110 protein-coding genes and 2 tRNA genes (2 of these 112 running past the window's edge) are annotated in these 110558 nt (G+C 65.6%); 51 read left to right on the top strand and 61 right to left on the bottom strand.

Features of this window, described 5'->3' with window-relative positions; all coding sequences use genetic code 11:
- On the bottom strand, positions 1-779 hold the 5' portion of the coding sequence (locus HOY44_RS01130; protein WP_287432556.1) for a cobyrinic acid a,c-diamide synthase CobB. The gene continues 484 nt to the left of window position 1, outside the view; the window shows 779 of its 1263 coding nt (coding positions 1-779); the start codon lies at positions 777-779; the stop codon falls past the left edge of the window.
- On the bottom strand, positions 776-1627 hold the full coding sequence (cobA, locus tag HOY44_RS01125; RefSeq protein WP_008328119.1) for a uroporphyrinogen-III C-methyltransferase: 852 nt from the start codon (positions 1625-1627) through the stop codon (positions 776-778). Before cobA ends, HOY44_RS01130 begins: the two co-directional genes overlap by 4 nt.
- Before the next feature lie 125 nt (positions 1628-1752).
- Between cobA and HOY44_RS01120 the strand changes: the two genes are divergently transcribed.
- From HOY44_RS01120 to HOY44_RS01105, 4 genes are all read left to right on the top strand, one after another.
- A complete protein-coding gene (locus HOY44_RS01120; RefSeq protein ID WP_287432555.1) occupies positions 1753-2484 on the top strand; it encodes a cobalt-precorrin-6A reductase in 732 nt (243 codons plus the stop codon).
- On the top strand, positions 2481-3113 hold the full coding sequence (locus HOY44_RS01115) for a DNA-3-methyladenine glycosylase family protein (protein ID WP_287432554.1): 633 nt from the start codon (positions 2481-2483) through the stop codon (positions 3111-3113). The genes HOY44_RS01120 and HOY44_RS01115 overlap by 4 nt, the downstream gene beginning before the upstream one ends.
- On the top strand, positions 3113-3790 hold the full coding sequence (locus tag HOY44_RS01110) for an alpha/beta hydrolase (protein WP_287432553.1): 678 nt from the start codon (positions 3113-3115) through the stop codon (positions 3788-3790). The genes HOY44_RS01115 and HOY44_RS01110 overlap by 1 nt, the downstream gene beginning before the upstream one ends.
- Positions 3791-4394: 604 nt before the next feature.
- The gene (locus HOY44_RS01105) at positions 4395-4979 is read left to right on the top strand and encodes an HNH endonuclease (protein ID WP_040884289.1); all 585 of its coding nucleotides are present in this window, start codon (positions 4395-4397) and stop codon (positions 4977-4979) included.
- Positions 4980-5067: 88 nt separating this feature from the next.
- Here HOY44_RS01105 and HOY44_RS01100 read toward each other — a convergent pair whose 3' ends face one another.
- Positions 5068-6174 carry a Hint domain-containing protein gene (locus tag HOY44_RS01100; RefSeq protein WP_287432552.1) on the bottom strand — a complete coding sequence of 369 codons (1107 nt, stop codon included), beginning with the start codon at positions 6172-6174 and terminating at the stop codon, positions 5068-5070.
- A 120-nt stretch (positions 6175-6294) separates the two neighbouring features.
- Complete coding sequence (locus HOY44_RS01095; protein ID WP_287432551.1) at positions 6295-7242, bottom strand: radical SAM protein; 948 nt, start codon at positions 7240-7242, stop codon at positions 6295-6297.
- A 198-nt stretch (positions 7243-7440) separates the two neighbouring features.
- Here HOY44_RS01095 and zwf point away from each other — a divergent pair, with 198 nt between their 5' ends.
- The 3 genes from zwf (at position 7441) to pgi (ending at position 11256) form a co-directional block, all read left to right on the top strand.
- Positions 7441-8886: a glucose-6-phosphate dehydrogenase gene (zwf, locus tag HOY44_RS01090; RefSeq protein WP_138422978.1), complete on the top strand. Its 1446-nt coding sequence runs from the start codon at positions 7441-7443 to the stop codon at positions 8884-8886.
- Positions 8883-9563, top strand: coding sequence for a 6-phosphogluconolactonase (gene pgl, locus HOY44_RS01085; RefSeq protein ID WP_287432550.1), 681 nt, complete (start codon positions 8883-8885; stop codon positions 9561-9563). Before zwf ends, pgl begins: the two co-directional genes overlap by 4 nt.
- A gap of 76 nt (positions 9564-9639) precedes the next feature.
- Entirely contained in the window at positions 9640-11256 is a 1617-nt protein-coding gene (pgi, locus tag HOY44_RS01080; RefSeq protein ID WP_287432549.1) for a glucose-6-phosphate isomerase, read from the top strand.
- A 20-nt stretch (positions 11257-11276) separates the two neighbouring features.
- Here the strand turns inward: pgi and HOY44_RS01075 are convergent, their stop codons facing one another.
- Genes HOY44_RS01075 through HOY44_RS01050 form a run of 6 tightly spaced genes read right to left on the bottom strand, consistent with a single transcriptional unit; the run spans position 11277 to position 18181 of the window.
- The gene (locus HOY44_RS01075; protein ID WP_287432548.1) at positions 11277-12257 is read right to left on the bottom strand and encodes an NAD(P)H-dependent flavin oxidoreductase; all 981 of its coding nucleotides are present in this window, start codon (positions 12255-12257) and stop codon (positions 11277-11279) included.
- A 1-nt stretch (position 12258) separates the two neighbouring features.
- Entirely contained in the window at positions 12259-13029 is a 771-nt protein-coding gene (locus HOY44_RS01070) for an enoyl-CoA hydratase/isomerase family protein (RefSeq protein WP_287432547.1), read from the bottom strand.
- Positions 13030-13038: 9 nt separating this feature from the next.
- A complete protein-coding gene (locus HOY44_RS01065; protein WP_287432546.1) occupies positions 13039-14166 on the bottom strand; it encodes a CaiB/BaiF CoA transferase family protein in 1128 nt (375 codons plus the stop codon).
- Positions 14163-16310: a 3-hydroxyacyl-CoA dehydrogenase NAD-binding domain-containing protein gene (locus HOY44_RS01060; RefSeq protein WP_287432545.1), complete on the bottom strand. Its 2148-nt coding sequence runs from the start codon at positions 16308-16310 to the stop codon at positions 14163-14165. The genes HOY44_RS01065 and HOY44_RS01060 overlap by 4 nt, the downstream gene beginning before the upstream one ends.
- A gap of 12 nt (positions 16311-16322) precedes the next feature.
- Entirely contained in the window at positions 16323-17531 is a 1209-nt protein-coding gene (locus HOY44_RS01055) for an acetyl-CoA C-acetyltransferase (protein WP_008328147.1), read from the bottom strand.
- 29 nt (positions 17532-17560) lie between these two features.
- Entirely contained in the window at positions 17561-18181 is a 621-nt protein-coding gene (locus tag HOY44_RS01050; RefSeq protein ID WP_287432544.1) for a TetR/AcrR family transcriptional regulator, read from the bottom strand.
- A 141-nt stretch (positions 18182-18322) separates the two neighbouring features.
- Here HOY44_RS01050 and HOY44_RS01045 point away from each other — a divergent pair, with 141 nt between their 5' ends.
- From HOY44_RS01045 to HOY44_RS01015, 7 genes are all read left to right on the top strand, one after another.
- Positions 18323-19198 carry a branched-chain amino acid ABC transporter permease gene (locus HOY44_RS01045; protein WP_040884292.1) on the top strand — a complete coding sequence of 292 codons (876 nt, stop codon included), beginning with the start codon at positions 18323-18325 and terminating at the stop codon, positions 19196-19198.
- Positions 19199-19201: 3 nt separating this feature from the next.
- Entirely contained in the window at positions 19202-20299 is a 1098-nt protein-coding gene (locus HOY44_RS01040; RefSeq protein WP_287432543.1) for a branched-chain amino acid ABC transporter permease, read from the top strand.
- Positions 20296-21072 (top strand): ABC transporter ATP-binding protein, encoded by a 777-nt coding sequence (locus tag HOY44_RS01035; protein WP_287432542.1) that lies wholly within the window; start codon positions 20296-20298, stop codon positions 21070-21072. Before HOY44_RS01040 ends, HOY44_RS01035 begins: the two co-directional genes overlap by 4 nt.
- A gap of 211 nt (positions 21073-21283) precedes the next feature.
- Positions 21284-22045 (top strand): ABC transporter ATP-binding protein, encoded by a 762-nt coding sequence (locus HOY44_RS01030; protein ID WP_008328157.1) that lies wholly within the window; start codon positions 21284-21286, stop codon positions 22043-22045.
- Positions 22042-23859, top strand: a complete 1818-nt coding sequence (locus tag HOY44_RS01025) for an AMP-dependent synthetase/ligase (protein WP_287432541.1) — start codon at positions 22042-22044, stop codon at positions 23857-23859. Before HOY44_RS01030 ends, HOY44_RS01025 begins: the two co-directional genes overlap by 4 nt.
- A gap of 29 nt (positions 23860-23888) precedes the next feature.
- Positions 23889-25052 (top strand): ABC transporter substrate-binding protein, encoded by a 1164-nt coding sequence (locus HOY44_RS01020; RefSeq protein ID WP_138422987.1) that lies wholly within the window; start codon positions 23889-23891, stop codon positions 25050-25052.
- 82 nt (positions 25053-25134) lie between these two features.
- Entirely contained in the window at positions 25135-26292 is a 1158-nt protein-coding gene (locus HOY44_RS01015) for an acyl-CoA dehydrogenase family protein (RefSeq protein ID WP_171042959.1), read from the top strand.
- Between the two features lie 95 nt (positions 26293-26387).
- On the opposite strand, the gene HOY44_RS01010 is transcribed toward HOY44_RS01015, so the two are convergent.
- The gene (locus HOY44_RS01010) at positions 26388-27227 is read right to left on the bottom strand and encodes a DMT family transporter (protein ID WP_287432540.1); all 840 of its coding nucleotides are present in this window, start codon (positions 27225-27227) and stop codon (positions 26388-26390) included.
- A gap of 119 nt (positions 27228-27346) precedes the next feature.
- On the opposite strand from HOY44_RS01010, the gene hmgA reads away from it, so the two are divergent.
- From hmgA to HOY44_RS00980, 6 genes are all read left to right on the top strand, one after another.
- A complete protein-coding gene (hmgA, locus tag HOY44_RS01005) occupies positions 27347-28699 on the top strand; it encodes a homogentisate 1,2-dioxygenase (RefSeq protein WP_287432539.1) in 1353 nt (450 codons plus the stop codon).
- 107 nt (positions 28700-28806) lie between these two features.
- Positions 28807-30072, top strand: a complete 1266-nt coding sequence (fahA, locus tag HOY44_RS01000; RefSeq protein ID WP_287432538.1) for a fumarylacetoacetase — start codon at positions 28807-28809, stop codon at positions 30070-30072.
- A gap of 5 nt (positions 30073-30077) precedes the next feature.
- The gene (locus HOY44_RS00995) at positions 30078-31031 is read left to right on the top strand and encodes an MBL fold metallo-hydrolase (RefSeq protein ID WP_287432537.1); all 954 of its coding nucleotides are present in this window, start codon (positions 30078-30080) and stop codon (positions 31029-31031) included.
- Positions 31031-31552, top strand: a complete 522-nt coding sequence (locus HOY44_RS00990; RefSeq protein WP_287432536.1) for a DinB family protein — start codon at positions 31031-31033, stop codon at positions 31550-31552. The genes HOY44_RS00995 and HOY44_RS00990 overlap by 1 nt, the downstream gene beginning before the upstream one ends.
- Before the next feature lie 74 nt (positions 31553-31626).
- Positions 31627-33243 (top strand): FAD-dependent oxidoreductase, encoded by a 1617-nt coding sequence (locus HOY44_RS00985; protein WP_287432534.1) that lies wholly within the window; start codon positions 31627-31629, stop codon positions 33241-33243.
- Between the two features lie 2 nt (positions 33244-33245).
- Positions 33246-33440 (top strand): DUF2783 domain-containing protein, encoded by a 195-nt coding sequence (locus HOY44_RS00980; RefSeq protein ID WP_287432533.1) that lies wholly within the window; start codon positions 33246-33248, stop codon positions 33438-33440.
- On the opposite strand, the gene HOY44_RS00975 is transcribed toward HOY44_RS00980, so the two are convergent.
- Complete coding sequence (locus HOY44_RS00975; protein ID WP_287432532.1) at positions 33441-34211, bottom strand: exopolysaccharide biosynthesis protein; 771 nt, start codon at positions 34209-34211, stop codon at positions 33441-33443. It lies immediately after the preceding gene.
- 133 nt (positions 34212-34344) lie between these two features.
- Between HOY44_RS00975 and dusA the strand changes: the two genes are divergently transcribed.
- Both dusA and HOY44_RS00965 read left to right on the top strand, forming a co-directional pair.
- Positions 34345-35340 carry a tRNA dihydrouridine(20/20a) synthase DusA gene (gene dusA / locus HOY44_RS00970; protein WP_287432530.1) on the top strand — a complete coding sequence of 332 codons (996 nt, stop codon included), beginning with the start codon at positions 34345-34347 and terminating at the stop codon, positions 35338-35340.
- Between the two features lie 129 nt (positions 35341-35469).
- A complete protein-coding gene (locus HOY44_RS00965) occupies positions 35470-37572 on the top strand; it encodes a right-handed parallel beta-helix repeat-containing protein (RefSeq protein ID WP_287432528.1) in 2103 nt (700 codons plus the stop codon).
- Positions 37573-37579: 7 nt separating this feature from the next.
- Here the strand turns inward: HOY44_RS00965 and HOY44_RS00960 are convergent, their stop codons facing one another.
- The 8 genes from HOY44_RS00960 to HOY44_RS00925 form a co-directional block, all read right to left on the bottom strand.
- Complete coding sequence (locus tag HOY44_RS00960) at positions 37580-38071, bottom strand: transglycosylase SLT domain-containing protein (RefSeq protein ID WP_287432526.1); 492 nt, start codon at positions 38069-38071, stop codon at positions 37580-37582.
- A gap of 95 nt (positions 38072-38166) precedes the next feature.
- Positions 38167-39375: a cytochrome P450 gene (locus tag HOY44_RS00955; RefSeq protein WP_287432525.1), complete on the bottom strand. Its 1209-nt coding sequence runs from the start codon at positions 39373-39375 to the stop codon at positions 38167-38169.
- Between the two features lie 60 nt (positions 39376-39435).
- The gene (locus HOY44_RS00950) at positions 39436-39996 is read right to left on the bottom strand and encodes a PqiC family protein (RefSeq protein WP_138422999.1); all 561 of its coding nucleotides are present in this window, start codon (positions 39994-39996) and stop codon (positions 39436-39438) included.
- A 4-nt stretch (positions 39997-40000) separates the two neighbouring features.
- Complete coding sequence (locus HOY44_RS00945) at positions 40001-42109, bottom strand: MlaD family protein (protein WP_287432524.1); 2109 nt, start codon at positions 42107-42109, stop codon at positions 40001-40003.
- 21 nt (positions 42110-42130) lie between these two features.
- A complete protein-coding gene (locus HOY44_RS00940; protein WP_008328190.1) occupies positions 42131-42757 on the bottom strand; it encodes a paraquat-inducible protein A in 627 nt (208 codons plus the stop codon).
- A complete protein-coding gene (locus HOY44_RS00935; RefSeq protein WP_008328192.1) occupies positions 42724-43374 on the bottom strand; it encodes a paraquat-inducible protein A in 651 nt (216 codons plus the stop codon). Before HOY44_RS00935 ends, HOY44_RS00940 begins: the two co-directional genes overlap by 34 nt.
- 173 nt (positions 43375-43547) lie before the next feature.
- Positions 43548-43622: transfer RNA gene (locus tag HOY44_RS00930), tRNA-Asn, on the bottom strand.
- Between the two features lie 66 nt (positions 43623-43688).
- Positions 43689-44600 (bottom strand): MBL fold metallo-hydrolase, encoded by a 912-nt coding sequence (locus HOY44_RS00925; protein ID WP_287434713.1) that lies wholly within the window; start codon positions 44598-44600, stop codon positions 43689-43691.
- Positions 44601-44766: 166 nt separating this feature from the next.
- Here HOY44_RS00925 and HOY44_RS00920 point away from each other — a divergent pair, with 166 nt between their 5' ends.
- Both HOY44_RS00920 and HOY44_RS00915 read left to right on the top strand, forming a co-directional pair.
- Positions 44767-45111 (top strand): ArsR/SmtB family transcription factor, encoded by a 345-nt coding sequence (locus HOY44_RS00920; protein ID WP_287432523.1) that lies wholly within the window; start codon positions 44767-44769, stop codon positions 45109-45111.
- The gene (locus HOY44_RS00915) at positions 45104-45586 is read left to right on the top strand and encodes an SRPBCC family protein (protein WP_287432522.1); all 483 of its coding nucleotides are present in this window, start codon (positions 45104-45106) and stop codon (positions 45584-45586) included. The genes HOY44_RS00920 and HOY44_RS00915 overlap by 8 nt, the downstream gene beginning before the upstream one ends.
- A 14-nt stretch (positions 45587-45600) precedes the next feature.
- Here HOY44_RS00915 and HOY44_RS00910 read toward each other — a convergent pair.
- Positions 45601-45677: transfer RNA gene (locus HOY44_RS00910), tRNA-Ile, on the bottom strand.
- Positions 45678-45777: 100 nt separating this feature from the next.
- On the opposite strand from HOY44_RS00910, the gene purM reads away from it, so the two are divergent.
- From purM to rnd, 3 genes are all read left to right on the top strand, one after another.
- A complete protein-coding gene (gene purM / locus HOY44_RS00905) occupies positions 45778-46824 on the top strand; it encodes a phosphoribosylformylglycinamidine cyclo-ligase (RefSeq protein WP_287432521.1) in 1047 nt (348 codons plus the stop codon).
- Positions 46821-47411, top strand: a complete 591-nt coding sequence (gene purN / locus HOY44_RS00900; RefSeq protein WP_287432520.1) for a phosphoribosylglycinamide formyltransferase — start codon at positions 46821-46823, stop codon at positions 47409-47411. The genes purM and purN overlap by 4 nt, the downstream gene beginning before the upstream one ends.
- A 63-nt stretch (positions 47412-47474) precedes the next feature.
- A complete protein-coding gene (gene rnd, locus HOY44_RS00895; protein ID WP_287432519.1) occupies positions 47475-48638 on the top strand; it encodes a ribonuclease D in 1164 nt (387 codons plus the stop codon).
- 142 nt (positions 48639-48780) lie between these two features.
- On the opposite strand, the gene HOY44_RS00890 is transcribed toward rnd, so the two are convergent.
- Positions 48781-49251, bottom strand: coding sequence for a hypothetical protein (locus tag HOY44_RS00890; protein ID WP_287432518.1), 471 nt, complete (start codon positions 49249-49251; stop codon positions 48781-48783).
- Positions 49252-49380: 129 nt separating this feature from the next.
- Between HOY44_RS00890 and HOY44_RS00885 the strand changes: the two genes are divergently transcribed.
- The gene (locus tag HOY44_RS00885) at positions 49381-49791 is read left to right on the top strand and encodes a SufE family protein (RefSeq protein ID WP_287432517.1); all 411 of its coding nucleotides are present in this window, start codon (positions 49381-49383) and stop codon (positions 49789-49791) included.
- A 147-nt stretch (positions 49792-49938) separates the two neighbouring features.
- Here the strand turns inward: HOY44_RS00885 and HOY44_RS00880 are convergent, their stop codons facing one another.
- The 6 genes from HOY44_RS00880 to HOY44_RS00855 all read right to left on the bottom strand — a co-directional run bounded on the left by HOY44_RS00880 (position 49939) and on the right by HOY44_RS00855 (position 52778).
- On the bottom strand, positions 49939-50565 hold the full coding sequence (locus tag HOY44_RS00880; protein WP_287432515.1) for a DUF1638 domain-containing protein: 627 nt from the start codon (positions 50563-50565) through the stop codon (positions 49939-49941).
- Positions 50562-50873, bottom strand: a complete 312-nt coding sequence (locus HOY44_RS00875) for a YbjQ family protein (protein ID WP_008328212.1) — start codon at positions 50871-50873, stop codon at positions 50562-50564. The genes HOY44_RS00880 and HOY44_RS00875 overlap by 4 nt, the downstream gene beginning before the upstream one ends.
- Entirely contained in the window at positions 50870-51085 is a 216-nt protein-coding gene (locus HOY44_RS00870) for a hypothetical protein (RefSeq protein ID WP_287432514.1), read from the bottom strand. The genes HOY44_RS00875 and HOY44_RS00870 overlap by 4 nt, the downstream gene beginning before the upstream one ends.
- 40 nt (positions 51086-51125) lie before the next feature.
- Positions 51126-51797: a methyltransferase domain-containing protein gene (locus HOY44_RS00865; RefSeq protein WP_287432513.1), complete on the bottom strand. Its 672-nt coding sequence runs from the start codon at positions 51795-51797 to the stop codon at positions 51126-51128.
- A gap of 4 nt (positions 51798-51801) precedes the next feature.
- The gene (locus HOY44_RS00860) at positions 51802-51981 is read right to left on the bottom strand and encodes a hypothetical protein (protein ID WP_040884301.1); all 180 of its coding nucleotides are present in this window, start codon (positions 51979-51981) and stop codon (positions 51802-51804) included.
- A gap of 92 nt (positions 51982-52073) precedes the next feature.
- A complete protein-coding gene (locus HOY44_RS00855) occupies positions 52074-52778 on the bottom strand; it encodes a cobalamin B12-binding domain-containing protein (protein ID WP_008328218.1) in 705 nt (234 codons plus the stop codon).
- A gap of 142 nt (positions 52779-52920) precedes the next feature.
- Here HOY44_RS00855 and HOY44_RS00850 point away from each other — a divergent pair, with 142 nt between their 5' ends.
- Positions 52921-54003, top strand: a complete 1083-nt coding sequence (locus tag HOY44_RS00850) for a PA0069 family radical SAM protein (RefSeq protein WP_287432511.1) — start codon at positions 52921-52923, stop codon at positions 54001-54003.
- 3 nt (positions 54004-54006) lie between these two features.
- Here the strand turns inward: HOY44_RS00850 and bmt are convergent, their stop codons facing one another.
- The 4 genes from bmt to HOY44_RS00830 all read right to left on the bottom strand — a co-directional run bounded on the left by bmt (position 54007) and on the right by HOY44_RS00830 (position 58409).
- Complete coding sequence (bmt, locus tag HOY44_RS00845) at positions 54007-55023, bottom strand: betaine--homocysteine S-methyltransferase (protein ID WP_138423013.1); 1017 nt, start codon at positions 55021-55023, stop codon at positions 54007-54009.
- Between the two features lie 77 nt (positions 55024-55100).
- Positions 55101-57026: a phosphatidylglycerol lysyltransferase domain-containing protein gene (locus HOY44_RS00840; protein WP_287432510.1), complete on the bottom strand. Its 1926-nt coding sequence runs from the start codon at positions 57024-57026 to the stop codon at positions 55101-55103.
- Positions 57027-57138: 112 nt separating this feature from the next.
- Positions 57139-57948 carry an alpha/beta fold hydrolase gene (locus HOY44_RS00835; protein WP_287432509.1) on the bottom strand — a complete coding sequence of 270 codons (810 nt, stop codon included), beginning with the start codon at positions 57946-57948 and terminating at the stop codon, positions 57139-57141.
- 146 nt (positions 57949-58094) lie between these two features.
- Positions 58095-58409 (bottom strand): DUF1476 domain-containing protein, encoded by a 315-nt coding sequence (locus HOY44_RS00830; RefSeq protein WP_287432508.1) that lies wholly within the window; start codon positions 58407-58409, stop codon positions 58095-58097.
- A gap of 200 nt (positions 58410-58609) precedes the next feature.
- Between HOY44_RS00830 and purC the strand changes: the two genes are divergently transcribed.
- Complete coding sequence (gene purC / locus HOY44_RS00825; RefSeq protein WP_008328224.1) at positions 58610-59371, top strand: phosphoribosylaminoimidazolesuccinocarboxamide synthase; 762 nt, start codon at positions 58610-58612, stop codon at positions 59369-59371.
- A gap of 14 nt (positions 59372-59385) precedes the next feature.
- Positions 59386-59616, top strand: coding sequence for a phosphoribosylformylglycinamidine synthase subunit PurS (gene purS / locus HOY44_RS00820; protein ID WP_008328225.1), 231 nt, complete (start codon positions 59386-59388; stop codon positions 59614-59616).
- A 54-nt stretch (positions 59617-59670) separates the two neighbouring features.
- Here the strand turns inward: purS and HOY44_RS00815 are convergent, their stop codons facing one another.
- Entirely contained in the window at positions 59671-60189 is a 519-nt protein-coding gene (locus HOY44_RS00815) for a GNAT family N-acetyltransferase (protein ID WP_287432506.1), read from the bottom strand.
- Between the two features lie 53 nt (positions 60190-60242).
- Positions 60243-61334 (bottom strand): sensor histidine kinase, encoded by a 1092-nt coding sequence (locus tag HOY44_RS00810; RefSeq protein ID WP_287432504.1) that lies wholly within the window; start codon positions 61332-61334, stop codon positions 60243-60245.
- 162 nt (positions 61335-61496) lie between these two features.
- On the opposite strand from HOY44_RS00810, the gene purQ reads away from it, so the two are divergent.
- From purQ to HOY44_RS00795, 3 genes are all read left to right on the top strand, one after another.
- On the top strand, positions 61497-62165 hold the full coding sequence (purQ, locus tag HOY44_RS00805; protein WP_008328269.1) for a phosphoribosylformylglycinamidine synthase subunit PurQ: 669 nt from the start codon (positions 61497-61499) through the stop codon (positions 62163-62165).
- Between the two features lie 36 nt (positions 62166-62201).
- The gene (locus tag HOY44_RS00800; RefSeq protein WP_008328271.1) at positions 62202-63992 is read left to right on the top strand and encodes a sensor histidine kinase; all 1791 of its coding nucleotides are present in this window, start codon (positions 62202-62204) and stop codon (positions 63990-63992) included.
- A gap of 75 nt (positions 63993-64067) precedes the next feature.
- On the top strand, positions 64068-65399 hold the full coding sequence (locus tag HOY44_RS00795; RefSeq protein ID WP_040884304.1) for a sigma-54-dependent transcriptional regulator: 1332 nt from the start codon (positions 64068-64070) through the stop codon (positions 65397-65399).
- Positions 65400-65516: 117 nt separating this feature from the next.
- Here the strand turns inward: HOY44_RS00795 and HOY44_RS00790 are convergent, their stop codons facing one another.
- The 3 genes from HOY44_RS00790 to ccmI are packed head-to-tail and all read right to left on the bottom strand — an operon-like array spanning position 65517 to position 67437.
- Positions 65517-65741, bottom strand: a complete 225-nt coding sequence (locus HOY44_RS00790; RefSeq protein ID WP_287432502.1) for a DUF1289 domain-containing protein — start codon at positions 65739-65741, stop codon at positions 65517-65519.
- Positions 65738-66205: a Holliday junction resolvase RuvX gene (gene ruvX / locus HOY44_RS00785; protein ID WP_138423018.1), complete on the bottom strand. Its 468-nt coding sequence runs from the start codon at positions 66203-66205 to the stop codon at positions 65738-65740. Before ruvX ends, HOY44_RS00790 begins: the two co-directional genes overlap by 4 nt.
- The gene (gene ccmI, locus HOY44_RS00780) at positions 66202-67437 is read right to left on the bottom strand and encodes a c-type cytochrome biogenesis protein CcmI (RefSeq protein ID WP_287432501.1); all 1236 of its coding nucleotides are present in this window, start codon (positions 67435-67437) and stop codon (positions 66202-66204) included. The genes ruvX and ccmI overlap by 4 nt, the downstream gene beginning before the upstream one ends.
- A gap of 186 nt (positions 67438-67623) precedes the next feature.
- On the opposite strand from ccmI, the gene HOY44_RS00775 reads away from it, so the two are divergent.
- The 7 genes from HOY44_RS00775 to HOY44_RS00745 all read left to right on the top strand — a co-directional run bounded on the left by HOY44_RS00775 (position 67624) and on the right by HOY44_RS00745 (position 74821).
- Positions 67624-68871: a sarcosine oxidase subunit beta family protein gene (locus HOY44_RS00775; RefSeq protein ID WP_008328282.1), complete on the top strand. Its 1248-nt coding sequence runs from the start codon at positions 67624-67626 to the stop codon at positions 68869-68871.
- 151 nt (positions 68872-69022) lie between these two features.
- Positions 69023-69292 (top strand): hypothetical protein, encoded by a 270-nt coding sequence (locus tag HOY44_RS00770; RefSeq protein WP_008328285.1) that lies wholly within the window; start codon positions 69023-69025, stop codon positions 69290-69292.
- A gap of 96 nt (positions 69293-69388) precedes the next feature.
- Positions 69389-69712 carry a sarcosine oxidase subunit delta gene (locus HOY44_RS00765; RefSeq protein ID WP_287432500.1) on the top strand — a complete coding sequence of 108 codons (324 nt, stop codon included), beginning with the start codon at positions 69389-69391 and terminating at the stop codon, positions 69710-69712.
- The gene (locus HOY44_RS00760; protein WP_287432498.1) at positions 69709-72723 is read left to right on the top strand and encodes a sarcosine oxidase subunit alpha family protein; all 3015 of its coding nucleotides are present in this window, start codon (positions 69709-69711) and stop codon (positions 72721-72723) included. Before HOY44_RS00765 ends, HOY44_RS00760 begins: the two co-directional genes overlap by 4 nt.
- Positions 72716-73264 carry a sarcosine oxidase subunit gamma gene (locus HOY44_RS00755; RefSeq protein WP_287432497.1) on the top strand — a complete coding sequence of 183 codons (549 nt, stop codon included), beginning with the start codon at positions 72716-72718 and terminating at the stop codon, positions 73262-73264. The genes HOY44_RS00760 and HOY44_RS00755 overlap by 8 nt, the downstream gene beginning before the upstream one ends.
- A gap of 259 nt (positions 73265-73523) precedes the next feature.
- Complete coding sequence (locus HOY44_RS00750) at positions 73524-74123, top strand: superoxide dismutase (RefSeq protein WP_008328293.1); 600 nt, start codon at positions 73524-73526, stop codon at positions 74121-74123.
- A gap of 470 nt (positions 74124-74593) precedes the next feature.
- Positions 74594-74821, top strand: coding sequence for a hypothetical protein (locus HOY44_RS00745; RefSeq protein ID WP_287432496.1), 228 nt, complete (start codon positions 74594-74596; stop codon positions 74819-74821).
- A gap of 38 nt (positions 74822-74859) precedes the next feature.
- On the opposite strand, the gene HOY44_RS00740 is transcribed toward HOY44_RS00745, so the two are convergent.
- Positions 74860-75372: a DUF6647 family protein gene (locus HOY44_RS00740; protein WP_287432495.1), complete on the bottom strand. Its 513-nt coding sequence runs from the start codon at positions 75370-75372 to the stop codon at positions 74860-74862.
- A 114-nt stretch (positions 75373-75486) separates the two neighbouring features.
- Between HOY44_RS00740 and HOY44_RS00735 the strand changes: the two genes are divergently transcribed.
- The 3 genes from HOY44_RS00735 (at position 75487) to rarD (ending at position 77938) form a co-directional block, all read left to right on the top strand.
- A complete protein-coding gene (locus tag HOY44_RS00735; protein WP_287432494.1) occupies positions 75487-76401 on the top strand; it encodes a LysR substrate-binding domain-containing protein in 915 nt (304 codons plus the stop codon).
- A gap of 65 nt (positions 76402-76466) precedes the next feature.
- Positions 76467-76922, top strand: a complete 456-nt coding sequence (locus HOY44_RS00730; RefSeq protein ID WP_008328302.1) for a host attachment family protein — start codon at positions 76467-76469, stop codon at positions 76920-76922.
- Positions 76923-77002: 80 nt separating this feature from the next.
- On the top strand, positions 77003-77938 hold the full coding sequence (rarD, locus tag HOY44_RS00725) for an EamA family transporter RarD (RefSeq protein ID WP_287432493.1): 936 nt from the start codon (positions 77003-77005) through the stop codon (positions 77936-77938).
- On the opposite strand, the gene HOY44_RS00720 is transcribed toward rarD, so the two are convergent.
- The gene (locus tag HOY44_RS00720; RefSeq protein ID WP_287432492.1) at positions 77881-78438 is read right to left on the bottom strand and encodes a TIGR00730 family Rossman fold protein; all 558 of its coding nucleotides are present in this window, start codon (positions 78436-78438) and stop codon (positions 77881-77883) included. The genes rarD and HOY44_RS00720 overlap by 58 nt on opposite strands.
- Before the next feature lie 104 nt (positions 78439-78542).
- Between HOY44_RS00720 and HOY44_RS00715 the strand changes: the two genes are divergently transcribed.
- On the top strand, positions 78543-80606 hold the full coding sequence (locus HOY44_RS00715; RefSeq protein ID WP_287432491.1) for a LysM peptidoglycan-binding domain-containing protein: 2064 nt from the start codon (positions 78543-78545) through the stop codon (positions 80604-80606).
- A gap of 60 nt (positions 80607-80666) precedes the next feature.
- A complete protein-coding gene (locus tag HOY44_RS00710) occupies positions 80667-82511 on the top strand; it encodes an ABCB family ABC transporter ATP-binding protein/permease (RefSeq protein ID WP_287432490.1) in 1845 nt (614 codons plus the stop codon).
- A 148-nt stretch (positions 82512-82659) separates the two neighbouring features.
- On the opposite strand, the gene HOY44_RS00705 is transcribed toward HOY44_RS00710, so the two are convergent.
- Complete coding sequence (locus HOY44_RS00705) at positions 82660-86478, bottom strand: efflux RND transporter permease subunit (protein WP_287432489.1); 3819 nt, start codon at positions 86476-86478, stop codon at positions 82660-82662.
- Complete coding sequence (locus HOY44_RS00700) at positions 86475-87578, bottom strand: efflux RND transporter periplasmic adaptor subunit (RefSeq protein WP_287432488.1); 1104 nt, start codon at positions 87576-87578, stop codon at positions 86475-86477. Before HOY44_RS00700 ends, HOY44_RS00705 begins: the two co-directional genes overlap by 4 nt.
- Before the next feature lie 193 nt (positions 87579-87771).
- On the opposite strand from HOY44_RS00700, the gene HOY44_RS00695 reads away from it, so the two are divergent.
- The 3 genes from HOY44_RS00695 (at position 87772) to der (ending at position 91314) form a co-directional block, all read left to right on the top strand.
- A complete protein-coding gene (locus HOY44_RS00695) occupies positions 87772-88410 on the top strand; it encodes a tetratricopeptide repeat protein (protein WP_287432487.1) in 639 nt (212 codons plus the stop codon).
- A gap of 62 nt (positions 88411-88472) precedes the next feature.
- Positions 88473-89822: a PQQ-like beta-propeller repeat protein gene (locus HOY44_RS00690; protein ID WP_040885390.1), complete on the top strand. Its 1350-nt coding sequence runs from the start codon at positions 88473-88475 to the stop codon at positions 89820-89822.
- A 46-nt stretch (positions 89823-89868) separates the two neighbouring features.
- Positions 89869-91314 (top strand): ribosome biogenesis GTPase Der, encoded by a 1446-nt coding sequence (der, locus tag HOY44_RS00685; RefSeq protein WP_138423031.1) that lies wholly within the window; start codon positions 89869-89871, stop codon positions 91312-91314.
- 83 nt (positions 91315-91397) lie between these two features.
- On the opposite strand, the gene HOY44_RS00680 is transcribed toward der, so the two are convergent.
- The 17 genes from HOY44_RS00680 to HOY44_RS00600 form a co-directional block, all read right to left on the bottom strand.
- Complete coding sequence (locus HOY44_RS00680; RefSeq protein ID WP_287432484.1) at positions 91398-92549, bottom strand: M23 family metallopeptidase; 1152 nt, start codon at positions 92547-92549, stop codon at positions 91398-91400.
- 52 nt (positions 92550-92601) lie between these two features.
- The gene (locus tag HOY44_RS00675; protein WP_008328326.1) at positions 92602-93255 is read right to left on the bottom strand and encodes a protein-L-isoaspartate(D-aspartate) O-methyltransferase; all 654 of its coding nucleotides are present in this window, start codon (positions 93253-93255) and stop codon (positions 92602-92604) included.
- A complete protein-coding gene (surE, locus tag HOY44_RS00670; protein WP_008328327.1) occupies positions 93252-94037 on the bottom strand; it encodes a 5'/3'-nucleotidase SurE in 786 nt (261 codons plus the stop codon). Before surE ends, HOY44_RS00675 begins: the two co-directional genes overlap by 4 nt.
- A gap of 71 nt (positions 94038-94108) precedes the next feature.
- A complete protein-coding gene (locus HOY44_RS00665) occupies positions 94109-94759 on the bottom strand; it encodes an SDR family NAD(P)-dependent oxidoreductase (RefSeq protein WP_287432483.1) in 651 nt (216 codons plus the stop codon).
- A gap of 71 nt (positions 94760-94830) precedes the next feature.
- Positions 94831-95598 carry a hypothetical protein gene (locus HOY44_RS00660; protein WP_287432482.1) on the bottom strand — a complete coding sequence of 256 codons (768 nt, stop codon included), beginning with the start codon at positions 95596-95598 and terminating at the stop codon, positions 94831-94833.
- Positions 95599-95616: 18 nt separating this feature from the next.
- Complete coding sequence (locus HOY44_RS00655; RefSeq protein ID WP_287432481.1) at positions 95617-95982, bottom strand: iron chaperone; 366 nt, start codon at positions 95980-95982, stop codon at positions 95617-95619.
- A gap of 38 nt (positions 95983-96020) precedes the next feature.
- The gene (locus tag HOY44_RS00650) at positions 96021-96308 is read right to left on the bottom strand and encodes a pilus assembly protein PilP (protein WP_138423037.1); all 288 of its coding nucleotides are present in this window, start codon (positions 96306-96308) and stop codon (positions 96021-96023) included.
- Between the two features lie 190 nt (positions 96309-96498).
- Entirely contained in the window at positions 96499-97980 is a 1482-nt protein-coding gene (gene purF, locus HOY44_RS00645; RefSeq protein WP_138423299.1) for an amidophosphoribosyltransferase, read from the bottom strand.
- Between the two features lie 130 nt (positions 97981-98110).
- Positions 98111-98692: a CvpA family protein gene (locus HOY44_RS00640; RefSeq protein WP_008328333.1), complete on the bottom strand. Its 582-nt coding sequence runs from the start codon at positions 98690-98692 to the stop codon at positions 98111-98113.
- A 25-nt stretch (positions 98693-98717) separates the two neighbouring features.
- On the bottom strand, positions 98718-100085 hold the full coding sequence (radA, locus tag HOY44_RS00635) for a DNA repair protein RadA (RefSeq protein WP_138423038.1): 1368 nt from the start codon (positions 100083-100085) through the stop codon (positions 98718-98720).
- Between the two features lie 130 nt (positions 100086-100215).
- Complete coding sequence (locus tag HOY44_RS00630) at positions 100216-100653, bottom strand: paraquat-inducible protein A (protein WP_008328335.1); 438 nt, start codon at positions 100651-100653, stop codon at positions 100216-100218.
- Between the two features lie 17 nt (positions 100654-100670).
- Positions 100671-101477 carry a DNA repair protein gene (locus HOY44_RS00625; RefSeq protein ID WP_287432479.1) on the bottom strand — a complete coding sequence of 269 codons (807 nt, stop codon included), beginning with the start codon at positions 101475-101477 and terminating at the stop codon, positions 100671-100673.
- 161 nt (positions 101478-101638) lie between these two features.
- On the bottom strand, positions 101639-102448 hold the full coding sequence (locus HOY44_RS00620) for a DNA repair protein (protein WP_287432477.1): 810 nt from the start codon (positions 102446-102448) through the stop codon (positions 101639-101641).
- Positions 102449-102564: 116 nt separating this feature from the next.
- Positions 102565-103281 carry an ABC transporter ATP-binding protein gene (locus HOY44_RS00615; RefSeq protein WP_287432476.1) on the bottom strand — a complete coding sequence of 239 codons (717 nt, stop codon included), beginning with the start codon at positions 103279-103281 and terminating at the stop codon, positions 102565-102567.
- Entirely contained in the window at positions 103278-104012 is a 735-nt protein-coding gene (locus HOY44_RS00610; protein WP_008328339.1) for an MlaE family ABC transporter permease, read from the bottom strand. The genes HOY44_RS00615 and HOY44_RS00610 overlap by 4 nt, the downstream gene beginning before the upstream one ends.
- A 47-nt stretch (positions 104013-104059) precedes the next feature.
- On the bottom strand, positions 104060-105109 hold the full coding sequence (gene alr, locus HOY44_RS00605) for an alanine racemase (protein ID WP_287432474.1): 1050 nt from the start codon (positions 105107-105109) through the stop codon (positions 104060-104062).
- Between the two features lie 47 nt (positions 105110-105156).
- Complete coding sequence (locus tag HOY44_RS00600) at positions 105157-106377, bottom strand: bifunctional alpha/beta hydrolase/OsmC family protein (RefSeq protein ID WP_287432472.1); 1221 nt, start codon at positions 106375-106377, stop codon at positions 105157-105159.
- Between the two features lie 126 nt (positions 106378-106503).
- On the opposite strand from HOY44_RS00600, the gene HOY44_RS00595 reads away from it, so the two are divergent.
- Positions 106504-107403: an endonuclease/exonuclease/phosphatase family protein gene (locus HOY44_RS00595; RefSeq protein ID WP_287432471.1), complete on the top strand. Its 900-nt coding sequence runs from the start codon at positions 106504-106506 to the stop codon at positions 107401-107403.
- A gap of 287 nt (positions 107404-107690) precedes the next feature.
- On the opposite strand, the gene HOY44_RS00590 is transcribed toward HOY44_RS00595, so the two are convergent.
- The 3 genes from HOY44_RS00590 to HOY44_RS00580 all read right to left on the bottom strand — a co-directional run bounded on the left by HOY44_RS00590 (position 107691) and on the right by HOY44_RS00580 (position 109863).
- Complete coding sequence (locus tag HOY44_RS00590; protein ID WP_171042962.1) at positions 107691-107858, bottom strand: hypothetical protein; 168 nt, start codon at positions 107856-107858, stop codon at positions 107691-107693.
- A 199-nt stretch (positions 107859-108057) separates the two neighbouring features.
- Positions 108058-109464 carry a type I glutamate--ammonia ligase gene (gene glnA / locus HOY44_RS00585; protein WP_008328344.1) on the bottom strand — a complete coding sequence of 469 codons (1407 nt, stop codon included), beginning with the start codon at positions 109462-109464 and terminating at the stop codon, positions 108058-108060.
- Positions 109465-109524: 60 nt separating this feature from the next.
- On the bottom strand, positions 109525-109863 hold the full coding sequence (locus HOY44_RS00580; protein WP_008328352.1) for a P-II family nitrogen regulator: 339 nt from the start codon (positions 109861-109863) through the stop codon (positions 109525-109527).
- Positions 109864-110036: 173 nt separating this feature from the next.
- Here HOY44_RS00580 and HOY44_RS00575 point away from each other — a divergent pair, with 173 nt between their 5' ends.
- On the top strand, positions 110037-110558 hold the 5' end (the start) of the coding sequence (locus tag HOY44_RS00575; RefSeq protein WP_287432467.1) for an NAD(P)H-hydrate dehydratase. 1119 nt of this gene lie beyond the right edge of the window; 522 of the gene's 1641 nt are visible here — the first part of the coding sequence; the start codon lies at positions 110037-110039; its stop codon lies off the right edge, out of view.

Below are 110558 nucleotides of genomic sequence, written 5' to 3'. Positions count from 1 at the left end.
CGGTTCCATGCCGCCAGTTGGTGCGGATAGGCGAAGCTGAAGGCCGCGTCGCGTGCGATGGCGATGCGTTTCGGCGCGGCGGGCGCTGCGCGCGGCGGAGCGGTGGCCATGTCGCGGGCCAGCGCCACCAGCGCGTCCAAGTCGAGGCGCGCGCGCACCGCGTCGGCGGCGCGGTCGAGAAACCCGGTCAGGTCCGGGTGTTCGGCGGCCTGCACCAACCCAAGGTGTCGGTCGGGCAGGGCGAGGTTCGGATCACGCGGCAAAGCCCCCAGCACCGGAAGACCGAGCGGCGACAGGGCGCGGCGCAGCATCGCCTCGTGCCGGGGGGAGCCGACGTTGTTCAGGATCACGCCGGAGACGCGGACCTCGGGGTCATGGCTCGCGAACCCGCGCACAAGCGCGGCGACCGAATGCGACATGCTGGCCGCGTTCACCACCAGCACGACAGGCAATCCGATGATGCGGGCGAGGTCTGCGGTCGCCCCGTCGCCATCGGGCGGCGCGCCGTCGAACAGACCCATCGCCCCCTCGACGATGAGCAGGCCGTCACCCTTGGCCAGCGACCGGATCTGATGTTTCGGCATCGCCCAGGCGTCGAGGTTGACCGACACCTGCCCGCAGGCGGCCTCGTGAAACCGGGGGTCGATGTAATCCGGGCCGGATTTGGCCCCCCGGACCGCGACGCCGCGCTGGCTGAGGGCACGCAGGATGCCGAGCGTCACGGTCGTCTTGCCGCTGCCCGAGGTCGGTGCGGCGAGGATCAGACCCTTGCCGCTCATCCGTCCTCCACCGGGCGCCCGATGGCGAGCGGGTCGAGGTTGCGCATCGGGCGACCCATCGCAAGCGATTGCCAGTCCAGCGCCTGCCGCAGAAGCGCCGCGCGCCCCACGCAGATCACGGCGGGGGCGCCGATCCCGCTGTCGCGGGCATCCGCCGCGCAGGTGGCGAGGGTGGTTTCGAGAACCTGCTGGTCGGGTAGGGTCGCCTGCGCCACGATCGCCACCGGCTCCTCCGGTCCGCGCCCGGCGGCGATGAGGTCGGCGGCGATGGCGGCAAGGTGCTTCATCCCCATGTAGATCACGATGACGCCCGACCCTTTGGCGACACTCGCCCAGTCCACGCCGCTCGCGTTCCCGGTGCGGTCATGCCCGGTGACGAAGGTGACCGCTTGGTTCACATCGCGATGCGTGACCGGGATGCCGGCGTAGGCCAGCCCGCCGATCCCCGCCGAAATGCCCGGAATGATGCGGATCGGGACGTTGTGCTGCACCAACGTCTGCCCTTCCTCGCCGCCGCGCCCGAAGACAAAGGGATCGCCGCCCTTGAGGCGCAAAACCTTCTTGCCCGCGCGGGCGAGGTCGACCAGTTGCAGCGAGATGTCCTTTTGCTTGGCCGATGGCTTGCCGCCCCGCTTGCCCGCATAGATCAATTCGGCCGCTGGTCCCGCCCAGCCGAGGATGCGGTCGTCCACCAGCGCGTCATGCACGATCACGTCGGCCTGCCTGAGCGCATTCAGGGCATGGAGCGTCAGCAGACCCGGATCGCCCGGACCCGCGCCGCACAACCAGACCCAGCCGGGCTGCATGTCGGGCCAATCGCCGGGGGGAAGGGGTGTCGAGTCGCTCATGCGCGCGTTATGCACCCCGTGACGCATGATGAGAAGCGGCGGGTTTCCTTGTCGGGTCTGGTGCCTATAGTCGCCGCGACCGGGGGCACGCCCGCCTCACCGAACGAAAGACCGAGACCGCCGAGATGAAAATCCTCCTCCTTGCAGGCACCTATGAGGCGCGCCAGATCGCGCTCAGGCTCGGGCGCGACGGGCGGATCGACCTCACCGCCTCGCTCGCCGGGGCCACCCGCGCACCTTTGCCGCTGGATAGCGAGGTTCGGGTCGGAGGGTTCGGCGGGCGGCAGGGCCAGCAGGATTTCATGGCAGAGGGGGGCTTCGACGCGGTGATCGACGCGACGCATCCGTTCGCGCACCGGATTTCCTTTCGCACGCACTCGATCTGCGCCGCGCTCGGCGTTCCGTATCTTCAGGTTCTGCGTCCCGGCTGGGCGGTGACCGGGGCGGATGATTGGACCTTCGTGGCGGACGAAGCTGGGGTCGCCGCCAAGGTCGCCGCGAACATGACCGTGTTCCTCGCCACGGGTCCGGGGTCGCTCGCCGCGATCGGCCCGCTGCCCGCCGCCCGCGTGCTCTGCCGGGTGATCGACGCGCCGGAGGGGCCGTTTCCGTGGGAGAACGGCGCATGGCGCCGGGGGCGGCCACCGTTTTCGGTCGAGGACGAGGTGGAGTTCCTGCGCGACGAGGGCGTCGATCTGCTCGTGACCAAGAACGCGGGCGGGCGCGGCGGCTGGGCCAAGCTGGAGGCCGCGCGCGCGCTTGGCCTTCCGGTCGTGCTGATCGACCGCCCGCCGCAACCGCCCGGAGAAAAGGCGGAGAGCGTCGAAACCGCGCTCGACTGGATCGAACGGCTGTGAGCGTCGGGCGGATCATCCACGGGCCCGAGGACGTGGCCGAAGGCGCGGCATGGCTGGCCGAGTATGACCCACGGTTCGCGCGGGCGCTGGCCGAGACCGGCGAACTGCCGCTTCGGCGCAAACCGCAGGGCTTCGACCAGCTTCTGTCGGCCATTGTAAGCCAGCAGGTTTCGACCGCCTCCGCCGCCGCGATCTGGGCGCGGGTCGAGGCTGCGGGGCTGACGACGCCCGAGGCGGTGGCCCGCGCCAGCGAGGACGACCTGCGCGCCGTCGGCCTGTCGCGCCCCAAGATGCGCTATGCCCGTGCGCTGGCCGAGGCCGGGATCGACTATGACGCGCTCGCGCATCTGCCGGATGACGAGGTGATCGCGACCTTGGTCGCCGTGCCGGGCATCGGGCACTGGACCGCCGAAATCTACGCCATGTTCTCGCTCGGCCGGGCCGATGTGTTCGCCCATGGCGATCTGGCCTTGCAGGAGGCCGCGCGCATCCTATTCGACCTGCCGGAGCGCCCGCGCGAAAAGGCGATGCGCGAGATTGCGCGGGACTGGTCGCCGTGGCGTGGCGTTGCGGCCCGGCTGCTCTGGGCCTATTACCGGGTGGCGAAGAACAGGGAAGGGGTGCGTTGATGGCACGCGAGTTGCAGTACAAGAGCCGACCGGCCAAATCGGGGGAGACGAAATCGGTGGTCGTGTTCCTGCATGGCTACGGCGCGGACGGGGCGGATCTTCTGGGACTGGCCGATCCGTTGTCCGATCACATGCCCGACACCGCGTTCTATGCGCCCGACGCGCCTGAGAAATGCGCGGGCAACCCGTTCGGTTTTCAGTGGTTCCCGATCCCGTGGCTCGACGGTTCGTCGGAAGAGGCCGCGCGGGCCGGGGCGGACCTGGCGCATGAGGATATCGACGCCTTCCTCGACATGGTGATGGCGCAGGAGGGGATCACGCCCGACCGCCTGATCGTCTATGGGTTCAGTCAGGGCACGATGATGTCGCTGAAAGTGATCCCGCAGCGCGACACCGAGATCGCGGGGATCGTGGCCTTTTCCGGTCGCATCCTTCAGCCCGAGACCTACGGCGAGCACGTCAAGGTGCGTCCGCCCGTGTTGCTGGTCCACGGCGATGCGGACGAGATGGTGCCGGTCGCGCATTTTCAGGAGGCCGGCCAGGTGCTGAACGACGCGGGCTTCAACGTCTACGGCCACATCCAGAAGGGCACCGGGCACGGGATCGCCCCCGACGGGCTGTCGGTCGCGCTGTCCTTCATGGCCGATCGGCTGGGAATCGCCCCGTCGGCTGGGTAGGGCCGTTTCGCCCACATCGTCGGCGCGTTCGGCAGGGTCGGATCGGGTGAGCGTGACGGGAATGCCGCGCTTTGCAGGGGGACCGGCGCAAGTCTGCCAGCGGTGCGGTGATGCGCGTTCCGGCTGTAGCCTCCGGTCACAGGCGAGGTGCTCAGACGGGGATGACCCTTGGTGCGGACGTCAATGAAGGAAAAGGCGGGAGTGCAGGATGCAAAGGCGCTCCCGCCACCTAGCGTGTCTGAAAAATCCATTTATTTCAGAGAGTAAGGTCGCGAGATCGGCGGGGTGCGGGCGGTCGAAGCGCGTCTCGGTCTCGCTTGTCACGATGGCATGGAGGCACCTAGCGTAAGGCGGTGGGCGACGAGTGGAGCGGAACCGTTTTCCGCGGTCGCGCGGTCCTCAACGGGCCTCAGCAGGGAGAACGTAGGGCGAACATTCGCGGATGTTCGATTCGTCACAAGTCTGACACGTATGTCCGACAAGCTGCGCCCAGATCGTGGGGCTTGTCAGGGGTTCTGACCCATATATAGTCCTAGATTAGAAACAGACGGGGCGGGTTCCCCGCCCTGCGAGCGAGGCACAGGGCGAGGGCGGAGTCACTCCGATGGACGGCGATTTCAGGACACATTTCGTACGAGAACACAGCAACCCGAGGTCGCATCCGGCGCTCGTGTTGAACGCGGACTTCCGCCCGCTTTCCTACTACCCCCTGTCCTTATGGCCCTGGCAGGAGGCGATCAAGGCGGCCTTCCTCGACCGGGTGAACATCATCGCCGAATACGACGAGGTGGTCCGAAGCCCGAGTATGGAGATCAGGATCCCCTCGGTCGTCGTTCTGAAAGATTACGTCAAACCCCAGAAGCGCGTGGCTTTCACGCGCTTCAATCTTTTTCTGCGGGACGAATTCCGCTGCCAGTACTGCGGATCGAAGGGCGATCTGACCTTCGATCACGTGGTGCCGCGGGCGCGGGGCGGGGTGACGAGTTGGGAAAACGTGGTCGCGGCCTGTTCCAAATGCAACCTGCGCAAGGGGTCCAAGCACCTGCATCAGTCGGGCCTGTCGTTGCGCAAGCCGCCGCGCCAGCCGGGGGCCGAGGAGTTGCGCAACATGGGGCGCAAGTTCCCGCCCGGCTATCTGCATGAAAGCTGGATGGATTTCCTGTACTGGGACGCCGAACTGGAGGCGTGACGGTCAGGGATCGAGGGATCGAACGGTGCGCGCCCACGGGCGCGCGCTTTCGTTTGAGCGGGGGCTTCGGGGCACTCCAAAGCCGGGATCAGGCCCGTTTTGCCAGATGCGCGGGCAGGGCGCGGGGGCGGTGGCGCGCGCCCGACCACGTCAGCGGCACGGGGGCCGTAGCAGGCGGATGAAGCTGACCTGTGCCGAGGGCCGCGCGCGTCTCGGCCGTCGTGAGCATCAGGCGGGCGGGCGGCGTGCCGGTGACGCGGCCGCAAAGGGCGCCGATGCGCATCCAGTCCGCGCGTTCGGTGCCATCGAGGCTCGCAAAGGCTTCCGGCCCCGGAAACAGGCTTTCGACCGCGATCCCGTCCGCGATGATGACCTCGTGCCGTGGCAGGAGCAGGTTGAAATAGGTGATCTCACGTCGCCCGGTCAGGCGCCGGACGCGCGGCAGACGGGTGAGCGCTTTGGCGGGCGCAAGGGCGCCGAGCGGGTCGTGCAGCGCATGGCAGGGCGTGGTCTGCATGAGGACGCGGTGGTTGGGCGACAGGATCAGATCGCGGGTCGGCAGGCCCGGACCGAAGGCGCCTTTGGCGATCTGCACCGGCTGCCCCGGATGGGGGCGCGGATCGAACCGAAAGCGCCGTTTCCCGATCCAGCGGATGGGCTGCGGCCCGCTGTCGAGCGTCAGAACCGCGTCCCCCCGGCGCAGGCGGTCGGTGCGCACCGGGCCATCCGGCGTCGCGACCATCGCGCCCGCGGTCAGGCAGACGAAATCCAGATCGTCTTTCGAGTGTTGAATGACCCCGTCGAAGCTGGTCGAATTGACGGAGGTGAAGGTTACGCTTTCGATCCCCTGACTTGCCAGTTCCGGCTGGGTGTCGCGCACCAGCAAAAAGGCGTTTCCGGCGGTGTCCTGAACCACCAGAAGTTCTGAGGTCCATGTCGCCCCGTCGTTGAAAGTGACGGTGCCGTTCAGGCTGGCGATACTGTCGATCTTGGTGGTGACCAAGCCTGATCCGAGGTCGTAGTGGATCACGTCGCCCGTCCAGGGCGTGTCGGTGCTGACCACGTCGTCGAAAGCGCCCGCGTCGGTCTCGATCGTGACGATGTTCTGGTAAAGCGAATTTCCCGGCCCGCCGCCGAACGTCGTGAGGAGCGGAGAGGTATTCTCCATCCCCACGAACAGTTCGTCGTAGTCCATGTCCGGCAATGTTCCCAGAAACAGACTCGACCAGGTTACATTGTCGGCCAAGGCCACGACCCCCAGTACACCGGTTCGGGTCGGGATAGCAGGGATTGGTTAGGATCGGGTGAAGGCCGCTCAGGCCGAGCAGGAGGCCCCGCCCAGAACGCAGAATTTCGCGCAATGGGGATGGTTCAACGCGACCGGGCGCTCGGCGTCCGCCAGTGTCGGGCCAAGGTCGAAGGCCTGTTCATAGGGCAGGAGCGTGCAGGACACGACCGACGGGTGCTGTCCTTTGCGTTTCACCACCATGCGGGACGAGGCGCACATGACGTCGCGCGGCGACTTGTCGAGGATGCCCCAGCAGGCCGTGGTGATCTCCGGCACTTCGACCGTCACGTCCATTTCCGGGAAAATGACGAGCTGGCCGGGGTTTTCGGCATCCACAGGGTATCCGTGTTCGGCGAACAGGGCGCCGTAGCCTGCGCGCGCCTCGGCTTCGCTTTCCTGCCAGCGTGCGCGGCCCGCAATCGCGATGGTCGCGCCCTCGTCGCGCAGCCAGTCGAGCCCCTTGAGCGTCGCGGCGAAGCTGCCCTTGCCGCGCACCGCGTCATGGCCCTCGGCGGTCCAGTGATCCATCGACACGCGCAAGGTGATCCGGCCTGCGAACCCCTTGAGAAGCTGGGCGAGTTTCGTGCGTACGAGGGGCCGTATCATCGGGGCCATCGCGTTGGTCAGCACCAGCACCTCGTAGCCCGCCGACAGGGCGTCGCGCATCATGGCGGGGAAATCGGGGTTCATGAACGGCTCGCCGCCGGTAAAGCCGATCTCGGTCACCGGCCATCCACGCGCCTTGATCTGGTCGAGGTATCCTGCGACCTCGCCCCGGGTCATATAGGCCAGCGCATCGTTGGTGGGCGAGCTTTCGATGTAGCAGCCCTCGCAGGTGATGTTGCAGAGCGTTCCGGTGTTGAACCAGAGCGTTTCGGGATGGGTCAGCGCCACAGTGGCCCGCGGGCTGCCGTCCGCCGTCACCTTGGGGTCTTCGAACTTGCCCTGATTGGCTAGCGGCACGCGTTGATCCATTCCGATACCTTTCCTTTCATTTTGGCTAAACCATCGCGTCTGAAAGAAAAAGGTCGCAGGCGCAGCGCGTGACGCAGTTGTGATGTGTGCCAACAGTGCTAGACTCGCCGCCATAGGGAGGCTATCAACCGGGCGCAGTTGGGTTAGCGCTAACAATCGGGTCTGCGGCGGGGCCGACGGACCGGAACGGAGACACAGATGGTATCGCGCGTCATTCCGGTCGACCCTTTCGACCTCGTCATTTTCGGCGGCACCGGCGATCTTGCCCGCCGTAAGATATTGCCGGGGCTCTATCGCCGGTTTTTCGATGGTCAGATGCCGGACGAGGCGCGGATCATCGGCGCGGCGCGCTCCGAGATGGACGAAGCCGGGTATCGCGATTTCGTGCGCGACGCGATCAAGGAGTTCTCGGGAAAACGAAACGATCCCAAGATGGTATCGGCGTTTCTTGAGAAGCTGTCCTATGTCGCGGTCGATGCCACCGGGACCGACGGGTGGAAAGATCTGGCCAAGACGATGCGCGCCGACGTGGTCAAGGCCTATTACTTTTCCGTGGGACCGAGCCTTTTCGGTGCCATTGCCGAACGCCTACACAAATACAAGATCGCCGACGATGCCGCGCGCATCGTGGTCGAGAAACCCTTCGGTCACGACCGGGAGTCGGCTCGGGCGCTCAACGCCACGCTGGCCGAACATTTCGACGAGACGCAGATCTACCGCATCGACCACTACCTTGGAAAAGAGACGGTTCAGAACCTGATGGCGGTGCGCTTCGGCAACATGCTGTTCGAACCGCTGTGGAACGCGCAATACGTCGATCATATCCAGATCACCGTGGCCGAGACCGTGGGGGTCGGCGGGCGCGGCGAATATTACGACCGCTCGGGCGCCATGCGGGACATGGTGCAGAACCACCTGATGCAGCTTCTGTGTCTGACCGCGATGGAGCCGCCGTCGAAATACGATCCCGACGCCGTGCGCGACGAGAAGCTCAAGGTGATCCGGGCGCTGGAGCCGGTGGAGCACTCCGAAATCGTGCGCGGGCAATACAAATCGAAAAGCGAAAGCTACCTGAAGGACGTCGAGAACCCCGAGTCGCTGACCGAAAGTTATGTCGCGATGAAGATCAGGATCGCGAACTGGCGTTGGAACGGCACGCCGTTCTACCTGCGCACCGGGAAGAAGATGAAAGCGCGCGTGTCCGAGATTGTCGTGCGCTTCAAGGAGCCGCCGCATTCGATCTTCGAAGAGGACACCGGGCAAAGCGCCAACGAACTGACGATCCGGCTTCAGCCGAACGAGGGCATGGACCTGACCGTGACCATCAAGGAACCGGGGCCGGGGGGGATGCGGCTGATCGACGTGCCGCTCGACATGACCTTCGCCGAGGCGCTGGGCGAAGAGGCGGCGGATGTGCCCGACGCCTATGAACGCCTTATCATGGACGTGATCCGGGGCAACCAGACGCTGTTCATGCGCGGGGACGAGGTGGAAGCGGCCTGGGCCTGGACCGACCCGATCATCGACGGCTGGACGGAACGCGAAGACCGGCCGTTTCCTTACGAGCCGGGGTCGACAGGGCCGGAAGAAGCCCTCATCCTCATGCACCGCGACGGACGACGATGGCGGGAGCTGCGCGCATGACCTACGAACTCAAGGAATACCCGGACCGCGAGTTGATGATGATGGACCTCGCGGACCGAATCGCGTCGGAACTGCGGGGCACCTTGGCGCATGAGGATCGCGCCTCGCTCGCCGTGCCGGGGGGCACCACGCCGGGGCCGATCTTCGACACGCTTTCGGCCCTGCATCTCGACTGGGACCGGGTCGATGTGATGCTGACGGACGAGCGTTGGGTGCCGATGGGAAGCGACCGCTCGAACACGCGGCTTCTGCATGACCGGCTGTTTCGCGATCAGGCCGCCGCGGCCCATCTGATCCCCCTATACGGCGAGACCGCGACCCCGGAGGACTCGCTCGACAGGTTGTCGGCCGGGGTCGAGGCGGCCCTGCCGCTTTCCGTCGTGCTGCTCGGCATGGGGGCCGACATGCATACGGCGAGCCTGTTTCCCGGTGCCGACCGGCTGGCGGAGGGGCTTTCCCTCAAAGCGCCCGCCGTGTTGCCCATGCGTGCCGATGGGGCGCCCGAACCCCGGATGACGCTGACGGCGCGGGTCTTGAATGGTGCAATGTCGAAACACCTCGTCATCACCGGCGCGGCCAAGCGCGAGGCGCTTGAAAAAGCGTCGAAAACCAAGGATGTGATGGCGGCACCCGTCAAATCCGTGCTCAAAGGGATGGTTGTTCACTGGGCGGAATAGGCGTTAGCCTGCCGAGGATGAGGCAACCATAACCAGCCGGACCGAACGGGCGGACGGCGGACACATGAGGTGGGGAATGTCCTGGACATCGCTGAAATCGCATCGCGCGATGCAAGGAAGCGTGACGATCGCAGATCTGTTGCAGGATCCGGCGCGCGCCTCCGGCTTTTCCGTCCGCATGGACGACATGCTGTTCGACTATTCCAAGACCACCATCGACGCCGAAGCCCGCGATCTGCTGCTCACGCTGGCCGATCAGGCGGGTGTCGCGCACCGGCGCGAGGCGATGTTCGCGGGCGAGAAGATCAACGAGACCGAGGGGCGGGCGGTGCTCCACACCGCTCTGCGCGATCCCGGCCCGCACGGCGCGACCGTCGACGGGGTGGAAGTCCTGCCGGGCGTTCACGACACGCTCAACCGGATGGAGGAATTCGCCGAGGGCCTGCGCACCGGCAAGGTGCGGCCCGTGAACGGCGGGCGCTTCACCGATATCGTGAACATCGGGATCGGCGGCTCCGACCTTGGCCCCGCGATGGCCACGCTGGCGCTTGCCCCGTATCACGACGGGCCGCGCGTGCATTACGTGTCGAACGTGGATGGCGCGCATATTCACGACACGCTTGCCGATCTCGACCCGGACACGACGCTGGTGATCGTCGCCTCGAAGACCTTCACCACCATCGAAACCATGACGAACGCCGAAACCGCGCGAAGCTGGCTGAAACGCGCGATCGGCGAGCAGGCGGTGGGCCGTCATCTGGCGGCGCTGTCTTCGGCCGTGGACAAGACGACGAAATGGGGCATCGACCCTTCGCGCGTCTTCGGGTTCGAGGATTGGGTCGGCGGGCGGTATTCGATCTGGGGGCCCGTGGGCCTTGGCCTGATGATCGCCGTGGGGGCCAAACGGTTCCGTGAATTCCTTGCCGGCGGACACGACATGGACTTGCATTTCCGCGAAGCCGAGGGGGCGGATAACCTGCCGCTCATGCTCGCCCTCGTGGGCATCTGGCATCGTCAGGTCTGTGGCTATCCGACACGGGCGGTTCTGCCGTACGACCAGCGGCTTTCCCGCCTTCCGGCCTATCTCCAGCAGCTAGAGATGGAGAGCAACGGGAAGTCGGTCGCGATGGATGGCACAGGGCTTGAGGTGGTCTCGGGCCCTGTGGTCTGGGGCGAGCCGGGGACGAATGGTCAGCATGCGTTCTATCAGCTCATCCATCAAGGGACCGAAGTGGTGCCGTGCGAGTTTCTTGTCGCGGCCAGAGGGCACGAGCCGGAGCTTGCGCATCAACACGCGCTGCTCGTCGCCAACTGCCTTGCGCAGTCCGAAGCGTTGATGCAGGGCCGGTCGCTGGACGTGGCCATGGAACTGATGGCCGAAAAGGGCCTGTCCGGGGCCGAGCAGGAGCGTCAGGCGCGCCATCGGGTGTTCCCCGGCAATCGCCCCTCGACGACGCTGATCTATCCGCTTCTGACGCCGCGTGTGCTGGGCCGTATCATCGCGCTCTACGAACATCGCGTGTTCGTCGAGGGCGTGATCCTCGGCATCAATTCCTACGACCAGTGGGGCGTGGAACTGGGCAAGGAACTGGCGGTCGCGCTGGCCCCGGTTCTGGCCGGGGACGAGGACGCCGGGTCGAAGGACGGCTCGACCCGGGCGCTCGTGGACTATGTTCAGGCGCATCGCGACTGAGCACGCCGCGCCGTCGCGCCCTACGCCGGTTTGACCAACCCGTCGAGCCGCGCCTTGGCTGCCGCGAACTCCCGTTCCAGACGTGCGACGACCTGGGCGGCGGGCGGCACGTCGCGGATCGCGCCGATCCCCTGACCAGCGCCCCAGATATCGCGCCAGGCCTTTGATTTCTCGCCTGCCGCGACTTTTGAGACATCGCCTTTCTCGCCGCCAAGCGCCGCCGGGTCCATCCCCGCCGCCGTGATCGACGGGATCAGGTAGTTGCCGTTCACGCCGGTAAAGTGGTCGGTGTAAAGAATGTCTTCGGCCCCGCTGTCGCAGATCATCTGCTTGTAGCCGTCGGGGGCGTTGGCCTCTTCGGTGGCGATGAACATCGAGCCCGCGTATCCGCCGTCCGCCCCCATCGCGAGGGCTGCGAGCACAGCGTCGCCGGTCGCCTGTGCACCGGACAGAAAAAGCGGCCCGTCGAACCATTCGCGGATTTCCTGCACCAGCGCGAAGGGCGACCATGTGCCCGCATGTCCCCCTGCGCCCGCCGCCACGGCGATCAGGCCGTCGGCCCCTTTCTCGATGGCCTTGTGGGCGAATTTCACGTTGATGACGTCGTGCAGCACGACCGCGCCGACCGAATGCGCGGCTTCGTTGATCTCGGGTCGTGCGCCGAGCGAGGTGATCCAGATCGGCACCTCGTGCTTCATCAGGATCTCCACGTCCCGTTGCAGCCGCTCGTTCGTCCGATGCGCGATCAGGTTCACGCCGAAGGGGGCCGAAGGCGTATCGGGGTGGACCGCGTCATAATCGGCCAGTTCCGTCTTGATCCGCGTGAGCCATTCCTCGAGCTGGATCGGTTCCCCGTCCTTTTCACGGGCATTGAGCGCCGGAAAGGTGCCGACGATCCCCGCCTTGCACTGGGCGATGACCAGTTCCGGGCCGGAACAGATGAACATGGGCGCGCCGATCAAGGGCAGGCGCATGGTGTCGAAGATCGCGGGAAGGGTCATGTCAGGTGCCTGTGAAGTTCGGTTTGCGTTTCTCGAAGAATGCCGCGACGCCCTCGCGCGTGTCGGCGGCGGCGGCGAGGGCCGTCTGCTCGGTCGCCTCGGCCCCGATGGCGTCGGCATAGGACATGCCGTCCATCGACCTGAGCAACCGCTTGGCGGCGGCGGTGGCCAGCGGCGGACCGGCGGCGATCCGGGTGGCGAGCGCCGTGGTCTCAGCCGCCAGATCGTCGTCCGGGTGCACCGCGTTGGCGAGGCCCAGTTCGACCGCTTCGCCTGCGGGGATCTTACGCCCCTCGAGGATCGCCTGAAGCGCGCGCTTGTAGCCCAGACCCCGGTGCAGAAGCCACGTATTGCCGCCATCCGGGATCAGGTTGATCGCGGCGAAGGCCATGTAGATGTTGGCGGTTTCCGCCATCACCATCATGTCGCAGTTCATCGCGACCGCCGCGCCGATGCCCGCTGCCGAGCCATGGACCTGCGAAATCCAGATCTTGGGCGAGGTGGCGATCATGGCGAGGATCGGACGGTATTCCTGTTCGAGGAACATGCCGGTGTGGCGCGACAGCCCTTCTTTCAGGTCGGTGCCGGAGCAAAAGCCACGCCCGTTGCCCGACACGATGATCGCGCGCACCGCGTCGTCCTCGTGCACCTTCAGGATCGCCTCGCGAAAGCCCGCACGCAGGCCGGGGTCCATCGCGTTGAACGCGTCGGGGCGGTTGAAGGTGATGCGGGCGATGGGCCCGTCGGTTTCATACAGGATCGGTTCGGTCATCTGGTCCTCTCAGGTCAGAACGCCAGCGTCGCGCAACCGCGCAATCTCGGCGTCGTCGTAGCCCAGCCCGCGCAGCACCGCGTCGGTGTCCGAGCCGGGGGCCGGGGGCGCGGCCACGTTGTCGGGCGTCGAGCGGCTGAAGCGTGGGGCGGGCGCCGCCTGCGTCACGCCGCCGACTTCGGTGAAGGTGCCGCGCGCGGCCATGTGGGGATGCGTCGGGGCCTCGGACCACGTCATCACGGGTGTCACGCAGGCGTCGGACCCGTCGAAGATCGCGGCCCATTCGTCGCGCGTTTTCTGCCTGAACACCCCGGCATAGGCGTCGCGCCGGTCGGGCCAGTCTTTGGCCGACATCTGCGTGGCGAGGTGATCCTCGGGCAGCCCCGCGAGCCTGACCAGCTCCGCATGGAACTGAGGTTCGAGCGGCCCAACGGCCATGAACTTGCCGTCCGCGCATTCATAGGTCCGGTAGAACGGCGCGCCGCCGTCCAAGAGGTTGGCCTGCCGGTCCTCGCTCCAGTGACCGCGCGCGATGAACGTGTGTATCAGCGCCATCATCGCGCTCGCCCCGTCGACCATCGCGGCGTCGACCACCTGACCCTTGCCCGAGGTCTGGCGTTCGTAAAGCGCGGCCATGATCCCGAACAGAAGGAACATGGTCCCGCCACCGTAATCCGCCCCGATGTTGAGGGGCGGGGGCGGGCTCCGGTCGGCCTCGCCGGTCGCGTGGAGGAAGCCGGTCAGGCCAAGATAGTTGATGTCGTGCCCCGCCGTCATCGCGAGCGGGCCGTCCTGACCCCAGCCGGTCATGCGGGCAAAGACGAGCCGGGGGTTCACCGCGTGACATGCCTCGGGCCCCAGTCCCATGCGCTCCATCACGCCGGGGCGGAAGCCCTCGATCAGCACGTCCGCCGCTTCGATCAGCGCAAGCGCCGCTGCGACGCCTTCGGGCGATTTGAGGTTCAGCGCGACAGAGCGTTTGCCCCGGTTGTTGATGTCGGTCTTGTCGACGGGGCCGGATTTGCGGGTGACGAGCACCACTTCCGCACCAAGGTCGGCAAGGAACTGGCCCGCCAGGGGGGCGGGGCCAAGCCCTTGCATTTCGACGACGCTCAGACCTTTGAGGGGTCCGCTCATGCCGCCTTGGCCTCGGTCTCGCGCAGGCGGTCGTACATGGCATCGGGCACGGCGAAGCGGTCGCCGTATTTGTCGGCGAGTTCTTTGGCCCGCGCCTTGAACCTGTCGATGCCCTCACCCTTGATGAACTGGATCGCGCCGCCCGTGTGATGCGGGAAGCCGATGGCCATGATCCCGCCGAGGTTCGCCTCGACTTCGGTCATTAGCACGCCTTCGTCGAGGCAGCGCAGGGTTTCGATGGCCTGACGGTAAAGGATGCGGTCGATGGCGTCCTCGATCGAAATGTCGGCGTTGCCCTTGGCGAACTGGCCCAGACCGTCCCACAGCGTGCGATTGCCCTCGCCGTCGTAGTCGTAGAACCCGCCGCCGTACTGACGCCCGCCGCGCCCCATCTCGATCATCGGATCGGTGACGGCGGTGGTGGCGGTGTTGTGGTGGCCGAAGTTGCTTTCGACCCCCAGCCGCTTGTCCAGCGCCTCATGCGTCTTGCGGACTTTCTGGCTGAGGATCAGCGACACCTCGTCGAACACCTGAAGCGGGCCGACCGGCATCCCGGCGAGCCACGCGGCGCGTTCGATGGCGGACGGTTTCATCCCGTCCACGAGAAGCTGGCAGCCCTCGTCCATGAAGGTGCCGAACACGCGGGACGTGAAGAACCCGCGGCTGTCGTTCACGACGATGGGCATGTAGCCGATCTGCTGGACGTAGTCATAGGCCTTGCGCAGCGTGTCCTGGCTGGTCTTTTCGCCCATGATGATCTCGACCACCTTCATCTTGTCGACGGGCGAGAAGAAGTGGAGGCCGATGAACCGCTCGGGCTCGGGGCAGCTTTCTGCGAGGATCGAAATCGGCAGGGTCGAGGTGTTCGAGCCGTAGATCCCATCCTCCGACAGCATCGGCCAGGTGTCCGCGATCACCTTGTCCTTGAGGTCGATGTCTTCGAACACCGCTTCGATGATGATGTCCACGCTGCCGGGAGCGGCGTTTTCCGTCGCGGGTTCGATTTGTGAAAGAAGCGCGTTTTTCGCGTCTTCGTCCATACGCCCACGTCCAATGGCCTTGTCCCAGAGCTTTTCGGAATAGCCCTTGCCCTTTTCGGCATTGGCCATTTCGGTGTCTTTCAGCCGGGTTTTCAGCCCGCGTTTGGCATGGGCATAGGCGATGCCGGACCCCATCATGCCCGCGCCCAATACGGCGGCGGATGTCGCTTTCCAACGATCCCCTTCGGGGCGGACCTTGCCCGACTTGATCGCGTTCATGCCGAAGAAGAAGGTGCTGATCGCCGCTTTCGATTCCTTCGACGCCATCAGCCCGATGAACCGCCGCGTCTCCATCCGAAGCGCCGCGTCGAAGTTCATCTTCATCGAGGTCACGGCCACGTCGAGGATCTTTTCGGGCGCCGGCAGCAACCCGCGTGTCTTTTGATACAGCATGGCCGACGCGCCGATCATGGTCTGCCGGATGCGCGGGTGCAGCGCGTCGCCGCCGGGATAGCGAAAGCCCTTTTGGTCCCACGGCTGGGTATGGCTGTCGGGGTTGGCCTTGATCCACGCCTTGGCAGCGGGGATCAAGTCGTCACGGGTCGCGACGATTTCGTCCACCATGCCGATCTTGAGCGCCTCTTGCGGTTTGACCTGACGGCCCTCCAGCAGCAGCGGCAGGGCGGTTTCCAGCCCCAGCTTGGCGGTCATGCGGACGACGCCGCCCGCGCCGGGCAGGAGGCCAAGGGTCACCTCGGGCAGACCGACGATGGCCTTGGGGTCGTCCACCACGACGCGGCGATTGCACGACAGGCACAGCTCATACCCGCCGCCAAGCGCGGCCCCGTTGATCGCGGCCACGACCGGGACCGGCAGCTTTTCAAGCCGCCGATATGTAGCCTTGGAGTTCTCGATCAACTCGAATTCACGCTGCCCCGCTTCCATCGTCGCCAGAATGTCCTTGAGGTCGCCGCCCGCGAAGAAGGTGGATTTGGCGCTGGCGAAAACCACGCCGGTCAGACCCTCTTCGGCCTCCAGCTTGTCGCAGAGGTCGCGCATCCCCGGCTCGAACCGCGCGTTCATCGTGTTCGCGCCCTGACCCTGCATGTCCATGGTCACGGTGACGATACCGTCGGCGTCTTTTTCGTAGATGAAATCTTCCATGTCTTTCCCCCCTCAGAGCCGTTCGATGATGGACGCGATGCCCATGCCGCCGCCCACGCACATCGTGATGAGCGCGCGCTTCAGGTTCCGCCGTTCCAGCTCGTCCAGCATGGTCGAGACCAGACAGCCGCCGGTCGCGCCAAGCGGGTGACCCATGGCGATGGCACCGCCCACGACGTTGAGTTTCTCGTCCGGCACGTCCAGATCGCGTTGCAGGCGCAGCGCGACCGAGGCGAAGGCTTCGTTGATCTCGACAAGGTCGATGTCGTCCATGGTCAGCCCCGCCTTGGCGAGCGCCTTTTTCGACGCGGGGCCGGGGCCGGTCAGCATGATGGTCGGGTCCGTCGCCGTCAGGGCGATGGCGAGCACGCGGCCGCGCGGGTCCAGCCCGATGTCCTTGCCGATCTTCTCGTTCCCGACCATCACCAGCGAAGCACCGTCCACGATGCCCGACGAGTTGCCGGGGGTGTGGACGTGGTTGATGCGCTCGACCTCGGGGTATTTCGACAGCGCCACGGCGTCGAAACCCATCTTGCCCGGCCCCTCGAACGAGGCGCGCAGGCTGCCCAGCTTCTGCATGTCGGTGTCGGGTTTGATGAAGTCGTCCTTTTCAAGCACGATCAGCCCGTTCTCGTCGCGCACCGGCACGACCGAGCGGTCGAACCAGCCGCTGTCGCGGGCGTGCGCCGCGCGCTTCTGGCTTTCCAGCGCGAAGGCGTCGACGTCGTCGCGGCTCCACCCTTCGATGGTGGCGATCAGGTCGGCCCCGATGCCCTGTGGCACGAACCCGGTGTCGAGCGCGGTTTCCGGGTCTTCGGCAAAGGGGCCGCCGTCTGCCCCCATCGGGACGCGGGACATCGATTCGAACCCGCCTGCGCAGACCAGATCTTCCCAGCCCGAAGCGACTTTCGCCGCCGCCGTGTTGAACGTGTCCAAACCACTCGCACAGAAACGGTTGAGCTGCGCGCCCGGAACTTTCTCGTCCCAGCCCGCCTTTTGCAGCGCGATCTTGGGCAGCACCGCGCCCTGTTCCATGACCGGGGCCACGCAGCCCAGCATCACGTCGTCCACCAGCCCGGTGTCGAAATCGTGGCGCGCCGTCATCTCGTTCAGAAGCGTGGTGACGAGGTGAATGGGCTTCACCTCATGCAAAGTGCCGTCCGCCTTGCCCTTGGAGCGCGGCGTGCGAATCGCATCGTAGATATAGGCCGTTTCAGCCATAGGTCTCTCCTCCCAGTATCCCGCCCGGTTCAGGCCGCGTCGAACACGGCCAGTCGGGGCAGGGGGTCCAGTTCCGTTTGAGTGATGTCTCTTGCTTCGGCCCGGTCAATACCGACGCCACGTAGAATGACCTCGGCGGTGTCGGAACCGGCCTGTCGCCAGGTCCGCCGCCCGTCGAGGACAAGGCTCATCGCGCCGAATGTCGCGCCCCCCGCCGTGGCGGTGATCGAGGCGACCTGATCGCGGTGAAAGGTGAATCGGCCCGAAATCAGGCCGCGCCGCAACTCTTCGGCGGGCATTTCGGCCCAGAAGCTGCCAAGGCTCGGCTCCATCATCGCGTAGCGCGCGATGAAGCGGCCCCAATGCGGGTCGTCGTGAACGCGCCGCACGCAGAGGCGAATCGAGGCCGACACTTTCTCGGCCGGGTCGTCCATGTGGTCCGTCGCGACCTTTATCGAGTCGCGGAATTCGGCGGCCACGGTTTCACACACCGATGTGAACAGGCTCTGCGGGTCATCGAGGTTATTGTAGATCGTACCGCGCGACAGACCTGCTTCGCGGGCCAGATCGCTCACGGCCACGGTGGTTCCGCCTTCCACGGCGAAGATCCGCATGGCGGCCTGATGGATGCGCAGCGTGGCGGTGTTCATTTTTCCGGCTGTCCCTCGAAAAACGTTGTTGACTGAAATTGAACACGAGTGTTTAAATCGTGTCAACAGCGTTCATTGCCGATGGGAGGAGACGGCCATGAAGGACTGCATGAGGGGCGCGATTGCGTCCGGGCTTCGCTGATGGAGCTTTTGCAGCTTATTATCGGAGGGTTGGCCAACGGCTGTATCTACGGCCTCGTCGCCCTCGGTTTCGTGCTCATCTACAAGGCCAGCGAAGGCGTGAACTTCGCCCAAGGCGACATGATGATGCTGGGCGCCTTCGTGGCGCTGGGCTTTGGCAATTCGGATCAGATGGGTCTGCCCTTCGGGGTCGCCATGATCCTCGCCATGGTCGTCATGTTCGGCGTCGGCTACGGGGTCGAGCGGGTGGTGGTGCGCCGCATCTTCGGCCAGCCGCAATTCGCGCTCGTCATCCTGACCATCGCCATGGGCTTCGTGTTCCGCTTCGTCGCCGGGTCGATCTGGGGCTACTCGCCATTGGTGCTGGAAACGCCCTTCGCGGGGCGCAACCTGTACCCCGGCGGGATCGTCGTGGGCCTTGCCGACCTCGTGACCATCGGTGTGACCATCGCGCTGACGCTGGCGCTCTGGGCGTTCTTCGCGTTCACCAAGATCGGGTTGGCGGCGCAGGCGGCGAGCCAGAACCAGATGGCGGCCTATATCGTCGGCGTGCCGGTGATGCGGGTGAACAGCCTGATCTGGGGCCTCTCCGGCGTCGTCGCGACCGTGGCGGGCGTGCTCTACGCGACCAAGGGCGCGATCGACCCTAACATCGGGCTGCTCGGGATCAAGGCTTTCGCGGCGGCGGTCATCGGCGGCCTCGGCTCGCTGCCCGGCGCGCTTTTGGGCGGTCTCATCATCGGCGTGGTCGAACCCATCGCGGGCCGCTATGCGCCCGGTGAACTGGCCAAGATGTCGCCTTACATCATCATGCTCGTCGTGCTGGTCACGCGCCCCGGCGGGCTGTTCGCGCAGATCCAGATGAAGAAGGTCTGATCCATGCGCATCGTGTTCAAGAAAAGCTACGACCGCGACATCGACCTGCACGAACATGGCTGGAGCCGCGCCAAGATCGCGGTTCTGGCGGGGATCATGATCGTGCTGCCGTTCCTTGTGGGCGATTACTACCTCGCCGAGGCGACCAACACCCTGATCTGGGCTCTGGCGGGCATGGGCCTGATGGTCGCCGTGGGACATACGGGGCAGGTGAGCCTCGGCCACGCCGCATTCCTTGCCATCGGGGCCTATGCCGACTCGGCGCTGATGAACGCGGGCCTGCCGTTTCTGCTGAGTTTCCCGATTGCGGGCCTCATCACCGGCATCTTCGGCGCGATCATCGCCATTCCGGCGGTGCGCATGTCGGGCATCTATCTTGCGATCGCCACCCTCGCGGTCTTCGTAATCGTCGAAGAGATGGTCATCATGCTGGAGCCGATCACCGGCGGCGTCGGCGGGATCATGGCGCCCTCCATCCAAATTTTCGGGATCAGTTTTGACCGCTACGGCGCGCTTCAGAACTTCTACTGGTTGATCCTCGGTGTCGTCGCGCTGGTCGCTTGGGGGTATGCGAACCTCATGCGCAGCCCGACCGGCCGATCCTTCCTTGCCGTGAGGGACAGCGAAGTCAGCGCGCGGGCGCTGGGGATCAACGTCACGCGAACCAAGTCGCTGGCCTTCGGCCTGTCGACCGGCGTGACGGGTTTGGCGGGTGCGCTGATGGGGCACTACATCGGGTTCTACAACTACGAGCTTTTCTCGATCTTCATCTCGATCAACCTGCTGCTCGTCGTGACCATCGGGGGGCTCGGCTTCATCCAAGGCGCGTTCCTCGGCGCGATCCTGATTACCGCCGTGCCGCAGGCCATCGCCATCGCACGCGACGGGTTGAACGCGAATTTCGGTATCGACCTCGGGTCGGTTCCCGGCCTCGACACGATGATCTTCGCGGTGATCCTGATCCTGTTCATCATCTTCGAGCCGACCGGGCTTTATGGCCGCTGGCTCAAGATCCGGGTCTGGTTCGAGATTTTCCCGCTCGCCCGGCGTGACATGTTCCGCCGCCAGAAGAGCTATCTGAAAACGGAGCGGATGAAATGAGCCTGCTCGACGTCAACAATCTGGCCGTTCACTTCGGCGGTGTGAAGGCGGTGGACGGCGTGTCCTTTTCGGTCGATCCCGGCGAGGTCTTCGCGATCATCGGGCCGAACGGGGCGGGGAAGTCCACGATCTTCAACCTGATCTCGCGCATCTACGAACCCACGCGCGGCACCATCCGCTTCGACGGGCAGGACATCACCGGGCTGAAGGCGCATGACATCGCGCAGCTTGGCATCGCGCGCACGTTCCAGAACATCGAGTTGTTCGATCACTCGACGGTGCTGGCGAACCTGCTCATGGGCCGGCACACGCACAAGTCGACCAACTTCGTGCAGGACATCCTGTTTCTGCCAAAGGTCCGGCGCGAGGAGCGTGAGCATCGCCATCGGGTCGAGGAGGTGATCGAGTTTCTCGAACTCGAAGCCTACCGGAACAAGATGATCGCAGGTCTTCCTTACGGCGTGCGCAAGGTGGTCGAGATCGGGCGGGCGCTGGCCTTGGGGCCGAAGCTGATCTTGCTGGATGAACCTGCGAGCGGTCTGTCGGTCGAGGAAACGCAGGACGTGGCGTATTGGATCGAGGACATGCGCCGCGACATGGGGCTGACGGTTCTGATGGTCGAGCACGACATGAGCCTCGTCAATCAGGTGTCCGACCGGGTGCTGGCCGTGGCCAACGGCAAACCATTGGCGATGGGCACGCCGCAGGAGGTGCAGGCGCACCCGGACGTGCAGGCCGCCTATCTGGGAACCGCTGTGGGGGATGCGGCATGATGGGGATACAACTCAATAAGGGACGCGCCCGGCCCGTGGGTGGGCGCTTTGCCCCGATTGTGGTCGGCGCTTTATCTCAAAAGCCCGAATGTCGCGCGTGCGCGCGGTACACCGCCAACGCGCCCGCCCGTGGGGCGGGTCGGGCGCGGCCCGTGGCTGGTCGCCACGGGCCAACACTTGGCGTCGGATTGCCAAGAACGGAGGCGTCTGCATGACCGTTCTGTCCGTCCGCAACTTAGAGACCTTCTACGGCGCGATCATGGCCCTGCGCGGGGTCTCCATCGACGTCGAGCAGGGCGAGATCGTCACCATCCTCGGCGCCAACGGGGCCGGGAAAACCACGCTGATGAAGACCATCGCGGGCCTCATGGATCCCGAAAAAGGTCAGATCACCTTCATGGGCGACGCCATCGCCGGACTCGACCCCGACCGCGTGGTGTCCAAGGGCATCAGCCTCGTTCCGGAGGGGCGCGAGGTGTTCCCGTATCTCTCCATCGAAGAGAACCTGAAACTGGGCGCTTTCACCCGCCGGGGCGACCTGTCGAACGATCTCGACCTCGTCTACACCTATTTCCCGATCCTCAAGGAGCGCAGGCGTCAGGCCGCCGGGTTCCTGTCCGGCGGGCAGCAACAGATGCTCGCCATCGGGCGGGGCCTCATGGCCGAACCCAAGCTCATGATGCTGGACGAGCCGTCGCTTGGCCTCTCGCCGCTTCTGACGCAGGAGATTTTCGGGATCATCGCGCGGCTCAATGCCGAGGAGGGCGTGACCATGCTCCTCGTCGAACAGAACGCGCATATCGCACTGGAAACCGCGCATCGGGGCTATGTCCTCGAAATGGGCCGGATCGTGATGACCGGGCCGTGCGAACAGCTCAAGGCCTCGGACGACATTCAGGAATTCTACCTCGGGCGCACCGAGGAAACCGAGCGCGGGCAGAAACGCTGGAAGAGGCGCAAGACATGGAGATGAGCCGGATCAAGACGGGCGACCCCATCGCATTCGAGGGCTTCGACACCATCGTCAAGCTCTGGGCGGACCGCTGCGCGAAGTATGGCGACCGGACCTGCCACCGCGAGAAAGAACTGGGCATCTGGAAAAGCTATTCGTGGCGCGACTATTACGAGACCACGAAGAAGATCGGCCTCGCACTCATGGACCTCGGCGTGGCCAAGGGCGAGCCGGTTCTGATCCTCGCCGAAGACCGGCGCGAGTGGATCTATTGCGACATCGCCGCCGCCGCGATCGGTGCGATCCCGTCCGGGGTCTATACGACCGACAGCGCGGGCCAGCTTGCCTATCTCGCTGGGGACTCCGGCGCGCGGGTGCTGTTCGTCGAGAATGACGAGCAGCTCGACAAATGGCTTCAGGCGCGCGGCGACATGCCGGGGATCGAGCATGTGATCGTGTTCGACCGCGAGGGGCTTGCGACGTTCCGAAACGACAAGGTCATGTTCCTCGACGAATTGATCGAGATGGGGGGCAAGGCCGCCGACCCGAACCGGTTCGAGACGGCACTCGACGCGGTGAAGCCCGAAGACCCCCGGATGCTGATCTATACCTCGGGCACCACCGGGCCGCCCAAGGGCGCGATCCTCACGCACCGCAACATGGTCTATCAGCTTGTGGCGGGCGAGCAGATGCTCGACTTTCACGAGACCGACAATCAGCTTTGCTTCCTGCCGCTCTGTCACGTCCTCGAACGGCTCGTCTCGGTCGATGCGCCCATCGCCAACGGCTGCACGGTGAATTTTGCCGAAAGCCCCGAGACGGTGTTCGAGAACTTGCAGGAGGTCGCGCCCGATACTTTCGCGGGCGTGCCGCGCATCTGGGAAAAGATCTATTCCCGCGTGACCATCATGCGCTCGGAAGCCGGACCCATCGGCGCACGCGCCTTCGACGCTGCGATGGCCATCGGGCACCGCTATTCGAAGGCGGACAAGCCCGGCATGGGGCTGACAGCGGCGCATTGGCTGGCGCAGGTCACGGTGCTCAGGAACCTGCGCCGGATGCTGGGGCTGGGCAACGCCCGGCGCGTTACCTCAGGTGCTGCACCCATTTCGCCCGATCTCATCGACTGGTTCTGGGCGCTGGGCGTGCCGCTGGTCGAAGGCTTCGGCATGACCGAGACGGGGGGCGTCGCGACCGTGAACACGGTGGACGACAACGCCATCGGCACGGTCGGAAAACCGCTTCCGGGTGTCGAGCTTCGCTTGGCCGACACGGGCGAATTGCTGGTGGGCGGGCCATGCGTTTTCGGGGGCTACTGGAAGAAGCCGGAAAAGACCGCCGAGACCATCGACGACGACGGCTGGCTGCATACGGGCGACATCGGGCGCATCGGCAATGACGGCACGCTCACCATCACGGGCCGGATGAAGGACATCATCATCACCGCTGGGGGCAAGAACATCACGCCCGCCGAGATCGAGTCGAAGCTCAAGTTCAGCCCCTACATCTCGGACGCCGTGGTGATCGGGGATCGGCGCAAATACCTGACCTGCCTCATCATGATCGATCAGGAGAATGTCGAAAAATTCGCGCAGGACCGCCAGATCCCGTTCTCGGACTTCGCCTCGCTCACCCGCGCGCAGGAGGTGCGCGATCTGATCGGGCAGGTCGTGGCGGACACCAACAAGCAGTTCGCACAGGTCGAACAAATCAAGGATTTCCGACTGATCGACATCCTTCTGACGGCGGAGGACGAGGAATTGACGCCGACGATGAAGCTCAAGCGGAATTTCGTCAACGAACGCCACGCGGCGCTCATTGACCAGATGTACTGAAGACAACAGTTCAAACAGGGAGGAAAGACATGAATAAAGTCAAAGCCTTGGCAGCCGTTGCTGCCATGACGGTGCCGGGGGCCGCATTTGCGCAGACCGCCGGCGTGACCGACGACGAGATCAAGATCGGCGGGGCGCACGACCTGTCGGGCATCTTCGCCCCGTTCTCGGTTCCGGCCGTGACCGCCGCCAACCTCGTGTTCGAGGAAGTGAACGCCAACGGCGGCATCCACGGGCGCAAGATCACCTATATCGTCGAGGATCACGGCTATCAGGTGCCCAAAGCCGCGCAGGCCGCCAACAAGCTCATCAACCGTGACGAAGTGTTCGCGATGCTCCTGAACCTCGGGACGCCGCACAATTTGGCGATGTTCCAGCTGATGGAGCCGAAGGGCATCCCCAACGTCTCGCCCATCACGGCCGCGCGCCAGATGATCGAACCGCCCGCACCGTGGAAATTCGCCGGCACCTCGTCCTACTACGACGCGATCAAGGCGACGGCGGAATACATGGTGGCCGAAGAGGGCGCCGCGAAGTTCTGCCTGATGATCCTGCCCACCGACTTCGGCAAGGAAATCGAAGCGGCGGTGCATGAAATGGCCGAGGCCGGAACCATCGAAATGGGGGCCGAGATCGCCCACAAGCCCGATGAATCCGACTTCACCGGCGCGCTGGGCAAGGTCAAGGAATCGGGCTGCGACACGGTCGGCATGGCACTGGGCGTGAGCCAGCAGATCAACGCGATCACCACCGCGAACAAGCTGGGCATGGACGTGCGCTTCATGCTGTCGGGCGCGGGCTTCCACACCGTCGTCGCCAAGGGCCTTGCCGCGCAGGGCGTCATGGGCGGCGTCTATGCCGGTGCGGGCTGGCAGGACCTCGAAGCACGGGCCGGGCAGCCGGAAGTGCAGGAGTGGATCGCCTCCTACAAGGAAGCGACCGGCGAAGACTTCCCCTCGACAGGGGCGCTGCTGGGCTATGGCGGGGCGACCACCATGGTCAAGGCGCTGGAAGCGGCCGGGCCGGACCTTACCCATGAAAGCTTCATCGCGGCGATGGAGAGCCTCGACTACGAAGACCCCATCGGGGGCAACCGGGTCGACTATTCCGCCGACGACCACGTGGGTGCCGACGAAGTCTTCGTGAGTCGCATCGAAAACGGCTCATGGGTTCTGGTTCAGACGCTCGAGTGATCTGACCCACGGCGGGGCGCCAGTCGCCCCGCCAACACATTGACCTTACAACCGAAAATCAACCAATCAGCCGGAGGGTCCGATGCTGAAACGCACGATCTATGACGAAGAGCACGAAATTTTCCGCAAAAGCGTTCGGGCCTGGGCCGAGAAAGAGGTCTTTCCGAATTCCGAGAAATGGCGCGAAGAGGGCTGCGTCAGCCGCGAGATCTGGAAGCGCGCGGGGGAAGAGGGCTTTCTGTGCATGTATGCCGACGAGAAATACGGCGGCCTCGGGCTTGAAGACTTCCGCTACGACATGATCCTGATCGAAGAGATCGGGACGCGTGAGGCAGGGTTCTTCCTTGGCCTGCACAACCGGATCGCCGGGCCTTACATGCAGCACTACGCAAACGACGAACAGCGTGACCGCTACATGCCCGGTATCGTTTCCGGCGACACGATCCTCGCCATCGCCATGACCGAACCGGGCACCGGGTCGGACCTTGCCGGGATCAAGACGCGGGCGGTCGAGATGGACGATCACTGGGTGCTCAACGGGTCCAAGACCTATATTTCCAACGGGTTCCTCGCCGGGCTGGTCATCGTCGCGGCCAAGACCAACCCGGATGCGAGCCACGAGGTCGGCCTGTTCCTTGTCGAGGACGGGATGGAGGGCTTTTCGCGGGGCCGGAACCTCAAGAAAATGGGGCTGGAAAGTCAGGACACGGCCGAGCTTTTTTTCGACGATGTCAAAGTGCCCAAGGCCAATGTGCTGGGCGACCCCAAGGGCGGCTTCAAGACGATGATGCTGAACCTTGCCGAGGAACGGCTGAATGGGGCCGTCGGCTTCGTCGCGCGTGCCGAGCGGGCGTTCGAGATCACGATGGAATTCATCATGGAACGCCGCGCTTTCGGCAAACCCATCGGCACCTTCCAGAACTCCCGCTTCAAGATGGCCTCGATGCGGACCGAGATCGACGCCGCGCAGGCATTGGTGGATCATTGCGTGCGCGAGCATCTGAAGGGCGAGTTGTCCGCCGAGATGGCCTCCGAAGCCAAGCTTTTCACCTCCGAGGTCGAGGGGCGCGTGGTGGACGAATGCGTCCAGCTTCACGGCGGCGCGGGGTATATGGAAGAGTACGAGATCAGCCGCTTGTACCGGGACGCCCGGATCAGCCGGATCTATGCTGGCACGTCGGAGATCATGCGCGAGATCATCGGGCGGGGGCTGGGGCTGGACGACCGCAAGCGAAACTGAGGGGTTCGCCGCAGGCTTGCGCCCGCGCGGACCGGGTGGGGGAGGCCTGCCTTCCCCACACCCCGCTGCGGGGTGTTTTCGGTCCGAAGAAGGGGTCAGCGCCGGAGCGACAGGGCGACGCCGCCGATCACGAGGACGGTGGCCGCGAGGTAGAGGGGCGTGAGCGGTTCGCCCAGAAACAGGATACCGCCCGCCATCGCGATGATCGGGACCGAGATTTGCGCGATGGCCGCCGTGGTGGTCGCCAGATGCGGCAGCACCGAATACCAGACGGCGTAGCCCAGCCCGGAGGTGACCGCGCCCGACAGAATGGCGAGCACGACGCCGTAGCGGGTGACGAGCATGGTCTGGTCGAACAGAAGCGGGGCGAGGGCGAGGAGGATGCCCACCGGGGCGGCCAGCACGAAACTCGTCATCGTCGCGCCGAGCGCATCCGTCGTGCGCCGCCCGTTCAGGGTGTAGAACCCCCAGCCGATCCCGGCCACGACAAGCCCGGCGGCGGCCACGAGGGAAATGTCGACCGCGCCGGAGGGCCAGAGGACCAGTCCGAGCCCGAAGAGCGCAAGGGCCGCGCCGAGTTTGCGTCTGGTCGAGACCGCTTCGCCGCCCCGGATCGCGGCGGTGAAAAGGGTGATCTGGACGGTGCCGAACAGGATCAGGGTGCCGAGGCCCGCGTCGATGGACACATAACCCAGCGAGAAGCCGAAGACATAGGCGAGGAGGGCGGCGACCCCGACCCAGCGCCCTGTGCGGGTGAGCCGGACCCCGCCGCGCGTGACCGCGACGATCAGGGCCAGCATGACCGCGCCCGACGCCAACCGGATCGCCCCGAAACTCACCGCGTCGATGGACACGGCGGCCAGCGCCATGCGGTTCAGGATGGAATTCGCCGCGAAAGCGACCATGGTGAGGGCGGTGGCAAGGAAAAGGCGCATGATCCGACAGGGACCCCGGCAAGCCGCCGCTGTCAATCGGACCTTTGCGCCCCTGTCGTTGCGTATGCAACGATTATTTGATAGGTGTGCCGCAGCGAACAGGAATCGGGAGGACCGCAATGACCCGTCACGACCTACCTAAAGGCATGGTGCGTGCGCCCGACCGGGCCGGCACGACCGAGGGCTACATGCCCGGTTTCGGCAATGATTTTGAGACCGAGGCGCTGCCGGGTGCCTTGCCGCAGGGCATGAACAGCCCGCAGAAATGCAACTACGGGCTCTATGGCGAGCAGCTTTCCGGCACCGCCTTTACCGCGCATCCGCCGGAGCGGACCTGGACCTACCGCATCCGGCCTTCGGTCAAGCATTCGGCGCGGTATGAGCGCATCGACCTGCCGTATTGGAAAACCGCGCCGCATGTGCCCGAGGGTGTGACCTCGCTGGGCCAGTATCGCTGGGACCCGGTTCAGGCCGAGGGCGACCTCACATGGCTGACCGGCATGCGCACAATGACGACGGCGGGCGACGTGAACACGCAGGTGGGGATGGCGAGCCATGTCTACCTCGTCACGAAATCGATGGTGGACGCGTATTTCTACTCCGCCGACAGCGAGCTTTTGGTGGTGCCGCAGCAGGGGCGGCTGCGTTTCGCCACCGAACTGGGCGTGATCGACGTGGAGCCGCAGGAGATCGCGATCCTTCCGCGGGGCCTCGTCTACCGCGTCGAGGTTCTGGACGGCCCGTGCCGCGGCTTCGTCTGCGAGAACTACGGCCAGAAGTTCGAGCTTCCCGCCCGTGGACCCATCGGGGCCAACGCACTCGCCAACCCGCGCGACTTCAAGGCGCCCGTGGCGGCCTTCGAAGACCGGGAGGTGGCTTCGACCCTGACGATCAAATGGTGCGGGCAGTTTCACGAGACCAAGATCGCGCAAAGCCCGCTCGACGTGGTCGCGTGGCACGGCAACTACGCGCCCTACAAGTATGATCTCAAAACATATTGTCCCGTCGGTGCGATCCTGTTCGACCACCCGGACCCGTCGATCTTCACCGTCCTGACCGCGCCTTCGGGCGTGCCGGGAACGGCGAATATCGACTTCGTCCTGTTCCGCGACCGCTGGATGGTGGCCGAGAACACGTTCCGCCCGCCGTGGTATCACAAGAACATCATGTCCGAGCTGATGGGCAACATCCATGGCCAGTACGACGCCAAGCTGACCGGGTTTGTGCCCGGCGGCATGTCGCTTCACAACATGATGCTGCCGCATGGGCCGGACCGGGACGCCTTCGAGGGCGCGTCGAATTCGAACCTCGGCCCTCATAAGCTCGAGAACACCATGAGTTTCATGTTCGAAACCCGGTTCCCGCAGCACCTGACGGAATTTGCGGGCAAGGAAGCGCCGTTGCAGGACGATTACATCGACTGCTGGGACAGTCTCGAGAAGAAGTTCGACGGGACGCCGGGGACCAAGTAGGTTTCGCCCGAAGCGAGGCTTCGGGCGACCGGGCGGGGGCCAGCCCCCGCACCCCCGAAGTATTTTTGAAACGAAGAAGAGGGCGGTGGCCCCGATGGAGGTGCCTTTTGGCATTGATGAGAAGCTGGGTGGAGAGCGCGAACTCTGCCGATTGTCCGTTTCCCCTGAACAACCTGCCATATGGCGTGTTCTCGGTCGCGGGCAGCGACGAGGGGCGCTGCGGCGTGGCGATCGGCGAGATGATCCTCGACGTGACGCGGCTTGAGGAAGACGGGCATATCTCACTCGGTGAGCATCCGGTGTTCGACTGCGAAAGCTGGAACGATTTCATGGAGTTGGGGGCCGAGGTCTGGGCCGAGTTCCGGGTCTGGCTGATCGAGTCGCTGGGTGAAGGGTCTGAGAAAGCCGTGACGTTCGCGGACTACCTCGTGGCGCAGGCGGACGCGACCATGCACCTGCCGCTCGAGGTGATGGAATACACCGATTTCTACGCGGGCAAGAACCATGCGTTCAACGTGGGGAGCATTTTTCGCGGGCCGGAGAATGCGCTGCCGCCGAACTGGCTGTCGATCCCCATCGGCTACAATGGGCGCGCGTCCTCGGTCGTCGTTTCTGGCACTGACGTGCGTCGCCCGCTGGGCCAGTTGAAGGGCCCGAACGACGATCTGCCGCGCTTTGGCGCCTCGCAGCGCTTCGATCTGGAGCTTGAGTTCGGCGCCATCGTGGGCCGGGCCTCGGACGACATGATTTCGGTGCAACAGGCCGACGACGCGATCTTCGGCTACGTGATCCTGAACGACTGGTCGGCGCGCGACATTCAGGCGTGGGAATACCAGCCATTGGGGCCGTTTCAGGCCAAGGCGACCGCGACGACGATTTCCCCGTGGATCGTGACCAAGGCGGCGTTGGAGCCGTTCCGCACCTCGACCCCGGAGCGGGAGCGCGACCTGCTGCCCTACCTGCGCGAACCCGGCCCCATGTCCTATGACATCGCGCTCGAGGTCGCGCTGGCCCCCGAAGGCAAGGCCGCGACCACGATCAGCCGGACGAATTACGACCAGCTTTACTATTCCGCCGCGCAGCAGCTTTGCCATCACACGACGAGCGGCTGCCCGATGAACGTGGGCGACCTGCTCGGCTCCGGCACGATTTCGGGGCCGACGAAAGACAGCCGCGGGTCGCTTCTGGAGTTGAGCTGGAGCGGGCAGGAGCCGGTGAAGCTGGACACGGGCGAGGAGCGCAGCTTCCTCGAAGACGGAGATACGCTGACCCTGCGCGCCAATGCGCGGGGCGATGGATACACGATCGGGTTCGGAGATTGCGTGGGCACGATCCTGCCCGCGAACGACATTCCCGACTGGGCGAAGGAGTAACACGCATGGCCAAGGCATTCGCGTCGCAAGGCGACATGGAAGAAAAGAAGATCAGCTTCACGCAAGTGGGCGAGGGGCTTTATGCCTTCACCGCCGAGGGTGATCCGAACACGGGCGTCATCATCGGCGACGACAGCGTCATGATCGTCGAGGCGCAGGCGACGCCGCGTCTGGCGCGCAAGGTGATCGAATGCGTGCGCTCGGTCACGGACAAGCCGATCAGCCATCTGGTGCTGACGCATTATCACGCGGTGCGCGTGCTGGGTGCCTCGGCCTATGGGGCGCGTGAGGTCATCATGACCGACACCACCCGCGCGCAGGTCGTCGAGCGCGGGCAGGAGGATTGGGACAGCGAGTTCGGCCGCTTCCCGCGTCTGTTTCAGGGGCATGAGGAAATCCCCGGCCTCACTTGGCCCACCACGACCTTCAACGACAAGATGACCGTTTATCTGGGCAGCCGGAAGGTCGAGATCATGCATCTGGGCCGCGCCCACACGGCGGGCGACGCGGTGATCTACGTGCCGGATCAGAACGTCATGTTCACCGGCGACATCGTCGAATATCACTCGGCCTGTTATTGCGGTGACGGGCATCTGGCCGACTGGCCCGCGACGCTCGACGCGATCCGGGCCTATGACCTCGACGCCATCGCGCCGGGGCGGGGTGATGCGCTCGTTGGGCGTGAGATGGTGAATGCCGCGCTCGACAACACGGCCGATTTCGTGACCTCGACCTTCAAGCCTGCCCTGAAGGTGGCCGCACGGGGCGGGACGCTCAAGGAAACGTGGGACGCGATCCGCGCCGAATGCGACCCGAAATTCGCCGACTACGCGATCTATGAGCATTGCCTGCCTTTCAACGTGGGCCGCGCCTATGACGAAGCGCGCGGCATCGACACGCCCCGCATCTGGACCGCCGAGCGCGATCAGCAGATGTGGAACGATCTTCAGGGCGACTGATGGCCTTTGCGAACCCCTGGATCGGCTTCGCGCTGAACAATGCCTATGCGAACCGGGTGCTCTTCGGAGCCCTCGGGGCGCTGGATGAGCGCGCGTTCGCCGCGCCGCGTCCGGGGTTCTTCGCGAGCCTCGCGGAAACGATGAACCACATCTACGAGGTGGATCTTTACTACCTCGACGCGCTGGAAGAGGGCGGGCTGGGCCTGACCGTCTATGACCGCGACCCCGTGAATGACGTGGAGGCGCTCGGCCAGCTTCAGGCCGAGGCCGACATGCGCTTCGCGAGCTTCTGTTCCAAACTGGACGAAGCGGCGCTTACGCGGGAGGTGACGACTCACCGCCCCGAAGGCGCGCGGTTGGAGGCGGTGGGGGCGATCCTGCCGCATCTCGTTCAGCATCAGGTGCATCACCGGGGGCAGGCGCATGTGCAACTGTCCCACGCCGGGATCGAACCGCCGCAACTGGACGAATTCTTTCTGGATTACGACCGTGCCGAACTGGCGCAGGCCTATCACGGGTGACGGCCGGGCCGTCAATATCGTTGCAAGTGCAATGAATTGAGATTATGGTCCGCGAGACCACGGAGGAGGTGACCATGAACGCGATTTTCGAAACGCCGCTCTATCCTTACACGCGCCACGCGGATCAGGACGCCGAAACGCCCGTCCGCCGTAAGGTGGTGATCGTGGGGGCTGGGCCCGTTGGGCTCGCCATGGCGCTCGATCTGGCCCAGCAGGGGATCGAGGCGGTCATCCTCGACGACAACGACAAGGTGTCCTTCGGCTCCCGCGCGATCTGTTTCGCCAAGCGGCCGCTGGAGATTCTCGACCGTCTCGGCGCGGGCAAGCCGATGGTCGACAAGGGCGTGGTCTGGAACCTGGGCAAGGTCTTTTTCGACGAACGCAAGGTCTATGACTTCAACCTCCTGCCGGAGGAGGGGCACCAGTTCCCGGCCTTCATCAACCTTCAGCAGTATTACTTCGAGCAATTCCTCGTGGATCGCCTGCGCGAGATCGAGGCCGAGGGCGCGCCGGTCGAATTGCGTGGCGGGAGCCGGGTGTCGTCGGTCGAGGACAAGGGCGACCATGTGGCCCTGACCGTCGAGACGCCCGAGGGGCCATACCCGCTCGAGGCCGACTGGCTCATCGCCTGCGACGGGGCGGGGTCGCCCGTGCGTTCGATGATGGGGCTGGATTTCGTGGGCCGGGTGTTCGAGGACAACTTCCTCATCGCCGACGTGGTGATGGAGGCCGACTTTCCGACCGAACGCTGGTTCTGGTTCGATCCGCCCTTCAACCGGGGGCAGTCCGCGCTACTGCACAAGCAGCCCGACGGGGTGTGGCGGATCGACCTGCAACTGGGCTGGGACATCGACAAGGAAGAAGAGAAAAAGCCCGAGAACGTGATCCCGCGTCTCAAGGCGATGCTGGGCGACGATGTGGACTTCGAGCTGGAGTGGGTGTCGATCTACACGTTCCAGTGTCGCCGGATGGAAGAGTTCCGCCATGGCCGGGTGCTTTTCGCAGGTGACAGCGCGCATCAGGTGTCGCCTTTCGGGGCGCGGGGCGCGAATTCCGGGCTTCAGGATGTCGACAACCTCGGCTGGAAACTCAAGCTGGTGATCGACGGGACCGCGCCCGAAAGCTTCCTCGACACCTATGATGTCGAACGGGTGCAGGGCGCGGACGAGAATATCCTGAATTCCTCGCGCTCCACCGATTTCATCACGCCCAAGTCCGAAACCAGCCGGATCTTCCGGGATGCCGTGCTGGACCTGTCCGAACATTACGAATTCGCGCGGCCCCTGGTGAATTCCGGGCGCCTGTCGGTGCCTTGCGTGCATGATGGATCGCCCTTGAACGGCGTCGATGCCCTGCCGGGCGGCCCCGCCCGCACGCGTCCGGGCGCGCCATGCCCCGATGCGCCGGTCGGAAACGGCTATCTGCTCGCCAAACTCGGCGGTCGGTTCACGCTTCTGACATACGAGGCCGACGCGCCGGACACCGTTGCGGCGGGTCCGGTCGCGGCGCATCGCGTCGCGCTGACCGCCGAAGACGACACCACCGGCGCGATCCGCGAACGTTTCGTGGGGACGGGCGGTTCAGCCGTCTACCTGATCCGGCCCGACCAGCACGTCGTCGCCCGGTGGGACGCCTTCGATCCGGCAGCGGTGGCCGAAGCGTTGAAACGCGCCAGCGGACAGGAGGTGTGACGATGGCCGATCTGACCCTGACCCCGAACATCCCCGGTGGCGATGACTTCTACGCCGATCTCCTCGCCGCGCATGAGAGGCTGACGAAAGAGGAAAGCGATGCCTTCAACGCCCGCCTGATCCTCATCCTCGCCAACCACATCGGCGACCGCGAGGCGCTGGCGCAGGCTTTGGACGCGGCGAAGGCCAAGGCCTGATCAGCCGGTCTGCATTCGGATATAGACGGCCAGAGCGACGACGAGCACCAGCGAGCTGTATCCCAGCGCGACCAGAACGCCGTCGCGCGCGAAGAGGCCGAAGGCGAACAGCCCGATCGGCACGCCCATCAGCGGCGTCGCGATGGGAATCGCGCCGATGACGAGCAGCGACAGGCCCGACACCATCAGGATCAGCGAGATCAGGACCATCGAGGCGCGACCGCGCGACAACAGCTCCCACCGGATACGCAGCCGGTGGCGCAGCCACTCCGCGCCGGGCCTGATCCGCTCGACCAGACCGCGCACCTGGTCGGCAGGCAGTTCGCGCTTCCCGATGAAGTCGGGCAGGAACACGCCCTCGCGCTTGGTAATCATCTGAAGGCCGACGATGGCGACCAGCAGGCCGAGCGCGCCGCCGATACCGGGGATAAGGCCGGTGGGCAGGACCATAAACACGGCCGCGACCAGCAGCAGGGGCGCGTGACCCTGCGCGCCGATGGTGCGCGCGATGAGGTCGAGCGAGATGCGATCACGCCCCTCGGTCAGTGCGATCAGGCGGTCGACCAGCACGGGCATCGCGTCCGGCCCTTCAAGCCTGCGCCGCTTGCGCCGCCGATGGCGGCTCGGGCGTTTGGCCTGACCGGAATCCAGATGGGGCTGCGTCCGGGTTGCGGACACGGTCATCCGACGGACGGGCCGCCCAAGCGGGTCCGGGGTCGTTATGGGATCGGTCCCCGGGTCCGAGGCGGCCGGGATCGTCGGGCGAAACATCTGGGTCAGTCCTTGGTCGCTATGGGGCAGAAACGACGATGGGGCCGGTTTCGTTCCGTCCGGACCGACGCGCCGAGGTTTGCCGGGAACGGTTTCGCCTGATAAGGGACGCGCTCAGACTTGGATGACGACCATGACCACCCCTTCGCCCGATCTCTCCCGCGCCGCGCGCCTGTCCGTCGCCCCGATGATGGACTGGACCGACAGCCATTGCCGCGTGTTCCACCGGATGATGAGCCGCGAGACGCTGCTTTATACCGAGATGGTGACGGCGCCCGCGCTGGTGCGGGGCGGGGCCACGCATCTGCTGGATTTCGACCCCTCGGAGCATCCCGTCGCGCTGCAACTGGGCGGCTCGGACCCGGAGGAACTGGCCGAGGCGACCCGCATGGCGGTGGATCGCGGGTATGACGAGGTGAACCTGAACGTCGGCTGCCCCTCGGACCGGGTTCAGTCGGGCACCTTCGGCGCGGTGCTGATGAAAGACCCGGACCTCGTCGCACGCTGCACGGCGGCGATGATCTGCGCGGCAGGCCCGGTCGAGGTCACGGTGAAATGCCGGATTGGCGTCGACGATCAGGAAGCGGAAGCGGTGCTGCCCGAGTTTCTCGACCGCGTCTCGGACGCCGGTGTGCGCCGGTTCACGATCCACGCCCGCAAGGCGTGGCTGCAAGGTCTGAGCCCCAAGGAAAACCGCGATATTCCGCCGCTCGACTACCCGCTTGTCCACCGGATGAAGGCCGAGCGGCCCGACCTTCACCTGTCGATCAACGGCGGCATCACGTCACTGGATCAGGCCCGCGAACATCTGGCGGCGGGGATGGACGGCGTGATGATCGGGCGGGCGGCCTATCAGCAGCCGGCCGATATCCTCCTGAGTGCCGACAGCCGCATCTTCGGCGCCGCCGACCCGATGCGCGATCCGGGTGAGGTCGCCTTGGCCATGATCCCGCATATCGAGCGGCACCTGTCGAACGGCGGCAAGCTTTCGCAGGTCACGCGCCATATGCTCGGCCTGTTCGCAGGCCGCCCGGGCGCGCGCCACTGGCGGCGTGTTCTGTCCGAAAACGCACACAGGCCCGACGCCGATGCGCGACTGATCGAAGAGGCGATGGCGGAACTGGCCTGACGGCTCTGCGCGTTACGCTGCGCCGGTCGGTTTTTAACCCCTCCCGACACGCTCGCCTTGCCGCACCGCGGCGGTCACGATAAGCTTTGAGAGAACTGGGGTTTTCATCATTTTTTCGGACAGGCGTTGATGCCGATGTCTTTTGCTGCCTTCAAGGATCTTGAATCGCTGCCGTCCACGGGCTTTTCCATGGACGACGTGCTGACGGTCGGCGCCTATGATTATGTCGTCGCCGATACCGCCGCCGCCGATTTCCACGTCGAACTTTCCAACGGATTGAAGCTCTACACCAGCCCCTCGGCGGGGGGTGTCGTGACCTCGCGCCAGTTGAACTGGCAGGCCGACGAAGACATCTCGACCCGGTTTCAGCAGATCATCGACAGCGGCCTTTTGTCCGGTGGTGTCGAATTCCGGTTGGAAGATTCGGTCGTCTTCAAGTGGCACAGTCTCCAGTTTCCCGACGACTTCACCCTGTCGGCGGTGAACGGCGCGCGATTGATCGTGGACGACTCGCTCGATTTCCTGATCGGTGACGACAACGATCTGTATCCGTTCACCTTCCATCTGGGCGCGCGAAACACGCTCAAGGATCTGGACGTGATCTGGATCGACACCGAACCCGAAGGCGTCATCTCCAACATCCACGGGTTCAGAGGCGCGCATAGCGACGACAGTCGGATCGTGGGGTCGCGGTTCGAAGGCAACATCGAAATGTTCGTCGCCTTTCACCAGACGACCAACATCACCATCAAAGACTCCGTGTTCGACGGGGCCTATTGGCAGGTGCGGCTGGGCGGCGTCGACGGGGCCAATATCACATCCAGCGTGTTCCAGAACGCGCTCGGCGACGGGATCAAGACCGCCTTGGGCGACGCGACCGGCACCCGCAACGTGACCGTGGAGGCGTCGCTTTTCATCGACAACGCGCGCGACGGGATCGATACGACGGGCGGGTTTCGCGACAGTGTCGTGCGCGACAGCTTCTTCGTCAGCAACGGCGTGTCCGCGATGGACTTCAAGACGCCCTACAAGGCGAACAGGCCGCTTCTCGACGAGCAGATGAACACGAACATCTTGATCGAGAACACGGAGTTCTATGACCACGGAAACAACATCGTTCTGACGACCACGGATTACGATGGCACGATCACGCCCGAGAACGTGGACTGGCGGACGATCCATAACATCACCGTGCGCGATTCCGTGTTCGCGGGCGACAGGGGCAAGATCTTCTTCGTCAAGGACAGCCATGGTGTGTACGGCGAGAACCTGACGCTGCTCGGTCGCTTCCATCATTTCCGCACGGAATCCTTCGGCTGGCTCGAACCCTACGACCTGAACCTCGAGGAAAACGATCTGTCTCAAGGCGGGGTCTGGACCCCACTGACGGATTTCCGCGCGCTCGACCTCGACAATCCGGTCACGACCTACGAAACCGTCTTCGACACCGGCGGCTCGCTACGCCTCAGCTTCGAGAACGCGCGGATCGTGGCCAGCCGGGCCGAAGATGCATCGGGCGACATTCGGACCGAAACCTACGATGCCTTCGGCGAATGCGACTCCTTCACGTTCTACGACGGCAGCGACACGCAGGTCTGGACTTCGCAATCCGTGGATTTCGATGCCTCGGGCAATCGGGAGCGCGTGGAGCGACTGTTCGACGATGGGCGCCATGTCGTGAATAATTTCGTCGACGGCACGATGTCGGACCGGACGGTCTCGAAGCCGTCGGGGCAGGTCATCTCAACGATCTACGGCCCGGACGGAGCGCCCGTTTCGGGTGAGATCACGTGGGCCGACGGCACGCGCGAGGTGATCGAATACACCGACGGCATCATCACGGGACGGGTCCGGACCGAGGCGGACGGTGACATTACCACCCAAGTCTTCGACGCGACCGGAACCCGGCAGAGCATTGTCCGTCAGGACATCAGCGACAGTGAAGACTGGAGCGTTTTCAGGCAGGTGTTCGGGCCGGATGGGTCACGGTCTCAGCTTTCCGTGGACTACGACGACGGCAGCACCAGCATGTTGAACTATGTGAACGGTGTGAAATCCGAACGCATCTTCACCGAGGCCGATGGCGACGTGATGACACTGACATTCCGAGAAGACGGGACACGTGAGCGGATCGTGTTCGAGGACATCAGCGACAGCCAGGACTGGGATACGCTGACGCGCACCTTCGACGCGACGGGCACGCTCATCGGTACCGATTTCGTCTGGGATTGACCGCCCCTCAGCTTCTGAGGCCGGTTTCCTCCAACAGCCCCATGCGCTTGGCTTCGTAGTAATATCCCCGAGCATACCAGCCCATCGCGCCGTCGATGTCGCCACCGGAGACGAGATAAGCGCCGCGCAGGTACTTGCCGGCGTATTTCAGGTTCACATCGGCTTTCAGAAGATCCGAAGCCGGGCCGCGATGCCCCATGGTGCGCGCCGTCTGCGGGTGGATCTGGAGCAGGCCGTAGTAAGGGCCATTGCGGGCCGCCGGATTATGCGTGCTCTCACGGATCGCCTGCCGGTGGATCAGTTCGCGGGGAATTTCGTAGTGGTCGGCCCATTTGTTGATGAGCGCGCGCAGTTCAGGCGTTTCGTTCGGGTAGAGTGGGGGGGTGAAACCCTTTCGGTTGCCGCGCGACATCGTGCCGGCGGTAATCCCGACCTGCGCACAACCCGCCAAGGCCATGAGGCCAAGACCAAGGGCCGCGCGGCGCGTGAAACTGTGCATGGTGGTCTCCGAATGTCCCGTCCGGAACAATGCGACGATTCCCCAAGCGGTGAAAGCGACCCTGTGAAAATGCCGCGATGACAGCGGTTTGGCGCCTACCTGACCGAAACGGGCAGGCGGGTGAAGCCCCGAAAGCGCGCCAGCGGCAGCCGTTCCCGTTCCCCGGCCTGCGCGAGGCGTGGGAACCGTGACACCAGCTTGCCGATGGCGATGCGCCCCTCGATCCGGGCAAGCGTCGCGCCGAGGCAGACGTGGATGCCGGTGATGAAGGCGATCTGGCGATTGGGTTTGCGGCCAAGGTCCACGCGGTCGGGGTCGTCGAATTGCGCGGGATCGCGGTTCGCCGCCGCGATGGAGGTGTGGACATAGGTGCCCTTGGGCAGCACGCGGTCCGTCAGTTCGATGTCGTCGCCCGCCAGCCGGTTCCCGATCTGAAGCGGGCTTTCCACGCGCAGGAATTCCTCGACGGCCGTGGTGATGAGGTCGGGGTCGTCGATCAGGCGGCGATGCTCGCCGGGGTTGTCCAGAAGCGTGCCGACCGCGTTCCCGACAAGCGAGGTGGTCGTCTCATGCCCGGCGTTCAGCAGAAAGATGCAGTTCTGGATCAGCTCGTCCTGGCTCAGGCGCACGCCGTCGTGTTCGCCGAAGATAAGCGCCTCCAGCACCTCGCCCTGGGCGGCGCCGTCCGGGTTGGCGCGGCGGCGGTCGATCAGGTCGTTCAAGACCGCCGAAAACTCGGTTACGGCGGCATTGCCCGCATCCAGCCTCTCCTGCGGGACCACCGGGTCGAGCGCGCCGAGGATCGCGAGCGAGTAGCCGCGCAACTGAGGCCGGATGTCCTCGGGCACCCCCAGCATGAACGAGATGATCTCGGTCGGGAGAACCTTGGCGAAATCGTCGATCATGTCGAAGCTGCCCATATCTTCGACCCGGTCCAGCAGCCGGTCCACGATCCGGTCGATCAGCGGGTCGAACTCGGCCAGTTTGCGGGGAGTGAAGGCACCGGCGAGCAGCTTGCGCACCACGGTATGCTTGGGCGGATCGTTGAAGACGAGCGAGGTGGTGTGATGGGTGTGAAGCGGGCATTTCCCGAACTTCTTGCCGAATTCCACGGTCTTGTCCGACAGCATGTCGCGGCTTTGATAGACCTTCTGAACATCGGCATAACGCGTCAGAAAGACCGACCCGTCTGCGTTTTCATGCACCGGGCTTTCGCGCCGCAGACGGGCGAGCGTGGGGTAGGGGTCGTCGATGAAATCGCGGCCGATTTCGTTGATGTCGAACCGCAGGTCTGCGCCGTCCATGCCCGTTTCCTCCTCTGGTCCGGCGACCCTACGCGCGGGGCCACGGCCGGGCAAGGCGACTTAGCGGGCGAGCGAACGAACAATCACGGCGGACAATTCGCGCAACGCGGCGCTCGACGCGGCGGCGATGGTGCCGGGCTTGGTGTCGGCCAGCGGGACCGAGACGGCGAAGGGTTCGATCCGTTCGCGCACCACGTAGCCATAGGACGAAATTGCGAACTGGCCGCGCAGATCGAAGCTCCCGCTGGCGCTCGCGACCATTTCGGACACGCGAACATGCACGGCGGCCTGCGGCGGGCTTTCCAGCGGCCAAGGCTCGGCGGCGGTCGTCGCGGTCGAGGTGCGCCCGATCTGATCCACCAGAAGTTGCGTGATCGCGCGGCCGGGATCATCGGCCCAGAGCGCGTTTTTCACCGGCGACAGCGCGCCGTTGCCATCCTCGACCATGATCTCGGCATCCTCGGCATAGGTGGGGAGCGATACGTCCATCACCTCGAGCGTTCCGGCCTTCACGCGGGTCTTGGCAGCCTCGTCCACAGGGGCCCGGTCCAGCAGATAGCGCGGGCCATTGCTGCCACAGGCCGCCAGAAGCACGAGAACGAGGGGGAGAAGCCGATACATATACCTACCGTCCGAAGAGGATTGAGTTGGGATTGCGCTCGAGCGCACGGGCGAGTTTCGACAACGCCTCGGCGGCGTTCTGGATCTCGCGCAGCGAATTGAGCGTTTCGCGGTTGAAGTTGGAATTGGTGCCGTAGCTTGCCACGACCGACCGGGTTTCATTCACGAGAAGGTCGATCCGGTTCGCGATCTCGGGCAGCGATCCGGCGGCTTCCTCGACCGCTTCGGCAGCGTCGCCCGCCGAGGCGAGCGTGGCGTTGATATTCTCGACCGCGCCACCTTCGCGCAGGTCCGCCAGCGCCCCGCGTGCCTCGTCCAGCGCCGCCGTCAGGCTAGCGGGCAGGTCGCGGGTGGCATCGCTGTCGATCAGCCGGTCCGCGCTTTCCACGAGTTCACGCGCCGAGGTCAGGAATTCGTTCAGTTCCAGCTCGTTGGCCTTGTCGGTCAGCGCCTGCAACCGCTTGATAAGCTCCGTCACCTCGTCTGCCGCGCCGCTCACGTCGCCCGCGAAGGCCGTGACGGAATTGGCGGCATCGTCGACCGATTTGAAAGCCGAAAGAACCTGATCGACCGCGCCGGCCTGTTCCATCGTCGAGATGATGGTGCGCAGATCGCTGACGGCCGCGTTGATTTCGCCCGGCAGCGCCTGAATGTCCTCGCTCCCCACCAGCCCGCGCGCGTCGTCCAGCAGCGACACGAGCGCATCGGGCGCTTCGCGCAGACCCTCGTCCGCCGCGAAGGTTTCGATGGCCGCCATGGTGGCGATGGCCTGATCCAGAACCTCCTCGACCGGAAGGTTGTCGATCCGGGCCAGAAGGCCCTCGGCCGTTGCGCCAAGGTTCGGCAGTTCCGACTGGACCGACGGGATCTGCGGCGGCAGGTCGGGCAGGAGGACGAGCGCGGCAGGCTCGGCCTCGGGCACGCGCACCAGTTCGACCACGAGCGCCTGACTGAACAGGCTCTGGAATCCAAGCCGCGCGCGCAGACCTTCGCGCACCGCTTCGGACAGGAAGTCGATCACCGTCGTCTCTTCCACATCGTCGTCACCCAGACCGAGCCGGCTGGGGTCGATCGACAGGGTGGCGCGCAGCCGCACCTCGCGCCCGTTCTCGCCCTCGCGCACGATGGCGTTGATGGCCGAGACCGAGCCGATCCGCACGCCGCGCAGGTTCACGGGCGACCCGGCGGACAGGCCACTGACCGAATCCTTGAATTCGACCACCAGTTCGACCGCGTTTTCGAACGGGTTCGAGAAGGCGCTCGACCGCGCGGCATCCTCGCTTTCGTAAAGTTCGAACACCTGACCCTCGGTCACCGGCACACCGCCGGAAAAGACCGTGTCGAACGACAGACCGCCGCGCACGAGGTTGGCGAGAGAGCCCACCGACAGGTCCAGACCGCCGGTGCCCAGGCTGAGCGAAAAGCCGGAGGTCAGCCAGAACCGTGTCGCCGAGTTCAGAAGCTCGTTGTAGGGTTCTTCGATGAAGGCGTCGAACACCACGCCGTCGCGGGTGAACAGAAGCTCGGGCTGTTCGATCCGCCCGACCTCGATCCCCTTGTGGAAGATCGGCGCGCCTGCGGTCAGTTGGGCCGCGTCGTCGGTGCGCAGGGTGATGGTGGTGCCCGCCGTGCCGGGGGCGACGAGCGGGGCCTGCTTCAGCCCCACGAACCGCTCCGCCTGCGCGCCCGGAGACGGCTCGAACGCCGCCTCGATATAGACGCCGGACAACACGGTGGTGAGACCGGTCACGCCGGAGGTCGAGACCTCGGGCCGCACGACCCAGAACCGCGCATTCTCGGGCAGCGAATCGGCGATGGTGCGGTCCACCCGCACCGTGACCACGATAGAGGATAGATCGGCCACGAACCCGACTCGTTCGACCGACCCGATGACCACGTCGCGGTAGCGCACGGTGGTTTCGTCCGCGACGACGCCGCTTGCGTTCTCGAACACGATTTCAATGGGCCGCCCGCGATCCGCCCATGTTTTCCACGCCACGCCAAGCGTCACGGCAAGGGCGGCAAGCGGCACGAGCCAGACCCACGACAGGTTCCGCCACGCCGAACGGGTCCGGGTCTCAATCTCGAGGTCGGAGGGTCCGCGATCACTCATATTGGGGTTGTTGCTCACTCATCATCTATATTTGGTGTCCCAAATCAGCCTTGGGTCGAAACTCAACGCTGAAATCATGGTAAATGCAACCGACAAGGCGAAACTGATCGCCGCAATGCCGGGGCGGATGGTCGCTGCGAAATCGAGCGTCACCAGTGACGCCAGAATGGCCACGACGAAGACGTCGATCATCGACCACCGGCCGATGAACTCGACGATCACGAAGGTGATATGGCGCGCGTGCGGGCCCATACGGACCTTTCGCGAAACCGCCAGCGCGAGATAGGCGATGGCGGCGAATTTGCCGATCGGGATCACGATCGAAGCGATGAACACGACCAACGCGACGCCGTAATCGCCGTGCCGGGCCAAGTCGAGGGCGCCGCCGACGATGGTGTTGTCCGTGGTCTGGCCAAGCGTCGTCGTCCGCAGCATCGGATAGACGTTGGCGGGCACATAGACCACCAGCCCCGCGACGAGCCAAGCCCAGACCTTTTGCAGGCTCTTGCCGTCGGGCGCATGCAGGGTCGCCCCGCACCGCGCGCACCTGTCGGTTCCGGTCCGGTGGACCTTGCCGCAACTGGTGCAGCCGATCAGCCCCGCCTCGTGCGCGGTCAGGACGGGCGTCTGGCTTCGAGCGTTTTCCACACCGTGACCCTGCTCATGAAATTGTCCTTGAAGACGGTGACGATCACCAACGCGACGAAGGCCCAGAACGCCGGGCCGATGGTGATATGCGCAAGTCCCGCCACCTTGACCAGCGCCACCGCCACGCCGACCATGAATATCTCGATCATCGCCCACGGCCTGAGCGCCTCGACCAGGCGAAAGACCGGAATCGCGTGTTTCAGGGGCGCCCAGCCGAAGGCCATCGGCGCCAGCACGTAAACCAGCGACACGAAGCGCACGAGCGGCAGAAACACGATCAGCGCCCCCATCAGCAACGTGAGCGGTGCGGTCAGCCCGCCCGAAAAGGCGGCGATGGTGTCGAGCAGCGTCGTATGGCGCATCATCCCGGCGGCCTGAAGTTCCAGAAACGGAAAGAACAGCGCCGCGAACAGCAGGATGAGCGCCGCAAACGACAGCATGATGATCCGCGTCATGGCAAGCGGGCGCGGCGCCTCGATCACCGTATGGCACCGGGGGCAGGCCGCAATCTCGTTCGCCGCCACGTTCCGGTCGTTCAACAGCATGTCGCAGGACGGACAGGCCAGAAGGCCCTCCAGATCCTCGAACTGAGACTCAGGGTGTGACACGGCAGACATGCGGTTACCCTGACGGGTTTTGCCGGGGATGAAAAGTTACCCTTGGGGCGAGGTCGCAATTGTGAACGCCGGGGGCGTATGGCGGACTTGCGATGGGATGGGGACGGAGCGCGGCGAGATATGCCTCGGCCCGGCAAGGCAGGTCGCCAAGAGTCTGAGATATCAGGGATTTTTGGCTCCGGCGGTAGGGATCGAACCTACGACCAATTGATTAACAGTCAACTGCTCTACCGCTGAGCTACGCCGGAACACGGGGGCGCATATAGCAACGGTGTTTTGGCCCGTCCAGAGGAAATCGTCACAAAATTTTCGTCTTACGTCAGCGTGAACATCGCGCCCGGGGACAGGGTCGGGGTGGCCGTGACCTTTTGGCGGGTCCAGAGGTCGATGAGGTGGGCGAAGACGTTGCGTTCGGCGGCGGGGAGGAGCGCGGGGGGCGTGTCGGTGTAGATCGCGCGGGTGAGCGCCTCGGGTGTGGCGGGTGCGGTGGCGAGCTGGGCCAGAATGCTCGCTTCGCGGCCCTTGCGGTGCTCGATGAGCCAGCGCAGGCGCGCTTGCGGGTCGTCGATGGCCGGGCCGTGCGCGGGGTAGTAGATGCGCGCGTCGCGGGCCATAAGGCGTTCGCAGGACGCCATGAACGCCGTCAGGTCGCCGTCGGGCGGCGAGACCAGCGACGAAGCCCAGGCCATGACGTGATCGCCGACGAGGATGATGTCGCCCACGGCGAAACTCAGGTGGTTCGAGAAATGGCCGGGGGTCCAGATCGCCTCGACCGTCAGGCCGCTGCCGAGGTCGAGCCTGTCGCCGTCCGCCATCTCTTCGTCGGGCACGAAATCCGCGTCCACGCCTTCGCCGCCCGATGTCATCCCCTGCGCCACGAGGTCGGCCATGACCTGCGACCGTCCGGCGAGCGATGAGCCGAAGGCGATCACCGGCGCCCCTGTCGCCTGCGACAGACCGCGCGCGAGTGGCGAATGATCGACGTGGCTGTGGGTGACGAGGATTCGGGCCACGCGTTCGCCGGGCGCGAGACCGCCGAGAATCGCCTCCAGATGCGGCGCATGTTCGGGACCGGGATCGACCACGGTGACGTCGCCTTCCCCGAGGACGAAGGTGTTGGTGCCCCAATAGGTCATGGGCGACGGGTTCGGGGCGATGATCCGGCGCAGGCTGGGTTCCATCACTTCCATCACCCCGTGGGCGGGCATATCGGCGGGCATTTCCATGCCGGGCACGAAACCCCGCAACCCGGCGTTTGGCAAGGCCCCGATGCCCGAACCCGGTCGGCAATGGCCGGGCAGGGCAGGGTGGAGGTCAGAACAGGGCGGTCGGGCCCTAGTGCGGCGTAACTTAGGTGTTGACCTAACCGTGACTCCGACTTTAGTTAGGCATATGCCTAATCAAGCTCGCTCCATCGAATCGTCCTTCGCCGCGCTGTCCGATCCCACGCGTCTGGCCGTGATCGCGCGGCTCTGTGCGGGGCCGGCGACGGTTTCCGACCTCGCGCAGCCCTTCGACATGGCGCTGCCGTCCTTCACCCAGCACCTCGGCGTGCTGGAAAAGGCGGGTCTCATCACCTCACGGCGGAAGGGCAGGGCGCGCCACGTCTCGCTCAATGCCGAGGCGCTCAGGGCGGCGGAGGATTGGCTGGCACAAGCAAGGCGGGAGTGGGAGGCGCGGTTCGACCGGTTCGAAGCGCATCTGGCCCGCACACAACAGGAGAATGAGGATGACTGAAGGTTTCGTTTCCGCGTGGCCCGCGGCCCAGCTCGACAAAGAGGTCATCGTGACCCGCGTGGTGGCCGCCAGCCTCGACCGTGCGTTCGCGGCCTGGGCCGATCCCGCGCAGATCGTGCAGTGGTTCGGGCCGGAGGGCTTCACGCTCGACACCCATGAGATCGACATTCGTCCCGGTGGGCGCTGGCGCTTCGACATGATCGCGCCGGACGGCACGGCGTTTTCCAACCGGATCACCTTTCTTCGGATCGAGCCGTCGCGGCTGATCGAGGCCGATCACGGCACCGATGCCGACGACGATCCCGACCGGTTCCGCCTGCTCGTTACATTCGACGCACAGGACAACGGCAAGACCGTCGTGACCCTGCGCCAGATGCATCCCACGCCCGAACGGCGCGGCATCGTCATCGGATTCGGGGCGGTCGAGTTCGGCGGCCAGACGCTCGACAAACTCGCGCGGCACGTCGAACGCTGAAGGGTGGAGGTGTCTGGTAGGCCCGGCAGGACTTGAACCCGCAACCAAAGCGTTATGAGCGCTCTGCTCTAACCAATTGAGCTACAGGCCCACCGTGGCGATTTGAGTAGTCGGGGCGGCGCGGGGCGTCAAGCGCCGTTGCCTTTCCCGCGCCGCTGCGCTAGGCGCGAGGCAACCAGACGGGGGCTGCCATGACGGACGGGAAGAACGGGATCACCTATGCGGATGCGGGCGTCGATATCGACGCGGGCAACGCGCTTGTCGAGCGGATCAAACCGGCGGCGAAACGGACGAACCGCCCCGGCGTGATGGCGGGGCTCGGCGGTTTCGGCGCGCTCTTCGACCTCAAGGGCGCGGGCTACACCGACCCGATCCTCGTCGCGGCCACCGATGGCGTGGGCACAAAGCTGCGCATCGCGATCGACACCGGCAACGTGGACACGATCGGGATCGACCTTGTCGCCATGTGCGTGAACGATCTCGTCTGCCAAGGTGCCGAGCCTCTGTTTTTCCTCGACTATTTCGCGACCGGCAAGCTGGCGGTCGATGACGCGGCGCGCATCGTCGAAGGCATCGCCGAGGGCTGCCTTCAATCCGGCTGCGCGCTGATCGGCGGGGAAACGGCGGAAATGCCGGGCATGTATGCCGACGGCGATTTCGACCTCGCGGGCTTCGCGGTCGGCGCGATGGAGCGGGGCGCGGACCTGCCCAAAGGCGTGTCCGAGGGCGACGTGCTGCTCGGCTTGACCTCGTCAGGCGTGCATTCCAACGGCTACAGCCTCGTGCGTAAGCTGGTCGAGGTGTCGGGCCTTGGCTGGGATGCCGACTGTCCTTGGGGCGACGGCACGCTGGGCGAGGCGCTGCTGGCCCCCACCAAGCTTTATGTCAAACCGGCGCTCGCCGCGATCCGGGCGGGCGGCGTCCATGCACTCGCCCATATCACCGGGGGCGGTCTGACCGAAAACCTGCCGCGCGTGCTACCGGCGGGCGGTCAGGCGATGGTGGACCTCGACGCATGGGACCTGCCGCCGGTGTTCAAATGGCTGGCCGAGACCGGCGGGATGAGCCAGTCCGAGATCCTCAAGACCTTCAACTGCGGGATCGGCATGATCCTTGTCGTCGACGCGGCCAGTGCGCGCGCGGTGACCGAGGCGCTCGAAGCGACCGGGGAAGAGGTGGTTCAGATCGGCCGCATGGGGCTGGGCGAGGGCGTTCAGTTCTTGGGGTCCATCGTGTGAAGCGTGTCGCCATCCTGATTTCCGGCTCCGGCTCGAACATGGTGGCGCTGGCGGATAGCATGACGGGCGACCATCCGGCGCGCCCTGTTCTGGTTCTGTCGAACGTCGCCACAGCAGGCGGGATCGCCAAGGCGCAGGCGACGGGGATCGCGACGGCGGTCGTCGAGCACAAGCCGTTCGGTCGGGATCGCGAGGCTTTCGAGGCCGCCCTGATCGAAGCGCTGGACGCGGCCCGGCCGGATATCATCTGTCTCGCAGGGTTCATGCGCATCCTGACGCCGACCTTCATCAACCACTACGCCGGACGGATGCTGAACATTCACCCGTCGCTCCTGCCCAAATACAAGGGCCTCGATACCCATGCCCGGGCGATCGAGGCAGGGGACGACGAAGCGGGCTGCTCGGTCCACGAAGTGACGGCGGAACTCGACGGCGGGCCGATCCTCGGTCAGGCCCGGGTGCCGATCCTGCCGGGGGATACGCCCGACGATCTGGCCGCCCGCGTGCTGCCGATGGAGCATCGGCTCTACCCGGCCGTGCTCGCCCGCTTCGCCACGGGCGACCGGACCCAGGTGGTTTTGCCCTGACCCCTTCCTATCGGGAAAATTTCCCGATAGACGGGAGGGCGACGCGCCAAACAGACAAGCAGAATGAAAACGATTACAACGACCGAAGCGCTTGCCGATTACTGCCGCCGCGCTGCAACCTTTCCCTACGTCACCGTCGATACCGAATTTTTGCGGGAACGGACCTATTACTCGAAACTCTGCCTCGTTCAGCTCGCCGTGATGGGCGACGACGACGAGGTTGACGCGGTGCTGGTCGATCCCCTGGCCGATGGCCTGTCGCTCGAACCGCTCTACGAGCTTTTCCGCGACGAAGGCGTGGTCAAGGTGTTCCACGCCGCGCGTCAGGACCTCGAGATCTTCTACGTCGATGCGGGGCTGATCCCGTCGCCGCTCTTCGATACGCAGGTGGCCGCGATGGTCTGCGGCTTCGGCGATCAGGCCGGGTACGAGACGCTGGTGCGCAAGATCGCCAAGGCGCAGCTCGACAAATCCTCGCGCTTCACCGACTGGTCGCGCCGTCCGCTGACCGATGCGCAGAAGAAATACGCCATCGGCGACGTCACGCATCTGCGCGTGATCTACGAATTCCTCAAGGCCCAGCTCGAAGAGACGGGCCGGGCAAAATGGGTGAAGGAGGAGCTTTCGGTCCTCACCGACCCCGACACCTATACCGTGGACCCGGACGAGGCATGGAAACGGGTCAAGACCCGCACCAACTCGGCCCGGTTTCTGGCCATCGTGCGCGAGCTTGCCCGCTTTCGCGAGACCTATGCGCAAGAGCGCAACATCCCCCGCAGCCGCGTCTACAAGGACGATGCGCTGATGGAACTGGCCTCGACCAAGCCCAAGGACATGGGCGAACTGGGCCGCTCCCGCCTGCTTTTGCGCGAAGCCCGCAAGGGCGAGGTGGCCGAGGGTATCCTCGCCGCGGTGCAGGCCGGTCTCGACTGCCCGCAGGAAAATCTGCCGAAGGTCGAAAAGGACGGGCGCGACAAGTTGCAGGTGAACCCGGCGCTCGCCGATCTGCTGCGCGTGCTCCTCAAAGCGCGCTGCGAAGAAACCGGCGTCGCCCAGAAGCTCATCGCCTCGGCCGCCGACCTCGACCTGCTCGCCGCCGGAAAACGCTCGGTTCCCGCGCTCAAGGGTTGGCGGGCAGAGGTGTTCGGCAAGGACGCCCTGCGCCTGTGCGACGGCGAACTCGCGCTCGGCGTGAAGGGCCAGTCGGTTCAGGTCATCGAAACCTGATGGCTTCTCTGTTTTAGAAAACCTCGGAGGGTGAATTGCGCCTCCGGCGCAAGGGGGAGGCTGGCCTCCCCGATCGCGACGACCCGCCGCAGGCGGGACGGCGCAAACCCTGTGCGGGCGTCAGCCCGCTCCGTTATCGCGATCAGGGCCGGGCGGTGACCGAGTTGTTCGCGCCGACCACGCGGATCGACCGGGCGCCGCCGAGTTTCACGTCCGACACGTAATGCGCGACGTGAATCTGCCGGGCCTGCGGGCGCGAGGTCGCGGTGGCCCATGGCGGGGGGGCGACCATGAAGTTGTAGGTCATCACGCCCTTCACCGGCACTTCGTCGTTCTCGGGGACCAGTTCGGCCTCCCAGTATCCCAGGCGCGGCGGGTTGCCGACCGCGCGGATGATGTAGCCGCCCGAGGCCCGCTCCACACTCAGCCGCGTGACCTGCGCGATGGGGCCGCGATAGTCGTAATCGACCGCATCCCAGCCGTCCTTCGGCTCGAGCGTCACCAGTTCGATATCGTCTTTGGGGCCGAACCAGTCGAGCGGGTTCAGGCTGGCGCCGGAACACCCTGTCAGAACCACCCCTAGTAGACATGCGCCGATGATGCGGAAAATCATGTGCGTCCCCCTGTGCTTGCCTTGGGTTAGCCGAATCCGCGCGCTTTGAAAACCCGGATCGTCATGTCGCGCCCAAGGGGCTGGACCTTTGTGGCATGCGCGCCTAGGTGGAGGGCAAAGGAGAGGCCGATGGCAACCGAAGCATTCGAAAACATCGTGGAAGATTTCGAGTTTCTCGACGACTGGGAAGACCGGTATGCCCATGTCATCGATCTGGGCCGCGCCATGGACCCGCTCGAAGACGCGCTGAAGGTGCCTGCGACCAAGGTCGAAGGCTGCGCGAGCCAGGTCTGGCTGATGCCCGAGATCGAAGGCGGCACATTCCGGTTCCGGGGCGATTCCGATGCGCTGATCGTGCGCGGGATCATCGCGGTGTTGTCGGCGCTCTACAACGGTGTCGCCGTTTCCGACGTGCCCAAGATCGACGCCAAGGCCGAGCTCGGCCGGCTTTCGCTGGAGGAGCATCTGTCGGCCCAACGCTCGAACGGGCTCAAGGCCATGATCCAGCGGATCAACAAACTGGCGGTCGAAGCCGCCTGACCCCTGCTCCCAAGCGGTGCGGGCTGGCGCCCGCGCAGGTTTTGCGCCGTCCCGCCTGCGGCGGGCCGTCGCGGTGGCAGGCGGCCGGGGCCGCCTCTGGAGGGCTAGCCCTCCAGACCTCCCAAAGTATTTTCGAAACAGAGAAGATCAGAGGCGCGACAGCGTGGTTGCGAGGTCGCCGTAGCCGGTGAACCGGCGCTCGTAGGCGAGGCCGAGGTCTTTCGCGGCCTGTCGGGCCTTTGCGTCGAGTGCGGCGTCGTCGGTCTGGGCGAGATAGACCAGCGTTTCGTAATTGCCGAAATAGGCGTCGCGTAGTTGGGGGTGACGGTCGAGGCCCAGAGGTTTGGTCACGAAGGCGTCGAACTGGCGGGCGAGGAAATCGGTCAGGTAGAACGCCGTCACCTCGCCGCGCGCCGCGAAGGCGGCGTTGCCTTCGAAGAAGCTGTAGCAATGCGGGCCTGCGATCATCCCGATCCCTTCGCGTGCGCAGAGGTCGGCCACGGCCCCGCCGGTTCCGCAGTCGGCATAGGCGACGAACAGGTGGTCGTAGGTGTTGCGATGGGCAGCTATGGCCGCTTCCAGTGCCGGGGCGATCCGGTCGGGCCGGTTGTGCAGGATCGCTGGCAGGCAGGTCAGGTCGACATGATCCATGCGGTTCAGGCGGAGGATGGCGAGAATTTCACGCGCCAGCGCGCCGCAGCCGATGATGAGCACGCGGCCCGCGCCGGTCGGGGGCAGGCCGGTTTCGGTCAGCGCCGCGTCGTCGGGGATCACCTGAATTTCACCGCCGTGCCATAGGCGAGGATTTCGCTCGCCGCCTGCGCGATGGTCGAGGTTTCGAGCCGTGCCGCGATGATCGCATCGGCACCGAGGCTGCGCGCCTCGGCGATCATCCTGTCCATTGCCTGCTCCCGCGCGCCGGCCAGAAGCGCCGCGTATTCCTTGACCTCGCCGCCGACGAGGTTGCGCAGGCCCGCCACGATGTCGGAGCCGATGTGTTTGGCGCGCACAGTGGAGCCGCGTACCATGCCAAGCGGTTCGACCTCGCGCCCCGGAAAGGTGTCGGTGGTCAGCACGATCATTTTTCGATCCTGTCGTAGTGGTCGTCGTCGGAATTGTTCAGCCGGTCCGAGATCACGCGCCAGACCACATAGCCGATCAGGGCCACGGGGATCACCGAAAGCCAGCCTGCCGGGAGCTGCGCCGAGGCGGCGATCATTGTGCCGAGCCAGACGGTGACTCCTGCGGCGGCGATCACGATGACGAGGATCAGGACGAAACGGTCGAGGGGCATGGCGATCTCCTTTGACGAGAAGATGGGGGTCGGGCCGGGATCACGCAAGTTTTCGCGCGAGGATGGCGAAGCGGCCGGGCAGAAGCGGGCAGGGACCGTAGCTTGCCAGAAGGTCGCAGGAAAACCCGGCATCGGCGACGAGGCGGGTGACCGCTCCGGGGTCGAAGATCTGTTGTTCGTGGGTTTCCTGGATCGTGCCTTGCGGCGTGGTCACGGTGATGTCGCGGATCAGTCGGGCGCCCTCGATCCGGGTCTTCGCCACGATGGTCCAGCCGTTTCCGTGCCGCTCGGTTTCGCCGCCTTCGACATCGGGGCCGATCAGGTCGAACAGGAGCAGACCGTGCGGGGGCAGCGCCTGTGCCGCCGCCTGTGTCGCACCCGCAAGCCCGGCAGGGGCATAGGCCAGCACTTCGCCAAGGGCCGTGATGGCGCTCGTCCCCCGCGGAACCAGCGGGCGCGCGGCATCGCCCAGCGTGACGGCGAGTTTGCGGGCGAGGGCGAGGCGCACGAAGGCCTCGGAGGCATCCAGACCCGCACCGGGGATGCCGTGATAGCGGGCGAAATCGAGCCAAGCTCCATCGCCGCAGCCCAGATCGAACAGGCGGGCGGGTCGCGGTCCGGCGTAGACCTGTTCGGTCAGCCAGTCGAAGGCCGGGCGAAAGGTGTCGGAAAAGGCCTCGGCATGGATCAGGGCGAGTGCGGGGCCATACATCGGATCAGTCGCGTTTGTTGGTGAGCCCGTTCCAGGCGACGGAGAACAACAGGACGAGGGGCAGAATGGCGTAGAACACCTGCTGCGTGAGGTGATCGGTGATGATCGCCTCGACCAGCACGTAAATCGCAAGGCCCGCTGTGGCGAGGGCCATGAGGGCCAGGAAAATGCGGCGTGGGGTCATGAAGGACACTCCTTGAAGACCCTGAACCTAAGCGTGCCCGCGCCGGGTTGCCAGACCCGGCGGCGGGGTTCGTGGCAGATCGTCGGCCAAACTCAGCCCGCGTTGGGCTGGTTGTGCTTGCGCGCCATCATCTGTTTCGCGGTTTCGACGGCCACCGCCGCGTCACGGCAGTAGGCATCGGCCCCGATCGCCTTGCCGAATTCCTCGTTCAGCGGCGCGCCTCCGACGAGGATGATGTAATCCTCGCGCACGCCCTTCGCGACCATCTCGTCGATGACGATTTTCATATAGGGCATGGTGGTGGTCAGCAGCGCGGACATGCCGAGGATGTCGGCCTTTTCGGCTTCGAGCGCGTTCAGGTATTTCTCGGCTTCGCAGTTGATACCCAGATCGACGACCTCGAACCCGGCGCCCTCCATCATCATCGAGACGAGGTTCTTGCCGATGTCGTGAATGTCGCCCTTCACCGTCCCGATCACCATGCGCCCGATGGTGGGCGCGCCGGTTTCGGCCAGAAGCGGCTTCAGGATCGCCATGCCAGCCTTCATCGCGTTGGCGGCAAGCAGCACTTCGGGGACGAACAGGATACCATCGCGGAAATCGTGTCCGACGATGGTCATGCCCGCGACAAGCGCCTTGGTCAGGACGTCATAGGGCGCCCACCCGCGGTCCAGCAGAATATGGGTCGCTTCGCTGATCTCTTCCGCGAGACCGTCATAGAGGTCGTCCATCATCTGAGCGACGAGTTCCTCGTCGTCGAGTTCGGACAGGATGATGTCGTCGTCTTCCTCGGCCATAGGCCTTTCCTTTCAGGCGGTTCGCGCAGATTTACCGCCTGAATGCGCCATTTTCGCCGTTCGGTGCAGACCATTTGCGACATCTGGAAATATCGAAGCGACCTTTGCAGGCGCGGATTAATGTTCTACTAATGTTCTCATCATGGAAGAAAGACCGCAGATTCAACCTGACCGGCGCCGGGGGCGGGCGGCCACGACCAACGCCTCGGGGCGCTACGAACGTCATGCGCGGGTCGCGGTCGACGATGGCTGGTGGCAGGAGCCGGAGCGGGCGATCCGCACGGATGTCAGGCTGGAAGCGCCGCGCTCGGCGATCACACGGAATTCCTCGCCCGATGTGCCCTTCGATCGCTCGGTGAACCCTTACCGGGGGTGCGAACATGGCTGTATCTACTGTTTCGCGCGGCCCAGTCATGCCTGGCTCGGCCTGTCGCCGGGGCTGGATTTCGAAACGCAGCTCGTGGCGCGGCCCGGCATCGCGGCGGTTCTGGCGCGGGAGTTGTCGCGCAAGTCCTACAAGCCCGCGACCATCGCCATCGGCACGAACACGGACCCCTATCAACCGATCGAGGGCAGGTTCCGGGCGATGCGCGAGGTGCTCGAGGTGCTGCGCGATTTCCGCCATCCGGTCGGGATCGTGACCAAGGGCACGCTGATCGAACGGGACATCGACATCCTGTCCGACATGGCCCGTGACGGGCTGGTGCATGTCGGCGTTTCGGTGACGACGCTGGACCCGAAGCTCGCCCGTCGGATGGAGCCGCGCGTGCCGGCGCCCGCCCGGCGTCTCGCCACGATCCGGGCCTTGTCCGAGGCCGGGGTGCCGGTGCGGGCGATGCTGGGGCCGGTCATTCCCGGCCTGTCGGACAGCGAAATGGAGCGGATCATGGAGGCCAGTGCCGATGCGGGGGCCACGGCGGCAAGCTGGATCATGCTGCGCCTGCCGCGCGAAGTGGCCGATCTGTTTCACGACTGGCTCGTCGAGCACTACCCGGACCGGGCGAACCGGGTGCTGGGGCACCTGCGCGACATGCACGACGGCAGACTCTACATCAGCGATTGGGGGCGGCGGATGCGGGGCGAGGGGCCGTATGCCGAAATGCTCGACATGCGGTTCCGGGTCGCGCTGAAACGGCTGGGGCTGAACAAGCACCTGCCGGACCTGCGCACCGACCTGTTTCGCGTGCCGCCGAAAACGGGCGATCAGCTCGACCTGTTCGCCTGAGGGTCAGCCCCGGCGCCGGCCGCGCCGTTCACGCGGGGCGGGGCCTTTGTCGTCGGTCCCGTCCGAGGCCGAGGAGAAGGCGCCCAAGGTCTCGGCAATCCGTTCGAGGGCCGGCGCAGCGCCCGGCGCGCGGGTTTCCAGCGCCTCGCGCATCGCGACAAGGTGCTCGGGCGTCGTGCCGCAGCAGCCGCCGATGATCCGGGCACCGCAGTCGCGGGCCATCACGGCATAGTCGGCCATGAGTTCGGGCGTGCCGTCATAGTGGATGTGGCCATGGACGTATTTCGGGATGCCCGCGTTGCCCTTGGCGATCACCGGACGCTCGGTTCCGGTCTGTTTGAAGCCGAGGATCGTGCGCAGCAGGTCCGACGCGCCCACGCCGCAGTTCGCACCGAAGCCGATGGGCGGGTTGGGCAGCGTTTCGACCAATTTGGCCATCGCGGCCGAGGTCACGCCCATCATGGTGCGCCCGGCGGTGTCGAAGCTCATCGTGCCGCACCACGGCATGTCGGCCAGCGCGGCCGCCCGTGCGGCGGCCTTGTATTCGTCGGGCGAGGAGATGGTCTCGACCCACAGGACGTCGACACCGCCCGCCTTCAGCGCCTCGGCCTGTTCGTGGAACATCTCGACCGCGGCATCGAAGGACAGCGGGCCCATCGGCTCCATGATCTCGCCCGTCGGTCCCATCGACCCGGCGACGATGACGGTGCGTCCGGCTTTGTCGGCCACTTCGCGCCCCAGTTCGGCGGCGATCCGGTTGAGTTCGCCCACACGATCCTGTGCGTTGTGGAGCTTCAGGCGCGACGCGGTGCCGCCGAAGCTGTTGGTCAGGAAGATGTCCGAGCCCGCATCGACCGGCCCCTGATAGAGCGCGCGCACGCGGTCCGGGTGGTCCACGTTCCACATCTCGGGCGCGTCGCCCGAGGTGAGACCCATGTTGAAAAGCGTCGTGCCGGTGGCACCGTCGGCGAGCAGCCAGTCGCGTTCGGAAAGGAGTGTTGAAAGCGCGTCCTGCGACATGATCCGGGCCTTTGTCCGTTTGGTTCGCCGTGATGTGCCACGAAATGCGGACCCATGCCAAGGGGGGCGCGGCGCGCTCAGGCGTCGCGCAGAATCTCCCGCGTGATGTCGAGGGCGCCGAGGGCGAGGGCCGTGCGCGTGGGGGCGGCGAGGTAGAGCGTCTCCCAATCCGGGGCGAAAGCGGACTTGAACTGGCGCAGGCCCGCAGCACCAGTGGCATGGTCGAGCAGGGCGCGCAGCCGGGTGAAAAGCGCAGGTTCGCCCGCGATGTCGCCGGTCGGCACGGCGGCGAGGGAAAAGCGCGGCACGCCCGCGACGGCAGCGCCCTTGATGGCATGGGTGACGAGCAGGTGCATCAATCCGTCCACCGCGTCTTCGCCCTGCCGCATCAGGTCGAGCGTATGTTCGCGCCGGTTCGCGTGGACCGTGACGAACCCCTGCATCCGCCCGGCCCCGTCCCGCGCGATGTAGATGGCGGCATTACGCATCGTGGCCGGGCTCCAGACCCCCATGGAAAACCCACGCTCGCCGCCCCGCGCAGCGGACCACAGGGCGGCGAGCGCGTCCATCTCGTCGAAGGGGATCGGGACCGGGTCGCCGGGGGCGATGGCCGATACCGTGATCCCGGCGGCTTCGGCCTTGCGCAGCTTGCGCCTCAGTTGGCGGCGCGTTGGCCCATCGGTCGTGAAACGGCCCGGATCGACCCAACCCTCGCGCGCGACGGGGAGGAGCGCCCAACCCTTCTTGCGGGCGAGAACGGCAAGCCTTGCGCCGCATTTGTAGATCACAGGACTGGTCAGCGTGGCGCGGGCGCGGTCGGTTAGGTCCGACACCACGTCGTCCGCGCGCCGATCCGGGGTCAGGGGATCACCCAGCATGATGAGCGACTGACCGGACCGCGCGACAAGAGCGGCAGGCCAAAGACGGGCGTTGGCGAGCAATTGGAAGCGACCGTGGCGAAGGAGTGCCGCCTCGGCGCGCGGCGCGGTCGCCAATGCGGCCTCGACCACGAGGGGAAGGTGGTCGGGATCGACAGGGGCAAGGGCAGCGCGGGCCGGTTCGGGGGCCGGGGCGCTGTCGGGACGACGCAGGAGGACAACGCCGCCGATCAGCGCGGGAACCGCGTAGTAGATCGCGCGATAGGCCAGAACCGCCGCCAGAAGCGGCTCGTCGGGCACGGTGGGCAGCAAGACGAGCAGCGCGACCTCGAACGGGCCGACCCCGCCGGGGGTGGTCAGGACCAGCCCGGCACCGAGCGCGAGCAGGTAGGCAGTGATGAGCGTGCCGGGGGCGACCTGCACCCCGTCTGGCAGCATGACCCACAGCACGCCCCCCGCCGCGAGCGTGTCGATGGCGGTGAAGCCAAAGACCAGCCCCATCGCCTTCAGCGGTGGCAGCGACCAGCGGGCGAGGCGACCGGGACGCCACAGGGACAGAAGCGCGAGGGCGAGGGCAGCGGCGAGCACGAGACCGGCCAACGGGCCGGAATGGGGCAGAGCCGCGCCGAACGTCAGCACGGTAAGGGCCGTGACCACCGCCCAGGCCGCGAAGAACGAGACGGTCACGATGGCCGAAATGCGTGTGGCATCGCCAAGGCCGAGGTCCGGCAACAGCCGCCAGCGAACGAAGGTGCCGGTGAGAGCGCCCATTCCGACGGTCTGACCGACCGCGATGGCCGTCATCCCGGTGATCGCGGCGCGTTTCGGCTCCGTATCGCGCCCGATCAGCCGATGGACGACCACGTCGTAGCGCCCGAGGGCCCAGAAGCTGACGGCGGTCAGCCCAAGCCCGAGCGCCCATTGCACCGGGCCGACCGTGGCGAGCGCCGAACGGATGTGCGCGATGTCGAGTTCCGCGATCCTGTGGCGCAGGACCAGTGCGAGCAGGGCGAAGACGCCAAGCGGCACGAGTTGGCGCGCCAGCACACGGCCCATGGCCAGCCGTGGTATATCCGTCGTCAGCGCGGCGGTCCGGTGTCCCGGTTCGCGGTCGTGTCCCCTCATGCCTCACCCCTCATGTTCGGAGGGGCGAGACTAGAACCCGACCCCATAAGGGGCGATTAACAGTTCAAATCGCGCGCAAATTGGGCAACCGGCCCGATTTCGTTCAAGCTGGTTAACGCGTCTGCGGGATCAGGGCCCCGCCCTGCGGGGCCTCCCGGTCGTCCAGAAACAGCATGAAGTCGCAGATGAACGGGCTGATGTGATCCGGCTGTTCGGCGTGGATCATGTGGCTCGCATAGGGAATGACCCCGAGATGCGCGTTGGGAATGGCGCGGTAAATCTCGATGGTCTCGTCCACCGATACGAGGTGGTCGTGTTCACCGCCAAGGATCAGCGCGGGGCACCGGATCTGCCGGATGCGCTCGCCCGGATAGTTCCCGTCGGCCACGTTGCGCCACATGCCCGAAAGCTGGGTGAAGAACCGGTCGAAGTTGCCGTCCGGGTTCATCGCCTCGTAGTCTTCGACGCTGCCGGGGAACCTGTGACGCCAGAGGGTCGGGGTGATACGACCCAAGAAGGTCTCGAACACGCGGTCGCTGGGGCGCCATGCGTTCGCGCCGAGGGTGATGATACCCGCAAGCTCGGTATGTGCGCGCGAGGCGAGCTCCAGCGCGACCGTGCCGCCGTCGCTGTGGCCGAACACCACCGGGCGGTCGAGGTCGAGGTGGTCGATCACCGCTTCGATGTCGTCGGCGAGGCGCGGATAGGACATGGTCGCGCGCCCGAGGGTCGAGCGACCGTGACCGCGTGTATCCACGAATACGCAGTGGAATTCGTCGAGCGCAGGAAAGATCGCCTCGAAATCGGCGAGGGACCCGCCCCCGCCATGAAGGAAGAGAAGCGGCCGGGCGTCGGGATCGCCCATCGTCTGGACGTGTAGCGCCGCCCCGCCGACATGTACTGTCTGGCCAGCCGTATGCATTGTTTCACTCCAATTCTCAGTTGGAGTTACAACGCGATCACCGGCCCGAGGTTTCCAAAAACCCGGTTTCGTCACGTCACATGATGCAAGAAAGGCACCCCGAAACGAGGTGCCTTTCCGCAAATTCTTCTTGGAATGTGAGGGACTTAAGACTCGCCCATCAACTGCGACTTGGCTTCGGCCAGCATCACGACCCGCTGCGCGCGCACTTCGTCGGCCGAGCTTTTGTCGCCCAGATCGCCCGCGACCTTGCGCACCACGTCCTCATGACCCGCTTCTTCGAAATCGGCCTTGATGACGGCGGCGATGTAGGCGTCGAGGTCCGCACCGGTCTTGCCCATCAGGCCCGCGGCCCAGATCGCGAGAAGCTTGTTCGCGCGGGCTTCCGCCTTGAACTTCATCTCTTCGTCGTGGGCGTACTTGTTTTCGAAAGCGTTTTCGCGGTCGTCGAAAGTGGTCATGTTCCCGTGGTCCCAGATATGGCCTGTTTCCTTTCATATGCCCGCTCGCCGCCCATCCCGCAACCCCTGTGCACAGAGCGCGCGCGCCGTGCGGGCGAGATCGGGATAGCGCCTTGCGCATCCTTGCGGGACAGGGGCCGATGCACTATAGCGCGACAAATGGCGGGCAGTTGGCCCGCTGCCGGAAAAGGCCCACACGCATGGCACGACGCAAGAAGCTCTACGAGGGCAAGGCGAAGATTCTCTACGAAGGCCCGGAACCCGGGACGCTCGTCCAGTATTTCAAGGACGATGCGACCGCCTTCAACGCGCAGAAGAAGGACGTGATCGAGGGCAAGGGTGTGCTGAACAACCGCCTGTCCGAGTTCTTCATGACCGGATTGACCGCGATCGGGGTGCCCAATCACTTCATCAAGCGGCTCAACATGCGCGAGCAACTGATCCGTCAGGTCGAAATCGTGCCGCTGGAAGTGATCGTGCGCAATTTTGCCGCAGGGTCGATGGCCAAGCGTCTGGGTCTGGAGGAGGGCACCGCGCTGCCGCGCCCCATCGTCGAGTTCTCCTACAAGGACGACGCGCTGGGCGATCCGTTGGTGCCGGAAGAATATATCATCGCCTTCGGCTGGGCGAGCCAGCAGGACCTGGATGACATCGTGGCGCTGGCGCTCAGGGTCAACGACTTCATGGCCGGTGTCATGCACGGTGTCGGGATCAAGCTGATCGACTTCAAGATCGAGATCGGGCGCGTCTGGGACGGCGATTTCATGCGGCTGATCGTGGCGGACGAGATCAGCCCGGATTCCTGCCGCCTGTGGGATATCGAAACCGGCCGCAAGCTGGACAAGGACGTGTTCCGTCAGGATCTGGGCAGCCTGTCCGACGCCTATACCGAGGTGGCCAAGCGTCTGGGCGTGCTGCCCACCAATGTGACGCACGCCACCAAGCCCACGCTTATCAACTGAAAGGGACACCTGCGATGAAAGTGCGCGTCGACGTGATGCTGAAGAACGGTGTTCTGGACCCGCAGGGCGAGGCTGTGCGTCACGCGCTGGGCAACCTTGGCTTCGAGGGCGTCGAAGGCGTGCGTCAGGGCAAGGTGATCGAACTGGACGTGGCCGAGGGCACGAGCGAGGACACGATCCGGGACATGTGCGAAAAGCTGCTCGCCAACACCGTGATCGAAAGCTATCAGGTTCATATGGGCTGAGGCCCGTTTCACCGATTTCCAGTCAGAGCCGAAGTTGCGCCTGATCCGAAAGGGTCAGGCCAAGTCCTTCGTGTAGATCGTGCTGTCTTGGGACGACTGGGCCGGGTCGCGTGCAAATCCGGCCTTCTCCAAAACCCGCGCCGAGGCCGGGTTGGCCGGGTCCACGCCGCCGATCAGCCGGACAGGGGCAGAGGCCCGTAGAGATTGCACAAGGCCCGTAACCACCTCCGACGCGGCACCCCGACCCCAGACCGATTTCGCGAAGAGGTAGCCGAGGTGGACGGTCGGCAAGGCCGCGTCCGGGTCTTGGGCGAGAATGACTAAACCGACCAATTCCCCGTCCCGCGCGGTGGTGACCGTCAGGACATCGCTTTCGGCCTCCCGCGCGTCGATCCAATCCGCGACACGATCGCCGGGGCCGAGCGTAAGGGACGGCGGCAGGTGGGCGAGCACCTCGGGTGTCAGGATGCGCGCGAGAGCGTCCTCGAGGTCGGCGCGCGCGGCGGGGTCCGAAAGCACGCTGCGCCACGGGCGGATGATGTAGCGGTCGGTCGAAAAGGATGTGATCTGCACGGCGCGGCCCCTTTCAGGATTTGCCAGCGATCATAGGGTCTTACGCCCCGGTCTCAAAGCGGAATGGTCAGGCGGGCAGCGGTGCCTGTGCGGTCGAGCAAAGGCTCCCATGCGCCGCCCAGTTGTGCGACCGAGGCTTCGATCACCGCCAGCCCGATGCCCGATGTGTGTGAGATCGGGCCCATCCCGACGCCGTCATCCGACAGGTCGATCACCAGCGAGCCGCCCTTGCGTTTGCCGGAGAACCGGACAAGCCCCATGCGGCCTTCGGGAAAGGCGTGCTTGATCGAGTTCGAGGCAAATTCGTTCAGGATCACACCGATGGCCGACGCCTGTTCGGGATCGACGCGCACGCGGTCGAAAGCCACCTGCACCTCGATTTCCGGCGGGCTCGTGCCGTTCAGGATCGCGCCGACCTTGCCTGCGAAATCGGCAAGATCGACGTCGTGCGTGGCCGACGAGCGATAGAGCTGTTCGTGAAGGGCCGCGACCATCTCGACCCGCGCCTGCACCTGTTTCAGCGCCTCGCGGACCGCTGGTTCCTCGGCCTTGCGGGCCTGAATACGGGTCAGCGCCGAGATCGACTGGAGCGAGTTCTTCACCCTGTGATCGATTTCCTTGCGCAGCGTCTCGGCATTGGCGAGCGCCTGCTTCAATTCCATCTGGGCGACCACCTGATCGGCCAGCACGATCAGGGTTTCGCGTTGGATATCCGTGAGTTCGCGGGGTTTGACGTCGATGGCGCAGAGCGCACCCATGACCTGACCGTCCGACAGGCGCAGGGGGGCGCCGGCGTAGAACCTGATGCCGTCCGACTGGGCCACCAGCGGATTGCGGGCGGTCCTCGGGTCTTGCGTCAGGTCGCGGATTTCCAGCAGGTCGTCCTCGAGCACCACATAGGCGCAGACCGAGCTTTCCAGCGCGGTCTCGGGCTCGTCGAACCCCTTGGCGGACTTGAACCACTGTCGGTCCCGGTCCACCAGCGACACGAGCGAGGTGGGGACGTCCAACGCACGGCAGATGAAGGCGGTCACGCTGTCGAACCCCGCCTCGGCAGGGGTGTCGAGCAGGCCGAGCGCGCCGAGCGCGGCCAGCCGTTCCTCGTTATGCGCCGGGGTCGGCGGCAGCGGGGGCCTGTCGGTCATGGTGGGAGTGATCGTCCAGATACTGATTTCGGATACACGTTATGTGCGGTGGTCGTGCCATGCAATTGCGAAATGAGACTCAGGCACCGTTTCGCCTGTGCTTGACCCTCGGGGGGCCTGCGACTATGAGCGAAACCAACCGCGCCAGAGGGATTTTCCACCATGAAAGCCGCCGTTCTCGTCTTCCCCGGATCCAACTGCGACCGCGACATGGCGGTGGCCTTCGAACGGGCCGGGGCCAAGGTGACGATGGTCTGGCACAAGGATACCGCGTTGCCCGGGGACGTCGATATCGTGGGCGTTCCGGGGGGTTTTTCCTTCGGTGACTACCTGCGTTGCGGCGCCATCGCGGCCCGCTCGCCCATCACGGCTTCGCTCAAGGCCCACGCCGAACGGGGCGGCTATGTTCTGGGTGTCTGCAACGGCTTTCAGGTGCTGACCGAAACCGGCCTTCTGCCCGGTGCCCTGATGCGCAACGCGAACCTCAAGTTCGTGTGCCGGGCGCTCGACCTGCGTGTCGAGACTTCGCAGTCGGATTTCACCAGCGGCTACAATGCGGGTGACATGATCTCGATCCCGGTCGCCCATCACGATGGCAATTATACCGTCGATGACGAGACGCTGGCGAAACTGCGCGCCGAAGATCGGATCGCTTTCACCTACGACCAAAACCCGAACGGGTCCACCGCCGACATCGCGGGCGTTCTGTCGGAAAACCGCCGCGTGCTCGGCATGATGCCGCACCCGGAACGGGCCGTGGACGCGCAGCATGGCGGCACCGACGGGGTGGCAATGTTCCGCTCGCTCACCGCCTCGCTCGAAACCGCCTGACTTGAGCGCACGCCGCGCGGGGCGTAAAACCGATCCATGACGAACGACGACACCAACGGCGAGGGGCACCGCCCCCCGCGTTCTCCGGCATTCGGCCTTGTGGGCCGCGTGGTGCTGGTGCTGTTCGTCGCCGCGGCCATCGCAGTCGTGTGGATTTCGAACCAGTGGCTCACCCAACGCTACACCGAAAGCACCCGGTCACGGGCCGAGCTTCGCATGGCGCTCTACACCGGGAACCTGATTTCCGAGTTGCAGAGAAATTCGGTCGTGCCGCTCTTGCTGTCGCGCGACCCGGCGTTCATTTCCGCCCTGAATTCAGAGGATTACGTCAATTCCTCGCAGCGCCTGATCTCGTTTCGGGACGAGATCGGGGCGCAATCGCTTCTGCTTCTCGACCAGACGGGGCGTGCCGTGGCCTCGACCGACCGAGAAAGGTTGGGGTCGAACCACCGCGCGCAGCCCTATTTCGTGAACGCGCTCCGGTCGTCCGACACCGTCTTCACCGTCTCGCAGACCGAGGCGGGGGGCTATGATTTCACCTATGCGCGCAAGATCCTGAACGGGGGCGAGTTGATCGGCGTCATCGTCGTCGTCGTGGATCTCGCCAAGTTCGAGCAAAGCTGGGCGCGGATTTCCGATGCGGTCTATGTGACCGACAGCGAGGGCCGGGTGATCCTGACGACGGAGCCGCGCTGGCGCGGGCTGCCGGAAGGCGATGCGATGAACACGCTGCCCCCCGCGACCGCGATCGAACGGGCGTTGGAGCGCACGGCGCAATGGGCGGCTCTGCCGTCCGAGGCGTTCTTCGCCGGCGACGACGTGATCCGCCAGACCAGCCGGGTGCCGTTCCAGGGCTGGCAGATGACCAGCTTCACCACCTATGCCTCGGTCCGCGAGCGGGTGAACGGCGTTCTGGCGCTGGAAATCATGGGCTTCGCGATCCTGCTGACGGTCGGTTTTTACGTCGTCAGTCGCCGCGCCACGACGGCGAGCCGGTTTTTCCAGCGCGAAAGCGCGCAGTTGCGCGAGCTGAACGACGCCCTGAGCCGCGAAGTGGCCGAGCGGCAGAAGGCCGAGAAGAACCTACAGGTCGCCGAGCAGACGCTGGCGCAATCCTCGAAACTGGCCGCTCTGGGCGAGATGTCGGCGGCGGTCAGCCATGAACTCAACCAGCCGCTCGCCGCGATGAAGACCTACCTCGCGGGGGCCAAGCTGCTTTTGCAACGCAAGCGGCCCGAAGAGGCGCTTTCGTCGTTCCAGCGCATCGACGACCTGATCGAACGGATGGGGCTGATTACGAAACAGCTCAAATCCTATGCCCGCAAGGGCGGCGACGCGTTTCAGCCGATGGATGTGCGCCAGTCGGTGTCGATGGCGCTGTCGATGATGGAACCGCAGCTCAAACGCCGTCAGGTGCGCATCACGCGCAACGTGCCGCGCGAGCCGGTGATGATCATGGGCGACAACGTGCGGCTGGAGCAGGTTCTCATCAATCTGCTGCGCAACGCCATCGACGCAACCAAGTCGGTGGACGATCCGCAAGTGGACATTCTGCTCACCGGCGGGGAACAAGTCGTGATCTCCGTGCGTGATAACGGGCCGGGTGTCGAAGACCTCGATCAACTGTTCGAGCCTTTCTACACCACCAAGGCACCGGGGGACGGCGTGGGCCTTGGCCTCGCCATCTCGTCGGGGATCGTTGGCGACTTCGGCGGGCGCCTGACCGCGCGCAACGGAACCGCCGGGGGGGCTGTATTCGAGGTGGAACTTCCTATCTACAAGGAAGCGACCAAAAACAAATCATCGGGCGTCGAAGCCGCAGAATAGCGACACGCGCACGACCGGACGGGATAGGTCCGGTACTGAATTGGCCCGAAAGGGGGGCCGGAGGGTACATCAAGAATGGCACAGGCAATGAAAATCGCGATCGTCGATGACGAACAGGATATGCGCCAGTCAATCAGCCAATGGCTCGCACTGTCCGGGTTCGACACCGAAACCTTTCCCTCCGCCGAAGAGGCGCTGAAGAACGTCGGCACCGACTACCCGGGTGTGGTCATTTCCGACATCCGGATGCCCGGCATGGACGGAATGCAATTCCTGAAGAAACTGATGAGCGTCGACTCGGCGCTTCCCGTCATCATGATAACGGGGCACGGTGACGTGCCGATGGCGGTCGAAGCGATGCGGGTGGGTGCCTACGATTTCCTCGAAAAGCCGTTCAACCCGGACCGGATGACGGAACTCGCCAAAAAGGCCACGCAGTCGCGCCGGGTGACGCTCGACAGCCGCATCCTGCGCCGCGAACTGGGCGACGGCACCACGATCATGAAGAAACTCGTGGGCGCCTCGCCGCTGATGGAGCGGCTGCGTGAGGACATTCTCGACCTCGGCCAATCCGACGGGCACGTCCTGATCGACGGCGAAACCGGCACCGGCAAGACGCTGGTGGCCCACGCGCTGCATGCGGTCGGGGCCAAGGCCGGGCGCAAGTTCGTGGTGATCCGCTGTGCGGGGCAGGACGAAGACGACCTCAGCCGCCGCATCTTCGGCCCGATGGAAGAGGGCGGGCGCCTGCCCGCCGTCGAAGAGGCACGCGGCGGGACGCTGGTGCTCGAGGACATCGAGGCGCTGCCGGACGGGTTGCAGGCCAAGCTTCTGGGCTGGATCAACGATCAGGGCACCCCGCCCGAGACCCGCGTGATCGCGGTGTCGAACCTTCAGGAAGCCGGCAAGACCTGCGAGGACGCGCTGCGCCCTGACCTGTTCTATCGCCTCGCGACCATGACGATCACGCTGCCGCCGCTGCGCCAGCGCGGCGAGGACATCCTGATGCTGTTCACGCGCTTCGCCGACCAGTTCGCCGAGGAATACGGCTGCGCCGCGCCCAGCGTCACCGCACAGGAGGCCGCGCAACTGTTGCAGGCCCCGTGGCCGGGCAACATCCGTCAACTCATCAACATCGCCGAACGCGCCGTGCTGCAAAGCCGTCGCGGCACGGGCACCATCGCCTCGCTTCTGATGAACGACCATGACGACGTGCAGCCGGTGGTGACGACGGAGGGCAAGCCGCTCAAGGAATACGTCGAAGCCTTCGAGCGGATGCTCATCGACAACACGATGCGCCGCCACAAGGGCTCGATCGTGGGGGTCATGGAAGAGCTGTCGCTGCCGCGCCGGACGCTGAACGAGAAGATGGCGAAATACGGGTTGCAGCGGGCGGATTATCTTTGATGTCCAATGACGCTTAGGCGTCATCCGACCAAGCGGGGGGCCAGCCCCCCGCACCCCCCGGGATACTCCGGACCGGAAAGAGGGGCGCGGGCCGTGGGGTTCGCGCCTTTTCGCGTGTCAGCGGGTGCGGGCGCGGCCGCCCCGGCGTTTGGCGATCATGGGCGCGCGGTTGGGCAGCGTTTCCATGATCTCGCGGCGTTCCATGTCGGTGAGGCGCGACCACGTGGCGATCTCGTTGATCGTCCGGTAGCAGCCGATGCAGATGCGCATTTCGGGATGGATCTGGCAGACCTTGTTGCAGGGCGACAGTGGCTCGTCGCGGATCCAGACGTCGTCGGTCACAGGTGCCTCATGCGGTCGAGCGCGCCTTGCAGGATGTAGCCTGCGGCCACATGGTCGATCACGCCGGAGCGTTTGGCGCGTGAGGTGTCGGCTTCGAGGAGGGCGCGTTCGGCGGCCACGGTCGAGAGGCGTTCGTCCCAGAAGGTGATCGGGCGGTCGGTCAGGCGCGACAGGTTGCGCGCGAAGGCGCGGGTTTTCTGGCAACGCGGGCCTTCGGTGCCGTCCATGTTGCGTGGCAGGCCGAGGACGAGGCCGGAGATCGCGCGTTCGTCGAGGATCGCCATGAGCGCCTCGGCGTCCTGCGTGAATTTCTTGCCGCGCCGAATGGTGTCGAGCGGCGTCGCCACCTGGCGCATCCCGTCGGACACCGCCACGCCGATGGTCTTGTCTCCGTAGTCGAGGCCCGCGAGCGCCGTCATCGCGGGCAGGGCGGCGGCGAAGTCGGCGATGTCGTCGAAGATCACTCGGCCACCCCCGCGTCACGGGCCGCCGCGCGCACGATGTCGAGTTCGCCGGGCTGACCTTCGAACCGCGCCTGCGCCTCGGCCCAGATCGCCTGCGCCTGTTCCATGTCGCCCAGCACGCCGAGCGCCCGGATGAGGCGGGCCCAGTCCGAGGCGGGGCCGCCCTCGGTCGCCAGACGGTCGGACAGGCCCGCGACCATGCCCCGGATCATGTCCTGCCGCTCTTCCTCGGTCATTTCGGCGGCGTTTTCGATGTCCTGCGCCGAGGGGCCGCGGGGGGCCGCCTCGCTTTCGGGCAGGGTGTAGTTGACGCCCGCGGCCGAGGCGAGAAGTTCGATGCGCTCGCGGATCGGGCCGACCCACGGATCTTCCGGCGCCGAGCTTTCGAGCAGGGCGCGCCACATGCGGAAGGCGAGGTCGGGGCGGTCGTTCTGGGCGAACATCAGGCCCGAATAGTAGCGCGCGACCTTGTTGCCCGGTTCGATCTGGAGTGCGCGCGAGAGGGCGGTTTCCGCCTCGGGCGAGACATAGCCACCGGCGGCGAGGATCAGAAGCTCGGCGAGGTCGGAATAGTCGTTCGCCGTCGCCTCATCCCCCTTGGCCTGAATGAGAGACCATTGCGCGTTGTGGGCGGCGCGGTAGTTGCCGAGCTGCGCCTCGTGCTGGGCCAGCAGGGCGAGGCCCTGAACATCGCCGGGGCGGCGCGCGACGGCGGTGCGCAACTGGGCGACGAGTTCGACGTAATCCTGCGGCACGTCGGCGGCGGGGCCCTCCCACGCGGGCATCTCGGCCTCGGCGGCTTTCTGGTCCGGGCGGTTTTCGCGTGCTTCGGCGGCGAGGCTCTTTCGCAGGTCCAGCGGCAGGTCCGGGTAACCGGGCGCGCCCAGATCGGAATAGAGATACCAGCCGCCCCCGACCAGCAGCACCGCGATCCCGGCGACGGCGGCGATGCTGGCGGAGCGGGGCGCGCGGCCCGCGCCGCTTTGCGCCTGCGCGGCCTTGTCGGCTTCCAGCAGACGGCGCGAGATCTCGATCTTCGTGCGCTCTGCATCCGCTTCGGACACGACACCGCGCGCCACGTCGCGGTCGAGTTCCTTGAGCTGGTCGCGGTAGACCGCCATGTCGAATTCCGCGCTGGCGCGGGCCGTCGTGCGGGCGGGCGCGAACAGCGCGTAGCCCAGAATGAGCACGATGAAGATCGCGGCGAGCGCCGCCAGCATCCAGAACCCCATGGTCCCTCCCGAAAAGTTCCCCCTCATCTACCCATTTGCCGTGTCCTGCAAAACCCCCTGCGACATCGCGTGTCGGAAACCGACGACAAGTTGATGTCGCATTTGGTGCAGGTGGTGCCGTTCGCCGCATTGGCGCGGATCGTCGGGTTGATATGAACGGGGCGAACCACGACGTCGGGGATTCGCATGAAACGATATTCGGCCTTTGCCATCGCGCGTGAGGCGCTGCGCTACCACACCGGGTGGGAGCGTGCCTGGGGCAATCCCGAACCCAAGAAACGCTACGATGTCGTCATCGTGGGGGCCGGGGGCCACGGGCTCGCCACCGCGTTCTATTTGGGCAAGAACTTCGGCATCACCAATGTGGCTGTGATCGAAAAGGGCTGGCTCGGCGGCGGGAACACGGGCCGCAACACGACGATCATCCGGTCGAACTATCTGCAAGACCCCTCGGCGGCGATCTATGAAAAGTCGCGCTCGCTTTACGAGACGATGAGCCAGGACGTGAACATGAACGTCATGTTCTCGCCGCGCGGCGTCATCATGCTGGCCCAGACCCATCACGAGGTGCGCGGGTACGAGCGCACGGCTCACGCGAACGCGCTTCAGGGGGTCGATACGACGTTCATCGGGCCGGAGAAGGTCAAGGAGCTTGTGCCGATCATCAACATCGACGGCCCGCGCTATCCGGTGCTGGGCGGGCTGTGGCAGCCGCGCGGCGGAACCGCGCGTCACGATGCGGTGGCTTGGGGCTATGCGCGGGCCTGCGCGGGCATGGGGATGGACATCATTCAGAACTGCGCCGTTCAGGGGGTCGAGACCGAGGGCGGTCAGGTCAAGGCGGTGAACACCACCAAGGGCCGGATCGAATGCGGCAAGCTGGCGCTGGTCGTCGCGGGGCATTCCTCGGATCTGGCCGAAATGGCCGGGTTCCGCCTGCCGATCGAGTCGGTCGCGCTTCAGGCGCTGGTGTCGGAGCCGATCAAGCCCTGCATGGACGTGGTCGTCATGGCCAACACGGTGCACGGCTACATGAGCCAGTCCGACAAGGGCGAGATGGTGATCGGCGGCGGCACCGACGGGTTCAACAACTACACCCAGCGCGGCAGCTTCCACCACATCGAAGAGACCGTGCGCGCGCTGGTCGAAACCTTCCCGATGATCTCGCGGCTCAAGATGCTGCGCCAGTGGGGCGGGATCGTGGACATGACCGGGGACCGTTCGCCCATCATCTCGAAAACTCCGGTGGGCAACATCTTCGTCAACTGCGGCTGGGGCACGGGCGGGTTCAAGGCGATCCCCGGCTCGGGCTGGGCGATGGCCGAGCTTGTGGCCAAGGGCGAGCCGGGGCCGCTCGCGGCCGAGTTCGGCGTGGATCGCTTCCGCGAGGGGCGCTTCATCGACGAGTCCGTCGCCGCCGGGGTGGCGCACTGATGCGGACGGTTGGAAACATGCATCCCAAAGTCAAAAAAACCGTGCCGGTCGCGTGCGTTACGCGAGTGATGCCTCACTTGGCGGGGGCTTGGAACCTCGCTGCCGGACGGCGCGTTGGCTGTGCAACTGAGAATTGCACAGGAGATCGAAAATGGCAGACCGGAGCGACACGCCCCCTGACCACACCGTCGTGCAATCCGGCGGTGGAAATACCGGACTGGCCTTCGTCGTCGGCATCCTTGTCGTCGTCGTCGCCGTCATCGCATGGTTCGTCTTCGCGGGCGACCCGTCCGGTGCGGGCGATCAGGTCAACGTCACCATCGAAGGCGCAGGGGACAACGGCGCAATCGAAGGTGCGGAAAACCGGATCGGCAGTGCCACCAGCGACTTTGGTGAAAGCGCCGAACCCGCAGCCGAATAACACGACCATCACAACCAGACTGACCGGCCTGCCGCCTTTTGGCGTGCGGGCCGGTCGCATGCGTGGCACCTCTGCCACCCTGACCGGAGGTGCGACATGCTGATCCTCACCTGTCCTTATTGCGGCGTGGAGGCCGACGAAACCGAACTGGCACCGGGGGGCGAGGCGCATCTGAAGCGTGCCACCGTGGGCGACAGCGACGAGGCTTTCGAGGTCTATCTGTTCGACCGGGCGAACCCCAAGGGCGTGCATTTCGAGCGTTGGCGTCATGCCTATGGCTGCGGGAAATGGTTCCTCGCGGCCCGCCACACTGTGACGCTGGAGGTCTACGGGACCTACAAGGCCCAGACGCCGGAACCGACGAAAGAGATCGTCGCCGCCATCAAGAAACGCCTGCCGGAGTGGGAGGGTCGGGGATGAGCCATCGTCTCGACGGAAAGGGGCGGCTGATCGACCGTTCCAAAAAGCTGCGCTTCACCTTCAACGGCAAGTCCATGACGGGCTATGCGGGCGACACGCTCGCCTCGGCGCTGCTCGGATCGGGCCAGTCCGTGATGGGCCGAAGCTTCAAATATCACCGTCCGCGCGGTGTTGTGGCGTCGGGCGTGGAAGAGCCGAATGCGCTCATGAACCTTGGCGAAGGCGGGCGGTTCGAGCCGAACCAGCGCGCCACGACGACACCGCTTTTCGACGGTCTGACCGCAACCAGCCAGAACCACTGGCCGTCGCTGGAGTTCGACATCGGCGCGGTGAACGATCTGGCCGCGCGGTTCCTGCCGGCGGGGTTCTACTACAAGACCTTCATGTTCCCGCGTTTCGCGTGGAAGCACCTGTTCGAGCCGTTCATCCGTCAGTCGGCGGGTCTGGGTCAGGTGCCGAAGGAACCCGATGCGGACCGCTATGAGCATGTCTATCACCACACCGACGTGCTGGTGATCGGCGGCGGTGTGGCGGGTCTCGCGGCCGCGCGGGCCGCTGCGGCGGGCGGCGCCAAGGTCATGCTGCTGGAGCAGACCGCCCATTGGGGCGGGCGTGCCCCGGTCGATGGCGGGCAGATCGACGGTCTCGACCCGGAAACGTGGGTGAACAACGCGGTCCAAGAGCTTGAGACCGCTGAAAATGTGACGCTGCGCCTCGGCACGATGGGTGCGGGCGTCTATGACCACGGCTATGTGCTGGGGTATGAGCGTGTGGCCGACACGACGCCGGGCGACGACCGCCCGCGACACCGCTTGTGGCGTATCCGCGCCAAGCAGATCGTGACCGCGACCGGCGCGATCGAACGCCCGCTGTCTTTCCCCGGCAACGACGTGCCGGGCGTGATGCTGGCCTCTGCCGTGCGCGACTACGTGGTGAACTGGGGCGTCGCGCCGGGGCGGCGCACGGTGATCGTGACGAACAACGACGACGCTTACCTGACCGCGCTCGCCCTGAAAGAGGCGAAGCTGGAGGTGCCCGCGATCATCGACGTGCGCGCGACCCTCGTGGGGCCGCTCGCGGACCGGGCGCGCAAGGCCGGGATCAAGCTGATGCATGGCAAGGCCGTGGTCGGGGTGAAGGGCAAGAAACAGGTCACCGGCGTCATGGTCGCCGACCTCGACGGCAAGTCGACGCCGGACGCCATCGAATGCGATGCGGTCGCCATGTCGGGCGGCTGGTCGCCTGTGGTGCACCTGTGGTCGCACTGCGGCGGCAAGCTGACCTGGGACGACGCCGAGGCGATGTTCAAACCCGATCCCGCGCGCCCGCCGCTGGGCGCGGACGGGCAGGGGTTCGTTCGGACCGCCGGGAACGCCTCGGGCGCCATGGGACTGGCCGAGGCACTGGCCGACGGGCATGAAGCGGGGCGTCAGGCGGCCAAGGCCGCAGGTGGCACGCTGACGCGCAAAGCCGCCCCGAAAGCGCCAGAGACCGAGCGTCAGCCGCTCAAACAGGTCTGGATCATGCCGACGGCGGCAGGCCCGGACAAGCGGATGAAGATGTGGCTCGACTACCAGAACGACGTGAAAGTGTCGGACGTGCAGCTTGCCGCACGCGAAGGCTATGCGAGCGTCGAGCACACCAAACGCTACACCACGCTCGGCATGGCGACGGATCAGGGGAAACTGAGCAACATCAACGGTCTGGCGGTGTTGTCCGATGCGCTGGGTCAGGCGATCCCGCAGACCGGAACGACGACGTTCCGCCCGCCCTATACGCCGATCAGCATGGGGGCCATTGCGGGCGAGGCACGGGGCGAGCTCTTTCAGCCGATCCGCCGCACGCCGATGCATTCGGCCCATGACGCCGCCGGCGCGGTGTGGGAGCCTGTGGGGCATTGGCGCCGCCCCTTCTGTTTCGCGCGCACGGGCGAGACCGACATGGAGGCGGTGAACCGTGAGATCGTGAACACCCGCGAAAACGTCGGGATGCTCGACGCCTCGACGCTTGGCAAGATCCTCGTGACCGGACCCGATGCGGGCAAGTTCCTCGACATGCTCTACACGAACGTGATGTCGAGCTTGCCCGTGGGCAAATGCCGCTACGGCCTGATGTGCACCGAAAACGGCTTCGTCACCGACGACGGCGTGGTCGCGCGGATCGACGAGCAGACGTGGCTCTGCCACACCACCACGGGCGGCGCGGATCGGATCCACGGCCACATGGAAGACTGGCTTCAGTGCGAATGGTGGGATTGGAAGGTCTATACCGCCAACCTGACCGAGCAATACGCGCAGGTCGCCGTCGCGGGCCCCAAGGCGCGCAAGGTGCTTGAGGCTCTGGGCGGCATGGACGTCTCGAAAGAGGCGATGCCGTTCATGACTTGGGCCGACGGAACGCTCGCGGGCATCCCGGCGCGCGTCTACCGGATCAGCTTCACCGGCGAACTCAGCTACGAAATCGCGGTCCCTGCGAACCGGGGGGCCGAACTTTGGGCGAAGGTGGCCGAGGCGGGGGCCGCGCATGGCATCCAGCCCTACGGCACGGAAGCCATGCACATCATGCGGGCCGAGAAGGGGTTCGTGATGATCGGGGACGAAACCGACGGGACCGTGATTCCGCAGGACCTGAACATGGGCTGGATCATCTCGAAGAAGAAGACCGACTATCTCGGCAAGCGCGCACAGGAGCGGTCGTATATGGCAAGCCCGGATCGCTGGCGACTCGTGGGGCTCGAAACGCTCGACGGGTCGGTCATTCCCGATGGGGCCTATGCGGTGGGCGAGGGCGTGAACGCCAACGGTCAGCGCAACATGATCGGGCGTGTCACCTCGACCTACTACTCCCCCACGATCCGCAAGGGGATCGCGATGGGACTGATCCAGCACGGGCCGGACCGGATGGGCGAGGTCGTGGATTTCGCCACGCTCGACGGCACCGGCACGGTCATCAAGGCGAAGATCGTCGAGACCTGTTTTTACGACAAGGAAGGAGCCAAGGCCGATGTCTGATGCGGTTTCCGTTCTGAATGGCGCGGCCTTCGACGGCTTCGCGCAGGTCTCCGACACCGGCCCGCGCGGAATGATTACCCTGCGTGGCGCGCCGGAGGTGCTGGCGAAAATGGCAAAGGCGCTTGGGCTTGCGGTGCCGGACACGCTGGGCCTGACGAGCAAGGGCGACCTGTCGCTTGCGTGGATGTCGCCGGACGAGGCGATGGTGCTGTGCGACTATGCCGACGCGCCGGGGCTGGCGGAGAAGGTGCAGGGGGCCGTCAAAGGCGATCACGCGCTGGTCGCCGTAGTCTCCGACGCCCGCGCGGTGTTCCGGGTGAAGGGGGACAAGGCCGATCAGGTGCTGCGCAAGCTCACCCCCGCGCCGCTCGACGGCTTCGCGCCGGGACAGGTCCGGCGCACGCGGCTCGCCCAAGTCGCCGGGGCGTTCTGGATGACGGATGCAGAGACGTTCGAAATCATGTGCTTCCGCAGTCAGGCGCAATACGTGTTCGACCTTTTGTCGAACGCGGCGCGGCCCGGATCGGAACTCGACCTGTAAGCCCATAGGCGGCCAGTACGTTGCGACCGAAAGCGGGGCCGGAATGCCCCGCTTTTTGTTTTCCAAGTCGCGGCCCGATAGCCGTGACGCCAGCCCAAAAGCGACAACGCGCCCGCGCGCGGACGGGTTCCGTGCACATCCCGTGTGCCGCTCATTATTCGCCGCAAACCCGGAAACCCGGCCTGCGCCCCTTGACCTCGGGCGCGACCAAGGCCCATCTAAGCGGCAACTGACACCAGAAGAACAGGGGGATATCCCAATGGCTTTCGAACTTCCCGACCTTCCCTACGCCCACGACGCGCTCGCCGATCTCGGCATGTCGAAGGAGACGATGGAGTATCACCACGACATCCACCACAAGGCCTATGTCGACAACGGCAACAAGGCGATTGCCGGCACCGAGTGGGAAGGCAAGTCGGTCGAAGAGATCATCAAGGGCACCTATGACCCGAAAGCGGTCGCCCAATCCGGTATCTTCAACAACGCCTCGCAGTACTGGAACCACAACCAGTTCTGGGAAATGATGGGTCCGGGCGAAAAGAAGATGCCGGGCGAGCTGGAAAAGGCGCTCACGGAAGCCTTCGGCTCGGTCGACAAGTTCAAGGAAGACTTCTCGGCCGCGGGCGCCGGTCAGTTCGGCTCCGGCTGGGCCTGGCTCGTGAAGGATACCGACGGGTCGCTCAAGGTGACCAAGACCGAGAACGGCGTGAACCCGCTGTGTTTCGGTCAGACCGCGCTTCTGGGCTGCGATGTGTGGGAGCATTCCTACTACATCGACTTCCGCAACAAGCGCCCGGCCTATCTGACGAACTTCCTCGACAACCTCGTGAACTGGGAAAACGTCGCCTCGCGCATGTGAGCCCACGCCCGAATGTTGTGATATCGTGGCCGCCCCAAGGGGCGGCCGCTTTGTTTTCATCGCCACATCTGCGGGGCAGATGAAGCGATGCGGTGGGGGCTCAGGCTCACCAAAGCAAGCCCCGGAGCCGCCATCCCCCGATCCCGCGCCTGACAGCCGCCGGCCCGCCCGCCAAGGACAATAGCCGTATCCCCACCTGCGGCGGGGCCCCTCGGCGATTCTCCTTGGCGTTCGGTCCGCCGCCCGTCCTGCGGGTCTCAGGCGACGGCGGCTCCGAAGCAAGCTTCGGTCGGAGGGGGTGTTCCGGTGGGTTGGTCCTTGGGCGCACAGGGGGCAGGGCACGGCGGCAGCGGTTTCGAGTGTCGCGGTCTTTTGGCCTTGGACGTCCTTTTTCGGCGTGTCCGCCGCCGCAAAGGAACAGCCGGCGGCCTGCGGGCGTTTTTTAGGGAAACGGCAAACAGGAGGACGATATGGCCGAGCGCAAACGCTCCAAAGACGGGCACAGCGAAACCGAAGAGATCCTTGGCGGAAAGCCCGAGAAGCTGGATGAGACGGCGCAGGAGGGCGCGTCGGGCGGAAACCTTCAGCGCAAGGTCGGCACCCGTGACGAAGAAAAGCGGGTCGACGAGACCTCGGCGGGCAACACCCGGCCGCTTGCGCAGGATCAGAACGGGTCGGGCGACAAGGAAAAGGTCTGACCTGAGTGCGGAGGGCCCTGCGAGCGCGGGGCCTTTCGTCAGTCCGGGTGGATGTCTCGTGGCGTGCACCCGGCATCGAGGATCACGGCGATCCAGTTCACATCCGCTTTCAGACCGAGTTCGGCCAGCCACGCCGACTGCGCCCGATAGGCGCCCTCTTCCTGCGCGGCCGGGCAGTAGAAATGGCGCGGGGCCTGACGATGGTGGACGAGTTCGTGCAGGAGCACGGACAGGTCTTCGGGATCGTCGGCGGCCCAGGGGTGGACGAGATAGATCGTTCCGGACTGCGCATCGTAAAGCCCGCGCGTGGCGCCGTGGCCGCGACCCGGCAGACCCGCGATCAGGGCCGCTTGTTGCGCGGACACGACCCTGATTTCCGGCAGATCGGGGCGCGCGGGCAGGTCCGTGTTCGCATCCAGCCAGTGCTCCAGCATCCCCAGAATTTCGCTGCCGACGACGGGCGGCTCGGCGGCGGACACGGGCGCCGTGGTCAGGGACAGGCAAAGCGGGATCGTTGCCAGCCAGGGGCCGGCTTTGGACAGGAGGGGCATGAGATCACTCCGGATAGCGTGGATTTGGTTGTGAGCCTGAAATCATGCTAGGATCTGAAGGCACCGGTCGCAAAAGACGGTTCTTCAACTGCCGATGAACGGGATTCATGCGCGATGAGCCGCAAGTTGCCCCCTTTCGCCGCCGTGCGCGCCTTCGAGGCCGCCGCGCGGCTTTTGAGCTTCAAGGACGCAGCGGACGAGCTGTGCCTGTCGCCGTCCGCGGTCAGCCATCAGGTTCGGGCGCTGGAGGAGTTCCTCGATACCAAGCTGTTCGAGCGGCGCGGGAACGCGATGCACCTGACCCTGACGGGGGAGACCTATGCGGGGCGGCTCGAAACCCTGCTCGACGGGATCGACGGGGCCACGCGGGCGGCGCGGGCCGGGGCCGAACCCGAGGTGCTGCGGGTGCTTTGCACGCCGGGCTTTGCCGCGCGCTGGATGGTGCCGCGCATGGGGCGGTTCGCCCATGCCGACCGGCTGCGGCTGCGGGTGTCGGTCGGGGCGCCCTCGACGGACTTCGCCACGAACGATGCTGATATCGTGATCCATTGGGCTGATGCCCCGGTCGCGGGTGTGCTGGTGGAACCGCTCATGGCCTCGGCCCGCTATCCCGTGATCCGACCCGATCTGAAGGCGCGGCTGGGGATCGAGACACCCGCCGATCTGGCGCGCGCCACGCTCATGCATGACGAGACGATGGATATGTGGGCGGAATGGTTCGAACTGGCCGGAAGCCCGCCACCGCAGATGCCCGCAGGCCCGGAATTCCCCAATTGCGAACTCGCCACCACGGCGGCGGAGCAGGGGGGCGGCGTGGCGCTGGCCTATGACATGATGGTGCGCGACACGGTGGCTTCGGGCCGGCTCATGCGACTATTCGACACCGTGACAATGCCTTTCGTGATCTATTCAGTCGCCTGCGATGAAGCCCGCATGGACGAGCCGATGATCGCCGCGTTTCGGACGTGGGTGCAGGCCGAGGTGGCCGAGGATGGACGGCCCGCCACCGCGATCCGGGTCGCCGAGTAGGCGGGAACCCCCGCCAAGTTCCGGGCGTTTCTTCCTAAATCACTGACACTTAAGGAGGATATGCAATGGCACAGATCGATACCGGGACTTGGGTTCTGGTCGCCGACAGCGAAAAGGCCCTGTTTCTCGAGAATGTCGCGGATGCCGAAAATCCGCATCTGGTGGTGACCCGTGAAGAGCATCAGGACAACCCGTCCGACCGCGAACAATCGGCCAACCGCCCGGGTCGGATGCAGGACACCGGGGTGGGCCAACGCTCGGCGCTGGACGACACCGACTGGCACGAACTCGCCAAGGAACGCTTCGCCTCGCAACTGGCGGACATCCTTTACAAGAAGGCGCATCGCGGCGAGTTCGAGAAAATCGTCATCGCCGCCTCGCCGCAGGTGCTGGGCGCCCTGCGCGACGAATTGCATCAGGAGGTCACCAAGCGGATCGTGGGCGAGGTCGACAAGACCCTGACCAACCACCCGCTCGACAAGATCGAGAAGATCGTCAAGGAAGACCTCGAAGCGGCCTGACGGATCGGGCGAGGCGCGCGGCCTTGACCCCGCCGCGCGCCTCTGCCACCCCCGGTCCGAAACGGCAGGAGCGGACAGGGATGAGCGAGACGGGCAAAGGCATCGCGGCCATCGCGGGTGCCTGCGTGATCTGGGGTTTGTCCTCGATCTATTACAAGGCTCTGGCGCATGTGCCGCCGGAAGAGGTGCTGTCGCATCGCACCCTGTGGTCCTTCGTGTTCTTCGCGGGCGTTCTGGCGGTGCAGGGGCGGCTTGGGGCCTTGCGCGGGCTTATCGGGTCGCGGCGCGTCTGGCAGGTGCTGCTGGCCGCCGTCATGATTTCGACCAACTGGTTCTTCTTCATTTATTCGGTTCAGACCGGCCGGGCCTTGGGGGCATCGCTGGGCTATTACATCTTTCCGCTCGTCGCCGTGCTTCTGGGCGTGGTCATCTTTCGCGAACGCTTGCGGTTCGGGCATGGGGTCGCTGTGGTCATGGCCGCACTCGCCGTCGCGATCCTGACCTGGGGGCTGGGGGCGGCGCCTTGGATATCTCTCCTCCTCGCGACCACGTTCGGGTTTTATGGCGTCGTGAAGAAAGGGCTGGACGCCGGGCCGGTGGCCAGTGTGACGGCCGAGGTCACGCTCCTCCTGCCGCTGGCGGTCCTGTGGCTGGTCGGGGTCCACGCGTTCGGCTGGACCGGGATCACGGGCCGCAACCTCGCCGTGTTCGGTGACGACCTGCGCGACAGCCTGCTGCTGGCTTTCTCGGGCGTGCTGACGGCCACGCCGCTGATCCTGTTCTCCTACGCCGCGCGACGGCTGGGATACGGGCTGCTCGGCTTGATGGAATACATCAACCCCACGCTACAATTCCTTGTGGCATCACTGATTTTCGGCGAACTCGTTACCCGTTGGCACATGATCGCGCTGCCGATCATCTGGGTCGCGCTCGCGCTTTACTCATGGGTCAGCCTGCGTCAGGACAGGGCGGAGTCCAGCCTCGCGGCGAGGGTTTCGACGTCGGGCACGACCTGAACGAAATCCAAGAGCGATCGATCCGCGAACCCCTGATCGATGGTATGCTTGATCAGCGCGATGAGCGGATCCCAATACCCTTGCGTGTTCAGCACGATCAGCGGTTTGTCGTGCAGGCCCAACTGGCGCCATGTCAGCACCTCGAAGAACTCGTCCAGCGATCCGGCCCCGCCGGGCAGGACCACGACGGCGTTCGAATTCATGAACATGACCTTCTTGCGTTCGTGCATGTTCTCGGTGACGACGAAACTGGTCAGGTCGCGCTTGCCCACTTCCATCGACAGCAGGTGCGTGGGGATCACGCCGAAGGTCGCGCCGCCTGCCTCCTGCGCCGCCCGCGCGACGGTGCCCATGAGGCCCACGTCCCCGGCGCCGTAGACCAATTGCCAGTTGCGCGAGGCCAGAAGGGTGCCGACGGCGCGCGCCTCGGCCTCGTACTCCGGCTTGGCCCCGAAGCGTGAGCCGCAAAAGACACAGACGGAAGCTTGTGGCGCGGGCATGGGTTAGCCTTTCGGGAAAGTGTTTTGACCCGTGATAACCGCGTTGTTAATGTCCCTCAAGCCTTGGGGATACGGGGCGTTTGGGGGACGGCGAAAGGGTAAGAATGATCAGCTTGCTGAGAGGTTGGCTGGGCTGGGCGCTTGGTGCGGTTGCAGCAGGCGTCGCAGTCGTGGCTGCTGTCGTGACGACCGGGGATTTCCCACGGTCCGATCCCGAGGTGCCCGAGGCACCCGCCGAGGTCGCGGCCTTGCCCGAGGCGGCAGAGGAGACGCCAACCGGAGAGACGGCCGAGGCCGCTGGGGATGAACCAGCCGATACGGCCGGGGAAACGCCTGCGCCTGCCGAAGCGGCAGAGGCCGACGAAGCGGACAGCCTGGAAAGCGCGCCCGAGACGGAAAGCGCATCGGAGCCCGACGCAAGCGCGGGCGAGGTGGCGGCGCTTCCCGACGCCGAGCCGCAGCCTGAACCCGAGACGGACGAGACAGCGGAAACCGCGCCCGAAGCGGGTGCCGAAGAGGCGACCGATACCGACACGCCCGCGATGGCCCCGCCCGAATTCGACGTTGTGCGGGTCGACCCGAACGGATCGGCCCTGATCGCGGGTCATGCCGCGCCTGGCTCGGACGTGACCGTCATGGTCGAAGGCGAGAAGATGATGACCGTCACCGCCGATGCGGGCGGCAATTTCGTCGCCATGTTCGACCTCCCGCTCTCGGATACGCCGCGCATCATGCAACTGATGGCCGCCTTGGGTGGCGAAGACATGATGTCGGACAAATCCGTGATCGTCGAGCCGCGCGACCTGCCGGTTCAGGTCGCAGAGGCGGACACCGGGCCAGCGGCGAGCGTAGCGCCGTCTGAGACGACCGAGGTTGCACCGGACGAGGCCACGATAGCTCCAGACGCGCCAACCGAGACCGCCGAGGCGGGCACGGAGATGGCGCAAGCGGCTGAAGATGCGGCCCCTGTGGACATGGCCGATGCGGTGCAGGTTATGGACGAAGCGCCGGAAACCGCGCCCGAACCCGTCGAAACGCCGACCGAGGTCGCGCAAGCGCCGGAGGTTTCCGCGCCGGACGCGCCCGAAGCGGGCGAAAGCGCGGACATGGCCGAGGCCGACGCGGCGCCGGAAGCGCCCGAGGTCACCGCCGCGGCCGAGGCGCCACGGGTTCTGCTTGCCGACCGTGACGGGATCACCGTCTTGCAGGACGGCGCGGCGCCCGATCTGTCGCTCGACGCGATCGCCTATGACGACGCGGGCGAGGTCACGATTTCGGGTCGCGGACAGCCGGGCGGCACCGTCCGGCTCTATCTCGACAACGGGCTGGTGGGCGACGTGCCTGTCGGTCCGGCCGGCCAGTGGCGCATGACCCTGCCCGAAAGCGTCGAGGCGGGGATCTACACCCTGCGGGTCGACGAGGTGGCCGAGGACGGCACCGTCATGGCGCGCGTCGAATCTCCTTTCAAACGTGAGGACCGCGAGATGCTGGCCGCCGCTTTGGGCCGAGCGAGCGAGGCGCGGGAAGGCGAGGCTGCGGCGCAGGATGAGGTCGAGATGGCCGAGGCGGACATGGCGGACCCTGCGCCGACCCCTGCGACCGAGGATATGGCGGCAGCGGACGGGACCGGGGTCGAACCGGAACCGACGCCTGAGCCTGCGGAAACCGCTGCGGCGGTCACCGGGACCGTCGTCGAAGACGAGGCGCCCGCAATGCCCGCCGAGCCCGCAGACACGGCGCAGGCGGGCGAGGCTCCGGCCGTGCCGGATACGCCCGCAGCGGAGGTCGGCGTCGAAAGCGAAGCCGCGACGCCCGCGAATGCAGGAGACGCCCCGGAGGCCGCCGAGGCACCGATGGAGGCCGCGCCGGATGCCCCTGAGGCGGGCGATACCGTCACGGCGGCCATGGACAGCGATGCGCCCGACACGGCCTCAGCGCCGGATATGCCCCCGGCGGACACCGACCCAAAGGCTCCGGCAGCCGAGCCGATGATTTCGGCCATCACCGTGCAGCCGGGATCGACCCTCTGGGCGATCTCGCGCGAACGCTACGGCGACGGGCTCCTTTACGTGCAGGTGTTCGAGGCGAACCGCGACAAGATCCGTGACCCCGACCTGATCTATCCGGGGCAGGTGTTCGAGCTTCCGGCCGATGTGAGCGGCAACTAGGCCACTGGCCTTTTCCGGTCCGAGACCCTAGGTGATAGGGCCTCAGGGAAAGGGAACGGCATGAGACGTGGCGGACAACGGACGGTGAGCGATGCGCGGGCGTCGGGGGCGCATGAGGGCACCGGGCTACGCACGATCCAGCGCGTTATTCCCTACCTCTGGCCCAAGGGCGACCGCGACACGCAATGGCGGGTCGTCGTCGCCATGTCGCTTCTGATCGGGGCCAAGCTGATCGCGGTCGCGACGCCGCTGTTCTACAAGGCCGCCGTCGATGGGTTGACCGGCGAGGCGAGCGACAGCGCGGCCTGGATGCTGGCGCTTGGTGCGGTGAGCCTGACGGTGGCCTATGGTGTCGCCCGGTTCCTGTCCGTGGGCTTCCAGCAATTGCGCGACGCCGTGTTCGCCAAAGTGGCGCAGGGCGCGCTGCGGTCGATGGCGCTTCAGACGTTTCAGCACATCCACGCGCTGTCCCTGCGCTATCACATCACGCGCAAGACCGGGGGCCTCAGCCGGATCATGGAGCGCGGCGTCAAAGGCGTGGAATTCCTGCTGCGCTTCCTTCTGTTCAACATCATCCCGCTATTCATCGAGCTGGGGCTGGTCTGCGTGATCTTCTTCGTGCTCTTCGATGTCTGGTATCTGGCCGCCGTCGTGGCGACCATCGCGGTCTATATCCGCTTCACCTTCGCCGTGACCGAGTGGCGGGTGAAGCTGCGCAAGCTGATGAACGATCAGGATACGGATGCGAACCAAAAGGCGATCGACAGCCTTCTGAACTTCGAGACCGTGAAATACTTTGGCGCCGAGAAGCGCGAGGCGCGGCGCTACGACGGTGCGATGGAGGGCTACGAGGGGGCCGCGATCAAGACGTCGCAGTCGCTCGCGTTCCTGAACGCGGGCCAGAGCTTCATCATCACGGCGGGTCTGGTCGCGGTCATGGTCATGGCGGCCATCGGGGTGCAGAACGGCACGCTGTCGACCGGCGATTTCGTCATGGTCAACGCCTACATGATCCAGATCACCATGCCTTTGAACTTCCTCGGCTCGGTCTATCGCGAGATCCGGCAGGCGCTGGTGGACATGGCCGAGATGTTCGACCTGCTCGAACAGCCCGCCGAGGTGACGGACAAGCCGGGGGCCAAGCCGCTGGACATGAAGGGCGGCAAGGTCGAGCTGGATGCGGTCGAGTTCGGTTACGATCCCGCGCGGCCCATCCTGCACGGGGTCACGATCACCGCCGAGGCGGGCGAGACGGTGGCCATCGTCGGCCCGTCGGGGTCGGGCAAATCCACCATCGGGCGGCTTCTGTTCCGGTTCTACGACGTCACCGGGGGCGCGATCCGCATCGACGGGCAGGACCTGCGCGACGTGACGCAGGAAAGCGTGCATGACGCCATCGGCGTGGTGCCGCAGGACACCGTGCTGTTCAACGACACGATCCGTTACAACATCGCCTACGGGCGCGATGGTGCGACGTTCGCGGATATCGAGGAGGCGGCGAAGGCGGCCAAGATTCATGACTTCGTGATGAGCCTGCCCGAAGGCTACGACACGCAGGTGGGCGAGCGCGGGCTGAAGCTGTCGGGTGGCGAGAAGCAGCGGGTGGGGATCGCGCGCACACTCCTCAAGAACCCGCCGATCCTGCTTCTGGACGAGGCGACGAGCGCGCTGGACACCGAAACCGAGCGCGACATCCAGATGAGCCTGAAGGCCATGGGCGTGGGGCGCACCGTCATCACCATCGCGCACCGGCTTTCCACGATTGCCGATGCAGACCGGATCGTCGTCTTGCAGGACGGCGAGGTGATCGAAGAAGGCCGTCACGACGCGCTTCTGGCCAAGGGCGGCAAATACGCCTCGATGTGGGCGCGCCAGCTTGCCGAGGAAGAGGACGAAGCGGCGTGACCTGATCGTGCGGGCGTGCGCCCGCGCAGGGTTTGCGCCGTCCCGCCGCTGGCGGGTCGTCGCGGTGGGACGCGGCCGAGGCCGCGTCTGGAGGGCGCTGCCCTCCAGACCTCCCGAAGTATTTCCGAAACGAAGAAGAGGGGCGGGGTTATTCGGCGGCCCTGATGTCCGGGCCTCGACGGGATTCGTCGTGTTCATCCTCGGCCTCGACCGCCTCTTCGGCCACGTCCGCGTCGATCCCGTCGCCTGCCGAGCGGCGGGCGGTGAGGAGGTAGTCGAGTTCGTCGGCGGTTGGCTCCGCTTCGCCCTCGTCCTCTTCGATGGCCGGTGTGTCGAAATCCCACACGAACTCGTCCACGCTGGTCTTTTTCGCCTGTTTCTGAAGCGCGAGGTCGCGGGCGGTGCGTGAGCCGCGGCCCCAGGTCATCGCCTTGAGGCCCGCTGCACTGCGGTAGGCGCCGACGCCGACCCAGACGCGCAGGGCCAGCATGGAGGGGGTGAAGACCAGCGTGAGAATCGTCGCGATGCCGAGGCCGAAGACCACGGCGGTGGCGAGTTGCACCCACCAGAGCGCGGTCGGGGCGTTCACCGAGTAACCCCCGCCGATGAAGTCGAGCGACAGGCCGAACATCATCGGCGCGAGGCCCGCCATCGTCGTGATCGTCGTCAGCAGCACCGGGCGGATGCGATCCTCGGCGGTGCGGGTGATCGCCTCGATCCGGGGCATGTAGCGGGCGTATTCCTGGTAGGTGTCGATGAGCACGATGTTGTTGTTCACAACGATCCCCGCAAGCGCCACGACCCCGGTGCCGGTCATGATGACCGAGAAGGACTGGCCCATCACCAGCATCCCGAACAACACGCCCGCGGTGGACAGGACCACGGCCAACAGCACCAGGACGGCGTTGTAGAACGAGTTGAACTGGGCCAGGAGGATGATGAACATCAGAAACAGCGCGCCCGCGAAGGCTTTGCCCAGGAACGCGGTGGATTCCGATTGATCGGCGAAATCACCGGCCCATTCATAGTCGATGCCGGTCGGAAGGTTGCCCGCTTCGAGCCATTCGGTGATCCGTTCGATCCGTTCGGTCGAGGTCACGGGCGTCTTTCGGAAGTCGTCCGGATTGGCGGCGTTCGCGATGATCCGGTCGGCCTCGGCCACGGCAAGCGTCCGGGTGTCGCCCGAGGGGTCGGTCAGCACCACCAGCCCGGGGTCCACGGCGGCCTTGACGTCGAAGTAGCGGGACTGGTCGATCCGGTCGATCTGGGCGAGGGTCGGCACCGCTTCGCGGGTGACGAAATTCGACAGTGGCACGAGGCCCTGCGCGGTGCGGACCTTGAGCGTGTCGAGGGTCGACAGCACGCGGTCCTCGGCCGGGAATCGCACCCGGATTTCGATCTCCTCGTCATTGCCGTCGACGCGCATCGTGTCGAGCAGAAGCCCGGTGGTCACGAGTTGCACCATGCCGCCCACTGTGGCGACGTCGGTGCCGTAGCGTCCGGCCTCTTCCACGTCGATGTTGAGCTGCCAGTCGATGCCGGGCAGGGGGCGCGTATCCTCGACCTGCGCAAGACCCGTCAGACCCTCGAAGAACTGGCGGGTGGTTTCCGTGGCGGCCAGTAACGTGTCCCAGTCGTCGCCCTTGAGGCGCAGGTTCACGGGCTTGGTGGAGGCGGGGCCGCCGGCGATGCCCGCGACCTCGGTCGGGATGCCTTCGAGCCCGGCCAGATCGCGTTTCAGCCGCTCGACCACGACTTTGCCGTCGTAATCGGCGTCCCGCACCGTGCGGGTGTAAGGGATGATCCCGAGAAGCTTGTCCTCCACATCGTAGGAGGGGCGATCCTCGAAGGTGGCGATTTCGATCTGGACCTGTCCGATGGTGTCGCGCGGGCCGGCCGCGCCGCCGGTGTTCTGGTTCAGACCGCCTTCGCCCGCGAAGGAAAACGCGTTCTTCACCCCCGGCACGGCGCGCACGACCTCTTCGACCCGGCGCACCATGTCGTCCTTCTCTTCGATCGACAGGTTGCCGCGCCCACGGACATAGACGATGGCCTGTTCCGGCGCGGTGTCGGCGAAGAAATCGACGCCCTGATTGTTGCGCCCGTAATCCATGCCGATCCCGGCGACGAGCGCCATGACGCCCAGAATGGTCACGATGGGCATGACCGGATTGCCGACGATGGCGTTGATGATGACGCCGAAGCCGGTGCGACGGTAGGTGCCCGTCACCTTCTTCGGCTTGCGCTTGGGTTTGGCCGCGTCGAGCAGGATGGTGGTGACCAGCGCCATGACGACGAACAGCACGATGCCGGGCAGCATGGCCACGGCGCCATCCAACGGGTTCGAACCCCGCCCGAACAGGAAGTCGGGATTGGCGATCTGAAGTGCGGCCACGAACAGAAGCGCGAAGGCCGGGAGGACCAGCGCGGCGCGCACAACCCACGGCCAGCCCCGCAGCCCGTGCGAGGCGCGTTCGAGCGAGCGCGACAACCGGCCCGCAACCCCGCCCATGACGGGCAGGTAGATCAGCGCAACCAGCAGCGACGCGGTCAGCGTGTAGATCAGCGTCTTCGGCAGCATCTCCATGAATTCGCCGGGGATGCCGGGCCAGAAGAGCATCGGCAGGAAGGCGCAGAGCGTGGTGGCGGTGGACGAGATGATCGGCCAGAACATCCGTTTGGCGGCCTCGGTATAGGCCGACATCGGGCCGACGCCATCCGAGATGCGTTTGTCGGCATATTCGACGACGACGATGGCCCCGTCGACCAGCATCCCCACAGCGAGGATCAGGCCGAACATGACGATGTTGTTGATCGCCACGCCCAGCACCGCGAAGAGCGCGAAGGTCAAAAGGAACGAGGTCGGGATCGCGAAACCAACAAGCAGCGCCGAGCGCATCCCGAGCGAGGCGAGCACGACGATCATCACCAGCGCGATGGCGGTGATGACCGAGCCTTCAAGCTGGCTGACCATAGACGAAATGACGTGGCTCTGGTCGTTGGAATACCGGACCTCGACCGCCTGTTTCAGCTCGTCGGGCCATTCCTCGGTGGCGGCTTCGACCACCTCCTTCACTTCGGCCACGGTGTCGATCAGGTTGAAGCCCTTGCGCTTGACCACCTGTAGGGCAACGGTCGTATCGCCGTTGAAGCGTGCCGTGCCTGCGCGATCCTCGAACGCCAGACGGATTTCGGCCAGATCGCCCAGCGTCACCACGCGGTCGCCGTTCACCTTGACTGGAAGGCCGTAAATGTCCTGCACATCGTCGAAGGACGACGGGATCTTGATCGACGTGGCGCCGGAGGGGGTGGTGATCTGGCCCGCCGCGATCAACTGGTTGTTGTTGGTGACGACCTGAATGAGCTCGCCCGCCGTCACGTTGTAGGCTTCGAGTTTCAGGGGGTCGATCAGGACTTCCATCATCTCGTCGCGCGCGCCGGTCAATTGCGCCTCGAGCACGGGTTCGATGCCCTCGACCTCGTCCTGCACCTCGCGCGCCAGTCGAACGAGCATCCGTTCCGGCACCGCGCCGGTGAAATTCACCACCAGAATCGGGAATTCCGAGAAGTTGATTTCGTTGACCGAGTATTTGTCGGCCCCCGACGGGAATTTCGCCTCGGCGGCGTTCATCGCGTCGCGCACATCGGCGATGACCTTGGTGCGGTCCCAGCCGAATTCGAATTCGAGCGCGAGGCCCGCATAATTCTCGGCCGCCGTCCCGGTCATGGTCTTGAGACCGTCGATATCCGCCAGCTCCTGCTCCATCGGGCGCACGAGCAGGTTCTCGCTGTCCTCGGCGGAAATGCCGGGGAAGGGAACCGAGACGAACAGGGCCGGGATTTCGATGTCCGGCTCGCCCTCTTTCGGCAGGCCGACATAGGCGGCGATCCCGGCGGTCAGCGACAGGATGATGAAGGCGAGGACCATCCTCGCCCGTGAGGCCGCCCAGTCGACGACGCCGTTCATGTGCCGGACTCCCGATAGGTCGGGTCGATGGCGACACCGTCGATCACATAGTCCTGTCCGACGACGATCACCGCCGTCTCGTCCGGCAGGCCCGCGACCCAGACCCCATCGGTCGAATCGCGCACGAGGTCGACGGGCATGAAGCGGGCCACGTCGCCGTCGCCCACCACCCGCACGCCAAGGTCGCCCGCGTCGTTCAGGGTGAGCGCGGATTGCGGCAGAAGGTGCGCGGTGCGCCCGGCGGACTGAATCAGGATTTCGGCGGTCTGGCCGTCGCGGATCGCAAGATCGGGGTTGGCCACCTGCGCCTCGACGCGGAAGGTGCGCGTGACCGGGTCGGCGGCGCGACCGATGAAGGTGATCCGGCCCTGCACCTGATCGCCGGTGGCAAGGCGCGCGCCGACCGGGGCGCCCATCGACACGCGGTTCACGTCAAGCTCGGCCACGTAGCCGACGAGTCTCAGGGGATCGAGCTGGACGACCGTCGCGCAAGGGCTGCCGGGTTGCAGAAGCGCGCCGATTTCGGCGGGGTCGTCCTCGATCAGGCCCGAGAACGGTGCGCGGATGTCGAGGTCGTCAAGCGCGGCCTCGGCCTGTTCGACACCGCTTTGCGCGGCCTCGAACGCGGAACGGGCGGACAGAACGCGCGTTTCGGCGGCGAACCCGCCCTCCGACAGCTTTTCGGCGGCATTGAGGTTCTGCTCCGCCTCGGTCAACTGCGCCTGCGCCTGTTTCAGCGCGACTTCGCGGGTGCCGGGGTCGAGGCTGCAAAGCACGTCCCCTTCCGCCACCGCATCGCCCTTGGCGACCGGTGCGGCGATCACCCGGCCCGAGGCTTCGGACATCAGCGTGACCGAACGCGTCGCCTCGGTCTCACCCCGCACCACCACGGCGCTGTCGATCTCCTGCGCGGCCGAGCGCATGGCGATCACCGAAATCCGGGAGGCGTCAGTGGTCTCTTCGGTGGGGGCGTCTTCCTCGACCGCGGCTTCGGCATCGCTGCCGAGTCCGACGAAATTGCGCACCATTTCGCGCTGAAAGACCAGCATGAACAGCACTGCGACCGTCAGCAGCGCCGTCAGGATCGGAATGGGTCTCATGCTGTCCTCATGTCCCAAGTCGTTAATTCGTTTCACATAGCCCGCACCACCCTTTGCAACAAGGGTTTGGCATCACTCTATGCGTATATGACAAGATATTGGATCACTTTTGCCGCGCCCCTTGGCAAACCTCGCGCCTTTCCGGTAAAGAAGTGGTCAAAAGTGACGCAAAAAGGCGCTGGGGGCCGAGCACGTGAGCAATCCCGATAGTTTCATCGACGAGGTGACCGAAGAGGTTCGTCGCGACAAGCTCTTTGCGCTGTTTCGCAAATGGGGCTGGGTCGGCGTTCTGCTGGTCGTCGTCATCGTCGGCGGGGCCGCCGTGAACGAATTCCTGAAAGCGCGCGAACAACGTCAGGCGCAGGCGACCGGCGACGCGGTTCTCGCCGCGCAGGATGCCGACGGGGCCGAGGCCCGGCTGGCGGCCCTCGACGGTGTCGCCGCCGAGGGGGATGCGGCTGCGGTGATCGGGCTCATCAAGGCGGCGGAAGCCGAAGCGCCGGAGCGCGCCGACGAACTGCTGGCGGCGATCGAGAGCGACACGAGCTATCCCGCGCTCTACCGCGACCTCGCCACGCTCAAACGCGTGATGCTGCCGGGCTCGCCGATGACGGCGGACGAAAAGGTCGCCGCCCTCGATCCGCTGCTCGGGCCGGGTGCCCCGTTCCGGGTGCTGGCCGAGGAACAACTGGCGCTGGCCGAGATCGAGGCGGGCGACGCCGAGGCCGCCCTTGCGCGGCTGAAAGCATTGATGGACGATGCCGAGGCAGGGGATTCCCTGCGCGAACGGGCGTCGCAACTGATCGTGGCGCTCGGCGGCACGGTGGAATGACAGGGCGGGCGCGGTCGGACCGCGTGCGCGAAAAGAACGGGCAGATCTTGGGGGACACGCGCGTGACACGCAAAGGTTTGATCGCACTGGCACTGGTGGGGGCCGTCGGCGCCCTGAGCGCCTGCGACAGGGACGTCATCTTTCAAGGCAAACGCGAAAACATCTATTCGCCGGACCCGGCCATCGTGGGCGAGGACGCTGCCGCCGCCTTTGTCCGCGAACAGGCCGAGGCCGAGGCGAACGTCACCCGCGCGGTGTCCCTGCCGGGGATGAGCTCGCTGGGATCGTGGACGCAGGTCGCCGCGAACGCCCAGAACAACGTGCCGCATGTGGCTTTTTCTTCTGCGCCGCAGGTGATCTTCAACACCGATTTCGGACAGGGCAGCACCCGCAAGTACAAGATCACCGCCGAACCCGTCATCGCGGGCGGGCAGGTCTTCGTCATGGATTCGCAGTCCACCGTCGCCGCGCTCACCACGGGGGGCGAACGGCTCTGGACCTCGGACCTGACACCGCCGGGCGAGCGGGCCGGGCAGGCGTCGGGCGGCGGGCTGGCCTATGCCAACGGGCTTGTGCTGGCCTCGACCGGATACGGTGAACTCGTCGCGATCGACGCAGGCTCGGGCGCGGTCCGCTGGCGTCAGGATCTGGGCTCGCCGGGGTCCGGCGCGCCGACCGTTTCGGGCAACACCGCCTATGTCATGTCGACCGCGAACGTGGGCTACGCAGTCAATATCTCGAACGGGCGACTCGTCTGGCGCCTTCCCGGCACCCCGCAGGCGCCGGGCGTGATCGGGGCCTCGTCGCCCGCCGTTTCGGGCAACACCATCGTGATGCCGTTCTCGCTTGAAAGCCTCGTCGGCGTCGATGCGAACAAGGGCGAGCCGAGCTGGGTCGTGCCCGTGAAGGGCAAGCGCAACGGTCAGGCCTATAACATCTTGTCGGAAATCACCGGCGCGCCGGTCGTGAACGGTTCGATGATCTACGCCGGCACCGTGGCCGGGGCCAGCGTGGGCGTCTCGACCAACGGTCAGCTGCGCTGGACCGCGCTCGAAGGGGCGACCGGGCCGATGGTCGTGGCTGGCGGCTCGCTGTTCATGGTGGGTGACAACCTCGAACTCGTGCGGCTCGACGCCTCGACCGGCAAACGGGTCTGGGGCGTGCCGCTGCCGGGCTACGAGAACGAGAAACCGCGCCGGTTCAAGGCGATCTATCCGAGCTATGGGCCGACGCTGGCCGGTGGTCGGCTCTGGGTCGCGTCGGGCGACAAGATGCTGCGCGCCTTTGATCCGGCCAGCGGGTCGCTCGTCGGGGCCGTCGAATTGCCCGCGGGAGCCGCCTCGCGCCCCGTGATCGTTGGCGGGATCGCTTATATCGTCAGCGAAAAGGGCTCGCTGATGGCCTTGCGTTGAGGGCGCGAAATCTCTATGCGGGCGCCTTCACGTCCGGAGAGTTGAAATGACCTTCACCCTCGCCATCGTTGGCCGCCCCAACGTCGGCAAATCCACGCTGTTCAACCGGCTCGTCGGCAAGCGCCTTGCGCTCGTCGACAACCAGCCCGGCGTCACGCGCGATCTGCGCGAAGGCGAGGCGCGACTGGGCGAGATGCGGTTTACCGTGATCGACACGGCCGGGCTCGAGGATGCCACCGACGACTCGCTCGAAGGGCGGATGCGCCGCCTGACCGAGCGCGCGGTCGAGATGGCCGATGCCTGCCTGTTCCTGATCGACGCGCGGGCGGGCGTGCTGCCCACGGACGAGATTTTCGCCGACATTCTGCGCAAGAAGAACGCCCATGTGATCCTTGCCGCCAACAAGGCCGAAGGGAAAGCGGGCGAGGCCGGGATGATCGAGGCTTGGGGCTTGGGGCTGGGTGAGCCCATCGCGCTTTCCGCCGAACATGGCGAGGGGATGGGCGATCTGGCGGCCGCGCTTGCGCCCGTAGCCGAAGAAATGGCATCGCGCCCGTCGCCCGAACCGGAAACGGACGTGGACGTGGACCAAGGCGCGCCGCGCATTCCGACCCGCGAAAAGCCCTTGCAGGTGGCCGTGATCGGTCGGCCCAACGCGGGCAAATCGACGCTCATCAACCGTCTGATCGGTGAGGAACGGCTTTTGACCGGACCCGAAGCCGGGATCACCCGCGACTCGATCTCGCTCGCCTTCGACTGGGAAGGGACGCCGACCCGCATCTTCGACACCGCCGGGATGCGCAAAAAGGCCAAGGTGCAGGAGAAGCTTGAAAAGCTGTCGGTCGCGGATGGTTTGCGCGCGGTGAAATTCGCCGAGGTGGTCGTCGTGCTGCTCGACGCCGCGATCCCGTTCGAACAACAGGATCTGCGCATCGCGGATCTGGCCGAGCGCGAGGGGCGCGCGGTCGTGGTCGCCGTGAACAAGTGGGACGTCGAGGCGGAAAAACAACAGAAACTCAAGCACCTGCGCGACGGTTTTGAGAAACTGCTTCCACAGTTGCGCGGCGCGCCTCTGGTGACGATTTCCGCCAAGACGGGTCGCGGTATGGACCGGCTCCATGCCGCCGTGATGCGCGCGCACGAGGTCTGGAACCGTCGCATCCCGACCGCCAAACTGAACGACTGGCTGGCCGAAATGATCGCCCAGCACCCGCCGCCCGCGCCGTCGGGCCGCCGGATCAAGCTGCGCTACATGACGCAGGTGAAGACGCGCCCGCCCGGCTTTGTCGTCATGTGTTCGAACCCGGAAAAGCTGCCGGATGCCTATTCGCGCTACCTCGTGAACGGGTTGCGCGAGAATTTCGACATGCCGGGCACGCCGATCCGGCTGCACATGCGGTCGCAGGCCGACAAGAACCCCTACAAGAACAAGACGAAATCGACGCCCTCACGGTTGCGCAAGCATCTCGGCAAGGGACGCGCCGACGAATAGGTCTTCTCTGGTCCGAAAATACCTCGGGGGGTCCGGGGGGCAGCGCCCCCCGGTGGGTCGCCCGGCTTTGCCGGGCGAAACCGTTAATTCAGATATTGCATCGGATCGACGGACGACGTGCCCTGACGGACTTGGAAGTGGAGTGCGGGGCTGTCCGAGGCGCGGATCTGCGCGATGGTCTGTCCCCGGCTCACGGTTGCGCCCTTGGCGACCGAGATATTGTCGATCCCGGCATAGACCGTCAGCAGGTTGCCTTCGTGCCGGATGACGAGGATCGGCACCTGATCGGTGTCGCGGGTGATCGCCGCGACCGTCCCGCCCTGCGCGGCCTTCACCGGGCTGCCGGCGGCGGCGGCGATGTCGATCCCGTCCGACTTGCCCTTGACGTAGGCGCCCGTGATCCGGCCATCCGCAGGCATCGACATGGCCGCGCCCGAGGTGCGCTGCGCCCCGAGGTTGGGCGAGGCCGGGGTGTCGGCCGGCCCTTGCGATGCGGTGCGGTTCGACCCTTCCGGCAGGGGGTTGCTGGAGGACGGTGGCAAGGGTGTGGGCGTGCCCACACCGGGGGCCGAATTGGTGTTGGGCGCGGCGGTCTCGGCGGATTTGGGCGGAATCATCAGGTATTGGCCCTGACGCACCGACAGGTCCCCGCCCAGCCCGTTCCATTCGGCCAGCGACCGCACTGACACGCCATAAAGGCGCGCGATGGAATAGGCGGTTTCGCCGCTCACCACCTGATGCCGCAGGGGTTCCGCACCCTGCTGACTCGTGGTGCCAGAATTGTTCGACGGCTGGTTCGGCCCGATCCGGTCGAGCGCCTGACCAGCCACGGCGGTCACGTCCACGCTGCCGGCATCGACGCGCCGGGGCAGGGCGACGACCTCGCCCGCGCGCAGGGTCGCGCCTGCGTTCAGCCCGTTGTAACGGGCGAGTTCCGCTTCGGGCAGACCGACACGGCTGGCGAGCGCCGAGAGCGTGTCGCCCTGCCGGGCCACGGCCACCTGATAGGTCGGGTACGAGATGATGCCGCGTGCGTCGGGCGTCGGGCGGGCCGCCGCGCGGGCCTCGCGCGCCGCGTCCGCCGTGGTGAAGTTGTTGCCGCCGATGCCCCGCAGGTCGAAATCGAGGTTCAAGGGCCGCCCCATGCCGTCGGAGCAGGCCGCGACCGCCAGAAGGCTCCCGCCAAGCAAAAGCCCCCGCACCGCGCGCGTCATCGTCGTGTTCGCCAAATCCATACTGCCGACCTCGTCTCTTTCACCCCTGTTCCCGGGGTTTGCCCTGGCCGCTCTAGTCTTGTCCCAGACCTTCCACAAGCGGCACGAAACGCACCGGCAGGATTTCTTCGTAGTCGAACCCGTCATCGCTCCGCGTCACTTTGATGAGGCTTTGCACATGGTCCGACTGGCCCACCGGTAGGACCATGATACCGCCAACGGCCAGTTGAGCCAAGAGCGGCCCGGGAGGATCCTCGGCGGCGGCGGTCACGATGATGCGTTCGAAGGGGGCCTGTTCGGGCAGGCCGAAGCTACCGTCGCCGGTGATCGCGGTGATCGTGTGCAGGCCCAGCTCGTCGAACACCTCGCGCGCGGCTTTGACAAGGCCCCGGTGGCGGTCGACGGTATAGACCCGGCGGGCAAGCTTGGCGAGGATCGCGGCCTGATAGCCGGAGCCTGTGCCGACCTCGAGCACCTTGTCTCGGGGCTGCACGTTCAGCGCCTGCGTCATGATCCCGACGACGGACGGCTGGCTGATCGTCTGGCCGCTCGCGATGGGCAGCGGCATGTCCTCATAGGCCCGGTCGGCAAAGACGCCGCGCACGAAAAGGCCCCGGTCGATGGCCTCCATCGCCTGCAAAACACGGGTATTCGTGACGCCCTTCGAACGCAGGTGAAACAGGAACTGCATCTTCCGCGCGGCGATGGGGTCGTTCGGGTCGCTCATGCCAGCGCGCGCTCCAACTCGGACAGGGCGTCATGCGCTGTCAGATCGGCGCGCATGGGCGTGACGGAAATGTAGCCGTCGAGGTTCAGCGCGGCATCGGTGCCGGGGGCCGTCGGCTTGTGCTGCGGCCCGCCCTTGATCCAGATGAACCGGCGGCCCGAGGGCGAGGTGGTCGGCTCGGTGCCGAAGAACGTATCCTCGCGCCAGCCCTGCGCGCCGGCTCGCATCCCCCGAACGGCAGAGGCGGGAACGGGCGGAAAATTCACGTTGTAGAACAGCCGGTAGTCGGCGGTTTCCTGCCAAGGGGCACGCTCGATCAGGGTGCGGACCGTGTCGGCCCCGTGCGCGGCGGCCGCTTCGAACAGGTTGTCGAGCGCGTAGTTCTCGGGCCCGATGAATTGCGAAAGCGCAATCGCGGGCAGGCCCTGAAGCGCGGCTTCCATCGCGCCGCCGATGGTGCCGGAATACAGCGCGTTCTCGGCGGCGTTGTTGCCTCGGTTCACGCCCGAAAGCACCAGATCCGGCGGTTCGGGCAGGATGTCCCCGATGCCTGCGAGCACGCAATCGGCCGGGCTTCCTTCGGCCGCGAACCGGCGCGGGCCAAGCTCGGCCACCATCATGGGGCGCGAGTAGCTGATGCAGTGGCCGACGCCGGATTGCTCGAAGGCAGGGGCGACGACCCAGACCTCGCCATCGGGGCCTGCGACCTCTGCGGCAATCGCCTCCAGCACCTTCAGCCCCGGTGCGTTGATGCCGTCGTCGTTGGTGACCAGAATGCGCATGTTTACCCCACAGCTTTCCCTTTCAATACGGGAGCCTGTGGGGGCTCACAAGCGGCCCGGACGGCCTGTGATCAGCCGAGGAGTTCGGGCAACAGCCGTTTCGCCTCATCCCACGGGCTGACCAGCGTTTCACGGTTCTCGCCGGGGTGGAAACGGGCGCGCATGGCGGTGGCGAGCGGCCGGGGCGTCACAATGCGCACCTTCGGCCCGATCTTGGCGGTCTCGGTCTGCCAGCTTTTCGCCAGCGCCATCTGCCCGGCCTTGGTCGCACCGTAGGCGCCGAAGAACGCCTCGCCCGCGTGATCGTCGTGAAAGAACGCGGCGGTCCCCTCAGAGCCCAGAAGGGGGGCCACGTAGGCGATCAGGCGTGCCACGGCGTCGAGGTTGACGGCGACGGATTTGGCCCAGTCCTTTTCCGCCAGCGCGACGTGATCGGTGGGCATGAGTTGCTGCGCCTCGATCGCGGTATGCGCCCAGACGTCGACCTTGCCCCAGCGGTCGTGGATCGCGCGGCAAAGCTGTGCCATGGCGTCGGCGTTGGTGATGTCCATCGGGGCGAGCGTCGCCTCGCCGCCGACCGCCTTGATCCGGTCGTCGACCTCTTCCAACGCGCCGGTGGTGCGGGCCACGGCCACGATGTGATGCGTCGGGGCCAGTTCGACGGCCAGCGCCGCGCCAAGGCCGCGCGAGGCGCCGGTGATGAGGGCGATCTTGTCGGGCATGTTTCACTCCGCTTCGGGTCGGTCGCGGTATCTCAGACGTTGCGCGGCCTGTCCAGAGGCGCGGGGCCGGGTCAGAGCGGCGTGAAAACGAACGTCGTCATCGGTCCCGTCGGGCTGGGCATCTGGATCACGAGGATGTCGTGCGTGCTGTTCAGCGCATAGGGGTATTCGCCGGGGATGAAGCCGAAGGGCGGACCGGCCGTGACGGTCGTGCTGGAGGCCGCGCCCGCGCAGGTCATCGTGGGTTTCTCCGCCGCCTCGCGGTCGGTGGACATCCTGAGGCGCAGGTTCACGCCAAGGATCGTGCCGATGTCGTCGACCAAATCGAGGTTCACGTCGCCGTCCTCGGTCATGGTCTCGGCCTCGGTCGGCGCGTAGGTGTCGAGGTCCACGTCATAGGCGACCGACAGAAGGCCGGGGACGCGACCGGCGAACTGCGCCTCGCCCGGGCAGCCATGCGGCAGGGACAGGTCGGGCGGCGGGGCGATTTCGTGCTCCACGCCGTCCAGTTCCAGCAGCACGCTTTCGGTCATGGTGCCGTCAGGCAGGCGGGCGGGGGCGTAGTCCATCGCGAAGCTGCCATCGCTGCCGATGGTCAGTTGCGCATCGACGACCGGAACGACCAGCGTTCGCGCCCCGTCGGTCATGCCGACCCGGATCAGGCGCCACTGGCCGGGCAGCGCGTTGTCGATGGGGGTGATCGCGTCCGACTGAAGCACCTGCGAACCCCAGGGTGTCGGGGTCATCGAAATGTCGACCTCTTGCGCGGCGGCCAGAGCGGGTGCGGCGAACGCGGCACAGAAAACGAGCGGGCGCAAATGCGATACCTGAAAAATCATGGCGCACCGTGCCACGGTTCAGCCGATTTCGTCCAGCCTGCGCCGGATGATCTCATCCAGAGCCCAGTCGGGGGGCGGCGTGTCGGGGCGAAAGGTGATGCCGGATTTCGAATGCGCGATGCCCTCGGCGCGCAGGCGGTCCGCGATCTTCGGCACGACGGTCCCGCAGTGGGGATACAGGCCGATGTGTTTCGCGAACCCCGCCATCCCGGCGGCCATCTTGGTGCCCTTGGGGGCCTTCACGCGCCAGCCGGGCATGGCGTAGCTTATGACGCGCTCGGCATCCGCTGGGAGCCGCGCTTCGATGCGCTTCGCCAAATCGTCCAGCGCCGCGCGAAACTCGTCGGGCTGTTGGGCAAGGTAGGGCGCGAAAGGGTCCGTCATGGCCGGATCATGCGGCGGCGCAGATGATCCGTCCAGCGTCATCCGACCGGGATCGGCGGAATGAAGATCGAATTGCCGTTCGACCGCGTGACCACGACGCCCGCCTCGGAAATCTCGTAGATGCGGCCGATCTGGCTCTGGTCGCCGGTCTTGACCCGCAGGATGTTGCCCCGCGTCATCCGAAACAGCGCCGTCATGTCGTCGGGCTTGCCCATGATCCCGACCAGTTGCACCTGATCGAGCCTGATTTCGTCACGCTTCGTCGCATTCTGCGAGACGATCGGACTTGTCCCGTTACCCACCGGGAACGCGCCTGATTCTGCCATTTTGTCACCTCTGGTTTCGCGAGGGAGTGGGCCTCGCTCAAAACTAGCGGCTGGCGGTAAACAACAGGTTCATTTCCGGGGAAAGGGGGGTGGCCCGGCATGGGCCGGGAAGCGCCGAAGGATATGCTGCAATGCGGCAAAAACACGCCGATCGCCTTGTTTTGCGAGCCTGGGCGGGCCTGTAGCGGCGTTATTCCGCCGCTGTCTTGAGCTCGAACCCCTTGGCGAGCATGTCGCGCGGGGCCACCGGGTATTCACCCGAGAAGCAGGCGTCGCAATAGGCGGGGGACTTGGGGTCGCGACCCGCGGCCACACCCACGGCGCGATACAGCCCGTCGAGCGAGATGAACCTGAGGCTGTCCACCCCAAGGTGTTCGCACATCTCGTCTTCGCTCATGTTCGCGGCGAGCAGCTTGTCGCGCTCCGGCGTGTCCACGCCGTAGAAGCAGGGCCATGCGGTCGGCGGGGAGGCGATGCGGAAATGCACCTCCTTCGCGCCCGCGTCGAGGATCATGTCCTTGATCTTGCGCGACGTCGTGCCGCGCACCACCGAGTCGTCCACGAGGATCACGCGTTTGCCCTCGATCAGCGCCCGGTTCACGTTCAGCTTCAGCCGCACGCCCATGTTGCGGATCTGCTCGGTCGGTTCGATGAAGGTCCGGCCCATGTATTGATTGCGGGTGATGCCCAGTCCGAACTCGATCCCGCTTTCGGCGGCGAAACCGATGGCTGCGGGCGTGCCCGAATCCGGCACGGGGCAGACGAGGTCGGCATCGACCGGGTTCTCACGTGCAAGCTCAACACCGATCTGGCGGCGGGTCTCATAGACCGAGCGGCCGCCGATGATCGAATCGGGACGCGAGAAATAGACGTGCTCGAAAATGCAGAAGCGCGACTTCTGCGGGCGGAACGGCTGGCGGCTTTCGACGCCCTTGTCGGTGATGACCACCATCTCGCCCGGCTCGATTTCACGCACGAACTTGGCGCCGATGATGTCGAGCGCACAGGTCTCCGACGACAGCACCCAGCCGTCGCCCAACTGGCCGAGCACCAAGGGCCGCACGCCTAGCGGGTCACGCACACCGATGAGCTTGGTGCGCGTCATGGCGACGACCGAGAACGCGCCTTCGACCCGGCGCAGCGCGTCTTCTAGCCGTTCTGCGGCCTGCTTCTGCAAGGACCGTGCCATCAGGTGAATGATACATTCGGAATCGCTCGACGACTGGAAGATCGAGCCGCGCTCGATCAGTTCGCGCCTCAGCTCTTCGGCATTGGTGATGTTGCCGTTGTGCGCGATGGCGGCGCCGCCCATGGAAAACTCGCCGAAGAACGGCTGCACGTCGCGGATCGCCGCGCCCTTGGACCCGGCGGTGGAATAGCGCACGTGCCCGATCGACAGCGGCCCCGGCAGCGTTTCCATCAGCGATTGCTTGGTGAAGTTGTCGCGCACGTAGCCGAAGCGGCGGGCCGAGTTGAACCCGTGTTCGGGGTGATAGGCGACGATACCGCCCGCTTCTTGCCCGCGATGTTGCAGGGCATGCAGCCCGAGGGCCACGAAGTTGGCCGCATCCGAGAGGCCGATGACGCCGAAAACGCCGCATTCCTCTTTCAGCTTGTCCTCGTCGCCGGAGGCGCGGATGGCGTCAAAGTCGAAGGGGTGCGCGGGCGGCATGGCGGGCTGGCGAGCAGCAGACATGAGCAGCTTGTCCGAATCCGGTGGCAGGATGGCCCCTGCATAGAGCAGGGGCTGGCCCGTGTCACGGGTCGCTTCGCGGTTTGTAACGATATTATGTAAGCGAGGCTTACTCGGTCGGCGTGGTCGAGGGCGTGCCCGAGGTGCAGGTGGACACAAGTTCCTCGTACCGGGCCACGATCCAGCCCGGTGCATCGTCCGGGATCTGCTCGTCGAGGTTGTCGGTCGTGCGCGCGAACACCTTGGCGGTGCGCGAATTGTCGACCGCGGCCACCGTGTCGGCGGTCACCACGTTGTCGTAGACGATCAGCGCGATCGCGACGAGGAGGATGCCGCGCAGAACCCCGAAGACGAAGCCAAGGGCCTGATCCGCACCGCCCAGGGCCGACCGCTGGATGACGCTGGAAAACAGCGGTGTGAACAGCGACACGACCACCAGCGCAAGCGCCAGAACGGCGGCGAAGGACGCGATCACGGACAGTTCGCAACTGTCGGCGATGAAGTCGCGCAGAACCGGGATTTCCTTGATGAGCGGCACGAAACGGGGCGCGAAGAGATAAGCGATGACGGCGGCGGCGACCCAGCCGACGATGGCCATGCCCTCGCGCACGAAGCCGCGGGAATAGGCGAGGATGGCCGAGACGAGAATGACCAGCGCGACGACACCGTCGACAATCGTGAACCCGTCCATCTATCCGTCCCTCTACAAGTGGCGCTCATCCGGCGCCGAACATATCCCCGACAAACCCGGCAAGGTCCGCGTAAGACTTGAGCGCCAGCCCCGGTTTTTCACCGGCCTTGGATCGTGCGGGCGCGATGGCCGTTGTGAAACCAAGTTTTTGCGCCTCTTTCAACCTGTTTTCGGTCTGGCCGACGGGGCGTAAGGCCCCGGACAGCGAGATTTCACCGAAAACGACGGTATCGCGCGGGATCGCAACATCCTCGCGCGCCGACAGCAGTGCGCAGGCGACGGCCAGATCGGCCGCCGGTTCGGACACGCGCATCCCGCCGGCCACGTTCAGATAAACGTCGAGCCCGGCGAAGGGGATGCCGCAGCGCGCCTCGAGCACGGCGAGGATCATGGCGAGCCGTCCGCCGTCCCAGCCCAGCACGCTCCGGCGCGGCTGGCTGAGGGGCGAGGGCGCGACGAGGCACTGGAACTCGACCAGAACCGGCCGCGTGCCCTCGATGCCCGCGAACACGGTCGCGCCCGGCGCCGGGTCTTCACGATCCGACAGGAACAGGGCCGACGGGTTGGCGACCTCGGACAAGCCGCCCCCCGTCATCTCGAACACACCGATCTCGTCCGCCGGGCCGAAGCGATTCTTGACGGCCCGCAAAATGCGGAACTGATGCCCGCGCTCGCCCTCGAAATACAGCACGGTGTCCACCATGTGCTCGACCACACGGGGGCCCGCGATCTGGCCTTCCTTGGTGACGTGGCCCACTAGGATGACCGCCATGCCGCGCCGCTTGGCGAAGGTGACCAGCTCATGCGCGGCGGCGCGCACCTGACTTACGCTGCCCGGCGCGCTGTCGACATTGTCGGCCCACATGGTCTGGATCGAATCGATGATCGCCAGACCGGGACGCTCCTCCTCCAGCGTGGTCAGGATGTCGCGCAGATTGGTCTCGGCGGCGAGTTTCACGGGCGCATCGGCCAGCCCAAGCCGCTGGGCGCGCATCCGCACCTGCGCGCTGGCTTCCTCGCCCGACACGTAAAGCGTCTTCAGCCCCTGGCGCGCGAAATGCGCGGCGGCCTGCAACAGAAGCGTCGACTTCCCGATGCCCGGATCGCCGCCGACCAGCACCGCACTCGCCGGCACCAGCCCGCCCCCCAGAACCCGGTCGAACTCCGCCACACCCGAGACGGTGCGCGGCGGCGGGCTCTCGGTCGAGGCGAGATCGGTCAGCGCCACCGCCCGGCCGCGCGCGGCGCCGAGTGACTTGGACGCAGGCCCCGCCGACAACGGCTTTTCTTCGACAATGGTGTTCCACTCGCCGCAGGATTCGCAGCGCCCCGACCACTTGGACGTGGACGCACCACAGCTCTGACAGACGAAGGACGCGGAGGATTTTGCCATGACGCCTTGTGCCTCGCGCCGCCCCGCGAGGCAAGCGCCCGACCGTCCACTTTCCGGTCCGAAATATCCCGGGGAGCGCGAGGGGCAGCGCCCCTCGCACGGGTCGTGGCGGCGTCAGCCGCCGCGAAACTCAGTCACGCTTGCGCTCCATCAGCGTGACGAGCAACGAGGCCAGCACGCAGAAGGTGAACAGATACAGCCCCCATCCCACCTCGACCCGCGTCATCGCCACGCCCTTGATGATGACCACGTAAAGCGCCATCAGGAAAATGTCGGCCATGGCGAGGCGGCCGAGAAACCCGAACACCGGTTTCGCGCGGTCCCCGATCCTGCCGAACTGGATCAGCGCCATGCCGACCACTTTCACCGCCGGGGCCACGATCGCGAAGAGGAACACGATGAGCGCGAGAAACAGGTCCTCCTCGACAAGGGCCGCGAGGCCCGAGATGACGCTCACCTCCTTCAACCCCAAGAGCGGCAGGTTCAGCCCGGCTCGCAACAGGGGGGCGACCCACGCGAGGGGGAAGAGCACGATCAGGGACAGGTTGAGATACCGAAGCCACGCCATCGGATTGATCTAGGCGCTCAGACCTCGGGTTTCGAGGGGCGGCGCGGGGTGACGGGCTGGCGAGCTTTCTGGGGCAGGGGGACGACGATCTGGTCGGGGTCCTCGACCTTGTCGTCCACCTCGAAGCCCAGCTCGGGCAGAAGCGACATCAGGTCGGCCTCCAGCGCCGCCAGTTGCTTGTCCACGACCCGCTCTTCGGTTTCGATCTGCTGCATCCAGTGGCGCAGGTCTTCGGTCGTTTTCTTCGCCAGCGCGATGTTTTCGAGGAACCTGTCCACCTCCTCCTGCCGCTGGCGCAGAAACGCGCGGGCGCGTTCGACGGAGGCGTCGGAATAGGTGCTGGCGAGATCGCGGGACGTGTGGCTCATCTGCGCGGCGAGGTCGAGGATATCGGGCTCCAGCGCGCCCAGATCCGGGTGGTCGCGCAGATGCCGGATGCGTTCGCGCACCGAATCGAACTCCCCGCCGATCCGGAACAGTTTCTTGCGGTCGGCCTCGTGGCTCGCGCGGTAGGCACGGGCCACGTCCTCCATCGAAATCGCGAAGTTCCGGTGGCTGTTTTCAAGCTGCATGATCCGGTGGTTGGCAGGCAGGTAGAACGCAAGCAGCACGAAAAGCACCGTGAGGCCGATCTGAAGGTATTTCCCGGCGTCGGCCAATTGCGTGCCGCCGAAACTCGCGTAGATCTCGACCCAGGGCAGTTGGCCCAGAAACGCCCCGGCCGTGGCGACGACAAGCGCCAGCGCGGCGACGGCGATCAGGACCATGACGATGACCTGCACCTGTCGCTGCGCGGCCGAAAATAGCCCCGTAACGGAATTCATACCTTTAACCCCCAAGCGAAACGCCACCTAGCCCCCAAGGCAGGCTGCGCCAATAAAATCCAGCGTAAACAGAATGTTGGGGGATGATAAGCGGCTCAATGAAAAACAGTGGCGCCGAATGGACGCCACTGTTTCATGTTTCTCGACAATTGTCGCCGGTGTCAGCGATCCGGCTTTTGCGGCACCACGGGCCGGCCCGAGGAAAGCTGCGATTTGTGCGTCATCGGCACCACGGTCGGGGCCGGGGTCGTGCGCGTGTCTTCGAGGTCCAACCCGATCTCGGGGAGCAGCGCCTTGAGGTCTTTTTTCAGGGCCGACACCTGACCATCGACGATATGTTCCTCGGTCTCGATCTGCTGAAGCCACTGTTGCAGTTCCTCGGTCGTGCGCTTGGCCATCGCGACGTTTTCCTGAAACGCCTCGATCTCTTCCTGCCGCTGACGCAGGAAGGTGCGCGCGCGTTCGACCCGCTCGTCGGAATAGACCTCGGCAATGTCGCGCGAGGTGTGGCTCATCTGAGCGGCCAGTTCGAGAACCTGAGGCTCCAGCGCGCCCAGATCGGGATGTTCGCGCATATGGTTGATCCGCTCCCGCACCGCGTCGAATTCGCCACGCAGCTTGAACGCCCCGGCCCGGTCGGCTTCGTGGCTCGCACGGTAGGCGCGGATCACGTCATCCATCGATAGGTTGAACTGGCGATGGCTGGTTTCAAGCTGCATGATCCGGCGGTTGGCGGGAAGGTAGAGCGACAAGAGGACGAACAGCACGGTGACGGCGATCTGGGCGATCATCCCGGCGTTTGCGACGGGCGCGCCGTTGAATCCTGCGTAAAGTTCGAGCCACGGAAAAACGCCGAGCGCCGCGCCCGCTGTCGCGACGATCAACCCGGCGGTGACGGCGCAGATCGCGCCCATGATAAGTGCCTGTGCCTGCGTCTGGGCAGCCGGAAAGAGCCCTGTGGAACGGGTCATGTCTTCACCCCTCGCTTGGTGTATGTCCGCGCACCGGCTTGATGCGCATTTCACCGTCAACGCGGGTCGTCGGCAAAAAGTTGCTTGGCGGTTTCGCGAATGACGAAAAACCGGACCTAGCGGGCGAGAAACCGGGCCAAGAGCGGGTCATCTGCGCTGGCAAGGTCGGATACCCTGCCGTGCCAGCGGGCGCGGGCGGCGTCGAGCAGCAGAACCTCGTCGGCGATGGTGCGGATCGACGCCATGTCATGTGTGATCGTGATCGCCGTCGCCCCCAGATCGGTGACGAGTTCGCGGATCAGCGCGTCGATGTCGGTCGAGGTCACCGGGTCGAGGCCGGAGTTCGGCTCGTCGAAAAAGAGGTATTTCGGCGTGCCGATGATCGCACGGGCGAGCCCGACACGCTTTTGCATGCCCCCCGACAGGTCGGAGGGGAAGAGGTCGGCCACCCGGGGTTCCAGCCCCACGCGCCCCAGCGCGACTTCGGCCCGCGCGCGCGCCTCGGCCCGGCTCACGCGGGCGCGCCCGTTGCGCAGGCGAAACGCCACGTTTTCCCACACCGTCAGGCTGTCGAAGAGGGCCGAGGCCTGAAAAAGCACCCCGGTCTGTTCGAGGAAAGCGCGCCGCACGCGGCGGCTGATCGGCTGGCCGTCGATCAGGATCCGGCCTGCGTCCGGCGTGATGAGGCCCAGAATGATCCGTGTCAGCACCGATTTCCCTGTGCCCGAACGTCCGAGGATCGCAAGGCTCGTGCCGCTGTCCAGCGCAAGCGAGATGTCGTTAAGCACCTCCTTGGTGCCGAAGGACTTGGAGATATGCTGAAGCTCGATCATTGGCCGAAGAACAGCCCGGTCAACGCGACGTTGGCGGCGAGCACGAGGATCGCGGCGGCCTGCACGGCGGATTTGGTGGCAAGCCCCACGCCCTGCGCGCCGCGCCCGGCATTCAGCCCCGCATGACAGGCGAGCGTCACGGCGATACCGCCGAAGACCGCGCCCTTGGTGAGCGACAGCACGATGTCCACGGGGTCGAGGAAGTTCCAGCTTGTCGTCACGTAGGACGGTCCGTTGAAGCCCAGACCCTGCGTGGCGACCACGAAGCCGCCGAAGAGCCCCAGAATGTCGCCGAGGCCCACGAGGATCGGCACCGTGACCAGCCCGGCCAGCACGCGCGGCGCGGTCAGGTAGGTCATCGGGTCGGTCGACAGCGTGGTGAGCGCGTCGACCTGCTCGGACACTTTCATGGTGGCCAGTTCGGCGGCGATGGACGAGGTCACGCGCGCCGCGATCATCAGGCCGACCATGACGGGGCCAAGTTCACGGACGATTCCGATGGCGACGATCTGGGGCACCACGGCCTCGGCCGAAATGCGCGAGCCGCCCGCGTAGATCTGAAGCGCCAGCGCCGCGCCGGTGAACACCGCGGTGAGCCCGACGACAGGAAGCGAGAGCCAGCCGATTTGCAGGAACGCGCGGGCCAGTTCGCGGGGGTAGCGCAGCGTTGCGGGGAACCGGATCACGGCGTTCAAGAAGAACAGCGTGACCGAGCCGATGCGGCGCAGCATACCAAGTGCTGCCCGGCCCAGAAGGGTCAGAGGCAGCAGGGCGCGTGTCACGACTGGCCTCGGGTGTAGTCGCGGGTGTAGCGGTGGCCGAGTTGCGTCAGGATTTCGTAGCCGATGGTGCCGGTGGTGTCGGCGATGTCATCGACGCTCTGATGCGGGCCGATCAGCGTCAGCCATTCGGGCACGGTGTCCAGATGGCCGATGTCGATGCCGATCGAATCCATCGAGACCCGACCAAGGATCGGGCAGGGGGTCGCGCCGTCGAAGAGCACGCCTTTGTTCGACAGATGCCGGGTGATCCCGTCGGCGTAACCGCCCGACACGGTAGCCACGCGGGTCGGCGCGTCGGCGGTCCAGCTGTTGCCGTAGCCCACGGTCTCGCCCCGCCCGATCTCGCGCGTCTGGATCACGGGCAGGTCGAGGTGGACCACGGGCGTCGCCTCCTCGAAAGGCCGCGCGCCATAAAGCCCGATGCCGGGGCGGGTGAGGTCGAAGTGGTAGTCTGGGCCAAGCAGGATGCCGCCGGTCGCGGCGAGCGAACGGGGCACGTCGCAGCCCTCGGTCATTTCGGTGAACATGCGAAGCTGCATCGCGTTCATCTCGTGCTCCGGCTCGTCGGCGCAGGCGAGGTGCGACATGATGAGCGTCGGCCCGGCAGTCAGCGCGATGTCACGCACGGCGGCCCATTCGGCGGGCTCCATCCCCAGCCGGTTCATGCCCGCGTCGAGCTGGATGCCGAAGCTCTGTCCGGGCAGGGTTTCGACATGTCGGGTCAGTTGTTCCACCGAACTCAGCAACGGGATCAGGTTCAGGTCGCGGATCATGTCCGCGTCGCCCGCCATGTGCCCGTTCAACAGGAAGATCGCCGGGCCGGGGCCGAGAGCGGCGCGCACATCTGCGGCTTCCTCGGCGGCCGCGACGAAGAAGCGGCGCGCGCCGGCGGCGGCCAGCGTCTTGGCCACACGGTCCACGCCAAGGCCATATCCGTCGGCCTTGACCACCGCGCCGGTCTGCACGGTGGAGGCGGTTTTCGCGTCGAGCGCGCGCCAGTTGGCGGCGATCGCATCGAGGTCGATCTGTAGACGTCCGGTTCCCATGCGGCGTGGTTTGTCCGCGCGCGCGGGCCGCGTCAAGCGCAAAGCCGTCAGGCCGCGTGGGTAAGCTCCGTCACGATCCGGTTGTCCTGATGCAGCGTCTTGTGGACCGGGCATTTGTCGGCGATTTCCAGCAGGCGCTGACGTTGTTCTGCGTCCAGATCGCCGGTGAGCGTGATCTTGCGGATGAATTCGTCGACCTTCTGCGGCGGGGTGTCGGGGTCGGCGTCCTTGGCGTGAACCTTGGCATGGGTCACGTCGACCTGAATGTCTCTCAGCGGCCAGCCCTTGCGGCGCGCATACATCCGGATCGTCATCGAGGTGCAGGCCCCCAGACCCGCCGACAGAAAGCCGTAGGGCGACAGTCCCCGGTTCGTCCCGCCGAAATCCACCGGCTCGTCGGCGTAAAGGTGATGCGGCCCGTGGCTTACGTCCTGCAAGAACCCTTCGGCATCGGCTTCACGCACCCTGAGGACGCCTTCGGGCACCGCCTCGGTCGTTTCGGCGCTGCCAAGATCGAGATAGCGTTCGGCCCATGCCGCGATGACCGATGCCGCGTATTCCGCATCTTCGCCGCGCGAGATCAGGTGGTCGGCGTCGTCCAATGTCACGAAACTCTTCGGGTGTTTCGCGGCGCGGAAGATCGATTCCGCGTTGTCGATGCCCACCACGGCGTCGCGCGGTGCGTGCATGACGAGCAGCGCGGCGTGCAGGTCGCGGATCGCCGGTTTCAGGCTCTCGGCCCGGATATCCTCGACGAAGTCGCGCCCGATGGTGAAGGTGCGCCCGCCCAGATTGACCTCGGCCGACCCGTCGCGCGTGATCTCGTCCAGCTTGTCGGCGAAGTTGTGGGTGACGTGGTCGGGCGCGAACGGCGCGCCCAAGGTGACGACCGCTTTGATCCCACCGATCTGCCCGGCGGCTTTCAGCACCGCGGCACCCCCAAGCGAGTGTCCGATGAGCAGGGCGGGGGCAAGGTCGCGGGCGGCAAGGGCCTGTGCCGCCTTGGTCAGGTCTTCCACGTTCGAGGTGAAGGTGGTGTTCGAGAACTCCCCCTCGCTGTGCCCCAGCCCGGTGAAGTCGCACCGGAGCACCGCGATCCCGGCGGCATTCAGGCGTTGCGCGATGCGGCGCGCGGGCAGGATGTCTTTCGAGCAGGTGAAACAGTGCGCGAACAGGGCCGTCGCCCGCACGCGCCCCGGAGGAAGATCCAGCCGCGCGGCCAGCATCGACCCGTCATGGCCCTCGAACTCGAACTTTTCGGTCGTCATACCTGTCCCTCCGTCGTGATGGTTCAGAGATGGAGGCGCAGGCGATGTTTGCCAATGCTTCACTTTCGCGCGGGCATCCGGGTGTTGGCGTTTTACCTCGTTCAGGCCAATGCGTATGGAAGGGGCATGAAGATGCTTTCACCCAAGGCCCTGCGGATCGTCGCGGGCGGATTGCTTGTCGCCGTGCTCGCCGGATTTCTCGGCGACCTTCACCCCGTGGGCGATACCTTTGCGGTCTTTCGGCTTTACGTCGCGGGGGCGCTGGCGCTTGTCGGTGCGCTCCAGCTTCAGGCGGGGGTGCGCAATCAGGGACTGGTCAATCTGGGGCTAGGGCTGGGCGTGATCGTCATGGCCGGGGTTCTGCCGTTCGGTCGGCAGTTTCCGCCGGGCGAGGGTGCTGGCGTGGTGCGGCACTACCAAAAGAACATGCTTTATCACAACGACGACCCGCGCCGTGTGCTGGACGATATTCTCGCCCGCGGTCCCACGGTCGTGACCTTGCAGGAGGCGGCGGGGAGCAGCGCCCTGATCCTCGACAACCTCTTCGACCGCTATCCGGCGGGGGTGGCCTGCGACACGCCAGAATCCATCGGTCTCGCGGTCTTTGCCGCTTACCCGCCGGTCGCCGACACCGCCTTTTGCGCCACACGGATGGCGGGCGTTCAGGTCGAGGGGCCGACCGGGCCGGTCTGGGTGATTTCGACCCACCTGCGCTGGGTGTGGCCCTATATGAACGCCTTCCACGCGGATCGCATGGTGCCCGAGCTTGCCGCGCTCGACGGCCCCAAGATCATCGCTGGCGACTTCAACGTCGTGCCTTGGGCCGCGAGTGTCGAGCGCATCGCGCAGGCGGCCGGGGCCGAGCGCGTCGGGCGGGCCGTCGTCACCTATGCCGTGGCGGGGGTCTTGCGGGTCCAGATCGACAACATCCTCGCCACGGGTGGACGGGGCGTGACCCGCGCCTTGCCGAAACTAGGCTCGGACCACTGGGGCGTCTGGGCGGAATACACCTTGGGCGAGGGCTGAAAAAAAGGGGCGATCCAGCACGCCGGGTGCGGATCGCCCTAAGAATGAGGGTGCGCCAGCCACGGACCTGTGGGATTACCGTGGCGAGGTGCGTCGCCCTCCTGACCATGTTCTCTCGAACAGGTTGGTTATCCTCCAGCCATGTGGTCGTGCTTTGCCCGAAACCGGGCGGAAACGGATTGTTGCCGCCCCAGTTCCGTCACAGGTTGGGGAAACCTTACCGTCTAAAGGCGAAAAAACCGGGGCCGAGACCCCGGTTTCGTCACATTTGGAGGAACGGATGCAGGTCAGACGGGCACGGAAACGAATTTCCCGTCGATCCAGCGCCGAATATGCGTCCGGGTGGATTCGCCCGCTTCCCGCGTGCTGCGAAAGGCGAGCGCAAGGCGGCTCTCGTAGAACGCGCGCTGGAAATCCTGCGCGTCCAGGGTTTTGAAGAATGCGTTGCTCAACATGGTTCTGCTCTGTGGTTCGTTGGAATTATCCTTTCGGATGGTGGTTATCCTTACCCTTGGCCGCGGCGACGTTGGGGAAACACTGGGGCCGATTTCGTATCATTTCATGCCGAACGCGACACAATTGAGGGCCGGTCAATAAAAAGGAAAGGGCGCCCCGACCGGGACGCCCTTGAATTTTCGCTGATCCCAGAGGGGATTAGCAGGAGTAGTACATCTTGTACTCGATCGGGTGCGGGGTGTGCTCGTATTCGTACACTTCTTCCCACTTCAGATCCATGTAACCGTCGATCTGGTCCTTGGTGAACACGTCGCCGGCGGTCAGGAACTCGTAATCCTCGGCGAGGCTTTCGAGCGCTTCACGCAGGCTGCCGCAGACGGTCGGGATACCGGCCAGCTCTTCGGGCGGCAGATCGTAGAGGTTCTTGTCGGACGAGGGGCCCGGGTCGATCTTGTTCTTGATGCCGTCGAGGCCGGCCATGAGCAGGGCCGCGAAGCACAGATACGGGTTCGACGCCGGATCGGGGAAGCGGGCTTCCACACGCTTGGCCTTCGGGCTTTCCGTCCACGGAATACGCACGCAGCCCGAACGGTTGCGGGCCGAGTAGGCGCGCAGAACCGGGGCTTCGAAGCCCGGGATCAGACGCTTGTAGGAGTTGGTCGACGGGTTGGTGAAGGCGTTGAGCGCCTTGGCGTGCTTCAGGATGCCGCCGATGAACCACAGGGCCTCATCCGACAGGTCGGCATACTTGTCGCCCGCGAAAAGCGGCTTGCCGTCTTTCCAGATCGACATGTTCACGTGCATACCCGAGCCGTTGTCGCCCTTGATCGGCTTCGGCATGAAGGTCGCGGTGCGGCCATAGGCGTGGGCCACGTTGTGGATCACGTACTTGTATTTCTGAAGCTCGTCGGCCTGCTTGGTGAGCGACCCGAAGATCAGGCCCAGCTCGTGCTGCGAGGTCGCGACCTCGTGGTGGTGCTTGTCCACCTTCATGCCGATCATCTTCATCGTGGTCAGCATTTCCGAGCGGATGTCCTGGCTGTCGTCAGACGGGTTCACCGGGAAATAGCCGCCCTTGTAGTCGGGACGGTGGCCGAGGTTGCCCATCTCGAACTCGGTGTCGGTGTTCCAGGCGGCGCCGTCGGCGTCGACCTCATAGGCCACTTTGTTCGGGGTCACCGAATAGCGCACGTCGTCGAACAGGAAGAATTCCGCTTCCGGGCCGAAATAGGATGCGTCGCCGATGCCCGACGAGATCAGGTAGGCTTCGGCCTTTTGCGCCGTGCCGCGCGGGTCGCGCTCATAGGGTTCGCCGGTGTCGGGCTCGACGATCGAGCAATGCACGGCCAGAGTCTTTTCGGCGTAGAACGGGTCGATGTAGACCGAGTCCGGATCGGGCATGAGTTTCATGTCCGAGGCTTCGATCGACTTCCAGCCGGCCACGGACGACCCGTCGAACATGAAGCCTTCTTCCAGGAAGTCTTCGTCGACCAGATCGGCCACCACCGTCACGTGCTGCATCTTGCCGCGCGGATCGGTGAAGCGAATGTCGACATAGGCGACATCTTCGTCCTTGATAAGCTTGAGAACGTCTTTGTTGCTCATTGTGCTTCTCTTTCCCCTAAGTTGATACGGTTGAGAATTTTCGGTCCGGCGAGGGCGACGTCAGATCGCGTCGTGACCCGTTTCGCCGGTGCGGATGCGGATGGTCTGCTCGACGGGCGAGACAAAGATCTTGCCGTCCCCGATCTTGTCGGTCTTGGCCGCGCCCACGATCGCCTCGATCGCCGCGTCGACCTGATCGGCGGGAAGCACGACCTCGATCTTCACCTTCGGCAGGAAATCGACGACGTATTCGGCGCCGCGATAAAGCTCGGTATGGCCTTTCTGCCGCCCGAACCCCTTCACTTCGATCACGGAAAGGCCCTGCACGCCGATTTCCTGGAGTGCTTCCTTCACCTCATCCAGCTTGAACGGCTTGATGATGGCTTCGATCTTTTTCATGGCTGTCCCCCCTCGGAAATCAGGTTCGAGGCCCACAGACCACTTCTCATCCGGGGCCACAATTGGATAGGGTTTCGGTAGCAGGGGCGCGGGCCGGATTCCAGACGCTTCGCACAATATTTATGCAATCTGATCGACTTTCGGGCGGTTTGCGAAAAATTGGGGCAGAAACCATGTCGGAACTCGTGACCGCCGCCCAAATGCGCGCCATCGAACAGGCCGCGATCTCGTCGGGCAAGGTCACCGGGCTCGCGCTGATGGAGCGGGCGGGGCAAGGCGTCGTCCAAGCGATTTGCGAGACATGGCTGGAGCTTACCATAGGGGCCCACGGTGCCGTCGTGCTCTGCGGCCCGGGCAACAACGGCGGCGACGGTTATGTCGTCGCGCGGCTTCTGGCGGCGCGGGGCTGGTCGGTCGCGGTCTTCGCCTACGGCGATCCGGCCAGACTGCCGCCCGATGCGCGGACGAATTACGAGCGGTGGACCCGGATCGGCGGCTGCGCCCCGCTGTCCGCGCTGGACGATACCACCTTCAGGGACGCGGCCGTCACCGTCGATGCCCTGTTCGGGACGGGCCTCACGCGCCCCCTTCCGGTCGAAGTGCTGAACGCGCTGATGGTCGCAGCGACACGCCCCAACGCGGCGGCGCCCCCACGCCCGCCCATCGTGGCGGTCGACATCGCTTCCGGCGTGGAT

It is taken from the genome of Maritimibacter sp., from assembly GCF_016774595.1.
GTDB classification, from domain to species: Bacteria; Pseudomonadota; Alphaproteobacteria; order Rhodobacterales; family Rhodobacteraceae; genus Maritimibacter; species Maritimibacter alkaliphilus.
Note: the sequence above shows the minus strand (reverse complement) of the source record. Positions and strands in the feature narration are given on the sequence as shown.

What these genes read in the sequence shown, in the direction of transcription:
- cobA (WP_008328119.1), bottom strand. Translation starts at nt 1,627, where the DNA reads ATGAGCGACTCGACACCCCTTCCCCCCGGCGATTGGCCCGACATGCAG.
- HOY44_RS01120 (WP_287432555.1), top strand. Translation starts at nt 1,753, where the DNA reads ATGAAAATCCTCCTCCTTGCAGGCACCTATGAGGCGCGCCAGATCGCG.
- HOY44_RS01110 (WP_287432553.1), top strand. Translation starts at nt 3,113, where the DNA reads ATGGCACGCGAGTTGCAGTACAAGAGCCGACCGGCCAAATCGGGGGAG.
- HOY44_RS01105 (WP_040884289.1), top strand. Translation starts at nt 4,395, where the DNA reads ATGGACGGCGATTTCAGGACACATTTCGTACGAGAACACAGCAACCCG.
- HOY44_RS01100 (WP_287432552.1), bottom strand. Translation starts at nt 6,174, where the DNA reads ATGGACTACGACGAACTGTTCGTGGGGATGGAGAATACCTCTCCGCTC.
- HOY44_RS01095 (WP_287432551.1), bottom strand. Translation starts at nt 7,242, where the DNA reads ATGGATCAACGCGTGCCGCTAGCCAATCAGGGCAAGTTCGAAGACCCC.
- zwf (WP_138422978.1), top strand. Translation starts at nt 7,441, where the DNA reads ATGGTATCGCGCGTCATTCCGGTCGACCCTTTCGACCTCGTCATTTTC.
- pgl (WP_287432550.1), top strand. Translation starts at nt 8,883, where the DNA reads ATGACCTACGAACTCAAGGAATACCCGGACCGCGAGTTGATGATGATG.
- pgi (WP_287432549.1), top strand. Translation starts at nt 9,640, where the DNA reads ATGTCCTGGACATCGCTGAAATCGCATCGCGCGATGCAAGGAAGCGTG.
- HOY44_RS01075 (WP_287432548.1), bottom strand. Translation starts at nt 12,257, where the DNA reads ATGACCCTTCCCGCGATCTTCGACACCATGCGCCTGCCCTTGATCGGC.
- HOY44_RS01070 (WP_287432547.1), bottom strand. Translation starts at nt 13,029, where the DNA reads ATGACCGAACCGATCCTGTATGAAACCGACGGGCCCATCGCCCGCATC.
- HOY44_RS01065 (WP_287432546.1), bottom strand. Translation starts at nt 14,166, where the DNA reads ATGAGCGGACCCCTCAAAGGTCTGAGCGTCGTCGAAATGCAAGGGCTT.
- HOY44_RS01060 (WP_287432545.1), bottom strand. Translation starts at nt 16,310, where the DNA reads ATGGAAGATTTCATCTACGAAAAAGACGCCGACGGTATCGTCACCGTG.
- HOY44_RS01055 (WP_008328147.1), bottom strand. Translation starts at nt 17,531, where the DNA reads ATGGCTGAAACGGCCTATATCTACGATGCGATTCGCACGCCGCGCTCC.
- HOY44_RS01050 (WP_287432544.1), bottom strand. Translation starts at nt 18,181, where the DNA reads ATGAACACCGCCACGCTGCGCATCCATCAGGCCGCCATGCGGATCTTC.
- HOY44_RS01045 (WP_040884292.1), top strand. Translation starts at nt 18,323, where the DNA reads ATGGAGCTTTTGCAGCTTATTATCGGAGGGTTGGCCAACGGCTGTATC.
- HOY44_RS01040 (WP_287432543.1), top strand. Translation starts at nt 19,202, where the DNA reads ATGCGCATCGTGTTCAAGAAAAGCTACGACCGCGACATCGACCTGCAC.
- HOY44_RS01035 (WP_287432542.1), top strand. Translation starts at nt 20,296, where the DNA reads ATGAGCCTGCTCGACGTCAACAATCTGGCCGTTCACTTCGGCGGTGTG.
- HOY44_RS01030 (WP_008328157.1), top strand. Translation starts at nt 21,284, where the DNA reads ATGACCGTTCTGTCCGTCCGCAACTTAGAGACCTTCTACGGCGCGATC.
- HOY44_RS01025 (WP_287432541.1), top strand. Translation starts at nt 22,042, where the DNA reads ATGAGCCGGATCAAGACGGGCGACCCCATCGCATTCGAGGGCTTCGAC.
- HOY44_RS01020 (WP_138422987.1), top strand. Translation starts at nt 23,889, where the DNA reads ATGAATAAAGTCAAAGCCTTGGCAGCCGTTGCTGCCATGACGGTGCCG.
- HOY44_RS01015 (WP_171042959.1), top strand. Translation starts at nt 25,135, where the DNA reads ATGCTGAAACGCACGATCTATGACGAAGAGCACGAAATTTTCCGCAAA.
- HOY44_RS01010 (WP_287432540.1), bottom strand. Translation starts at nt 27,227, where the DNA reads ATGCGCCTTTTCCTTGCCACCGCCCTCACCATGGTCGCTTTCGCGGCG.
- hmgA (WP_287432539.1), top strand. Translation starts at nt 27,347, where the DNA reads ATGACCCGTCACGACCTACCTAAAGGCATGGTGCGTGCGCCCGACCGG.
- HOY44_RS00995 (WP_287432537.1), top strand. Translation starts at nt 30,078, where the DNA reads ATGGCCAAGGCATTCGCGTCGCAAGGCGACATGGAAGAAAAGAAGATC.
- HOY44_RS00990 (WP_287432536.1), top strand. Translation starts at nt 31,031, where the DNA reads ATGGCCTTTGCGAACCCCTGGATCGGCTTCGCGCTGAACAATGCCTAT.
- HOY44_RS00985 (WP_287432534.1), top strand. Translation starts at nt 31,627, where the DNA reads ATGAACGCGATTTTCGAAACGCCGCTCTATCCTTACACGCGCCACGCG.
- HOY44_RS00980 (WP_287432533.1), top strand. Translation starts at nt 33,246, where the DNA reads ATGGCCGATCTGACCCTGACCCCGAACATCCCCGGTGGCGATGACTTC.
- HOY44_RS00975 (WP_287432532.1), bottom strand. Translation starts at nt 34,211, where the DNA reads ATGTTTCGCCCGACGATCCCGGCCGCCTCGGACCCGGGGACCGATCCC.
- dusA (WP_287432530.1), top strand. Translation starts at nt 34,345, where the DNA reads ATGACCACCCCTTCGCCCGATCTCTCCCGCGCCGCGCGCCTGTCCGTC.
- HOY44_RS00965 (WP_287432528.1), top strand. Translation starts at nt 35,470, where the DNA reads ATGCCGATGTCTTTTGCTGCCTTCAAGGATCTTGAATCGCTGCCGTCC.
- HOY44_RS00960 (WP_287432526.1), bottom strand. Translation starts at nt 38,071, where the DNA reads ATGCACAGTTTCACGCGCCGCGCGGCCCTTGGTCTTGGCCTCATGGCC.
- HOY44_RS00955 (WP_287432525.1), bottom strand. Translation starts at nt 39,375, where the DNA reads ATGGACGGCGCAGACCTGCGGTTCGACATCAACGAAATCGGCCGCGAT.
- HOY44_RS00950 (WP_138422999.1), bottom strand. Translation starts at nt 39,996, where the DNA reads ATGTATCGGCTTCTCCCCCTCGTTCTCGTGCTTCTGGCGGCCTGTGGC.
- HOY44_RS00945 (WP_287432524.1), bottom strand. Translation starts at nt 42,109, where the DNA reads ATGAGTGATCGCGGACCCTCCGACCTCGAGATTGAGACCCGGACCCGT.
- HOY44_RS00935 (WP_008328192.1), bottom strand. Translation starts at nt 43,374, where the DNA reads ATGTCTGCCGTGTCACACCCTGAGTCTCAGTTCGAGGATCTGGAGGGC.
- HOY44_RS00925 (WP_287434713.1), bottom strand. Translation starts at nt 44,600, where the DNA reads ATGGAAATGCCCGCCGATATGCCCGCCCACGGGGTGATGGAAGTGATG.
- HOY44_RS00920 (WP_287432523.1), top strand. Translation starts at nt 44,767, where the DNA reads ATGCCTAATCAAGCTCGCTCCATCGAATCGTCCTTCGCCGCGCTGTCC.
- HOY44_RS00915 (WP_287432522.1), top strand. Translation starts at nt 45,104, where the DNA reads ATGACTGAAGGTTTCGTTTCCGCGTGGCCCGCGGCCCAGCTCGACAAA.
- purM (WP_287432521.1), top strand. Translation starts at nt 45,778, where the DNA reads ATGACGGACGGGAAGAACGGGATCACCTATGCGGATGCGGGCGTCGAT.
- rnd (WP_287432519.1), top strand. Translation starts at nt 47,475, where the DNA reads ATGAAAACGATTACAACGACCGAAGCGCTTGCCGATTACTGCCGCCGC.
- HOY44_RS00890 (WP_287432518.1), bottom strand. Translation starts at nt 49,251, where the DNA reads ATGATTTTCCGCATCATCGGCGCATGTCTACTAGGGGTGGTTCTGACA.
- HOY44_RS00885 (WP_287432517.1), top strand. Translation starts at nt 49,381, where the DNA reads ATGGCAACCGAAGCATTCGAAAACATCGTGGAAGATTTCGAGTTTCTC.
- HOY44_RS00875 (WP_008328212.1), bottom strand. Translation starts at nt 50,873, where the DNA reads ATGATCGTGCTGACCACCGACACCTTTCCGGGGCGCGAGGTCGAACCG.
- HOY44_RS00870 (WP_287432514.1), bottom strand. Translation starts at nt 51,085, where the DNA reads ATGCCCCTCGACCGTTTCGTCCTGATCCTCGTCATCGTGATCGCCGCC.
- HOY44_RS00865 (WP_287432513.1), bottom strand. Translation starts at nt 51,797, where the DNA reads ATGTATGGCCCCGCACTCGCCCTGATCCATGCCGAGGCCTTTTCCGAC.
- HOY44_RS00860 (WP_040884301.1), bottom strand. Translation starts at nt 51,981, where the DNA reads ATGACCCCACGCCGCATTTTCCTGGCCCTCATGGCCCTCGCCACAGCG.
- HOY44_RS00855 (WP_008328218.1), bottom strand. Translation starts at nt 52,778, where the DNA reads ATGGCCGAGGAAGACGACGACATCATCCTGTCCGAACTCGACGACGAG.
- HOY44_RS00850 (WP_287432511.1), top strand. Translation starts at nt 52,921, where the DNA reads ATGGAAGAAAGACCGCAGATTCAACCTGACCGGCGCCGGGGGCGGGCG.
- bmt (WP_138423013.1), bottom strand. Translation starts at nt 55,023, where the DNA reads ATGTCGCAGGACGCGCTTTCAACACTCCTTTCCGAACGCGACTGGCTG.
- HOY44_RS00840 (WP_287432510.1), bottom strand. Translation starts at nt 57,026, where the DNA reads ATGAGGGGACACGACCGCGAACCGGGACACCGGACCGCCGCGCTGACG.
- HOY44_RS00835 (WP_287432509.1), bottom strand. Translation starts at nt 57,948, where the DNA reads ATGCATACGGCTGGCCAGACAGTACATGTCGGCGGGGCGGCGCTACAC.
- HOY44_RS00830 (WP_287432508.1), bottom strand. Translation starts at nt 58,409, where the DNA reads ATGACCACTTTCGACGACCGCGAAAACGCTTTCGAAAACAAGTACGCC.
- purC (WP_008328224.1), top strand. Translation starts at nt 58,610, where the DNA reads ATGGCACGACGCAAGAAGCTCTACGAGGGCAAGGCGAAGATTCTCTAC.
- purS (WP_008328225.1), top strand. Translation starts at nt 59,386, where the DNA reads ATGAAAGTGCGCGTCGACGTGATGCTGAAGAACGGTGTTCTGGACCCG.
- HOY44_RS00810 (WP_287432504.1), bottom strand. Translation starts at nt 61,334, where the DNA reads ATGACCGACAGGCCCCCGCTGCCGCCGACCCCGGCGCATAACGAGGAA.
- purQ (WP_008328269.1), top strand. Translation starts at nt 61,497, where the DNA reads ATGAAAGCCGCCGTTCTCGTCTTCCCCGGATCCAACTGCGACCGCGAC.
- HOY44_RS00800 (WP_008328271.1), top strand. Translation starts at nt 62,202, where the DNA reads ATGACGAACGACGACACCAACGGCGAGGGGCACCGCCCCCCGCGTTCT.
- HOY44_RS00795 (WP_040884304.1), top strand. Translation starts at nt 64,068, where the DNA reads ATGGCACAGGCAATGAAAATCGCGATCGTCGATGACGAACAGGATATG.
- ccmI (WP_287432501.1), bottom strand. Translation starts at nt 67,437, where the DNA reads ATGGGGTTCTGGATGCTGGCGGCGCTCGCCGCGATCTTCATCGTGCTC.
- HOY44_RS00775 (WP_008328282.1), top strand. Translation starts at nt 67,624, where the DNA reads ATGAAACGATATTCGGCCTTTGCCATCGCGCGTGAGGCGCTGCGCTAC.
- HOY44_RS00770 (WP_008328285.1), top strand. Translation starts at nt 69,023, where the DNA reads ATGGCAGACCGGAGCGACACGCCCCCTGACCACACCGTCGTGCAATCC.
- HOY44_RS00765 (WP_287432500.1), top strand. Translation starts at nt 69,389, where the DNA reads ATGCTGATCCTCACCTGTCCTTATTGCGGCGTGGAGGCCGACGAAACC.
- HOY44_RS00760 (WP_287432498.1), top strand. Translation starts at nt 69,709, where the DNA reads ATGAGCCATCGTCTCGACGGAAAGGGGCGGCTGATCGACCGTTCCAAA.
- HOY44_RS00755 (WP_287432497.1), top strand. Translation starts at nt 72,716, where the DNA reads ATGTCTGATGCGGTTTCCGTTCTGAATGGCGCGGCCTTCGACGGCTTC.
- HOY44_RS00750 (WP_008328293.1), top strand. Translation starts at nt 73,524, where the DNA reads ATGGCTTTCGAACTTCCCGACCTTCCCTACGCCCACGACGCGCTCGCC.
- HOY44_RS00745 (WP_287432496.1), top strand. Translation starts at nt 74,594, where the DNA reads ATGGCCGAGCGCAAACGCTCCAAAGACGGGCACAGCGAAACCGAAGAG.
- HOY44_RS00740 (WP_287432495.1), bottom strand. Translation starts at nt 75,372, where the DNA reads ATGCCCCTCCTGTCCAAAGCCGGCCCCTGGCTGGCAACGATCCCGCTT.
- HOY44_RS00735 (WP_287432494.1), top strand. Translation starts at nt 75,487, where the DNA reads ATGAGCCGCAAGTTGCCCCCTTTCGCCGCCGTGCGCGCCTTCGAGGCC.
- HOY44_RS00730 (WP_008328302.1), top strand. Translation starts at nt 76,467, where the DNA reads ATGGCACAGATCGATACCGGGACTTGGGTTCTGGTCGCCGACAGCGAA.
- rarD (WP_287432493.1), top strand. Translation starts at nt 77,003, where the DNA reads ATGAGCGAGACGGGCAAAGGCATCGCGGCCATCGCGGGTGCCTGCGTG.
- HOY44_RS00720 (WP_287432492.1), bottom strand. Translation starts at nt 78,438, where the DNA reads ATGCCCGCGCCACAAGCTTCCGTCTGTGTCTTTTGCGGCTCACGCTTC.
- HOY44_RS00715 (WP_287432491.1), top strand. Translation starts at nt 78,543, where the DNA reads ATGATCAGCTTGCTGAGAGGTTGGCTGGGCTGGGCGCTTGGTGCGGTT.
- HOY44_RS00710 (WP_287432490.1), top strand. Translation starts at nt 80,667, where the DNA reads ATGAGACGTGGCGGACAACGGACGGTGAGCGATGCGCGGGCGTCGGGG.
- HOY44_RS00705 (WP_287432489.1), bottom strand. Translation starts at nt 86,478, where the DNA reads ATGAACGGCGTCGTCGACTGGGCGGCCTCACGGGCGAGGATGGTCCTC.
- HOY44_RS00700 (WP_287432488.1), bottom strand. Translation starts at nt 87,578, where the DNA reads ATGAGACCCATTCCGATCCTGACGGCGCTGCTGACGGTCGCAGTGCTG.
- der (WP_138423031.1), top strand. Translation starts at nt 89,869, where the DNA reads ATGACCTTCACCCTCGCCATCGTTGGCCGCCCCAACGTCGGCAAATCC.
- HOY44_RS00680 (WP_287432484.1), bottom strand. Translation starts at nt 92,549, where the DNA reads ATGGATTTGGCGAACACGACGATGACGCGCGCGGTGCGGGGGCTTTTG.
- HOY44_RS00675 (WP_008328326.1), bottom strand. Translation starts at nt 93,255, where the DNA reads ATGAGCGACCCGAACGACCCCATCGCCGCGCGGAAGATGCAGTTCCTG.
- surE (WP_008328327.1), bottom strand. Translation starts at nt 94,037, where the DNA reads ATGCGCATTCTGGTCACCAACGACGACGGCATCAACGCACCGGGGCTG.
- HOY44_RS00665 (WP_287432483.1), bottom strand. Translation starts at nt 94,759, where the DNA reads ATGCCCGACAAGATCGCCCTCATCACCGGCGCCTCGCGCGGCCTTGGC.
- HOY44_RS00660 (WP_287432482.1), bottom strand. Translation starts at nt 95,598, where the DNA reads ATGATTTTTCAGGTATCGCATTTGCGCCCGCTCGTTTTCTGTGCCGCG.
- HOY44_RS00655 (WP_287432481.1), bottom strand. Translation starts at nt 95,982, where the DNA reads ATGACGGACCCTTTCGCGCCCTACCTTGCCCAACAGCCCGACGAGTTT.
- HOY44_RS00650 (WP_138423037.1), bottom strand. Translation starts at nt 96,308, where the DNA reads ATGGCAGAATCAGGCGCGTTCCCGGTGGGTAACGGGACAAGTCCGATC.
- purF (WP_138423299.1), bottom strand. Translation starts at nt 97,980, where the DNA reads ATGCCGCCCGCGCACCCCTTCGACTTTGACGCCATCCGCGCCTCCGGC.
- HOY44_RS00640 (WP_008328333.1), bottom strand. Translation starts at nt 98,692, where the DNA reads ATGGACGGGTTCACGATTGTCGACGGTGTCGTCGCGCTGGTCATTCTC.
- radA (WP_138423038.1), bottom strand. Translation starts at nt 100,085, where the DNA reads ATGGCAAAATCCTCCGCGTCCTTCGTCTGTCAGAGCTGTGGTGCGTCC.
- HOY44_RS00630 (WP_008328335.1), bottom strand. Translation starts at nt 100,653, where the DNA reads ATGGCGTGGCTTCGGTATCTCAACCTGTCCCTGATCGTGCTCTTCCCC.
- HOY44_RS00625 (WP_287432479.1), bottom strand. Translation starts at nt 101,477, where the DNA reads ATGAATTCCGTTACGGGGCTATTTTCGGCCGCGCAGCGACAGGTGCAG.
- HOY44_RS00620 (WP_287432477.1), bottom strand. Translation starts at nt 102,448, where the DNA reads ATGACCCGTTCCACAGGGCTCTTTCCGGCTGCCCAGACGCAGGCACAG.
- HOY44_RS00615 (WP_287432476.1), bottom strand. Translation starts at nt 103,281, where the DNA reads ATGATCGAGCTTCAGCATATCTCCAAGTCCTTCGGCACCAAGGAGGTG.
- HOY44_RS00610 (WP_008328339.1), bottom strand. Translation starts at nt 104,012, where the DNA reads ATGCTGCGCCGCATCGGCTCGGTCACGCTGTTCTTCTTGAACGCCGTG.
- alr (WP_287432474.1), bottom strand. Translation starts at nt 105,109, where the DNA reads ATGGGAACCGGACGTCTACAGATCGACCTCGATGCGATCGCCGCCAAC.
- HOY44_RS00600 (WP_287432472.1), bottom strand. Translation starts at nt 106,377, where the DNA reads ATGACGACCGAAAAGTTCGAGTTCGAGGGCCATGACGGGTCGATGCTG.
- HOY44_RS00595 (WP_287432471.1), top strand. Translation starts at nt 106,504, where the DNA reads ATGAAGATGCTTTCACCCAAGGCCCTGCGGATCGTCGCGGGCGGATTG.
- HOY44_RS00590 (WP_171042962.1), bottom strand. Translation starts at nt 107,858, where the DNA reads ATGTTGAGCAACGCATTCTTCAAAACCCTGGACGCGCAGGATTTCCAG.
- glnA (WP_008328344.1), bottom strand. Translation starts at nt 109,464, where the DNA reads ATGAGCAACAAAGACGTTCTCAAGCTTATCAAGGACGAAGATGTCGCC.
- HOY44_RS00580 (WP_008328352.1), bottom strand. Translation starts at nt 109,863, where the DNA reads ATGAAAAAGATCGAAGCCATCATCAAGCCGTTCAAGCTGGATGAGGTG.